Origin of the sequence: Nocardia cyriacigeorgica, assembly GCF_010868145.1 — a bacterium.
Taxonomy (GTDB): domain Bacteria; phylum Actinomycetota; class Actinomycetes; order Mycobacteriales; family Mycobacteriaceae; genus Nocardia; species Nocardia cyriacigeorgica_D.
The window spans coordinates 11,377-126,719 of the sequence record NZ_JAAGUY010000007.1; the positions used below are offsets into that span (position 1 = coordinate 11,377).

The 115,343-nt window shown below is 67.8% G+C and carries 103 protein-coding genes and 2 pseudogenes (1 of these 105 running past the window's edge); 50 read left to right on the forward strand and 55 right to left on the reverse strand.

The genetic code is table 11. The features are described 5' to 3' along the window. Nucleotides 1-81 precede the first annotated feature (81 nt). The 6 genes from hpf to GV792_RS11335 all read right to left on the reverse strand — a co-directional run bounded on the left by hpf (nt 82) and on the right by GV792_RS11335 (nt 6,865). Nucleotides 82-762: a ribosome hibernation-promoting factor, HPF/YfiA family gene (gene hpf / locus GV792_RS11310; RefSeq protein ID WP_175584268.1), complete on the reverse strand. Its 681-nt coding sequence runs from the start codon at nt 760-762 to the stop codon at nt 82-84. Nucleotides 763-1,005: 243 nt separating this feature from the next. Continuing rightward, a complete protein-coding gene (locus GV792_RS11315; RefSeq protein WP_163824029.1) occupies nt 1,006-1,638 on the reverse strand; it encodes a ComF family protein in 633 nt (210 codons plus the stop codon). 89 nt (nt 1,639-1,727) lie between these two features. Next, nucleotides 1,728-3,551 (reverse strand): MtrAB system accessory lipoprotein LpqB, encoded by a 1,824-nt coding sequence (gene lpqB / locus GV792_RS11320; RefSeq protein WP_163824030.1) that lies wholly within the window; start codon nt 3,549-3,551, stop codon nt 1,728-1,730. Beyond that, a complete protein-coding gene (mtrB, locus tag GV792_RS11325; protein WP_178124423.1) occupies nt 3,548-5,368 on the reverse strand; it encodes an MtrAB system histidine kinase MtrB in 1,821 nt (606 codons plus the stop codon). Before mtrB ends, lpqB begins: the two co-directional genes overlap by 4 nt. A gap of 93 nt (nt 5,369-5,461) precedes the next feature. After that, a complete protein-coding gene (gene mtrA, locus GV792_RS11330; RefSeq protein ID WP_077121577.1) occupies nt 5,462-6,139 on the reverse strand; it encodes an MtrAB system response regulator MtrA in 678 nt (225 codons plus the stop codon). 78 nt (nt 6,140-6,217) lie between these two features. After that, nucleotides 6,218-6,865, reverse strand: coding sequence for a dTMP kinase (locus tag GV792_RS11335; protein WP_163824032.1), 648 nt, complete (start codon nt 6,863-6,865; stop codon nt 6,218-6,220). A 194-nt stretch (nt 6,866-7,059) separates the two neighbouring features. Here GV792_RS11335 and GV792_RS11340 point away from each other — a divergent pair, with 194 nt between their 5' ends. Continuing rightward, nucleotides 7,060-7,296: a hypothetical protein gene (locus GV792_RS11340; protein WP_163824033.1), complete on the forward strand. Its 237-nt coding sequence runs from the start codon at nt 7,060-7,062 to the stop codon at nt 7,294-7,296. 71 nt (nt 7,297-7,367) lie between these two features. Here GV792_RS11340 and ahcY read toward each other — a convergent pair whose 3' ends face one another. The 9 genes from ahcY to cofD form a co-directional block, all read right to left on the reverse strand. Continuing rightward, nucleotides 7,368-8,852, reverse strand: a complete 1,485-nt coding sequence (ahcY, locus tag GV792_RS11345) for an adenosylhomocysteinase (RefSeq protein WP_163824034.1) — start codon at nt 8,850-8,852, stop codon at nt 7,368-7,370. Nucleotides 8,853-8,942: 90 nt separating this feature from the next. Beyond that, nucleotides 8,943-10,103: an alkane 1-monooxygenase gene (locus GV792_RS11350; protein WP_175582963.1), complete on the reverse strand. Its 1,161-nt coding sequence runs from the start codon at nt 10,101-10,103 to the stop codon at nt 8,943-8,945. A 286-nt stretch (nt 10,104-10,389) separates the two neighbouring features. Further along, nucleotides 10,390-11,010, reverse strand: coding sequence for a TetR/AcrR family transcriptional regulator (locus GV792_RS11355; RefSeq protein ID WP_163824036.1), 621 nt, complete (start codon nt 11,008-11,010; stop codon nt 10,390-10,392). Between the two features lie 40 nt (nt 11,011-11,050). After that, on the reverse strand, nt 11,051-11,233 hold the full coding sequence (locus tag GV792_RS11360) for a rubredoxin (protein ID WP_163824037.1): 183 nt from the start codon (nt 11,231-11,233) through the stop codon (nt 11,051-11,053). A gap of 26 nt (nt 11,234-11,259) precedes the next feature. Continuing rightward, a complete protein-coding gene (locus tag GV792_RS11365; protein ID WP_163824038.1) occupies nt 11,260-11,442 on the reverse strand; it encodes a rubredoxin in 183 nt (60 codons plus the stop codon). A gap of 73 nt (nt 11,443-11,515) precedes the next feature. Then, nucleotides 11,516-12,757 (reverse strand): alkane 1-monooxygenase, encoded by a 1,242-nt coding sequence (locus GV792_RS11370; RefSeq protein WP_175584270.1) that lies wholly within the window; start codon nt 12,755-12,757, stop codon nt 11,516-11,518. A gap of 240 nt (nt 12,758-12,997) precedes the next feature. Beyond that, nucleotides 12,998-13,516 carry an NUDIX hydrolase gene (locus GV792_RS11375; RefSeq protein WP_163824040.1) on the reverse strand — a complete coding sequence of 173 codons (519 nt, stop codon included), beginning with the start codon at nt 13,514-13,516 and terminating at the stop codon, nt 12,998-13,000. Continuing rightward, a complete protein-coding gene (locus GV792_RS11380; RefSeq protein WP_163824041.1) occupies nt 13,513-14,859 on the reverse strand; it encodes a coenzyme F420-0:L-glutamate ligase in 1,347 nt (448 codons plus the stop codon). Before GV792_RS11380 ends, GV792_RS11375 begins: the two co-directional genes overlap by 4 nt. Next, entirely contained in the window at nt 14,856-15,989 is a 1,134-nt protein-coding gene (gene cofD, locus GV792_RS11385; protein ID WP_218579947.1) for a 2-phospho-L-lactate transferase, read from the reverse strand. Before cofD ends, GV792_RS11380 begins: the two co-directional genes overlap by 4 nt. A 378-nt stretch (nt 15,990-16,367) precedes the next feature. Between cofD and GV792_RS29015 the strand changes: the two genes are divergently transcribed. The 7 genes from GV792_RS29015 (at nt 16,368) to GV792_RS11420 (ending at nt 22,911) form a co-directional block, all read left to right on the forward strand. After that, complete coding sequence (locus tag GV792_RS29015) at nt 16,368-16,601, forward strand: WhiB family transcriptional regulator (RefSeq protein WP_029901515.1); 234 nt, start codon at nt 16,368-16,370, stop codon at nt 16,599-16,601. 93 nt (nt 16,602-16,694) lie between these two features. Then, the gene (locus GV792_RS11395) at nt 16,695-17,174 is read left to right on the forward strand and encodes a metallopeptidase family protein (RefSeq protein ID WP_218579946.1); all 480 of its coding nucleotides are present in this window, start codon (nt 16,695-16,697) and stop codon (nt 17,172-17,174) included. 144 nt (nt 17,175-17,318) lie between these two features. Beyond that, nucleotides 17,319-17,699 (forward strand): DUF3499 domain-containing protein, encoded by a 381-nt coding sequence (locus GV792_RS11400; RefSeq protein WP_163824197.1) that lies wholly within the window; start codon nt 17,319-17,321, stop codon nt 17,697-17,699. A 68-nt stretch (nt 17,700-17,767) separates the two neighbouring features. Continuing rightward, nucleotides 17,768-19,144 carry a phosphomannomutase/phosphoglucomutase gene (locus tag GV792_RS11405; protein WP_163824043.1) on the forward strand — a complete coding sequence of 459 codons (1,377 nt, stop codon included), beginning with the start codon at nt 17,768-17,770 and terminating at the stop codon, nt 19,142-19,144. Between the two features lie 235 nt (nt 19,145-19,379). Beyond that, the gene (locus GV792_RS11410; protein WP_163824044.1) at nt 19,380-20,603 is read left to right on the forward strand and encodes a tobH protein; all 1,224 of its coding nucleotides are present in this window, start codon (nt 19,380-19,382) and stop codon (nt 20,601-20,603) included. Then, a complete protein-coding gene (manA, locus tag GV792_RS11415) occupies nt 20,603-21,823 on the forward strand; it encodes a mannose-6-phosphate isomerase, class I (protein WP_163824045.1) in 1,221 nt (406 codons plus the stop codon). The genes GV792_RS11410 and manA overlap by 1 nt, the downstream gene beginning before the upstream one ends. 167 nt (nt 21,824-21,990) lie before the next feature. Then, on the forward strand, nt 21,991-22,911 hold the full coding sequence (locus GV792_RS11420; protein ID WP_163824046.1) for a cation diffusion facilitator family transporter: 921 nt from the start codon (nt 21,991-21,993) through the stop codon (nt 22,909-22,911). Between the two features lie 67 nt (nt 22,912-22,978). Here GV792_RS11420 and GV792_RS11425 read toward each other — a convergent pair whose 3' ends face one another. From GV792_RS11425 to GV792_RS30225, 3 genes are all read right to left on the reverse strand, one after another. Next, the gene (locus GV792_RS11425; protein ID WP_163824047.1) at nt 22,979-24,052 is read right to left on the reverse strand and encodes an HtaA domain-containing protein; all 1,074 of its coding nucleotides are present in this window, start codon (nt 24,050-24,052) and stop codon (nt 22,979-22,981) included. 75 nt (nt 24,053-24,127) lie between these two features. After that, nucleotides 24,128-25,582, reverse strand: a complete 1,455-nt coding sequence (locus tag GV792_RS11430; protein WP_163824048.1) for a phytoene desaturase family protein — start codon at nt 25,580-25,582, stop codon at nt 24,128-24,130. A 185-nt stretch (nt 25,583-25,767) separates the two neighbouring features. Continuing rightward, nucleotides 25,768-26,346: a TetR/AcrR family transcriptional regulator gene (locus GV792_RS30225; protein ID WP_163824049.1), complete on the reverse strand. Its 579-nt coding sequence runs from the start codon at nt 26,344-26,346 to the stop codon at nt 25,768-25,770. Nucleotides 26,347-26,441: 95 nt separating this feature from the next. Between GV792_RS30225 and GV792_RS11440 the strand changes: the two genes are divergently transcribed. Together GV792_RS11440 and GV792_RS11445 are read left to right on the forward strand one after the other, a co-directional pair. Continuing rightward, on the forward strand, nt 26,442-26,873 hold the full coding sequence (locus GV792_RS11440) for a DUF4267 domain-containing protein (RefSeq protein WP_163824050.1): 432 nt from the start codon (nt 26,442-26,444) through the stop codon (nt 26,871-26,873). 101 nt (nt 26,874-26,974) lie between these two features. Next, nucleotides 26,975-27,187 carry a DUF4287 domain-containing protein gene (locus tag GV792_RS11445; RefSeq protein ID WP_163824051.1) on the forward strand — a complete coding sequence of 71 codons (213 nt, stop codon included), beginning with the start codon at nt 26,975-26,977 and terminating at the stop codon, nt 27,185-27,187. Between the two features lies 1 nt (nt 27,188). Here the strand turns inward: GV792_RS11445 and GV792_RS11450 are convergent, their stop codons facing one another. From GV792_RS11450 to rfbD, 3 genes are all read right to left on the reverse strand, one after another. Then, nucleotides 27,189-28,268 carry a sugar phosphate nucleotidyltransferase gene (locus GV792_RS11450; RefSeq protein WP_163824052.1) on the reverse strand — a complete coding sequence of 360 codons (1,080 nt, stop codon included), beginning with the start codon at nt 28,266-28,268 and terminating at the stop codon, nt 27,189-27,191. A gap of 43 nt (nt 28,269-28,311) precedes the next feature. Beyond that, complete coding sequence (locus GV792_RS11455) at nt 28,312-29,211, reverse strand: glycosyltransferase family 2 protein (protein ID WP_163824053.1); 900 nt, start codon at nt 29,209-29,211, stop codon at nt 28,312-28,314. A gap of 147 nt (nt 29,212-29,358) precedes the next feature. Beyond that, nucleotides 29,359-30,240: a dTDP-4-dehydrorhamnose reductase gene (gene rfbD / locus GV792_RS11460; protein ID WP_163824054.1), complete on the reverse strand. Its 882-nt coding sequence runs from the start codon at nt 30,238-30,240 to the stop codon at nt 29,359-29,361. 245 nt (nt 30,241-30,485) lie between these two features. Here rfbD and GV792_RS11465 point away from each other — a divergent pair, with 245 nt between their 5' ends. The 3 genes from GV792_RS11465 (at nt 30,486) to GV792_RS11475 (ending at nt 34,104) form a co-directional block, all read left to right on the forward strand. Then, the gene (locus GV792_RS11465) at nt 30,486-31,907 is read left to right on the forward strand and encodes an LCP family protein (RefSeq protein WP_175582962.1); all 1,422 of its coding nucleotides are present in this window, start codon (nt 30,486-30,488) and stop codon (nt 31,905-31,907) included. A 39-nt stretch (nt 31,908-31,946) separates the two neighbouring features. Next, nucleotides 31,947-32,669 (forward strand): TIGR03089 family protein, encoded by a 723-nt coding sequence (locus GV792_RS11470; protein WP_163824199.1) that lies wholly within the window; start codon nt 31,947-31,949, stop codon nt 32,667-32,669. A 127-nt stretch (nt 32,670-32,796) separates the two neighbouring features. After that, the gene (locus GV792_RS11475) at nt 32,797-34,104 is read left to right on the forward strand and encodes a cytochrome P450 (RefSeq protein WP_163824055.1); all 1,308 of its coding nucleotides are present in this window, start codon (nt 32,797-32,799) and stop codon (nt 34,102-34,104) included. Between the two features lie 78 nt (nt 34,105-34,182). On the opposite strand, the gene GV792_RS11480 is transcribed toward GV792_RS11475, so the two are convergent. Further along, on the reverse strand, nt 34,183-35,751 hold the full coding sequence (locus tag GV792_RS11480) for a carboxylesterase/lipase family protein (protein ID WP_375154462.1): 1,569 nt from the start codon (nt 35,749-35,751) through the stop codon (nt 34,183-34,185). Nucleotides 35,752-35,924: 173 nt separating this feature from the next. Between GV792_RS11480 and GV792_RS11485 the strand changes: the two genes are divergently transcribed. Next, entirely contained in the window at nt 35,925-36,143 is a 219-nt protein-coding gene (locus GV792_RS11485) for an FmdB family zinc ribbon protein (protein ID WP_163824056.1), read from the forward strand. A gap of 11 nt (nt 36,144-36,154) precedes the next feature. Here GV792_RS11485 and GV792_RS11490 read toward each other — a convergent pair whose 3' ends face one another. From GV792_RS11490 to GV792_RS11505, 4 genes are all read right to left on the reverse strand, one after another. Continuing rightward, a complete protein-coding gene (locus tag GV792_RS11490) occupies nt 36,155-36,430 on the reverse strand; it encodes a SelT/SelW/SelH family protein (RefSeq protein WP_163824057.1) in 276 nt (91 codons plus the stop codon). 10 nt (nt 36,431-36,440) lie between these two features. Further along, nucleotides 36,441-36,836 (reverse strand): YchJ family protein, encoded by a 396-nt coding sequence (locus tag GV792_RS11495; protein ID WP_256668236.1) that lies wholly within the window; start codon nt 36,834-36,836, stop codon nt 36,441-36,443. 75 nt (nt 36,837-36,911) lie between these two features. Further along, complete coding sequence (locus tag GV792_RS11500) at nt 36,912-37,403, reverse strand: hypothetical protein (RefSeq protein ID WP_256673804.1); 492 nt, start codon at nt 37,401-37,403, stop codon at nt 36,912-36,914. Then, entirely contained in the window at nt 37,400-39,826 is a 2,427-nt protein-coding gene (locus GV792_RS11505) for an AAA family ATPase (RefSeq protein ID WP_163824059.1), read from the reverse strand. Before GV792_RS11505 ends, GV792_RS11500 begins: the two co-directional genes overlap by 4 nt. Before the next feature lie 420 nt (nt 39,827-40,246). On the opposite strand from GV792_RS11505, the gene GV792_RS11510 reads away from it, so the two are divergent. The 5 genes and pseudogenes from GV792_RS11510 to GV792_RS11530 form a co-directional block, all read left to right on the forward strand. Then, the gene (locus GV792_RS11510) at nt 40,247-42,772 is read left to right on the forward strand and encodes a DUF5691 domain-containing protein (protein WP_309138483.1); all 2,526 of its coding nucleotides are present in this window, start codon (nt 40,247-40,249) and stop codon (nt 42,770-42,772) included. Beyond that, on the forward strand, nt 42,769-43,863 hold the full coding sequence (locus GV792_RS11515) for an ATP-binding protein (protein WP_163824060.1): 1,095 nt from the start codon (nt 42,769-42,771) through the stop codon (nt 43,861-43,863). The genes GV792_RS11510 and GV792_RS11515 overlap by 4 nt, the downstream gene beginning before the upstream one ends. After that, a complete protein-coding gene (locus GV792_RS11520) occupies nt 43,860-46,130 on the forward strand; it encodes a DUF5682 family protein (protein WP_163824061.1) in 2,271 nt (756 codons plus the stop codon). Before GV792_RS11515 ends, GV792_RS11520 begins: the two co-directional genes overlap by 4 nt. Beyond that, the gene (locus GV792_RS11525) at nt 46,127-47,320 is read left to right on the forward strand and encodes a VWA domain-containing protein (RefSeq protein WP_163824062.1); all 1,194 of its coding nucleotides are present in this window, start codon (nt 46,127-46,129) and stop codon (nt 47,318-47,320) included. The genes GV792_RS11520 and GV792_RS11525 overlap by 4 nt, the downstream gene beginning before the upstream one ends. 134 nt (nt 47,321-47,454) lie before the next feature. Beyond that, nucleotides 47,455-47,874 (forward strand): annotated as a pseudogene (locus tag GV792_RS11530) (ADP-ribosylglycohydrolase family protein); the annotation flags it as partial. A gap of 50 nt (nt 47,875-47,924) precedes the next feature. On the opposite strand, the gene GV792_RS11535 reads toward GV792_RS11530, so the two are convergent. The 4 genes from GV792_RS11535 to GV792_RS11550 all read right to left on the reverse strand — a co-directional run bounded on the left by GV792_RS11535 (nt 47,925) and on the right by GV792_RS11550 (nt 55,202). Next, nucleotides 47,925-50,519, reverse strand: coding sequence for an ABC transporter permease (locus GV792_RS11535; RefSeq protein WP_163824064.1), 2,595 nt, complete (start codon nt 50,517-50,519; stop codon nt 47,925-47,927). Next, nucleotides 50,519-51,295 carry an ABC transporter ATP-binding protein gene (locus GV792_RS11540; protein WP_163824065.1) on the reverse strand — a complete coding sequence of 259 codons (777 nt, stop codon included), beginning with the start codon at nt 51,293-51,295 and terminating at the stop codon, nt 50,519-50,521. The genes GV792_RS11535 and GV792_RS11540 overlap by 1 nt, the downstream gene beginning before the upstream one ends. Nucleotides 51,296-51,374: 79 nt before the next feature. After that, a complete protein-coding gene (locus GV792_RS11545; protein ID WP_163824066.1) occupies nt 51,375-53,240 on the reverse strand; it encodes a serine/threonine-protein kinase in 1,866 nt (621 codons plus the stop codon). 378 nt (nt 53,241-53,618) lie between these two features. Next, nucleotides 53,619-55,202 carry a serine/threonine-protein kinase gene (locus GV792_RS11550; protein WP_163824067.1) on the reverse strand — a complete coding sequence of 528 codons (1,584 nt, stop codon included), beginning with the start codon at nt 55,200-55,202 and terminating at the stop codon, nt 53,619-53,621. Between the two features lie 106 nt (nt 55,203-55,308). Between GV792_RS11550 and GV792_RS11555 the strand changes: the two genes are divergently transcribed. The 5 genes from GV792_RS11555 (at nt 55,309) to GV792_RS11575 (ending at nt 61,191) form a co-directional block, all read left to right on the forward strand. Next, nucleotides 55,309-56,079, forward strand: coding sequence for a deoxyribonuclease IV (locus GV792_RS11555; protein ID WP_163824068.1), 771 nt, complete (start codon nt 55,309-55,311; stop codon nt 56,077-56,079). A gap of 108 nt (nt 56,080-56,187) precedes the next feature. After that, complete coding sequence (locus GV792_RS11560) at nt 56,188-57,126, forward strand: TauD/TfdA dioxygenase family protein (RefSeq protein ID WP_163824069.1); 939 nt, start codon at nt 56,188-56,190, stop codon at nt 57,124-57,126. Nucleotides 57,127-57,274: 148 nt separating this feature from the next. After that, nucleotides 57,275-58,507: a CaiB/BaiF CoA transferase family protein gene (locus GV792_RS11565; protein ID WP_163824070.1), complete on the forward strand. Its 1,233-nt coding sequence runs from the start codon at nt 57,275-57,277 to the stop codon at nt 58,505-58,507. Nucleotides 58,508-58,673: 166 nt separating this feature from the next. Then, nucleotides 58,674-59,603, forward strand: a complete 930-nt coding sequence (locus tag GV792_RS11570; protein WP_163824071.1) for a hydroxymethylglutaryl-CoA lyase — start codon at nt 58,674-58,676, stop codon at nt 59,601-59,603. Nucleotides 59,604-59,838: 235 nt separating this feature from the next. After that, a complete protein-coding gene (locus tag GV792_RS11575) occupies nt 59,839-61,191 on the forward strand; it encodes a cytochrome P450 (protein WP_163824072.1) in 1,353 nt (450 codons plus the stop codon). 42 nt (nt 61,192-61,233) lie between these two features. Here the strand turns inward: GV792_RS11575 and GV792_RS11580 are convergent, their stop codons facing one another. The 7 genes from GV792_RS11580 to GV792_RS11610 are packed head-to-tail and all read right to left on the reverse strand — an operon-like array spanning nt 61,234 to nt 67,090. Continuing rightward, nucleotides 61,234-61,719 carry a glutathione peroxidase gene (locus GV792_RS11580; protein ID WP_163824073.1) on the reverse strand — a complete coding sequence of 162 codons (486 nt, stop codon included), beginning with the start codon at nt 61,717-61,719 and terminating at the stop codon, nt 61,234-61,236. Further along, entirely contained in the window at nt 61,716-62,939 is a 1,224-nt protein-coding gene (locus GV792_RS11585; RefSeq protein WP_163824074.1) for a cytochrome P450, read from the reverse strand. The genes GV792_RS11580 and GV792_RS11585 overlap by 4 nt, the downstream gene beginning before the upstream one ends. A gap of 23 nt (nt 62,940-62,962) precedes the next feature. Beyond that, nucleotides 62,963-64,213, reverse strand: a complete 1,251-nt coding sequence (locus GV792_RS11590) for a hypothetical protein (protein WP_163824075.1) — start codon at nt 64,211-64,213, stop codon at nt 62,963-62,965. 4 nt (nt 64,214-64,217) lie between these two features. Continuing rightward, nucleotides 64,218-64,769: a nuclear transport factor 2 family protein gene (locus GV792_RS11595; protein WP_163824076.1), complete on the reverse strand. Its 552-nt coding sequence runs from the start codon at nt 64,767-64,769 to the stop codon at nt 64,218-64,220. Then, a complete protein-coding gene (locus GV792_RS11600; protein WP_163824077.1) occupies nt 64,769-65,017 on the reverse strand; it encodes a ferredoxin in 249 nt (82 codons plus the stop codon). The genes GV792_RS11595 and GV792_RS11600 overlap by 1 nt, the downstream gene beginning before the upstream one ends. Further along, nucleotides 65,014-65,829, reverse strand: coding sequence for an SDR family oxidoreductase (locus GV792_RS11605; protein WP_163824078.1), 816 nt, complete (start codon nt 65,827-65,829; stop codon nt 65,014-65,016). Before GV792_RS11605 ends, GV792_RS11600 begins: the two co-directional genes overlap by 4 nt. Before the next feature lie 55 nt (nt 65,830-65,884). After that, nucleotides 65,885-67,090: a cytochrome P450 gene (locus GV792_RS11610; protein ID WP_163824079.1), complete on the reverse strand. Its 1,206-nt coding sequence runs from the start codon at nt 67,088-67,090 to the stop codon at nt 65,885-65,887. Nucleotides 67,091-67,390: 300 nt separating this feature from the next. Between GV792_RS11610 and GV792_RS11615 the strand changes: the two genes are divergently transcribed. From GV792_RS11615 to GV792_RS11650, 8 genes are all read left to right on the forward strand, one after another. Continuing rightward, the gene (locus GV792_RS11615; protein ID WP_163824080.1) at nt 67,391-68,869 is read left to right on the forward strand and encodes an aldehyde dehydrogenase; all 1,479 of its coding nucleotides are present in this window, start codon (nt 67,391-67,393) and stop codon (nt 68,867-68,869) included. 31 nt (nt 68,870-68,900) lie between these two features. Beyond that, nucleotides 68,901-69,653 carry an SDR family oxidoreductase gene (locus GV792_RS11620; RefSeq protein ID WP_163824081.1) on the forward strand — a complete coding sequence of 251 codons (753 nt, stop codon included), beginning with the start codon at nt 68,901-68,903 and terminating at the stop codon, nt 69,651-69,653. Further along, nucleotides 69,650-70,549: an NAD(P)-dependent oxidoreductase gene (locus tag GV792_RS11625; RefSeq protein WP_163824082.1), complete on the forward strand. Its 900-nt coding sequence runs from the start codon at nt 69,650-69,652 to the stop codon at nt 70,547-70,549. The genes GV792_RS11620 and GV792_RS11625 overlap by 4 nt, the downstream gene beginning before the upstream one ends. Continuing rightward, a complete protein-coding gene (locus GV792_RS11630) occupies nt 70,549-70,968 on the forward strand; it encodes a carboxymuconolactone decarboxylase family protein (RefSeq protein WP_163824083.1) in 420 nt (139 codons plus the stop codon). The genes GV792_RS11625 and GV792_RS11630 overlap by 1 nt, the downstream gene beginning before the upstream one ends. Before the next feature lie 212 nt (nt 70,969-71,180). Further along, complete coding sequence (locus tag GV792_RS11635) at nt 71,181-72,653, forward strand: FAD-dependent oxidoreductase (protein ID WP_163824084.1); 1,473 nt, start codon at nt 71,181-71,183, stop codon at nt 72,651-72,653. Between the two features lie 19 nt (nt 72,654-72,672). Then, nucleotides 72,673-73,251: a TetR/AcrR family transcriptional regulator gene (locus tag GV792_RS11640; RefSeq protein ID WP_163824085.1), complete on the forward strand. Its 579-nt coding sequence runs from the start codon at nt 72,673-72,675 to the stop codon at nt 73,249-73,251. 20 nt (nt 73,252-73,271) lie between these two features. Then, nucleotides 73,272-73,748, forward strand: coding sequence for a nitroreductase family deazaflavin-dependent oxidoreductase (locus tag GV792_RS11645; RefSeq protein WP_309138482.1), 477 nt, complete (start codon nt 73,272-73,274; stop codon nt 73,746-73,748). Nucleotides 73,749-73,840: 92 nt separating this feature from the next. Next, on the forward strand, nt 73,841-76,051 hold the full coding sequence (locus GV792_RS11650; protein ID WP_163824086.1) for a molybdopterin oxidoreductase family protein: 2,211 nt from the start codon (nt 73,841-73,843) through the stop codon (nt 76,049-76,051). A gap of 16 nt (nt 76,052-76,067) precedes the next feature. On the opposite strand, the gene GV792_RS11655 is transcribed toward GV792_RS11650, so the two are convergent. The 6 genes and pseudogenes from GV792_RS11655 to GV792_RS11675 form a co-directional block, all read right to left on the reverse strand. Further along, nucleotides 76,068-76,841: a nucleotidyl transferase AbiEii/AbiGii toxin family protein gene (locus GV792_RS11655; RefSeq protein ID WP_163824087.1), complete on the reverse strand. Its 774-nt coding sequence runs from the start codon at nt 76,839-76,841 to the stop codon at nt 76,068-76,070. Then, entirely contained in the window at nt 76,838-77,218 is a 381-nt protein-coding gene (locus tag GV792_RS30080; protein WP_306043989.1) for a type IV toxin-antitoxin system AbiEi family antitoxin, read from the reverse strand. The genes GV792_RS11655 and GV792_RS30080 overlap by 4 nt, the downstream gene beginning before the upstream one ends. A 108-nt stretch (nt 77,219-77,326) precedes the next feature. Further along, a pseudogene (locus tag GV792_RS30085) lies at nt 77,327-77,491 on the reverse strand (type IV toxin-antitoxin system AbiEi family antitoxin domain-containing protein); the annotation flags it as partial. Nucleotides 77,492-77,631: 140 nt separating this feature from the next. Further along, complete coding sequence (locus GV792_RS11665; protein WP_163824089.1) at nt 77,632-78,243, reverse strand: MBL fold metallo-hydrolase; 612 nt, start codon at nt 78,241-78,243, stop codon at nt 77,632-77,634. Continuing rightward, nucleotides 78,240-79,325: an S-(hydroxymethyl)mycothiol dehydrogenase gene (locus GV792_RS11670; RefSeq protein WP_163824090.1), complete on the reverse strand. Its 1,086-nt coding sequence runs from the start codon at nt 79,323-79,325 to the stop codon at nt 78,240-78,242. Before GV792_RS11670 ends, GV792_RS11665 begins: the two co-directional genes overlap by 4 nt. A 185-nt stretch (nt 79,326-79,510) precedes the next feature. Continuing rightward, nucleotides 79,511-80,743: a cytochrome P450 gene (locus GV792_RS11675; protein ID WP_163824091.1), complete on the reverse strand. Its 1,233-nt coding sequence runs from the start codon at nt 80,741-80,743 to the stop codon at nt 79,511-79,513. A gap of 210 nt (nt 80,744-80,953) precedes the next feature. On the opposite strand from GV792_RS11675, the gene GV792_RS11680 reads away from it, so the two are divergent. Continuing rightward, a complete protein-coding gene (locus GV792_RS11680) occupies nt 80,954-81,508 on the forward strand; it encodes a TetR/AcrR family transcriptional regulator (protein ID WP_163824092.1) in 555 nt (184 codons plus the stop codon). Nucleotides 81,509-81,529: 21 nt separating this feature from the next. Here GV792_RS11680 and GV792_RS11685 read toward each other — a convergent pair whose 3' ends face one another. The 4 genes from GV792_RS11685 to GV792_RS11700 form a co-directional block, all read right to left on the reverse strand. Continuing rightward, nucleotides 81,530-81,871, reverse strand: a complete 342-nt coding sequence (locus GV792_RS11685; protein ID WP_163824093.1) for a hypothetical protein — start codon at nt 81,869-81,871, stop codon at nt 81,530-81,532. A 372-nt stretch (nt 81,872-82,243) separates the two neighbouring features. Continuing rightward, nucleotides 82,244-83,407: a histidinol-phosphate transaminase gene (locus GV792_RS11690; protein WP_163824094.1), complete on the reverse strand. Its 1,164-nt coding sequence runs from the start codon at nt 83,405-83,407 to the stop codon at nt 82,244-82,246. 199 nt (nt 83,408-83,606) lie between these two features. Next, nucleotides 83,607-84,488, reverse strand: coding sequence for a GNAT family N-acetyltransferase (locus tag GV792_RS11695; protein ID WP_163824095.1), 882 nt, complete (start codon nt 84,486-84,488; stop codon nt 83,607-83,609). 59 nt (nt 84,489-84,547) lie between these two features. Beyond that, nucleotides 84,548-84,823 carry a hypothetical protein gene (locus GV792_RS11700; protein ID WP_163824022.1) on the reverse strand — a complete coding sequence of 92 codons (276 nt, stop codon included), beginning with the start codon at nt 84,821-84,823 and terminating at the stop codon, nt 84,548-84,550. Between the two features lie 285 nt (nt 84,824-85,108). Here GV792_RS11700 and GV792_RS11705 point away from each other — a divergent pair, with 285 nt between their 5' ends. Then, entirely contained in the window at nt 85,109-85,690 is a 582-nt protein-coding gene (locus tag GV792_RS11705; RefSeq protein WP_163824096.1) for a hypothetical protein, read from the forward strand. A 63-nt stretch (nt 85,691-85,753) separates the two neighbouring features. On the opposite strand, the gene GV792_RS11710 is transcribed toward GV792_RS11705, so the two are convergent. Together GV792_RS11710 and GV792_RS11715 are read right to left on the reverse strand one after the other, a co-directional pair. Beyond that, nucleotides 85,754-86,881 carry an acyl-CoA dehydrogenase family protein gene (locus tag GV792_RS11710; protein WP_163824097.1) on the reverse strand — a complete coding sequence of 376 codons (1,128 nt, stop codon included), beginning with the start codon at nt 86,879-86,881 and terminating at the stop codon, nt 85,754-85,756. A gap of 9 nt (nt 86,882-86,890) precedes the next feature. After that, the gene (locus GV792_RS11715; RefSeq protein ID WP_163824098.1) at nt 86,891-88,063 is read right to left on the reverse strand and encodes an acyl-CoA dehydrogenase family protein; all 1,173 of its coding nucleotides are present in this window, start codon (nt 88,061-88,063) and stop codon (nt 86,891-86,893) included. Nucleotides 88,064-88,279: 216 nt separating this feature from the next. On the opposite strand from GV792_RS11715, the gene GV792_RS11720 reads away from it, so the two are divergent. From GV792_RS11720 to GV792_RS11750, 7 genes are all read left to right on the forward strand, one after another. Next, nucleotides 88,280-89,110, forward strand: coding sequence for a hypothetical protein (locus GV792_RS11720; protein WP_163824099.1), 831 nt, complete (start codon nt 88,280-88,282; stop codon nt 89,108-89,110). Between the two features lie 123 nt (nt 89,111-89,233). Beyond that, nucleotides 89,234-90,193, forward strand: a complete 960-nt coding sequence (locus GV792_RS11725; RefSeq protein WP_163824100.1) for a helix-turn-helix transcriptional regulator — start codon at nt 89,234-89,236, stop codon at nt 90,191-90,193. 164 nt (nt 90,194-90,357) lie between these two features. Further along, nucleotides 90,358-91,098 (forward strand): alpha/beta hydrolase, encoded by a 741-nt coding sequence (locus tag GV792_RS11730; RefSeq protein ID WP_163824101.1) that lies wholly within the window; start codon nt 90,358-90,360, stop codon nt 91,096-91,098. Then, nucleotides 91,095-91,514 carry a hypothetical protein gene (locus GV792_RS11735; RefSeq protein ID WP_175584260.1) on the forward strand — a complete coding sequence of 140 codons (420 nt, stop codon included), beginning with the start codon at nt 91,095-91,097 and terminating at the stop codon, nt 91,512-91,514. Before GV792_RS11730 ends, GV792_RS11735 begins: the two co-directional genes overlap by 4 nt. Continuing rightward, nucleotides 91,507-92,829 carry a PPE domain-containing protein gene (locus tag GV792_RS11740; protein ID WP_163824102.1) on the forward strand — a complete coding sequence of 441 codons (1,323 nt, stop codon included), beginning with the start codon at nt 91,507-91,509 and terminating at the stop codon, nt 92,827-92,829. Before GV792_RS11735 ends, GV792_RS11740 begins: the two co-directional genes overlap by 8 nt. 8 nt (nt 92,830-92,837) lie before the next feature. Then, nucleotides 92,838-93,584 (forward strand): ESX secretion-associated protein EspG, encoded by a 747-nt coding sequence (locus tag GV792_RS11745; RefSeq protein ID WP_163824103.1) that lies wholly within the window; start codon nt 92,838-92,840, stop codon nt 93,582-93,584. Between the two features lie 27 nt (nt 93,585-93,611). Next, on the forward strand, nt 93,612-94,136 hold the full coding sequence (locus GV792_RS11750) for a gamma carbonic anhydrase family protein (RefSeq protein WP_163824104.1): 525 nt from the start codon (nt 93,612-93,614) through the stop codon (nt 94,134-94,136). On the opposite strand, the gene GV792_RS11755 is transcribed toward GV792_RS11750, so the two are convergent. Both GV792_RS11755 and GV792_RS11760 read right to left on the reverse strand, forming a co-directional pair. After that, nucleotides 94,133-94,765 carry a phosphoribosyltransferase gene (locus tag GV792_RS11755; protein WP_163824105.1) on the reverse strand — a complete coding sequence of 211 codons (633 nt, stop codon included), beginning with the start codon at nt 94,763-94,765 and terminating at the stop codon, nt 94,133-94,135. The genes GV792_RS11750 and GV792_RS11755 overlap by 4 nt on opposite strands. 11 nt (nt 94,766-94,776) lie before the next feature. Then, complete coding sequence (locus GV792_RS11760; RefSeq protein WP_163824106.1) at nt 94,777-95,631, reverse strand: carbon-nitrogen hydrolase family protein; 855 nt, start codon at nt 95,629-95,631, stop codon at nt 94,777-94,779. 62 nt (nt 95,632-95,693) lie between these two features. Here GV792_RS11760 and GV792_RS11765 point away from each other — a divergent pair, with 62 nt between their 5' ends. Both GV792_RS11765 and GV792_RS30090 read left to right on the forward strand, forming a co-directional pair. Then, on the forward strand, nt 95,694-97,496 hold the full coding sequence (locus tag GV792_RS11765) for a DEAD/DEAH box helicase (protein WP_175582961.1): 1,803 nt from the start codon (nt 95,694-95,696) through the stop codon (nt 97,494-97,496). Nucleotides 97,497-97,617: 121 nt separating this feature from the next. Further along, entirely contained in the window at nt 97,618-101,139 is a 3,522-nt protein-coding gene (locus GV792_RS30090; protein ID WP_309139103.1) for an AAA domain-containing protein, read from the forward strand. A gap of 214 nt (nt 101,140-101,353) precedes the next feature. Here GV792_RS30090 and GV792_RS11775 read toward each other — a convergent pair whose 3' ends face one another. Together GV792_RS11775 and GV792_RS11780 are read right to left on the reverse strand one after the other, a co-directional pair. Further along, nucleotides 101,354-102,541, reverse strand: a complete 1,188-nt coding sequence (locus tag GV792_RS11775) for an amino acid deaminase/aldolase (protein ID WP_163824107.1) — start codon at nt 102,539-102,541, stop codon at nt 101,354-101,356. A 66-nt stretch (nt 102,542-102,607) separates the two neighbouring features. Then, on the reverse strand, nt 102,608-103,087 hold the full coding sequence (locus GV792_RS11780) for a TetR family transcriptional regulator (protein WP_256667972.1): 480 nt from the start codon (nt 103,085-103,087) through the stop codon (nt 102,608-102,610). A gap of 411 nt (nt 103,088-103,498) precedes the next feature. Between GV792_RS11780 and GV792_RS11785 the strand changes: the two genes are divergently transcribed. After that, nucleotides 103,499-104,245, forward strand: coding sequence for a tyrosine-protein phosphatase (locus GV792_RS11785; protein WP_163824108.1), 747 nt, complete (start codon nt 103,499-103,501; stop codon nt 104,243-104,245). 9 nt (nt 104,246-104,254) lie between these two features. Here GV792_RS11785 and GV792_RS11790 read toward each other — a convergent pair whose 3' ends face one another. After that, on the reverse strand, nt 104,255-105,571 hold the full coding sequence (locus tag GV792_RS11790) for a class I adenylate-forming enzyme family protein (protein ID WP_256667973.1): 1,317 nt from the start codon (nt 105,569-105,571) through the stop codon (nt 104,255-104,257). 124 nt (nt 105,572-105,695) lie between these two features. Next, nucleotides 105,696-106,490, reverse strand: coding sequence for an enoyl-CoA hydratase/isomerase family protein (locus tag GV792_RS11795; protein ID WP_163824109.1), 795 nt, complete (start codon nt 106,488-106,490; stop codon nt 105,696-105,698). Between the two features lie 23 nt (nt 106,491-106,513). On the opposite strand from GV792_RS11795, the gene GV792_RS11800 reads away from it, so the two are divergent. From GV792_RS11800 to GV792_RS11825, 6 genes are all read left to right on the forward strand, one after another. Next, a complete protein-coding gene (locus GV792_RS11800; RefSeq protein WP_163824209.1) occupies nt 106,514-107,566 on the forward strand; it encodes a glutathione S-transferase family protein in 1,053 nt (350 codons plus the stop codon). Nucleotides 107,567-107,735: 169 nt separating this feature from the next. Further along, nucleotides 107,736-108,482: a hypothetical protein gene (locus GV792_RS11805; protein ID WP_163824110.1), complete on the forward strand. Its 747-nt coding sequence runs from the start codon at nt 107,736-107,738 to the stop codon at nt 108,480-108,482. Then, nucleotides 108,479-109,474: an ATP-binding cassette domain-containing protein gene (locus GV792_RS11810; RefSeq protein ID WP_163824111.1), complete on the forward strand. Its 996-nt coding sequence runs from the start codon at nt 108,479-108,481 to the stop codon at nt 109,472-109,474. Before GV792_RS11805 ends, GV792_RS11810 begins: the two co-directional genes overlap by 4 nt. Further along, nucleotides 109,471-110,253 carry an ABC transporter permease gene (locus tag GV792_RS11815; protein WP_163824112.1) on the forward strand — a complete coding sequence of 261 codons (783 nt, stop codon included), beginning with the start codon at nt 109,471-109,473 and terminating at the stop codon, nt 110,251-110,253. The genes GV792_RS11810 and GV792_RS11815 overlap by 4 nt, the downstream gene beginning before the upstream one ends. Nucleotides 110,254-110,533: 280 nt before the next feature. Beyond that, a complete protein-coding gene (locus tag GV792_RS11820) occupies nt 110,534-114,205 on the forward strand; it encodes an ABC transporter ATP-binding protein (RefSeq protein WP_178124424.1) in 3,672 nt (1,223 codons plus the stop codon). Nucleotides 114,206-114,380: 175 nt separating this feature from the next. After that, a protein-coding gene (locus GV792_RS11825) for a multifunctional oxoglutarate decarboxylase/oxoglutarate dehydrogenase thiamine pyrophosphate-binding subunit/dihydrolipoyllysine-residue succinyltransferase subunit (protein WP_375154298.1) crosses the window boundary here: on the forward strand, nt 114,381-115,343 show its beginning. 2,772 nt of this gene lie beyond the right edge of the window; 963 of the gene's 3,735 nt are visible here — the first part of the coding sequence; its start codon is at nt 114,381-114,383; its stop codon lies beyond the right edge, outside the window.

A 115,343-nucleotide genomic window follows, 5' to 3' on the forward strand; every position in this document is an offset into this window, starting at 1 on the left:
GCCGGTGCGCAGGCACCGGCCGGGTCGTCGGGATTGTCGGATGGCCGTCGGCGGCGCTCGACCCGCCGCGGGCCGTGGCCGTCAGGCCAAGCGGATCAAGCCGTAATCGAAGGCATGTCTGCGGTAGACCACCGAGGGCCGGTCGGTCTCCTTGTCGTGAAAGAGGAAGAAGTCGTGACCGACGAGCTCCATCTGATAGAGCGCGTCATCGACCGTCATCGGCGTCGCCGAATGCACCTTGGTCCGCACGATATGCCCGGGCCCGGCCGCATAGTCGGCATGTTCGCCCTCACGACCGCGAGCCTCTGCAGGATGCTCATGGGCGCCGCCGCCCGGCTCGAACAGTTGCTCGTCCACCAGATCAGCGGTGGCCTGGGCGACCGAGAGCGGCGTCTTCTCACCGTAGTGCACCCGGCGGCGATCCTTGGTCCGGCGCAGCCTGCTCTCCAGCTTCGCCGTCACCGATTCGAAGGCGGCGTAGAAGCTGTCCGCACAGGCCTCTGCACGAACGACCGGACCTTTACCGCGGGCGGTGATCTCCACACGCTGGCAGGCCTTGCGTTGACGACGATTGCGCTCATGGAACAGCTCGACGTCGAAAAGAAATATCGACGGGTCGAAGCGTTCCAGTCGAGATAGCTTCTCCGACACATAGATTCGATAATGGTCGGGAACCTCGACATTGCGGCCCTTCACCACGATGTCGGCGTTGGTGACTCGTTGGCGGTCCGCCTCGGGTTGCTCGGCCCGCTGAGCATCCAGCGTCGAAGGATCTACATCTTGCACTGAAGGTCGTGAAGAAGTCGTCACGCGTACCTCCCGGATCTGGCCGCACGACCCGACTGGCGTGCGGCGGGATTGAGCAGTGCCGATCAATCTGGTCGGATGACAGACGCTCGGCACCAGTTGTCCGAGACCCACCTCCAAACTGCCGGTTCGGGTGTGTGACCGCGACGCTAGTACGACAACCGCTGGTCCGCCACTGTTCACGCAAATTTCCTGAAGTCAAGCCGCACACATCACCAGCACGGCGTCGACCTGCACTTCGGCAGCAGCCAGTGCCCGCACCGACTCGGCGGCGGTCGCGCCGGTCGTCAGAATGTCGTCGACCACCACGACCTGCGAGTTTGCCGCGATTTCTGGAGCCGGGCCGGTCATAATACGGCCTCGCAGATTGTGCCTGCGTTCACTGGCGGAAAGCCCTACCGAATCGTGTACACCCCGCCACACACCCAACGCGGGCCGCACCTGGCAACCAGGCAGCCAACTCGCCGCCGCGCGCGCCGCACGCGTCACCGGATCGCCGCCACGCCGCCGCGCCGCGGCCCTACGGCTCGGCGCGGGGACCACCACCAGCGGCCGGGTGTCGGCCCGTAATCGAGCCAGTCCGCAGGCCATCGCGCGGCCGAGCGGTTCGGCCAGATCTCGCCGTCGCCGCTCCTTGGCGGCGAGGATCGCGCGTCGGGGTGGGCCTGCGTAGCTGCTCAGCGTCCAGCACGGCACACCGGGATCGGTGCGCGGCCGCACGCGCCGCGGGCACCCGGTCAGGTAGGCGGCACACCGCGCGCACCAACCGACGCCCTCCAGCCCGCATCCGGCACATTCCAGGGGCAACACCAGATCCAACAGCGTCCGCATCGCCCGAGTGTGCCCGCACCCACCGACACGAAGGCTCGTCTCGCGGGCCGGTTCGGCACGCCGGGTACTGTCTCGAACGGACCTGCCGATCAGCCGGGCAGGATCGGCACCGCACTGGCGCCGAGGCCGGGAACCTCGCGCCAGTATTGTTCGCCACCTTCGGGATTGGTGGTGAACTCCAGCACGGCGCGAGAATCGGCGACGTACTGGTGGTCGGGGGCCGCGGTGACCGACCGGACCGGCGGGGTCAGGTTACGGGTGGTCTGCGAGATGAGCTGGGAGCCGTCGATCGAGACGGTGCTGACCGGGTCAACGTCCCCTTCACGCGCCAGGATGATGGTGTCGGAGGTCAGCCAGTTCAGCGATACCGCCGGCGTACTGAGTCCTACCGCGATGGGCAGCGGCGACGTCAACGCGAACTTGCCGTCGGGGCGACGTTCGACCACCGCCACGTAGACCTTGCCGTCGGCGATCAGCGCGGCCCGCACACCGGTCCGCGCGATCCTGATTTCGGTGATGGGTAGGCGCAGACCATTGGAACCACTGGTCATCGCGGAGGTATCCACGTCCTGCACCGACACATTGCCGGTGGAGCGGTCGTTGACCACCCGGATCACCCGCTCACCGTCGATGACCGCCCACGCCGCCGTTCCGTCGACCGTCCAGGACGGGCGGCTGATGGTGGTGCCCTCCGCTACCGGGAACTGATTGCCGCCGTAACTGCCGATCATCAGGGTCCGCGGCGGCTCCGGTGCGGGGCGGCCCGCGTCGGCGACGGCGGCGACGAATTGCCCGTCCGGGGTCAGCGCGACCGATTGCAGGTTGTGCACCGCGCCGAAATAGCCGGGGGCCGGAGCGATTCCGGCGCCGCCGACCTCCACCAGACCACCGTCGCGCAGGGCATGTAGACCGGTCCGGTTCTGGGCGAATGCCTCGGGGCTGAACTGGTGCACGTCGGCGACCGACCAGCCGTTGGCGGCGAACCGCTCGTCCAGCGGTTTGCCGTCGGCAAGCAGCATGTACGGGCCGAGCACGTCGGCCTTGGCCAGGGTCAGCACGACTTGGGCCGCGAGTAGTTCGCGTTCGCGCGGCGCGAGATCGGAGGCCCCCGCGAAGTCGATGCGCACACCGCCGAGGCCGACGCCGACCTCCTCGGGGTCACCATTGGCCTTGGTGATCGGGCCGCGCAAGGTCACCCGCCTGGCGTCGAGTTCATTGAGCACCACCGGGGCGATCGCCGGCTGTGGCCCCTCACCGAGCAGTGTGAGCAGCCGCTGGGTCAGCTGATCTTTCGGCGAGGCGATCCAGCGCGGGTCTGGCACCATGCCACTGCCGGTCGGATCGACGAAGTACAGCACGTAGCGGCGGTAGAACTTCGCGAATGCCGGCTTATCGATGACGACACCGTCGGGTAGATCATCGATGCGCCATTCGCCGTCGACCTTGCTCATCTCGACCTTGTATTCGAGCGGCGGTCCGTCGATGGCCCGGTAGGCACCGTCGGGGGCGAGTTCGGCCACCCGCTGCGCGCGGATCCGGTAGGTGGCGGTGTTCTCGGTCCGCTCTTCGAGCAGGGTGTCGGGCCGCTCCACGATCACCGTGCCCGCCGCGTCGTTCCATTTGGTCGCCGCGGACGGGTTCATGTACTGACGGGCCGCCAGATGCCGAGTAGTCGGGTCGGCACTGGCCTGGAGGAAGTCGAGCAGCAGCAGGCCGGGATCGCGGCCCTCGATGGGGGCGGGAGGACCTGCCGAGGTCGGTTCCCGGTTGATGGTGCCGAGCGCCTGCGGTTGTGAGGACTCCGGCAGGCTCGCGCAGCCACCGAGCAGCAGGACACCGACCAGCGCCGCCGACAGCGCGGCGAGTAATCGCCCGCGCCGCGAACTGCTGGAATCGGTGGGCCGCATGGTCATGACTGTTTGTCTCCGGTGTCGGTGAGCACGGCGTCGGTGGGCGACCCGGTGCCGGACGTGTCGTCGGCGGGCTGTGCGGCCGTACCGTCGCCCGGGTGCGACGGTGGCGTCTCCGGCGTGTCGGTGGGACCTGGCGCCTGCTCATCGCCCGCGGCCGGGCCGTCCGCGCCGGAGGCCCCTGGATCGGCAACCGGCTCGGCCGCTGCCTCCGGGCCGGTCGCCTCGGCTTCCGGTTCCGGTGCGGCACCTCGGGCCTTGCGTGCGCCCGGTTCGAGCGGCAGTGGGCTCTTGCCGAGTTTGCGGCCGCGGACCAGCGGCAACGTCAACCGGAAGCTGGCGCCGACGCCCGGTTCCCCCCAGGCCTCCAGTCTGCCATCGTGCAGGTTGGCGTCTTCGACGCTGATCGACAACCCGAGCCCGGTGCCACCGGAGCGACGCATCCTCGACGGGTCCGAACGCCAGAAGCGGCTGAAGACCAGCTTCTCCTCGCCGGGACGCAGGCCGACGCCCTGATCGCGCACGACGACCGCGACGGCATTGGCCTCGCCGTCGCCACGCATCCGGATCAGCACCGGCTTGCCCTCGCTGTGGTCGATGGCGTTGGCCAGCAGATTGCGCAGCACCCGCTCCACGCGTCGGGGATCGACCTCGGCGACCACCGGCTCCTCCGGCAGATCGGTGACGACCTCGACTCCGGATTCCTTGGCCAGATGCCGCACCGTGGAGATCGCGGCGCGCACACACATCCGTACGTCCAACGATTCCACCTGTAGCTCGGCCACACCGGCATCGTGGCGGCTGATCTCGAGTAGATCGTTGAGCAGCCCCTCGAACCGGTCCAGTTCCGTAACCAGCAGCTCGGCACTGCGTGCAAGGGCGGGATCGAGGTCTTCGCTACTGCTGTGGATCAGATCGGCGGCCATGCGCACCGTCGTCAACGGTGTGCGCAGTTCATGGCTGACGTCGGAGGTGAACCGGCGTTGCAGGTTGCCGAACTCCTCGAGCTGGGTGATCTGGTTGGACAGGCTTTCGGCCATCTCGTTGAACGCCTCGGCCAGCCGCGCCATATCGTCCTCGCCGCGCACCAGCATGCGTTCGCGCAGCCGGCCGTCGGCGAAGCGGCTGGCGATCCGCGCGGCCGATCGGATCGGCAGGACCACCTGCCAGGTGACCAACGCGGTGATCGCGGCCAGCAGCACGAGCAGGACCAGGCCGCCGACCATCATGGTGCCGCGCATCAGCGCCAGCGAGCGCTCCTCGTTGGCCAGCGGGAAGATCAGGTAGGTCTCCAGCGTGGGGTTGTCGGCGCTTGGGCTGCCGATGATCAGAGCCCGCCCGCGATAGCCATCCGGATCCGCCACGGTGGCGAACTGGTAGCTGACCTGGTTGCCCTGGACGAACCGGCGCAGCTCGTCCGGAATCTGGTCGATCGGGCCCGCGGTGATCTGCTGTGGCGGGGTTCCGCCGACGATGCTCAGTGCCGAATCGAAACTGCCCGCCGCACTGCCGGAGCGGCTTTCACCGCCACGATCGGACAGCGCGCCGCGGGCGTCGGCGAGTCGTTGCTGCAGCAGCGCGGGATCGTGGGCGCCCTGCAGCTGGCTCTGCACCATGCTGCGGGCACGATCCATCTCCTCGACGGCCGCGTCGATCTTGGCGTCCAGCAGCCGATCGGTGATCTGGCTGGTGAGCACCACACCGAGGATGGTGATGACGATCAACGACAGCGTCAGCGTCGAGACGATGACGCGAAGCTGCAGCGATCGCCGCCACAGATGGCCGAGGGAACTACCGACGCCCTTGAACCATGCGCCCACCGGCGCAAGTCCTCGCTGAAGCGAGGCGAGGCGGCCGCCTTCGTGCTCAGGCAAGCCGCCGCCTCCGAGTCATGGACCCGGACCGACTACCGATCACGGCGGTCCGGCCTTGTACCCCACCCCACGCACGGTCAGCACGATCTCCGGGTTCTCGGGATCCTTCTCGACCTTGGCGCGCAGGCGCTGGACATGCACATTCACCAGGCGGGTATCGGCGGCATGCCGGTAGCCCCAGACCTGTTCGAGCAGCACCTCGCGGGTGAACACCTGACGCGGTTTGCGCGCGAGCGCCACCAGCAGGTCGAACTCGAGCGGGGTCAGCGAGATCTGCGCACCTTCGCGGCTCACCTTGTGGGCCGGCACGTCGATGACGATGTCGGCGATGGTGAGCAGCTCGGCGGGCTCCTCCTCGGTACGGCGCAGGCGCGCCCGCACCCGGGCGACGAGTTCCTTCGGTTTGAAGGGTTTGACGATGTAATCATCGGCGCCCGACTCCAGACCGAGCACGACGTCGACCGTGTCGGTCTTGGCTGTGAGCATCACGATCGGAACGCCCGAATCGGCTCGCAGCACGCGGCACACATCGATGCCGTTCATACCCGGCAGCATCAGGTCCAGCAGCACCAGATCGGGGCGGATCTCCCGCACCGCCGACAGCGCCTGCGTGCCGTCGCCGACCACATGCGGGTCGAACCCTTCCCCGCGCAGGACGATGGTGAGCATCTCCGCGAGTGCCATATCGTCGTCGACGACCAGAATCTTCGGCTTCATATCTCTATGTTGTCATCTCCCACGCCAGTATCGGGCCACCACGCGCATTACTGGTGCACGCGCGCCGCATATCCAACCTTATTCGCCGAGGATTTCCACACAACGAGCGAGTAGGGCCTCGCGATCGTCATCGGATCGGTATGTCCACCACGGGCCGCACCAGTCGCGGTCGGCCAGTTCTCGGTACACCGCGCCAGTGCGCGCCTGCAGACCACCGTCGCGCTCATAGGCGTCCAGCGCGCGCGCCGAGTCGAGTTCGCCTCGCCTGCGGGCTCGTTCGGCGGCGACCTCGGTGGGGACATCGAGCAGCACGGTGAGCGCGGGAACCGGCAGCTTCAGTCTGCCGAACTCCAGATCGCCTATCCAGTCGACGATTTCGCCGTCGGCGGATTGCTCGGCCCGCGCCGCCGAATACGCTGCGTTGGAAGCGACATACCGATCGAGGACAACGATGTCGTTGCTGTCCAACAGGTTAGACAATTCCGCCGCGGCATCGGCTCGGTCGAGCGCGAACAGCACCGCCATGCCGTTGATCGAGGCGGCGAGATCACCGTGTGCACCGCGCAAGGCCTCGGCCGCGAGGTCGGCGTGGATCGAGCGGCCGTAGGCGGGGAACGCGAGGGTGCCCGCCCGCAGGCCGCGCCCGCGCAAGGCGGTGAGCAGACCATCGATCAGCGTCCGTTTTCCGGCGCCGTCGAGCCCCTCGACCGCGATCAGTTCACCCATGGCCAGCAGGGTACTCGGCGCTGGTCCCGGGCCGGAAATCGCTGCCGACGACCCCGCAAGTATGTGAAGTGGTCACGATTCGGATCCCATAGGTTTCGGGTCTCGCCACCGGCGGGCGCACCGGGCATTGTCGGTGTGCCCGGACAATCTCCGGCCTCGGAGCACACAGGCTCCACATCTCACAGGGAGAACATATGTCGATCAAGCGCGCCCTGCACACCGCCGCCCTGGCGGTCATCCTTGGCGTCACCGTCGCCGGTGCCACCGCTACCGCTGCGCCGCTGGCGCTGGAACCCGCTGCACCGGTCGCCAACGCACCCGTCGACGACAGCGGAACCGGCAGCGCTTCGGGGAGTGCGGACTTCGTGCTCAATACGCTGGAACTGCTGGCCGGGATCGGCCGCGGCTGCATGCCCGGCGCCGCGTGTTGAGCACGCCGGCCTCGTGAACGCGAGTGGCCCGTCGACTGTGTGTCGGCGGGCCATTCGCGTGTTTCGGGGAGTCAGTAGCGGTAGTGGTCCGGCTTGTACGGGCCTTCCACGTCGACACCGATGTATTCGGCTTGGTCCTTGGTGAGCTTGGTCAGCGTCCCGCCGAGGGCTTCGACGTGGATGCGGGCGACTTTTTCGTCGAGGTGTTTGGGCAGGCGGTAAACCTCGTTGTCGTACTCCTCCGGCTTGGTCCACAGCTCGATCTGGGCGATGACCTGGTTGGAGAAGCTGTTGCTCATGACGAAGGACGGGTGGCCGGTGGCGTTGCCCAGGTTCAGCAGGCGACCCTCCGACAGCACGATGATGGCCTTGCCGGACTCGCCGAAGGTCCACAGATCGACCTGCGGCTTGATATTCAAACGCGTTGCGCCCGAACGTTCCAGCGCCGCCATATCGATCTCGTTGTCGAAGTGGCCGATATTGCCGAGGATGGCCTGGTCCTTCATCGCCTTCATGTGCTCGAGGGTGATGATGTCCTTGTTGCCGGTGGAGGTGATGACGATATCGGCATTGCCGATGGCCTGCTCCACGGTGACGACGTCGTAGCCGTCCATCAGCGCCTGCAGCGCGTTGATCGGGTCGATCTCGGTGACCTGGACCCGGGCGCCCTGCCCGGCAAGCGATTCCGCGCAGCCCTTGCCCACATCGCCGTAGCCACAGATCAGCACCTTCTTACCGCCGATCAGCACGTCGGTGCCGCGGTTGATGCCGTCGATGAGGGAGTGGCGGGTGCCGTACTTGTTGTCGAACTTGGACTTGGTGACCGAGTCGTTGACGTTGATCGCCGGGAACACCAGCTCACCCGCGGCCGCGAACTGGTACAGCCGCAGCACACCGGTGGTGGTCTCCTCGGTCACGCCCTTGACGCTGTCGGCGATCGCCGACCACTTGCCCTTATCGGTCTCGAACCGCTCACGCAGCAGGTTCAAGAACACCGTGTACTCGGCCGAATGGTCCTCATCGGCGGGCGGCACCACGCCCGCCTTCTCGAACTGCGCGCCACGCAGCACCAGCATGGTGGCATCGCCGCCGTCGTCGAGGATCATGTTGGCGGGCTCGCCCGGCCAGGTCAGCATCTGCTCGGCCGCCCACCAGTACTCCTCGAGCGTCTCGCCCTTCCAGGCGAACACCGGGGTGCCCTTCGGCTCGTCGACGGTGCCACTCGAGCCGACGACGACCGCGGCCGCGGCGTGATCCTGCGTCGAGAAAATGTTGCACGAGGCCCAGCGCACCTGCGCACCCAGTGCGGTCAGAGTCTCGATCAGCACCGCGGTCTGCACGGTCATATGCAGCGAACCCGAGATGCGCGCGCCCTTCAGCGGCGCCACCTCGGCGTACTCGCGACGCAAGGCCATCAGACCGGGCATCTCGTGCTCGGCCAGGCGGATCTCCTTGCGACCGAAATCGGCCAGGGACAGATCCGCCACCTTGTAGTCGATGCCGTTACGGACATCGGCGGTCAGCGACGTGCGTGCGGGAAGTTCTGAGGTCGTCATGCGCCTGGATCAGCCTCTCTCCGGATATCGGTTCCGAAGCCAGGCTAGTCGCTTCGGCGGCAGCGGTGTTCGGCAACCGAGAGCAAGCCCTCAGGCGGTGGTTACCCCGTGCCGCGCCAGCATCCGAAGACGCCTGCGCGGAGCGATATTGGCGAGGGTGATGTTGCCGCCGTAGTGCGCCAGCACCCGCGGATCCATCACCCGCCGCCACACCGGCGGGAACGCGGCGAGCAGGATCATCGTGGCGTAACCGGCGGGCAGCTGCGGTGCCTGCTGGGAACTGCGCAGCGTCTGATACCGACGTCCGGGATTGGCGTGATGGTCACTGTGCCGCTGGAGATGGAACAGGAAGATGTTGGTCACCAGCCGGTCGCTGTTCCAGCTGTCCCGTGGAGAACAGCGCCGGTACCGGCCGCCGGGCCTGCGCTCGCGCAGCAGACCGTAATGCTCGACATAGTTGACCGTCTCCAGCAGCATCACGCCGATGACGGCTTGCAGCAGCAGGTACGGCAGGATCTCGACACCGAAGGCCACCATCAGCGCGGCAAACAGCACGACCGTCATCGACCAGGCCTGCAGGATGTGGTTGTGCACGCTCCACCAGCGCAGCTCGCGCCGAGCCAGCCGGGCGCGCTCGAGCCGGATCGCGGAACCGAAGCCGCCGGACACACTGCGCGGCAGGAACTCCCAGAGCGATTCGCCGAGCCTGCCGCTTGCGGGATCTTCCGGCGTCGCCACCCGCATGTGGTGGCCGCGGTTGTGCTCGACGAAGAAGTGGCCGTACCCGGACTGCGCCAGCGCGATCTTGGCCAGCCAGCGCTCCAGGCTTTCGACGCGATGTCCGAGTTCGTGCGCGGCATTGATACCGATTCCGGAGACCAGCCCGAGGGTCGACGCGAGCCCGAGCTTGTCCACGACACTCAGCTCGTCACCGGACCAGAGATAGCCCGCGACTATGAGTCCGAGCAGCTGGATGGGCAGAAACAGGTAGGTGCACCACCGGTAGTAGCGGTCGTTGGACAGTAGCTCGTAATCCTCGTCGCGCGGGTTGCTGCCGTCCTCACCGACCAACTGATCCAGCAGTGGGATCACGCCGAGCACAATGATCGGACCGATCCACCAGAAGATCGTCAACCCGGTGTGTAACACCAGTTGAGAAGGCAGCAAAGCGCACGCAGGCGCGATGAGACCGAGAAACCACAAGTGGCGTTTGGGATCGGCCGATCCCCTCGGTTTGCCAACCGTTTGCACGCTTGCCCCGCTAAAAATGAACCCTGACACCGACGGAGATCCATAGTCTCAGACGTGTGGCCTGTTACACCTTTCGTTGGTCCCCAAACGTGGCGACCGTTACAGCCCTGCTAAATACTCATTGTCCGGTCAACCATGTGACCGATGTCACGGCATATTCGCCGCAAACAGCCGCGTGAGATAAGAGAGCGGCAGAAAAGGCCACCGTGCGATAGTGGAACGAACCCCCGTCATCACAACCGAACGGTGCAGGCCACGAACGGAACCGCCCCCGGCAGCGTCGCAGCTATCGCAGCTCGCGTGCCGCCAGAATCGCCTCGACGTAGGGACTGAGCAACGCGCTCAGCTCCTCGGGCGCGTCACGGCCGGGCGCGGGCGGGGTCGGGATATAGCTCAACGCGATCCGCACCAACGCCTGGGCGAGCACATCGGCCTCGGCAGCGGTGGCATCGACCCAGCTGTGCCGAAACGCGATCGATAATCGTTCGGTGGCGTGCTCGACCAACGGCTCGGCATCAAGGGTGATCAACCGGAGCAGGTCGAGCTTCACCTCGCCCGCGACCAACGACCGCACCAATGGGTCGGCGGCGGCTTCGATGAAGAAGCCGGACAGGCCCTGCCGGAAGGCGGCGCGGGCGTCACCGACGTTGTCGTCGATGGCGGCCCCGACATGGTCGACCAGATCATCGGCCAGCCGCAGGGCATAGGACTGGGCAAGACCGGCGCGCGATCCGAATTCGTTGTACAGCGTCTGTCTGCTGACACCGGCGCGAGTGGCCACGTCACCCAGGGTGATCTTGGACCAGTCGCGCTCGGTGAGCAGTTCGCGCATCGCGTCGAGGACCGAGCTGCGCAACAGCTCCCGCGCGGCCTCCTGATAGGTGACTCTCGACCCGTTGCGCGGCATGCCTGCGACATTGGCACGGGCATCTGTCGCAGTCAAAATCTCACGACCGCTCGACCTCGACCATGAAGAAATCGGCCTTGGCGGCGCCGCAGTCCGGGCAGGTCCAGTCGTCGGGGATGTCGTCCCAGCGGGTTCCCGGCGCGATACCGTCCTCCGGCCAGCCCTCGGCTTCGTCGTATTCGAAGCCACACTGGATGCACTGATACAGCTTGTAGTCGGTCATAGCGTCAACCTCTTCCTCTCGCCGGACTAGCGTCGCGCCTGGTCGCTGCCGACCGGTTCGAAATCGATCTTTTCCCGCACTCCGCAGTCCGGGCAGCACCAGTCGTCGGGAACGGCCGCCCACGGGGTTCCCGCCGGGAAGCCCTCATGCGGCTCACCGGTGGTTTCGTCATAGATGTACTCGCACACCGGACACCGATACGCGCTCATGCTGTGCCTCCTGCGGCATGGACGGGGCGCTGTCCGTGGTTACGCGCACTGCCCCCTCCGGGCGCCGACCCGCTCATGCCGCGCCTCCCGGAGCCGCGCCGTAGCGGGCAAGCACCTCGTCGTGCTTGGCGGGATGGATATTGGCCCTGGTGATATCGCCGTCGTAGTGCGCGAGCACCCGCTTGTCCATTACCCGGCGCCAGATCGGCGGGAAGTAGGCGAGCAGGATCATGCTCGCGTACCCGCTGGGCAGATTCGGTGCGCCATCCCAGCTGCGCAGCGTCTGATAGCGCCGGGTCGGATAGGCGTGATGGTCACTGTGGCGCTGCAGGTGATACAGGAAGATGTTGGTGACGATGTGGTCGCTGTTCCAGCTGTGCGTCGGCGCGGGCCGTTCGTAGCGTCCGCTGGCCGTCCGTTGCCGCACCAGCCCGTAGTGCTCGAGGTAGTTGACCGCTTCGAGCAGGCTGAATCCCACCACGGCCTGCAACAGCAGATACGGCAGCAGCTCGACGCCGAATACCGCGATCAGGACCGCGAACAGCAGCACCGACATCAGCCAGGCGCTGAGCACCTCGTTCTGCAGGGTCAACGGCTTCTTGCCGAGCCGCTCGAGTCTGGCCTTCTCCAGCCGCCACGACGACCGCAGGCCGCCGATGACGGTGCGCGGCCAGAAAGCCCAGAAGGTCTCACCCACCCGGGAACTCGCGGGATCCTCCGGGGTCGCGACGCGCACGTGGTGGCCGCGGTTGTGCTCGATATAGAAATGGCCGTAGCAGGACTGGGCCAACGCGATCCGCGACAGCCAGCGCTCGAGGTCGACCTTCTTGTGTCCGAGTTCGTGCGCGGTGTTGATGCCGATACCGCCGATGATGCCGACGGTGACCGCAAGGCCGATCTTGTCGACCACCATGAGCCCGCCGTCGAGGCCGAGCCAGCTCAGATCACTCGCGGTGATCAGGTAGCAGGCCATGATCAGCGACGCGTACTGGAACGGCAGGTAGAGGTAGGTCAGGTACCGGTAGTACTTGTCGTTCTCCAGGTACTCCATCACCTCGTCGGGCGGATTGGCACCGTCCGGGCCGAAGAAGATGTCGGCCAGCGGGATGACCAGGTACACCAGGATCGGGCCGAGCCAGAACGGCACATGAGCGAGCCCCGTCCTGCCGAGTTCGTTCAGCGCCCAGATGAGCGGAATCCCGATGGTGAACAGCCCGGTGGGCGCGAACAGCCCCCACAGCCACATATACCGCTTCCGGTCCCGCCAGGCCGGCGTCTCGGCCGCTAGACCTGCGGTTTCGGCATCAGTCGACATCATCGTCTCCTTCATGCGACACACATCACCTGTGATGTGCATTACCACCTGAAGTTGACGATAGACGTTGATTTGTCCTAGGTCTAGACAAATAGAGCAATTTGTAAAGCATCCGTGATTTCGTGGTCCTTCGGTGCGGCAAAGACACCGAAAGGCGCCCCCACACCAGTGCTGTCTCTTATACACATCTGACGCTGCCTGCTGTGCGGGCGCCCTTCGTAACGCTGCGATATCGACGACTCAGCGAATCAGCACATCGGCGTTATCCGGGAGAGCGCCGACCGGCCACCACCGCAGATCGGTCGATTCGACGCTGCGTACCGGCACCGCACCCGCGGGCGCCGTGATCCGGAACAGCAGATCCAGATGACGCGTCGGGACCCCGAGCGAGCAGGTGATCGGATGCGCCTGCGCACCGTAGAGCTGCGGCTCCAACCGCAGACCCGCAATCCCCGATTCCTCGGTCGCCTCACGCAGCGCGGCATCCGCCACGGTGACGTCACTTTCTTCGCAATGGCCGCCGAGCTGGATCCAACGACCGACCCGAGGATGCAGGGTCAGCAGGACGTCATTGCCGTCGGCGGAGAACACCACCGCCGAGGCGGTGATGTGGCCGGGGGCGTGCTCGCGCAGGCAGCCACGCGGGGCGGAGCCGAGGAACGCGAGCATCGCCTCGCGCAGCGAAGCATCCGGCCCCTCCGCCGGCGACCACGATTCGAGCAACGCTGTCGCCGAGGCGTGCAACGATTGCGCACTCACCGCTCCACCAGCGCCTCGCCCGGCGCTCGCGGCGGACGGGGCGTGAGCTCGTCGAGCGGATGACCGATCGCGATAGCGCCCAGCGGATTCCACTCACCATCGAGGCCGAGCACCTCGCGCGTCGTCTCGGGAGCGAAGATGGTCGAGCCGATCCAGCAGCTCCCGAGACCCTCGGTGGCCAGTGCGACAAGCAGCCCCTGCACCGCGGCGCCGACCGCCACGGTGAACATGGTCTGTTCGGCCGCCCGGCGCCGCTGGTCCGGATAGTCGTGCGCGCCGTCCGGGACGCAGCACGGAATGATCACCTCGGGTGCGTCGAAAAGGATCCGGCCACGGGCGATCCGGCGCTCCACCCGATCGGCAGGCAAGCCGTCGGCAGTGAGATCGGCGCGCCACTTGTCGGCCATCGCGGTCAGCAACCGTTCCCGGAGTGCGCGATCACGCAGCCATACGAACCGCACCGGCCGAGTGTGATGCGGGGCGGGTGCGGTCAGCGCGACCGACACCGCCGCGCGCACCCGCTCCGGGTCGACGGGGTCGGCGGCGAACTCGCGCACCGACCGCCGCAGCAGCACCGCCTCCGAACGTCCTTGCTCGATCGCCTCGGCGGTACCGAGCCAGAACAGATCGTCGGTGCCGCGCCGCACGAGATCGGCTGCGCTGGAGGCATCGTCGGTGTAGGCCAGCCCGCGCACCGCGGCAACCGGGACACCACCGAGCTTGCCTTTCACCAGGTCGGCGGCCGCCGCCAGCTCGTCGGCCACGGCAACTTGGGTGACGTGCAGTTCGTTGCCCTGTCCGTCCACCGCGCCCGCGTAGTCGTGCAGCACCCGCAGCCCGGAGGAGCCGATGGCCGCATCGATCTGACCGTTACGCCAGGCCCGGCCCATGGTGTCGGTGATCACCACCGCCACCTCCACCCCGAGCCGCTCGGCCAGCGCCGAACGCAGCGCCTTCGCACTGGCATCGGGATCGGTTGGCAGCAGCACCAATTCACCCTGCTCCACATTGGACCCATCCACCCCGGAGGCCGCCTGGACGATGCCGAGCCGGTTCTCGGTGATGAGGGTGCGTCCCTTGCGGGCCAACACCCGCACGGCCTCCTGATCGACCAGCGCTCGCCGCGCGGTATCGCGCTCCTCCGGATCCAGCGGCGCCGCGACGATACGGCCCTCGACCTTGGCGACGATCTTGCTGGTGACCACGAGCACATCGCCGTCGGCCAGCCACGGCGCGTTCGCCGCGATGTGTTCGGCGAGGTCATCGCCGGGCCGGAACTCCGGCAGCCCGGTGATCGGCAGCAGCCGCAACTCGCCTGCGGCGTGGTCGACGGGGCCGGTCACGGCTTGACTCCCGCCAGATCCAGTGCCGCACGCGCCATTTCGGCAGTGGTCGGCGGGTCGGTCATCAGCAGCGGCACGCTGCGGACCTCGACGCCGGGCACATCGGCGGTGTCGGTGGTGTGGATCAGCCAGCCGTCAAGGATGCCCGTCGCCGAGCGCGCGCCGTAGTGCCGGCCGACCGCCTCGGCGGAGGTTTCCACGCCGATGACCGACAGACATTCATCGGCCATGCCGCGCAACGGTTTTCCGTCGATGACGGGAGAGATGCCGATGACCTTCGCGTCGGTGGTGCGCAGCGCGCCGCGGATGCCAGGCACCGCGAGGATGGATCCGATGCTCACCACCGGGTTCGACGGTGCGAGCAAGACCACATCAGCGGCGCTTATGATATCGATCACATTTGGCGCGGGTTTGGCTTGCTCCGCGCCGATTGTGGCGAATCCATGAGTCTCGATGTCTGCACGGTATCGAACCCACCACTCTTGAAAATGGATCGCGCGGCGTTCGCCAGGGTTGTCCGGGTCACTGACAACGACATGGGTTTCACAACGATCGTCGGTTGCCGGGATCAGTTTCACGCCCGGTTGCCATCGATTGCACAGCGCTTCGGTCACCGCGGAGAGCGGGTAACCGGCGTTCAGCATTTCCGTTCGAACCAAGTGCGTGGCGATATCGCGATCACCCAGACCGAACCAGTCCGGCTGCGCGTGGTATTTGGCCAGCTCTTCCTTGGCGTGCCAGGTTTCCGCCACCCGGCCCCAGCCGCGTTCGGTATCGATTCCGCCGCCGAGGGTATACATGCAGGTATCGAGGTCGGGACAGATTCGCAGGCCGTGCATCCACACGTCGTCACCGACATTGACGATCGCCGAAACGTCAGCATCGGGCAGTAGTTCCCGAACACCCTGAAGGAACCGCGCACCACCCACTCCGCCGACAAGGACGGCGATACGGGGCCCATTGACGGGTGCGATGTCCGCTTGTTCTGAAGTCACATCCACATAGCCTAAGCGCCCCCGGATCGGCGCCGCCTGGAGCCATATTTGCTGCTCATTTGCTATATGACGGATCAAGATCGTCTTCGAAAGCGCTGCCGGATAGTAACGGAATAGCGACAGCGGCTTGACCATCGACGCGTTCGGCGTGTCTAATCACAGTCATGTCATTCCGGGCTCGCGCGAGAGTTCAACGCGCGAACGGCTTTTCGAACGAATGTTCGAGCCGGGGCGGCATGTTCGGGGATGTCCGCGAGACAACGTCGCGGAGTAGTGCCGTCGGTAGGCGTGTTGGTCCGGCGGAAAGAAGCATTCTGCGCTAACACACAGTGAGGAGGCGGAGCGATGGCCAATGAGCTGGCCCCTTCGGGCATGCCGGGCGGCGTATCGCAAACCGATTCCACGGCAGGCGCAGCACGTAGCGTCTGCGCAGAGGCCGGGTGGAAGGACCATGAGGGGGGTGAGCGCGATTCGGCGCCCCAACTCAGCTTGGTCGTGCCGGGTTTCGACGAGATGTTCGAGTCCATCGAGGAACAGTGGCAGGAACGTGCCCTGTGCGCCCAGACCGATCCGGAGGCGTTCTTCCCCGAGAAGGGCGGCTCGACTCGCGAAGCGAAACGGATCTGCATGGGCTGCGAGGTTCGCGACGAGTGCTTGGAATACGCACTCGCACACGATGAACGCTTCGGCATCTGGGGCGGTTTGTCCGAACGCGAACGCCGCAGGCTCAAGCGCGGCATCGGCTGAACCGGGGCCTGCCAGGACCCGGCCGGCCCGCCTCGGTGTGTGTGGCCGGGGCGGGCCGACAGTATGTCGCGGTAGCTGACTAACGTTTCGGGTATGGCACGCTCCCGCAACCGACGTCCCCCGACTGCCCGGTCGGTGACCCGCCGTGGCCGCGGAGTACGCGGGCCGATGCTGCCGCCGACCGTCCCCGCCTGGCGCACCCGCGGACAGAAGTTCGACCGCCTGGTGCTCGAGGCCTTCGCCCCGCTGGATTCGCGGTGGCACGATCGGCTCACCAAACTCGATATCGCCGTCGACGATGTGCCGAAAATCCGTCCGCTGCACCCAGATTCGGTCACCTGGCCGGACGAGGTCGTCGCCGACGGACCGGTACCGCTGTCGCGACTCATCCCGGCGGGCGTCGACCGGCACGGCACCCCCATCCGGGCACGGGTCGTGTTGTTCCGCAAACCGCTCGAATTGCGGGCGGGCGATCCGGACGATCTCGTGGAGCTGTTGCGCGAGGTCCTGGTCCAGCAGATCGCTACCTATCTCGGCGTCGATCCAGACGTCATCGATCCCGAACCGAACTGACCGCGCGATCGCCCGCGCATCGGTGCGAAATCGGTCACTGACGGCGGGCCGGAGGAGTTGCGACGCGCCGATCGGGAGGGATTCGCTGAGCGTGTCTACCCATCTCTGACCGCCAAGGGGGTTACTCTCACTGGCGTGATTCCCATGCGTCGTTGCTGCCGACCAGGTTGCAAGAATCCGGCCGTCGCGACGCTCACCTATGTCTACTCGGACTCGACCGCGGTGGTCGGACCTCTCGCGACGGTAGCCGAACCCCATTCCTGGGACCTATGCGAGACGCACGCCTCCCGCATCACCGCGCCCAAGGGCTGGGACATGGTCCGGCACGAAGGCGGATTCTCCTCCAGCACACCCGACGACGACGATCTGACCGCGCTGGCCGAGGCGGTTCGCGAAGCCGGACTGCGCCGCCGTCCGCCCGAACCAGACCAGCACGGCTACCGCGACTACGCGCCTCCACCCCCGCGCGCCACCCGCACCGGCCGCCGCGGACATCTGCGCGTACTGCCTGATCCGCCCAGCTGAGGCCGTGCCCGCGGGCAACTACCGGGACCATGTCAGCGCCGCACCGCGCGGGCACTAGGGTGTTCGCTATGACAGTCGCCCGCCCTGCCGATTTCGTGAACGCGGTGATCAAGGCCTACGACGTCCGCGGTGTGGTCGGTGACCAGATCGATGCCCAATTCGTCTCCGACGTAGGGGCTTCGTTCGCGCGGCTGATGCGCGCCGAGGACGCGCGGCGGGTCGTCATCGGGCACGATATGCGCGACTCCTCCCCCGAACTGGCGGCCGCCTTCGCCGAGGGCGTGCTCGGGCAGGGCCTCGATGTGGTGCACATCGGCCTGGCGTCCACCGATCAGCTCTACTTCGCCTCCGGCAAGCTGGACTGCCCGGGCGCCATGTTCACCGCCAGCCACAACCCGGCCCGCTACAACGGCATCAAGTTGTGCCGCGCCAAGGCGCTACCGGTCGGCCAGGACACTGGCCTCGCCACCATCGCCGCCGAGGTCACCGCGGGTGTACCCGGCTACGACGGCGCGCGCGGCAGCGCCACCGAGACCGATCTGCTCGACGACTACGCCACCTTCCTGCGCGAGCTGGTCGACCTGACCGAGATCCGCCCGCTGACGATCGCGGTGGATGCGGGCAACGGGATGGGCGGGCACACCGTGCCAGCGGTGCTCGGCAGCCTGGCGCAGGTGTCGATCGTGCCGCTGTATTTCGAACTCGACGGCAGCTTCCCCAACCACGAGGCCAACCCGCTGGACCCGAAGAACCTGGTCGATCTGCAGGATCTGGTCCGCACGTCCGGCGCCGACATCGGCCTGGCCTTCGACGGCGACGCCGACCGCTGCTTCGTCGTGGACGAGAACGGCGACCCGGTGTCACCGTCGGCGATCACCGCACTGGTCGCCGAACGCGAACTCGGCAAGGAACCGGGCGCGGTGATCATCCACAATCTGATCACCTCGCGCGCGGTGCCCGAACTGGTCACCGAACTGGGCGGCACACCGGTACGCACCAGGGTCGGCCATTCGTTCATCAAGCAGCAGATGGCCGCGACCGGTGCGGTGTTCGGCGGCGAGCACTCCGCGCACTACTACTTCCGGGACTTCTGGGGCGCCGACTCCGGCATGCTCGCCGCACTGCACGTGCTCGCGGCGCTCGGCGAGAAGGACCGGCCGGTCTCGGAGCTGATGTCGTCCTATAACACCTACGCCGCGTCCGGGGAGATCAACTCCACCGTCGCGGACGCCGCCGAACGCACCGGCGCGGTGCTGGACGCATTCGCCGATCGAGCGGTGTCGGTGGACCGGCTGGACGGCGTGACGGTGCATCTGCCTGCCGACGCCTGGTTCAATCTGCGCGCCTCGAATACCGAACCGCTGCTACGTCTCAACGTCGAAGCCAGATCGCCGGAGGAAGTAGACGCACTCGTAACCGAAGTCCTGAGCATCGTGCGGTCCTGACTGGGATAGTGGAATTACTAAGGGAAGGAATCACATGCTCGGGATTCGCGCAGGAAGACGGACCGATCTTCCCGACCGTGGATCTCGGGCATAGTCGGTTCCCGACTGGAATAGTGGAAGCACAGACCTTGGATTCGCCCGGCCCCATCCGGAGAGGGAAGGTCCCGGAGGGCGCCACACCGAAGGGTGCGGGCCGACGGCGAACACAGCGCGATGAGGGGAGGTGGGACGCCCGATGATCGCTGGAACACCGGTGCTCGACCTCGACGACGCGGTGTCGCTCGAGGCAGCCGACAGCGGCGGCGCCCTGCGCTCGGCCGCATCAGGTGGCGCCCAGATCCGCGCCACCGCGGCCGCCGTCGACGAGGGCATCCTGGAGCGGCTGGACGGTCTGCGACCACGCAGTCTGGTATTCGTCTGTGGCCCCGGCCGGGCCATCCGGGCGGCGCGCATGTTGATCGCAGCGCTCGGCGACCGGGCCGGCCTGCCGATCGTGCCCGTCGCCGCTGTCCCGCCGTGGGTCGGTCCGCTCGATGTCGTGGTGGTCGCCGGCGATGATGCGGGCGATCCCCGTCTCGTCGACGCCGTCGACCGGGCCCAGCGTCGTGGTGCCGAAGTCGTGGTGGCCGCACCGCATGAGGGTCCGCTCCGCGCGGTGGCCGCCGGGCGGTCGGCGCTGCTCTCGCCGCGGCTTCCCGTCCTCGATCACAATCGGCTGCTGCGATATCTCGCGGTGGGCATCGCCGTGCTGCGGGCGATCGACCCGGTCCGCAGCGGGCCGTCGCTGCCCGCGTTGAGTGATCTGGCCGATCTGCTCGACGCCGAGGCGCTGCGCGACGGGCCACAGCATGAACTGTTCCGCAATCCGGCCAAAACCCTGGCAGCGCGGATGCAGCAGCGCGGCCTGGTGCTTGCGGGTGACTCCCCCGCCGCCACCGAACTCGCAGGACATGCCGCCGAGGTGCTCGTGCAGTCGGCAGGCCGCATCGCCACCGCGGTCGATCTCACCGTTGCCGTCGCGGCCCATCCCCGAATGGTTGCCGCCGCAGGCGAATCCGCGCCCGACTACGACCCGCTGTTTCACGATGAGCAGCTCGACGGTCCGGTCCCGGTCGAACGGATGCGGGTGTTCGTGTTGAGCACAGACGCCGACGAGATGGCCGCGCGACGCAAGCTCGCCGTCTTCTCCGGCACCGGCTCGGGTCTGGTCGACGCCGATCTGGTCGCCGCCGATCTCGACGTGCTGCGCAGTGAGCTGACCGACCCCGCAGCCCCGCAGCCGGAAGAATCCGACGCGGAGGTACCTGCTCGCGGCGACGACCTGGAACGACTCGCCGTGCTCGCCCTTCGCTTGGAGATGACCGCGGCCTACCTGCGCCTGATCGGCAGCCGCGAGGTCACCAGCAGTCCCGCACCCGAACAGTTCGGCTCGGATCAGTTCGACGGGGGACGCTACTAGTGCACGAACTCGTCGGTGCGCTGCGCTCCTATGCTTGGGGCTCGCGTACTTCCCTCGCCAGGCTGTGCGGCCGACCGGTGCCTTCGGCCCATCCGGAAGCCGAATTGTGGTTCGGTGCCCACCCCGCCGATCCGGCCCAGGTACGCATCGGCAACGGCTCGACCACCTCGCTGCTCGAGCTGGTCTCCGCCGATCCCGACCGTGAACTCGGCGCCGCCGCACCCGAATTCGGTGGCAGACTGCCCTTCCTGCTGAAGATCCTCGCCGCCGAGGAGCCGCTGTCGTTGCAGGCGCATCCCAGTTCCGCGCAGGCCCATGCCGGTTTTCATCGGGAGAACCAGGCCGGGGTGCCGCTGGATTCGCCGATGCGCAATTACCGCGACGAGAACCACAAACCGGAACTGGTGGTGGCGCTGGATCGGTTCGAGGCGCTGGCCGGTTTCCGCGAGCCCCGTCGCACCGTCGAATTGCTGCGCGCGCTCGACGTCGCGCTCTTGGAGTCCTACGCGGATCTGCTCGCCGCCCAGCCGGATTCCGACGGCCTGCGGACCCTGTTCACCACGTGGATCACGCTGCCGCAGAACGTGCTCGCCACGCTGCTGCCACAGGTGCTCGACGGATGTGTCCGTTACCTGTCGAGCCGCAAACGCAAGTTCGCGGCCGAGGCGCGGACCGCATTGGAACTGGCCGAGAACTATCCGGGCGACGCAGGTGTACTGGCCGCACTGCTGCTCAACCGGCTGACCCTGGAACCGGGTCAGGCGTTGTTCCTCGACGCCGGCAACCTGCATGCCTATCTGCGCGGACTCGGCGTCGAGATCATGGCCAACTCCGACAATGTGCTGCGCGGCGGCCTGACCCCCAAACACGTCGACGTCCCGGAGTTGTTGCGGGTCCTGGACTTCGAACCGATCGAGCTGCCGGTGGTGCTGCCGGAACCGGCCGGTGACGGATCGGTGCGCTATCGCACGCCCGCACCGGAATTCGCGCTGCGCCGATTCGATCTGACCGAGGGTTCGGCGCTGGTGCCGCTCACCGAGGCCGGCCCCGGCATCGTGCTGTGCACGGCGGGATCGGTGCGCCTGTTCCAGGAAGACGCCGAACTCGTCCTCGAACGCGGTGCCGCTGCCTGGATCTCGGCCGCCGACACCGAAGTCCGCGCCCAGGCGCTGAACGGTCCGGCGCAGGTGTTCTGTGCCTGTGTTGGCGGCGCTTCCTGATTCTGCGGTCCGGTCCCGCGCCACCCACTACCCGGATCCGGCACAGCGGATAGGCCGCGACTCGCATAGTCTGTTTCGCGGCCCGCTCTGGTCCGGCCCGGACCCGATCGGACTCCGACCGCGCATCACGGCGATGGTGCGGCACATCGAACAGGAGGGCAGCCCGGATGTCGGCTGGTGGTGGGAAGAAGGCGATCATCGCCGCGTTGACGGCGAACGCCGGAATCGCGGCGGCCAAGTTCGTGGGCGCGGCGATCACCGGATCAGCGTCGATGCTGGCCGAGGGCGTGCACTCGGTGGCCGACACCGCCAACCAGGGTCTGCTGCTGTTCGGTCAGCGCCGGGCCGAAAAGGAGGCCACCGAGCTGCATCCGTTCGGATACGGACGCAACCGGTACTTCTATTCGTTCGTCGTCGCGCTGGTGCTGTTCACCCTCGGCTCGGTGTATGCGATCTACGAGGGCATCCACAAGATCCAGCATCCCGAGGAACTGAACTCGCCGATCGTCGCGATCGTCATCCTGGTCATCGCGATCGGGCTGGAGACCTACAGCTTCCGCACGGCGGTCCACGAATCGCGTCCGCTCAAGGGCCGCGCCAGCTGGTGGCGGTTCATCCGCAATTCCCGCAGCCCGGAGCTGCCGGTGGTGTTGCTCGAGGACACCGGCGCGCTGATCGGTCTGATCCTCGCGCTCGCCGGTGTCGGCCTGACCATGATCACCGATAACGCGATCTTCGACGGTATCGGCACCCTTGCCATCGGCATCCTGCTCGGCGTGATCGCGATCGTGCTGATCGTGGAGATGCAGAGCCTACTCATCGGTGAGGGCGCGACCCCCGACGAGGACCGCGCGATCAGGGACAACCTCGTCGACGGCGAACGGATCGACCGCGTCATCCACCTCAAGACCCAGTACATGGGCCCGGAGGAGCTGCTGGTGGCCGCCAAGGTCGCTATCGCGCCCGGTTTGGATATCGCGGCCATCGCGGCAGCGATCGACGACGCGGAGTCGCGGGTCCGTGCCGCCGTCCCGGTCGCTCGGGTGATCTACCTCGAACCCGACCTGTATCGGACACAACCGGCCTGACATCCGAAGCGCCCCTCCATGCGACAGCAGTGGAGGGGCGCTTTCGTCAGGGCGTAGCTCGGTGCCGTCAGCCGATCCGGAAGCTGATCGGCGCGGCCTGGGTGTTCGCGTATGGCATCAGCGAAGCGGGTCGCAGCGTCGGCTCGAATCGTGCGGGGACATCGGTCCAGCTGGTCGTCCCCGCGGCCGGTCCGGTATCGAGGCGGGCCAGGCGGGTGCGTGCCAGCGAATCCGCGCCGACGGTGTCGGAGGTGGAGGTTTCGGCGGTCAGCCAGGTTCCCTCGGGCGTGAACTCGATCCACGGGTCGGCCACGGCGATCTCGCCAAGGTGGAAGCGCGTCGCGGCGACGACGGTGCCGCGGTAGCGCACGGTGCCGTAGCCGGTGGCGTCGACATCGGCGGAGTCGAAGGTGAATCCGAGGTTGCCGTCGTCGTGGACACCCGCACCCTCGAAGCCGGCAAGGGTGCCCTGGAGGGTGTCGGTGACGGTGGCTTCGAAACTCGGGGCGAAGGCCCAGCGCAGATCCCGCGGTGGTGGTGCAGGCGCGTTCGGGCCCGGCGCCGGATCGAATACCACCGGTGCCGCGAGCTCCTGGGCGGGGTTGACCGCTTCAGCGGCGCCGTAGGTGTAAACGCCGAAACGAGCGTCGGCGGGGATCAGTTCGGGAACGCGCACGTGCAGCGTCGCGGTGAAGTCACCGTCGGGCTCCAGCTCGACCCACTGGTGGCGGATGGTGCGCTGGAAGTCCAACGGCGCGCTCGGCACACGATCGAGCGCGGACTTCGACAGCACCCATTTCACCGTGGAACGCTGGGCGGCGCGCGCAGTGGTCGGCGCGCCAAGGGAAGGCCGCCAGTCCGGTGCGAACGCGCCGAAGGTGACGAAGACGCCGTGCGGAACACCGGGCGGCACGGGGACGGGCAGACCGGAGGTGTTGGCCTCGGGGTCGAAGCCCCGGCCTCGGACGACGATGGTGTCACCGACGTGCACCGGCGTATCGGACAGCGGGGTCCGGCCATCGGCGGTGAACAGTTCGATCGCGGGAGCGGGCGGGGCGGCGGCGGTGGGAGCCACGCCCACAACGGTCCCGGCACCGGTGACCGTGGCGATGGCGACAACCGCTAGCAGTGTCGTTCTCACGCCTTCGAATCTACGACGGCGGCGCGAACCCTCAGTAGGGACGTTCGGCCCTACCCGGTGGGACACGTACCACAGTCACCGGGCCCGCAGCAGGTCGAGCGGATCGGTCCGCACGCCGAACCGCGAACGCAGCACATGACGAGCGGCGTGCAGGCCACACATACCGTGCACGCCCGGCCCCGGTGGTGTCGCGGACGAACACAGGTACACACCGGGCAGCGGTGTGGCGTACGGATTCCAGCGGGGCACCGGGCGGAAAGCGGTCTGGCGCAGGGTCATCGCGCCGGCCGAGATATCGCCGCCGATGTAGTTGGCATTGTGCGCGGGCATCGCGACGGCGGTGCGCACGTTCGTCGCCAGGATCAGGTCACGGAATCCGGGGGCGAACCGTTCGACCTGTGCGATCACGGTCTCGCTGACATCGCGATCTGAGCCGTTGGGCACATGGGCGTAGGTGTAGAAGGTGTGTTTGCCCTCGGGTGCGCGGCTCGGATCCACCACGCCGGGCTGGATGGACAGCACATACGGACGTTCGGCATGCCTGCCCGCGGCTACGGTGCGCTCGGCTTCCATCGCTTCGGCGCGGGTGCCGATCAGATGCACGGTGCCTGCCGAGGCAACCCCCTCGGCCTGCCACGGGACCGGGCCGGACAGTGCGAAGTCCACCTTGCAGGCGGCGCCGCCGTAGCGGAACCGGTCCAGCCCGCGCCGGTACCCATCGGGCAGGCGTTCCCCGCCGATGCGCAGCAGTTCGGCGGGCGCGGTATCCAGCAGGACGGCACGGGCGTCACGGAACTCTTCCAGCGAGTCGACCCGGTGCCCGGTGATCACCCGCCCGCCCAGCCGCGTGAGCTCGGCAACCAGCGCGTCGATGATCGTCTGGCTGCCACCACGCGGGATCACCCAGCCACCGGCGTGCGCGAGGGTGCCGAGCAACAGACCTGCACCGACCGCGGGCAACGCCCGTGGGACCGTGATCGCGTGCGTGGCGACCCCGGACAGCAACGCAGGCGCCTGCGCACCGCGAAACCGGAGATTCCATAGCGGTGATCCCTGCTCCAGCATCCGTAGCCCGAACCTGACAGCGGCCGGTGACAGCGCGGGCATGCGCCGCAGATCCGACATCGCCAGGTCCACCACCTGCGGCCAGTCCCGCACCAGCGGCTCGAACAGTGACCGCCACGCCTGACCGTCGACCCCGAGCCCCGCTGCGGTGCGCTCCAGATCGCGCCACGCGACCCCTGCCGTGCCCCCGTCGAGCGGGTGCGCATAGGAGGCCTCGGGCACGAGCAGTTCCACACCATGCGCTGCCAGATCGAATGCGCGGAAGACGGGCGATGCCAAGGCCATGGGATGCGCGCCCGCACAGGTGTCGTGGTGGAACCCGGGCAGCGTCACCTCGGCAGTCCGGCACCCGCCCCCGGCCGTGTCCTGCGCCTCATACACCTCGACCGACAACCCGGCCCGCGCCAGGACCACCGCAGCCGCCATCCCGTTCGGCCCGGACCCCACCACCACAACATCAGCCATACCCCGATTCTGCCGTGTGGCTCGGGGCGCGCACCGTCATCGGATTCACACCCCGCGGCGGGTCCAGCGGCCATGAGGGCCTTGGCGAGACGCCTCGGTGACCGACGACACGACCCCCTGGCTGATCCGGATCGAAACACCCGAGGCGTGGATGCGGGGCGATCGCCGTCGGTGTGCACGCCTCGTCAGTCGGCGGCCGAAGTCAACTGGGCGAACAGCACTTTCATTCGTTCATCGCGCCAGTCCGGGCGCAGGCGCGCGCCCTGGTCGAGAGTGGCGAGGCCGTGCACGGCGGCCCAGGTCACTTCGGTCCCCGTTTCGACGTCGGCCGATCCGGCGAACGGGGCATAAGCCTGTTCGATTTCGGCGTAGCAGGCCTTCAGCGGTTCGGGCGCGTCCGGGCCGAAAACCAATTCCGTGCGCATCAGAAACATTGCGTCGTAGCGGGCGGGGTGGGTGGCCGCGAAGTCGAGGTAGGTGGCGATAACGGCGGCCAGCGCGGCGGCGGGGGTAGCCGCGGCAACGCGGGCGCTGTGCAGCAGATCTGCGAGCTCGACGAAACCCTGTTCGGCGACGGCCGTCACGATGGCAGTTTTGCCGCTGAAATGGCTGTACAGGACGGGTTGGCTGTACTCGATCCGGTCTGCCAGCTTGCGCACCGTCACCGCTTCCCACCCCTGCGTCTCGGCGAGCTCACGGGCGGCGTCGATGATGCGCTGATGCCGTTCGGCGCGTTCACGGTCCTTGCGGGTTCGGATGGTCACCCCAAAATACTAGCAGCGCTAGACACAGTAGCGCGGCTATATTACAGTTGCTCGCACAGCTAGCAACGCTAGATCGAATCGCATTGGAGACGACGATGCCCCTCTCTCGCATCAACACCGGACTGTCCCTGCTCGGCGCCGCCTTCATCCTCTACATCGGCATCAGCTACCTGATCACGCCGGAGACCATCGCCACCGGCTTCGGCCTGCCCGCATGGCCGGAGGGCGAGGCGAGCGCCTTCATGAACCTCAAGGGCGTACGCGACACCGCCTCCGGGGTGCTGATCCTCGCCCTGCTCGCCACCGGGCATCGCCATGCTCTCGGTATCGCACTGCTTGCCATGTCCCTGGTGCCGATCGGCGACATGCTCACGGTCCTGAGCTGGGACGGTTCGACCGCCATCGCGCTCGGGGTACACGGCCTGACCGCCGCATGGGTGGCGGTGACCGGCGGCCTGCTGCTGCGCGAGCCGCGGGTTCAGCGCACAGACTCGATCAGCCACCGACCGGCCACCGTTCCGGCGTAGGGATGTGATCGGGAACACGTTCGGGCAGCGATGAATTCATCGCTGCCCGATCCGTCTGGACCGATACAACCGAAGATCAGTAACGAGCCTCAGGAGATCCGATGACCAAGCCGCACGGCCCCGCGTCCTACTTTCCCTCCATCGAAGCCAAGTACGGCCGCACCATCGACGAGTGGAAGACCGCCATGCGTGAATCCGGCCTCGGATCGAACAAGGAGCTGGTCGCGTGGCTCAAGACCGAGCACGGCTTCGGGCACGGCCACGCCACCGCAATCACCCAGCATTTCCTGCACCCGGAGAAGTGGGCGTCCTGAGTCAGACGTCGGTGGAGAAGCGGATTCCGCCGTCGGGGATCTCGACGCCGGGCCAGATCCGCGCACCGCGCAGCAGCTCACAGCGGGCGCCGACACTCGCGCCGTCACCGATGACGGCATCGCGGACCAGCGCCCGCGGACCGATCCTGGCACCGAATCCGATGATCGAACGCTCGACTGTCGCCCCGGCCTCCACCCGGGCACCGTCGAACAGCACCGCACCGTCGAGGCGGGCACCGGCACCGACTTCGGCACCGCGGCCGACCACCGTGCCACCGATGAGCAGCGCACCCGGCGCGACGCCCGCGCCCTGGTGCACCAGCGATTCACCGCGCTGACCGGGCAGAGCGGGTGAGGGCGCGATCCCGCGCACCAGATCCGCCGAACCGCGCACGAAATCCTCGGGGGTGCCCATATCGCGCCAGTACGAGGTGTCGACATGCCCCTGGAGCCTGGCGCCCTCGGTGAGCAGCGCGGGGAACACCTCGCGTTCCACCGACACCGGACGACCCGAGGGGATCTTCTCGATGTACTCGCGCCGGAACACGTAGCAACCGGCATTGATCTGGTCGGTCGGCGGATCCTGGGTCTTCTCCAGGAACGCGGTGACCCGGCCGTTCTCATCGGTCGGCACACAGCCGAAGGCGCGCGGATCGCTCACCCGCACCAGATGCAGGGTGACGTCGGCCTTGGTGGATTCGTGGGTGTCGAGGATCGCGCCGAGGTCGGTGCCGCCGAGCACGTCACCGTTGAACACCATGACGTTGTCCGCGCGCAGCTTGGGCAGCACATTGCGGATGCCGCCGCCGGTGCCCAGCGGTTCGGTCTCGGTGACGTACTCGATCTCGAGACCGAGGTCGGCGCCGTCGCCGAAGTGCTCCTCGAACACCTCGGCCTTGAACGAGGTGCCGAGCACGACGTGGGTGATGCCCGCTTCGGCGATCCGGGCCAGCAGGTGGGTCAGGAACGGCAGACCGGCCGTCGGCAGCATCGGCTTGGGTGCCGACAGGGTCAGCGGACGCAGCCGCGTCCCCTGACCGCCGACCAGAATCACGGCGTCGGTGCCTGAATGTCCTGACATCGAGGGTCCTCTGTTCACAGTGGATCGTCCGCGAGCGGTGCACTCACGAAGCTTCGTCACGCGCCTTCGCACGCAGCGCAGATCGAACCGCAATCCGGGAGCGAACCGCAAGTCCGACCCGCAGCGCGAGCCGCAACGGTGCCTGCCACCAGTGCGGATGCCGGTCGGCCTGGAATCGGTAGGCGCTGGCGTGGTGGGCCGGCAGCATCAGCTCGGGGTGACGCCCCGCGGCGTGGCCCTTGGCGTGGGTGACCTCGGCGGTCGGCACGAAGACGTTGTGCCAGCCCGCGCGGCCCATTCGGTCACCGAAATCGACGTCTTCCATGTACATGAAGTAGCGCGAGTCGAAGCCGTCGATGGCGTCGAAGGCGGCACGGCGCACCAGCAGGCAGGACCCCGACAGCCATCCGACCGTGCGTTCGGAGACCTGCTCGTTTTCCTGGCGGTAGCGCACCGTCCACGGATTGGATTTCCAGATCGAGCCGAGAATGGCGTGACCCGCACCGTCGAGCAACCCGGGCACCGAGCGCGCGGACGGATAGACGCTGCCGTCGGGTTCGCGAACCATCGGGCCGAGCGCACCGGCGCGGGGCCAGCGCTCGGCGGCGGCGAGCAGTTCGTCGATCGCGTCGCTGCTCCAGCGGATATCCGGATTGGAGATGACCACGAATTCGATCGACGGATCCAGTTCGGCGACGGCGCGGTTGATGGCGCCGCCGTAGCCGATATTGCCTCCGGTCCGTAGCAGCCGCACATGCGAGTTGGCCTCGGCCACCAGTTCCGGCACACCGTCGACCGAGCCATTGTCGGCCAGGATCACCTGCGGCTTCTCCGCGGTGGCAGTGGCAAGAGTGCTGATGAAATGCTCGAGGTGCTCGCCGGGCGAGTAAGTGACCGTGACGACGGCCAGGCTGGGCTGACTCGTGGAATCGGAGGGGCTCACAGCCGGTAAGCCTAGACGGCGCAGTCGGGCTTTGCCCGTCCACAGCCCGCGCATGGCCGGAGCGGATGCGGAGGTACGCCTAGACAGCGCAGTCGGGCTCTGCCCGTCCACAGCCCGCGCATGGCCGGAGCGGATGCGGAGGTACGCCTAACGTGGATGGTCGATGAGTGCGGCTTCGAGCGCCGAACGCCAGGACCGCAACGGAGTCAACCCCGCACCGGTCCACGACGAGTCCGACAGCACCGAATACGCCGGGCGCCGAGCAGGTCTGGGGAACTTCGACGAATCACAGGGCCGCACCCGCTCCGGATCGGCGCCGACACCGGCGAATACCGCTCGCGCCAACTCGAATCGGCTCGCGGTGCCGGAATTGGTGGCGTGCAGCAGACGCGGTGCGTCCGGGGTGCCCGCCAATTCCAGCAGGGCAAGGGCGAGGTCACCGCCGTAGGTGGGGCAACTGAGCTGATCGTCGACGACGTCGATGGTGTCGCGCTCGCGTTCCAACCGCCGCATGGTCGCCACGAAGTCGCCGCCGGCCGCGCGGAACACCCAGGAAGTACGCACCACGTGCACCTGTGCCGTCGATGCCAGTACGGCCTGCTCACCGGCCAGTTTCGACCGGCCGTAGACCGACAGCGGCGCAGTGGGATCGGTGGCTTGGTACGGCCGGGTGGACGTGCCGTCGAAAACGTAATCGGTGGAGATATGGATCAGCCGCGCACCGCGGTCCGCGCAGGCAGCGGCCAGCACGGCCGGGCCGGTCTCGTTGGCCGCGAAGGCAGCCTCCGGCTCGGATTCGGCGGCGTCGACGTTGGTGTACGCGGCACAGTTGACGACCACATCGCCGGGCCGGATGGCAGCACGGACGGCCTCGGCGTCGGTGACATCGAGATCGCGGTGGCCGAACGCGCGTGCGGCGGGTGCGTGCCTGCGCAGCTCATGCCCGAGCAGCCCACCCGACCCGGTCACGATCAAGCGCTCGATCAGGGCGGAGTCGGACGGGTCGCGAGGAGGTGTAGCGGCGGTCATGCGGCCAGTCTGGCACGCCGTGGCACCAGCAATTCGGCTCCACCATCGTTGCCGTTGGTTAGCCTCGTGATGGGGCTGGGTGTCACGAACGACGCTGAGTCGAAAGGACTGGAATCGGTCGCCGAGTGTGTCGAGCGGACCCGGCGCGGTGGAGAGGACTGCAGGTGGCGCAGCGGAGGAGCGCAGCAAGTGGGGGCGGCGCACCGACATCACGCAGCGGGTGGGAGCCGGGTTCGTTCGGCCCCGTGCGTGCACTGGTGGCGGTGATCGCTGTACTGGTGCTGGTGGTCACCGGATTGGCCTGGCGCAGCGTGGACAGCCTCATCTCCAATATCGAACGCATTTCCGACCTCGGCCTCGGCGGCGGACGTGACGGTGCGGTCGACATCCTGCTGGTCGGCGTCGATTCCCGCACCGACGCGCACGGCAATCCGCTGACCGACGCCGAACGCGCCATGTTGCACGCGGGCGACGAGATCGGCACCAATACCGACACCATCGTGCTGGTCCGGGTACCCAACGACGGCAGCTCGGCCACCGCCATCTCCATCCCGCGCGATTCCTACGTCGATATCCCTGGCCTGGGCAAGGGCAAGATCAACTCCGCCTACGGCATCACCAAGCAGCAGGAGCAGCAGGAACTGCTGGACGATGGCGCCTCCGAACAGGAGGCCGAACGCAAATCCACCCAGGTAGGCAGGCAAACCCTGGTGAAAACGGTCGCCGGGCTCACCGGCATCACCGTCGACCATTACGCCGAGGTGAGCCTGCTCGGGTTCGTCCTGCTCACCGACGCGGTCGGCGGTGTGGACGTCTGCCTGAACAATCCCGTCGACGAGTGGATGTCCGGCGCGTCGTTCCCGGCGGGCAAGCAGCGCCTCGACGGACCGCGCGCCTTGAGCTTCGTCCGCCAGCGCCACAATCTGCCCCGTGGTGATCTGGACCGGATCGTGCGCCAGCAGGTGTTCATGGCCCAGCTGGTGCAGCAGGTGCTGAGCAAGGACACTCTGAGCAATCCGAGCAGGCTGAGCGAACTGAGTGAAGCCGTCGGTCGCACTGTGGTGCTGGACGACGACTGGGACGTGCTGGCATTCCTGCAGCAGTTGCAGGATCTGACCGGAGGCAAGGTCACGTTCGAGACGATCCCGGTGGCCGATCTCAACGGCACAACCGCCGATGGCGAATCGGTGGTTCGGGTGGAGCCGAAAGCCGTGAAGTCCTATGTCGCCTCGCTGGTGGGTGAGGAGAGCGACGAACCCGACGAACCGGCCGTCGCACCATCGACGGTGACGGTGAACGTGTTCAACGCGAGCCTGGTCGGCGGCCTGGCGGGCGAGGTATCACAGGCCTTGAGCGCCAAGGGTTTCCAGCAGGGCGAGGTGGACAACTACAGCGGCGGATCGGTGACGAGCAGCCGGGTACTGGCCGCGTCGACCTCGGATCCGAAGGCCAAGGCGGTTGCCGAGGCGCTGGGCGGGCTGACCGTGCTGGCCGACGAGTCGGTTCCGGCGGATACCGTGAGCGTGGTGCTGGCGAGCGACTATTCTGGTCCCGGGTCGGAGGCGGGCGGCATGTTCGACTTCGACACTCCGTCAACCTCCGCCACCCCCGTACCGCCCGCTCCGCCGATCGATGCGGGCAAGAACGGACCGACATGCGTGAATTAGCCACCGTGCATGAAACAGTCAGTGAGCGTGAACCAGCCGATGCGTGATCTCGAGCAAGCACTGACCCTCACCGAGGCGGTGCTCGACCCGATCCTCGCGCGCGAACCCGCGGGTCCGCGCGTCACCTACTACGACGATGCCACCGGGGCCAGGATCGAACTGTCCGGCCTGACGCTGGCCAACTGGGCTGCCAAGACCGCCAACCTGGTCCGCGACGAATTCGGGCTCACCCCCGGCGCCCGGGTCGCGGTGCTGCTGCCTGCGCATTGGCAGACGGCCGCGGTGCTGCTCGGCTGCTGGTGGGCCGGCACCGAGGTGGTCCTGCACCCGGACCCCGATGCCGACCTGGCCCTCGCCACCGTCGGCCGGCTCGACGACACCGACGGCGCGGGCGAGGTCGCGGTGCTGTCGCTGGACCCGATGGGGATGCCGGTGCGCGATCTGCCTGTCGGCATCACCGATTTCGCCACCTCCGTGCGCGTGCACGGCGACCAGTTCCTGCCCGGCGGGATCGGTATCGCCCTGGACGGGATGTCGGTCTCGGAGGTCCTGGCCGAGGCCCGCACATCGGCGCTGCGCCAAGGTTTCTCCGAAGGCGACCGGGTGCTGTCGAGCACCCCGTGGGATACGCCGGCCGAACTCATCGACGGGTTGGTCGCGGTCCTCGCGGCGGGCGCATCGCTGGTCCAGGTGGTCAATCCGGATCCCACGCTGCGCGAACGCCGCGTCGCGACCGAACGGGTCACCGCCCTGCGGGGATGAGGCTCGCTGTGCGCCCGACTCCTACCGTGGTATAGGTCGTTTGTCCGACTCTGGGACGTTCCCGCTGGTGCGTGGGTTCCGTACGGTGGTGATATCGCACACATCAGACGATGGGGTCGGGTGAGAGATGAAGCCGCAGTATTTGTTCCGGTGGTTGTCGGCCCACGGTATGCCGCGCGCAGTCCTACGGACACAGGCCCGTCGTGGTGACGCCTTCGCACGATTGATGGGCGGGCCCGATGGACTCGACGATCCGTATCCGTTGATCGAGCAGCTCCGCGGCGACGGAGGGCTACAGCGGGCCGCCATCTCGTGGGTCACCTTCGACCACGGGCTGAGCCGAGCCATTCTGCGCGACAACCAGTTCGGAGTGCGCACCCCGGAGAGTTTCGCATTGCCGGGACCACTGCAATGGCTGTCGAAGCGTTTCCCGGTACCGCCCAATCCGGTGGAGCCGCCGTCGATGCTGGTGATCGACCCGCCCGAGCACACCCGCATGCGCAAGCCGGTCTCCTCGGCCTTCACCCCGCGTGCCATCGGCAAACTGCGGGATCGAGTCGAGACGGTCACCGCCGAACTGCTCGACGCGCTGCCCGCCAACGGGTCCGCCGACCTGGTGGAGTCCTATGCCGCCCAGGTCCCGATCGCGATCATCTCCGAAATGCTCGGCTTCCCTGACGAGGACCGGCAGATGTTCCTGCGCTGGGGCGACCGGATGACCCCGCTGCTCGATTTGGGGATCTCCTGGCAGGCGCACCGCCGCGCCATGGATGCCACCCACTTCATGAACCACTACCTGATCGAGCACATCGAACGCCTGCGTCGCACCCCCGGCGACGACATTCTCAGCACCCTGGTCACGACAGGCGAGCTGAACACCGAGGAACTCATCGCGACCGCGAGCCTGCTGATGGGCGCCGGCTTCGAAACCACGGTGAACCTGATCAGCAACGGCATCAGTCAGCTACTGGCGCACCCCGACCAGCTGGACCGCTTGCGCGAAGAACCGGATCTGTGGCCGAACGCGATCGAGGAAGTGCTGCGGTTCGATCCGCCCGTACAGACCACGGCACGCACCGCACTCACGGATACGGAACTCGAGAATGTGCCCCTGCGGGCCGGCGCCACCATCGTGCTGTCGCTGGCGGGTGCGAACCGCGATCCCGAGGTCTTCGAGGACCCGGCTCGCTTCGACGTGGCCCGCGCCAACGCCAAAGACCATCTCACCTTCAGCAGCGGCATCCACGTCTGTCTCGGCGCCAGCCTGGCGCGTATGGAGGGCACCCACGCCCTGCGTGGGCTCTTCGAGCGCTTCCCCGACCTGCGACTTGAAGGCCCGCCGCGGCGCAGGCAATTGTTCACGCTGCACGGCTACGAGCACATGCCCGCGTATCTGGGACCACGCGCGCGCAGCCCACAGCACAGCGGCGTCTGATCCGGCCGGGCTGACAATGAAGGGGCGACCTCGAGGAGCCCCGTTCGCGGTGCCGCAGGCGCCGCAAATCAGACACAGTCAGGCGAAGCCGACGGCCCTCTGCCCCCAGGCGGTGTGCAGGTCGTGCTCGGGGTCGTCGACGACGCGATCCACCGAGTCGATGAGCAAGGTGGTGCGAGTGGTCCCGTGGTAGGGCGGCCAGTGCTTGGATCCGTCGAGGGCCGCGGGCACGCCGTACCGGGCGAAGGCCAGCCAGCGCCGCATCATCCGCCCAGATATCTCGGTGGCCACTTTGCGGCCACCCAGCCAGAATGTCGGATCATGGTTGAAAGTGCCGAAATTGCCGAATACGTACGGCAATTCGGTCGCATGACCGGCACCGACGCGGGCCGCGCGCAGCATCGGCGTGGCGTGGTCGAACCGGTACATCCAGGTGCGCGCATGACGGGAGTGCGCATCAGCGACCCAGTGCGCGGGCATCCGGAACGCGGCATCGGTGGACATGGCGAGCGCGCCGCGCGGCTTGGCCAGATCCGGATAGGCGGAGGTGATCTCCGCGATGCGTTCGTGCGACATCCCGGGATGGCTGTCCTGGACGCCATTGAGCATCGCGTTCACCGCGTCCGGGGTCACCGGCATGATCGGTGAACGGAACAACCGGAACAGCGACGCCTCGTCCTTGTTGGTGCCGATGATCAGCGGCACCTGGTGCGAGAGCCCGTCGCGGAAACGGTCGGTCGGATAGCCGGGCAGCAGGTCTCCGTCGACGACGGGCGCGGCGGCGAGCGTGCCGGGCGATTGGATCGGCACTTCGTCGATCAGCACCGCTGCCGCGTCGATGATCCGGTCGATCGGGCATTCCAGCAGTTCAACGGCCCGTTCACGGGGCAGATCGATCAGCTCGAGAAAACGGTCGGCAACCGCGGCGGCTCGTTCGGGGCCGAAGACCGTCGTCGCGGGCGGGCTCTGCGCGATCGCTCGATGGAACAGTCCCGCCGCACGGGGCGCGGTGAGCAACGCAGTCACGCAGCCGCCGCCGGAGGACTCACCGAAGAGGGTGACATTGTCGGGGTCGCCGCCGAACGCGGCGATATTGCGCTGCACCCATTCGAGTGCGAAGAGCTGATCGTGCAGGCCGAGGTTGGGGACGAAGTCCGGCGACAGCGACGACAGATCGAGGAAGCCGAGCGCGCCGATCCGGTAGTTGACGGTCACCAGAACGACATCGCCGGTCTCGACCAGTTTGCAGCCGTCGTAGATGCCCTGCGCGGCGGTGCCGAGGCAATACGCGCCGCCGTGCAACCACACCATGACCGGGCGCGGAGCCCCGGCGGTGGCCGCCGGGGCGAAGACATTGAGCCACAGACAGTCCTCCCCCATCCGCAGGCCTTTGTCGATGGGAACGGTGTTGTCCATGTTCTGCGGCGCGATCTCGCCGAACTCGTTCGTCTCGCGGATGCCGTCCCACGGCTGCGGTGCGCGGGGCAGGGAGAACCGATGCCGACCTGCCGGTGCGGCCGCATAGGGCACACCACGCCAGACGAACACCTCGCCGCCGCGTGCTCCGCGTACCCGGCCGTATTCGGTTTCTGCCACCGGCGCCGACTCGTCCTGCGTCACCATTGCCTCGAACAACTCAGTGCTCATCGCAGACTCTCCTCACACCTCTGTCTATCGAGGGTACGACGGTGTTCATGACAGCCACAGTGACCGAACCCCACGCGTAGACGGCGAGTCGCGCCCGGCGCGTCGGCACCGCAGTTCAGATAGCAATTCCGCAGCGACTGTCTGCTCAGTCACGTGCTCGCTATGCTGTGCCGATGCCGAGTTACAGCTTTCGGTGTCGCAGCTGCGGTGACACGTTCGAGGTGAATCGTCCGATGGCCGAGGCGTCCGCGCCCGCCGCCTGCCCGAGTGGGCACGATGACACCGTCAAACTGCTCACCACGTTCGGGACGGTCGGCCGCGCCGCGACGCCCGCGCCCGCCGCCGCACCGCGTCCATCGGGTGGGTGCTGTGGGGGCGGCTGCTGCGGCTGAGGCCGCCCAGGTCAGTCGCGCCGGTCGGCGTGGCCGAGGTCGCGGTGCGGGGCGACGCGATCACGTACCCGCTGTTTGAGCACCGCGATATCCGGGAACCCGCCGTCGGCCTTGCGTTCCCAGATCTGCTCGCTGTCGACGGTGATGCGGAAAACCCCTCCCGTCCCGGGAATCAACGCGACCTCACCGAGTTCGGTGGCGAAGGTACTCAGCAGTTCCTGCGCCATCCAGCTCGCCCGCAGCAGCCAGCGGCACTGGGTGCAGTACTCGATCGCGACGCGTGACATGCGGCGAACCCTACCGGTCGGTGGTGACGGCGCCGTCGAGATAGACCCAAGCACCCGAGTCCCGGACGAACCGGCTGACTTCATGCAGTGAGCCCCGACCGGTGTCGTCGCGGTAGTGGGCGGTGAACTCGACCACGCCGGTGTCGTCGAACGGACCGCCGCGTTCGGTGCGCTGGATCTCGAGGAACAGCCATTGCTGGTTCGGATCGAGTGCGAGCTGTTTCGGGCGGGTACGCGGATGCCAAGAGTAGAGCAGATAGTCGACGTCGCCGATGGCGAAGGCGGTGTAGCGCGACCGCATCAGCGTCTCGGCGGTCGGTGCGCTGCGCTCACCGGCCACTATCGGCCCGCAGCAACTGCCGAACGGTTCACCGCGTCGGCACGGGCACGGCTGCGTCTGATCCATGGCACCGATCATGCGCAATGGCAGCGCTCGACACCAAGCCGGGTTTTGCCGATGGAGTCGCCGGCCGTGCGCCGATCACCCGACCGCGGCCAGTTCGGCGGCGATGCGCGCGGTTTCCTCACGCCAGCGGCGCAGCTCCGTGACACCGGGTGCCAGCTCGTAGTCGTGATGGTGCGCGGCGTGCGACAGCGCCGACCACAGCGTCGCGATCCGCGCCGCGGTGAGCGGCCCGGCGAAGGTGCGCAGGGCCAGTAGCTGGGCGCGCATCGGGCATCGCATCAACTCCGGCGCGACCCGCGCCCACAGTTCGTCGACCACCTGTTCCAGCGCGATCCGCAGAATCCAGGCCGTGGCCCGCGACCACAGGCCGCCCGCATCGGTGACGGCGCCATCGAGCAGGCTGTCCACTGCCGCCAGCCGTTCGCCCACGGTGGGGCGATCGTCGGTATGGGCGGGGTCATCATCGCGGCGCGGCCGGTTCGGTCGAGTGCGGCCCGAATTCTTGCGTCCACCCTTGCCCCGCGCACCGCGGCGGCGTCGTCGCGCAGGCGGCTGTTCTTCACTCACCGAGCCAGCCAGTCGACGAGCTTCTCGGTATCGGCGATGAGATCGTGCATGCTGCGCCCGATCGGAACGTGGGCCCCCGCGGTGGCGTCGCGGAGCGCACCGACAGCCCATTTCCCCACGCGGGCAAGATGTTTGCCCAGCTCCTCGATGCGCCCGGACGGGCCTAGTACCGCGAGAGCGACCATCGCCCTTGTCGATTGCGCGGTGTCGATGAGTCGCTGGACCTCGCGGTGGTCGACACCGTCGGCGAGCAGTTCGCGTCGTGCCCTGGCCAGGCTCGCTGCCTCGAGCGCGGAGCGACAACAGGTGGCGACCAGTTCGTCGGCGATCGCGGGCGGCAGTTGCGGGGTGCGGGTCAGTGCACGGGCGTCGTCGAGGTAGCGCAGCACCGGATCACCGGACACACGCACCTCCACTCGCGAACGCTCCCGCCGCTGAACCTCGAGCACCCTGGCATCGATCTGCATTCGGCGCACCGCCTCCGCCAGCCGCTCGTCATGGGTGAACACCACCACCTGACGCGTCCACGCCACCGTCGCGAGCACCCTGGCCAACCCATCGACCTTGGCCGGATCCATCGCCTGCACCGGATCGTCGATCATCACGAACCGGAACGGGCTGTCCTCCACGGTGGCCCGCGGCAGGAACAGCGACAGGCCGAGCGCGTGCAGTTCGCCCTGGCTCATCACGCCGAGCGCCGCACCGTCGACCTCGTCGACAGTGACATCGAGTAGTACCCGTCGCGCGGTGTTCACGTTGCCCTGCAAGCGGATTCCACCCAGTTCGACATTGCTCTGTTGTCGCAGGCTGTGCCAGACCCAGCGCGCGGTGGTCTCCAGGGGCGCCATCCGTTCTCCGCGCAGCCCGGCGGTGGCGGCCTTGAGCCACTCCTCGGCCTTGCGCGTGGTGCGTAGTTCGTCCGCGTGCGCGGCCACATCGCGGGCGCCGTCGAGCCAGGCGGCGATGCGCGGTGTCAGCGGTGCCCACACCTCGTCGAGCCGGTCCAGTTCCTTGCGAGTGCCCTGCTGTAGGAGTTCGAGTTCGTCGACCAGTCGCGCGTGGGCCGCCAACAGCCGACCAGGCAGGTCATGGGTGTAGTCGGTGTCGGTGAGCGCCGCCCATTCGCTCCAGGCACGGCGGACCGCCGCGGTGTCCACACTGGGCGGATTGCGTGGATCGAAGGCCAGTTCGGTTGGCAGCTGTTCCGGCAACGCTCGGGCCGCCCGTAGTGCGCCGTCGAGTTCGTCGCGGGCGCCGGCGAGGGCGGCGACGCGGTCGGTCAGTGCCGTGATGGAGGCGTCGGCGGCACGGGACCAGTCCGCGTCGAGAGTGCCCCGCCCGCACACCGGGCAGGGGCACGGGCTCACGACCGCGGCGTGGTCGCGAGCGCCGATGAGCAGCTCCAGGATGCGCAGATCTGCCTCCGCATCCGCGGTGGCATCGCGGTCGAGCGCTGCGCCACATTCGGTGAGGCGGGCGGCGATCTCGGCGACCTCGGATTCGGCGGGTAGCCGCAGGCGAACGATGGCACGCAGGCCGTCGGGTTCGCCGCCGGTGTCGGCGCCGAAGAGTTCGCCGTCGACGGCGGTCAGGTCCGGGGCGGGCGGGCGGAGCAGTTCGGTCATCCGGACAGCGCGATCGTCGGCGACGGCGGCCAGTTCCGCGAGGAGCTCGAGGCGTTCCTGGCGGGAGTCACGCGCGGCGCGTTCGAGCTCGAGGCGCCGCATGCGAATGGTCTCCTGGGCGACGGTGAGTTCGTCGAGTCCGAGCAGTTGGTGCAGGGCGTCGAACAGTTCGCTCGGTTTACCGTCGACCAGCGCACCCAATTCGCTGTAGGACAGGAACGGGCGGTACAGCTCGAGCGGCACCGACCAGCGCCGGGCCGGAAACGGTGCGCGACCGGCGGCGGTGCGCTGGGTCCACCGGGCCTCCGATAAGGCCGCGCCGGGCGACCATTCTTTGGTGACCGTGAGCTGCGGGCGCTCGCCGCCGGCGAGTAGTTCCAATTGGATGCGCGCGGGTTCGGGTTCGTGCAGGTTGCGCCAGCCTTCGCGCCAGGCCGCCGACCGCCCGTCCCAGCGCCGGTTGCCGCCGGTGAGGGCCAGCTCCGCGGCCTCGGCGAAACTGGATTTTCCGCTGCCGTTACGCCCGACCACCAAGGTCAGGCCCGGGCCCGGCGCCAGTTCGAGGGTGGTCTCGGCGCCGATGCCACGGAAACCACGGACTCGGATGGCACGCAGGAAGATGCCAGCGGCACCGAATTCGGCTGTGGGTTCACTCGTTTCGAGATCGCCGAGCGCCGTGAGGATTGTGTGCGCGATATCCGGGGTGACCGCGGGATCGGATTCGAGCCGCCGCATCACCAGCTGGGCCAGCCGGGGCGCGTGCCGACTCGCCGGGTCCGTCTCGGAATTCGTGCGCATGAACCACCCCCTGCACCACCGAACCGCGGCGCACCTCCACCCCGCGCGCGGTCGCACTGTACGAAAGCTGTCCGAAACGCTACCCGAAAGCCGGGCGTAGGCACAGATGAGAAGCTGCCCGCGGGGATGGAATTGGCCATCGAAACACGGGGCTGCGCTCCGATGTCCACCCCTCGCCAGCCCCGACGGGCAGCTTGTTGGTGTGTCACCCTGTTCGGGTGGCTCGGGCGAGCCGAACAGATCAGAATGCCAGAGGTCACACCACAACGCAAGAGATACGGATGGCGATCCGGTCTCGAATGTGTCGATGGCACACCAGGTTTCCCAGGTAGAAGCCCGGATCAGGGGAAGTTGTCGGTGGGATGCGGTACAAATCCGGGGACCGAATGCAGGGGGTACGTCGAGCGGGGGAATTATGGAGTGCGTGAGGCAGAGCCGGTGATGGCCCGCCAGAGCGCGGCAGCGGAGCAACGCCGGGTGCGAGTGAGCGCCGGATTGGCCGAACTCGATATCTGGCTGGCCGACCAGGTGCGGACCGGTCTGGCGCAGTCGGATCGGTCGTTCGGCGCGTTCGAGACGATGGCGGCGCGGATGGTGGACGCGCAGGCGCCCGGAGTGGCGGCGATCCTGCGGCAGGTGCCCGTCGCCGTGATCACCAGGCCCGATTGGCCCCAGGTGGTGCTCGACCGGTATGCCAGGCTGCATCTGCTGGTCACCGCCCATCGCAGGCTCGACGAGCTGGCTCCGCCGTTGGCCGCCAGCGTGCGCACTCATATCGGCTATCCGACGAAGACCGACGCGGTGCGAGTCGAGCCCGCGGTCCGCGATCACTGGATGACGCTCGGCATCCGCGTCACCGAGGACGAACGTCTCTACACCCGGCGCACCTGGTTGTACGGGCGGCGCAGCGGACGCTGGGCGCTGCTGATCGATCACAGCTTCGGTTCGCCCGGATTCGCCGTCGAAGCACCCGCTCTCGGCATGATGGCCGATGCCGATGTGCACTTCTACCCGGCGGCCGCGCCGCTGCGGGCGCTATGGGGTTCCGCGCACGGCGGCGCCGAACCGTTCACCACGGTGCCGCACGACAGCGATACCGGAATCGTGCCGGCGATGGACCGGTATGCCGATGCGCTCGGCGCCGACCCGTGGCTCGGCGCCTGGCCCATGCTGCTGACCGATGTGGTGCCGGTAGCCGACGAACAGGGCGGGTATCTCGCCCAATCCGATGGCACCGCATTACCGCTGGCAACTGTCGAGCCCGTGTGGCGTCTGCTCGGTGTCTCCGGCGGCCACCCGGTCACAGTGACCGCCGAATGGACCGATAGCGGCCTGCTGCCGCTCTCGGTGCTGTCCTCGGGCGACGTGATCGATGTCGGCGCCGTGGCAGGCGTCGGTGGTGGCCGCGCGGCGCTCGTCTCGGAGGATCTGGCATCGGCCGCATTGCTCGGCACCGCACGCCGTTCGCCACGCACCGGCACGTTACCGGCGCCCGTTGCCGCAGCGACGAACCGGCTCGACACCGATCCGGCACTACTGCTGCTCGAATCCGCGGCTCTGGATGCCACTTTCGCTCGCGCGGGGGCGCTGCCCGATATGACCACGGTGCCCGATCCCGCCGACGACGACCCACGCGCCATGCTGCCGCGTGCCGCCGCGCAACGATTGACGCAACTGTTGCACGACCGCTCACACTTCCTGCCCGAATGGCTCTGTGCTGCGGCGCCGTTGGGCTACCGCGCCCCCGACACGCTCAGTGCCCAGCTGCTGGATTACGCGGCAGGCCACGCCGACGTCCGGGAACCATTGCTGCGTCTGGCCGGTGCACGTGGTCGTTGGCTGGCCGCCCGGAACCCGGCCTGGCGCACCTTGATCCGCCACCGCACGTCTGCTGCGGAACCGACCGCATCCGACGACGCATGGCGCTTCGGACATCCACCCGAACGGATCGACTGGCTGGCCGCCCTCCGGCGGCATGATCCCGCGGCAGCGCGCGCGGCCCTGGTGGCGGTGTGGCCGTCGGAATCCGGACCGCTGAAGGCGGAATTGCTCGCGGTGCTGCACAGCGGGATTTCGCCCGACGACGAGCCACTCCTCGAATCCGCGCTCGATGATCGTCGCGGCGATGTCCGCCGTACCGCGGCCGGGCTGCTGCGGCTCCTCCCCGACTCGGCGTTCGCGCGGCGGATGACCGACCGGGCCCGCGCCTGGGTGCGGGTGAGCAGGCGGGCGCTGCACGTCCAGCTGAGCGTCGACATTCCGGACGCGCTCGCCGATGACGCGATCCGCGATGGCATCACCGACCGCACCGGCGAGTTCGGCTATCGCTGGGCAGGCGGTCCCGATATCGCGGCCGCACGGCTACGCCACCTGGTGGCAGCCACACCGCTCGCCCACTGGGAGGCGGCACTGGGGTCCCCGCAGCGTGCCACCACGGCGACCATCGAGGATCGATTCCGTCAGCCCATGTTCGACGGGTGGGTCGACGCAGCCCTTGCCGAACGCGACCCGACCTGGGCACGAGCACTGTTCGACGCCGGCGTCCCTTCTGATCTGGCCATGTTGAGGCGCCGCGAGCTGTTCGGCCTGCTCCCGCTCACGGACCGGAGCCGGCATGTGTTGCGGCTCGACGGCGCCTGGCTGTCCGAGATCGAAGCGCTGCTGCCCGCCATCGGGCACCCCTGGCCGCAGCCGGTGGCCCGGCATGTGCTGCTGTTGCTGCACGAACGCGCACGGGCGGCCGAACGACGTCCCGGCGCACACGGCACCACACCGGCCGCGCACCGGTCGCTGTTGACCGCCGCGTCCGTCCACCTACCTGCGGCTGCGGCACGCACCGCACTGACCGTGGCACGCCGCTGCGCGGACCCGGCATGGGCAGCGGCGTTCGACCGGCTGGCCGACGACACCACTACCCGATCGACGATGCTCGAGGAGTTGCAGTGACCGCCATCGAATCCCATCTGCTGCGTCCGCATGCCGAACAGGCCTTCGCCGACGAAATACGGGCCCTCGCCGCCGCCGACGATCGGCCTCGGCCGCCGTCCTGGCGGCTGTCGCCGTGGGCGGTGGTCACCTATCTGCTCGGTGGCACTCTCGGCAATGGCACCGTGATCAGCCCGAAATACGTGGGGCCGCGTCGGCTGATCGAAGTCGCGGTGGCGACCTTGGCCACGGATCGCGCTCTGCTACTGCTCGGTGTTCCCGGTACCGCCAAAACCTGGGTATCGGAACATCTTTCCGCTGCGATCAGTGGCGCCTCCACCCTGCTGGTACAGGGCACCTCCGGCACGGGCGAGGAATCGATCCGCTACGGCTGGAACTACGCGCGCCTGCTCGCTGAGGGGCCGAGCGATGGCGCGCTGGTGCCGTCGCCGGTGCTCACCGCCATGCGCGAGGGCGCCATCGCCCGGATCGAGGAGCTCACCCGCATTCCGTCGGATGTGCAGGACGCCTTGATCACTGTGCTGTCGGAGAAGACGCTGCCCATCCCCGAACTCGGCGCGGAGGTGCAGGCGGCCAAAGGGTTCAATGTGATCGCCACCGCCAACGATCGTGACCGCGGCGTCAATGAACTCTCCTCGGCACTGCGACGCCGGTTCAACACTGTGGTGCTGCCGTTGCCCGCGAACGAGGAGGACGAGGTCGCCATCGTCACCCGGCGGGTCGCGCAACTCGGCACCGCATTGGAGCTGCCCGAGGTGCCCGCGGCGGCGGAAGAGGTGCGGCGGGTGGTGCGGATCTTCCGCGAATTGCGCGAGGGCATCACTGCCGACGGGCGCACCAAGCTGAAAACGCCGTCCGGCACGTTGTCCACCGCCGAAGCGATCTCGGTGGTCACCAGTGGCTTGGCGCTGTCGGCGCATTTCGGCGATGGTGTCCTGCGGGCCGGTGATGTGGCGGGCGCGGTCCTCGGATCGGTGATCAAGGATCCGGTGGCCGATGCCGTGGTGTGGACCGAATATCTGGAGGCCGTGGTCCGCGAACGCCCCGAGTGGACCGACTTCTATCGCGCTTGCCGTGAGGTCGGCGGATGAGCGAGGCCGCCCCCGACCCGGAGTCTGCGCCACGAACCCGCGTGTTCGGGATCCGTCATCACGGCCCTGGCTCGGCGCGCTCGCTGCACCTTGCCCTCGAGTCCTACCGACCCGACACCATCCTGATCGAAGGCCCCGCCGACGCCGATCCCCTCACCGCCTACGTCGACGATCCCGGCCTGGTGCCGCCGGTCGCCATGCTCGCCTACGTCCCGGACGCACCGACCCGTGCCGCGTTCTGGCCGTTCGCCCTGTTCTCGCCGGAGTGGCAGGCTTTGCGTTACGCGGCCGAACACGCAGTGCCCGTGCACTTCTGCGATCTGCCCGCCACCGCGGTGCTCGCCCTTGACGCCGAGCCCGGCGACAGCGTCGACCCACTCGCCGAGCTCGCCGAAGCGGCAGGCTACGACGACGCCGAACGCTGGTGGGACGCAGTCGTCGAATCGACCACGGACACAGACACGTTCGATGCGCTGACCGAGGCGATGGGAGCGCTGCGCGACATCGGAGGCCCCGACGCCGGCGACAACGGCAGTGGCGGCGGCCCTGGCCCGCAGCATCAGGCAGTGCACGTGGTCGACGCACGCACACTGCGCCGCGAGGCATACATGCGTCAGACGATTCGGAAGGCACTGAAGGAGGGTGCGCAGCGGGTAGCGATCGTGTGCGGCGCCTGGCATGCGCCCGCACTGCGGGAGCCATTGGGCCCGGCCGCACCCGACGCACGTCTACTGAAAGGCCTTCCGAAGGTGAAGGCGCGACTGACCTGGGTGCCGTGGACGCATTCTCGCTTGTCGGCGGCGTCCGGCTACGGAGCCGGTGTCACCTCCCCTGGCTGGTATCACCATCTGTTCACCGAGATCGACCAGCCCATCACCCGCTGGTTGACGAAGGTCGCGACGGCGCTGCGCGCACACGATCTGCCGGTATCCAGTGCGCACATCATCGAGGCGGTGCGCCTCGCCGAAACCCTGGCCGCGCTGCGCGATCGGCCGTTGGCAGGCCTGTCCGAGGTCACCGAAGCCACCAGGGCCGTGCTCTGCGACGGCGACGAGGCCATGCTGCGGCTGGTCGGCACCGAACTCGTGGTCGGCGAGGCCCTTGGCGCGGTTCCGGCGACGACCCCGACGGTCCCGCTGGACGCCGACCTGCGGGCACAGATCCGCACTCTGCGACTGAAACAGCAGCCGCAGGCCACCCTCGTGGAACTCGACCTGCGTAAGGAGCGCGACCGGCTCAAATCCCGGCTGCTGCACCAGCTGCGGATCCTGGAACTGGAGTGGGGCACCCCGACCGATAGCGAGGTGCGTGCCACCGGCACGTTCCGGGAAACCTGGGCGCTGCAATGGGAACCGGAATTCGCGGTGGCGGTGATCGAGGCCTCGCGGTGGGGCACCACGGTCCGCTCCGCCGCCGAAACCAAACTTCTCGATACCGCTGCTCGCGACGACCGCACCGTCGGCGACCTCACCGACGCGCTCGGCCTCGCTCTGCTGGCCGATCTCGGCGGCGCCACGACCGAACTGATTCGCAGGCTGGAATCGGTTGCGGCCGTGGACCACGACGTCACCCATCTGTTGGCCGCGCTCCCCGGCCTGGTGCGCACCCTGCGCTACGGCGATGTACGCGGGACCGATACCGCGGCCCTGACCCATGTCGCCGACGGCATGCTCATCCGCATCTGCGCGGGCCTGCCCGGCGCGGTCACCGGTCTGGACACCGATGCCGCGCAGGAACTGCGTGCCCTGATCGACGCCGGGCACACCACCATCCACATCCGCGACGATGCCGAGGCCAGGAACGCCTGGCTGGCGACCCTGCGTCGCATCGCCGACCGCGATGACGTGCACGGTGCGATCGTCGGCCGCACGGTGCGGCTGCTGTGTGACGCCGGCCGGATCGACGCGACCGAATCGGCACGCAGGCTCGCCGCGGCGTTGTCGATCGGCAGTACCGCTGCGGCCAAGGCGGAGTGGATCGATGGCTTCCTCGGCGGACGCGGCCTGCTGCTGGTGCACGATCGTGCATTGCTGCGGCTGGTCGACGACTGGTTGGGATCACTCGACGACGACCAGTTCGTCCAGACCCTGCCACTGTTGCGGCGCACCTTCGGCGCCTTCGAATCCGGCGAACGCCGTGCCATCGGTGCGGCCGTCCGCAACGGTGTGTCCTCGGACGGCGACGACGGCACCGTGCGCCCGCTGGACGTCGATCGCGGTGCTCGCGCGATGCGAGTCGTCGCCGACATCCTGGGAGTGGGGTCATGAACGAGACGTACGGGCCCGCGGACGAACCCATCGACGACGCCGGTGAATCACAGACCCGCCGGTGGCGTCTTGTGCTCGGCACGGCGGCCGAATCCGAACTCGGCGGCCTCGATTCCGGCGACGACACCGCGATGGACGGCGCGCTGTCCACGCTCTACGACAGCGATCCGCCCGCCGGGTCGGGCCCGCGTTCGGCGGGCCTACAGGGCTCGGCACCGCGAGTGGCCCGCTGGCTGGGCGATATCCGCACCTACTTCCCGTCGTCGGTGGTGGAGGTGATGCAGCGTGATGCCATCGAACGGCTGAACCTCACCCAATTGTTGCTGGAACCGGAACTCCTCGAAGCGGTGGAACCGGATGTGCATCTGGTCGGCACCCTGCTCAGCCTGAACCGGGTGATGCCGGAAACCACCAGATCCACCGCGCGCATCGTGGTGGAACAGGTGGTGCGTGATATCGAACGGCGCATGGCCGCGCGGACGGTCGCCGCGGTGACCGGCGCGCTCGATCGTGCGGCACGAGTGAGCAGACCACGTCCGCGCGATATCGACTGGGACCGCACCATCCGCAAGAACCTCGGCAACTACCTACCCGAACAGCGCACAGTGGTGCCCGAACGCCTGGTCGGCTATGGCCGCCGCGCGAAGGCGGTACGCAGGGATGTGGTGCTGGCCATCGACCAGTCCGGTTCCATGGCCTCGAGCGTGGTGTACGCGTCGGTGTTCGGCGCGGTACTGGCCTCCATGCGGTCACTGCGCACATCGCTGGTCGTCTTCGACACCGAAGTGGTGGATCTGACCGAGTATCTGTCCGATCCGGTGGAGGTACTGTTCGGCACCCAGCTCGGCGGCGGTACCGATATCAACCGGGCGCTCGCCTACTGCCAGACCCTCGTCACCCGCCCCGAGGAAACGCTGTTCGTGCTGATCTCCGACCTCTACGAGGGCGGTATCCGCGACGACATGCTGCGCCGGGTCAACGCACTGAAGGAATCCGGTGTGCAGACCGTCGTGCTGCTCGCCCTCTCCGACGACGGCGCCCCCGCCTACGACCACGACAACGCCGCCGCCCTCGACGCCCTCGGCATCCCCGCCTTCGCCTGCACCCCCAGCCACTTCCCCGACCTACTCGCCCTCGCCCTCAACCGCGGAGACATCCGCACCTGGGCCAACACCTCAGGACGATCGTGACCGATAGCGACCTGCCACTGCCGCCGAACCCCGTGGCCGAATTCCTTGCCGGGACCCTTCGTGTTCTCCGATGAGCCACCGCCGCCCGGTATGCCGCCACCGGGTGCGTTTGCTTTCCCAGAGCCGAGCATCACCACGAAGTGTCCAAGGCGCTATCCACCGCCGTGCGGCTGTCGGACAGCGGTGGACCGACGGCCGAACAGGTGGAATCGCTGGGTGCCGGATGGACCGCACCGGAAGCGCTCGCGATCGCCGTCTACACCGCTCTGACCGCGGAGTCGATGGGTGGGACACCCCAGCAGGTCGTCGAACTAGGTCTGCGCGCCGCGGTCAACCATTCCGGCGACAGCGATGCCACCGGCGCGATGTGCGGCAACCTTCTCGGCGCCCGCTACGGCTACCAAGGCATTCCCGAGGACTGGGCGGGTGCGTGCGAAATCGCCGGTCCGGTCTGGGGGCTCGCACGTGATTTCACCTTGGAGTTCGGTCCCCGCCCACCCAGTGGGCCGGACTACTACATCGACCCCCACTGGGCAGCCCGCTTCCACAGCTGAGATGGAGGTGGTTGCGGGCGAACGAAGAAGTGCGCACCACAACCACTCACCTACAGATCCGCGATTGCCGCCAACGGCGGAGTCCGCGCCGCGCGCACCGCAGGCCACAGCGCCGCGAGCACACCCACCACCGCCGAACCCACCAGCATCAGCACCAGTTGTCCCCAGGGGACGGCGATCTGGTCGAGCCCGAGATCCCGCAGGGTGCGCAGGAATCCGACGCCGAGCCCCAACCCGAGGATCGCGCCGACGATGGCGCCGAAGACGGCGATGAGCATGGATTCCAGGTAGATGGTGCGCCGCACCTGGGCGCGCTGGGTGCCGACGGCGCGGAGCATACCGATCTCGCGCCGTCGCTCCACCACCGACAGCGCCAGGGTGTTCACGATGCCGAGGATGGCGATCACGACCGCGAGCGCGAGCAGACCGTACAGGATGGCGAGCATGGTGTTGATCTGTCGACCCTGCGCGCCCTTGAACTCCTCACGGTCCTGCACCTGAACCAGCGAGGCCTCGGTGGACCGGGCCGGATCGGATGCCGTGCCGGACTCGTCGGCGCCGAAGACCGACTGCACCGTGGCCTGCTCCAGGTCGGTGCGCATGGCGGCGAGGTCCGCGCCGGGTTCCGCGACGACGAGGGCCAGCACATTGACACGCATGTTCGGTGGCATCACCTGGTCGAACACCGCCGACGGCACGACCAGCGGACCCATCAGCGGCGACTTCCGGTAGATACCGGCGACGGTGACGGGGATCTCCTTCTTGTCCATACTGGTGAGCGTGATCTGCTGACCGGCGCTCAGATCGTGTTCGGCCGCTTCGTCTTCCGCGATGAGGATGTCGCGGTCGCCGAGAGTGTCGGTACCGCTGAGAATGTCGTAGTTCAGTACCCGGTTCAACGGCCCATCGGGCGAGGTGCCGAATTCCTCATCGTCGTTGATCTTCACACCGACGCCGCGGACTGCCACTACTTCCGCCACCCCGGATACTCCGCGGGCCGCCTCCACAGCAGGTGCGGGAACACCGACCGATTGTGGCCCGCCCACCTGTGGTCCGGCGAGTACGTAGTCGGCGGCGACGCCCTTGTCGACCAGTACGCCGACGCTCGCCTTCGCGGAGGCTCCGAGCATGCCGATGGCCGCGACCAGCATCAGTCCAAGTGTCAGTGCGAACGCTGTTGCGGCAGTCCGGCGTGGGTTGCGCGCCGCGTTGTTACGCGCCATCGCCCCGATCGGGCCGAACGGACGCAGTAGCAGGCCGAGTCCACCCACCACCGGCCGCGAGAGTGCCGGAGAGGCGAGTAGCACCGCGAAGATCAGCGCCAGCGCGCCGACACCGACGGTCGCCGCCGCCGTTCCACCGGTCGACTGAGCTCCGACCACCACCAGCACCACGCCGATCGCGGCGAGCGCGAGCCCGAGCCAGGTGCGGACCCGCAGTGATTCACCGGCCGAGGCGAACTCCTCGCGCATCGCCTGCACCGGCGGGATCTGGGCCGCCCGCCGCGCCGGCGCGTACGCGCTGACCATGGTGACGACCAAGCCGACGAGCAAGCCGACCAGAATCGTGCGCGGCAGTACCGTCATCGACCCGGTCGGCAGGCCGAGGTCGAACGCGTTGAGCACCGCCGACAGCCCGAAGGCCAGGGCAACCCCGCCCGCTAACCCGATGACGCTGCCGATCACGCCGATCACGAACGCCTCGGCCACCACAGAACGGCCGACCTGCTGCCTGCTGGCCCCGATCGCGCGCAACAGTGCCAGTTCCCGCAGCCGCTGGGCCACGATCATGGAGAAGGTGTTGTAGATGATGAAGGTGCCGACGATCAGTGCGATCGCACCGAAGGCGAGCAGGAAGTAGTTGATGAAGTTGAGCGCCTCGGAGATCTGGGCCTTCATCTCGGCGCGGACCTGCTCACCGTTCTGCACCTTGAAGTCGGGGAAGGCCGCGTCGATCTTGTCGCGCAGTTCGTCGCCGGGGATGCCCTGCGCCGCGACGTCCACGTGGGCGACATGGCTGCCGTCGGTGAACAATTCCCGTGCCTGGCTGTCCTCGAACAGCAAGCCGATGAATCCACCGGTGTCGGCGGCGACCTCGTAGACACCGGTGAGTGTGACATCCAAGGTGCCCTGTGTGGGGACCAGAACCTTGGTCCGATCCCCTACCGCGAGCCCGGCGCGCTCGGCGCCGCCGCTGTTCAGGGCGATCTCTCCGGGACGCGAAGGCGGTGCGCCCGCGATGAATTTCTCTGGCTCGGCGATCGCCTGCCCCGGCGGCAGATAGGACTCGCCCAGGGTCGGTGCACCACCGGTCTGCACGGCCTTCTTGCCCTCGGGATCGAGCAGGACGACCGCCCCGCTGACGCTCGGCGCGACAGCACGCACCCCGTCCATGGCGGCGATCTTGTCCACCACGTCCTGCGGGACGCCAAGCGACTGCCGTTCCTCGGGACTCACGCGCACATCGACGCCCTTGGCCTCGTCGGCGAAGATGCCGTCGAAAGTCCGCTGGAGGGTGTCGGTGAACACGAACGACCCCGCGATGAACGCGGTGCCGAGCACCACCGACAACAGCGTGAGCACCAACCGCACCTTGTGCGCGGCGAGGTTGCGCAGGGCCACCTTGCGCATCGGATTGCCCGCCATCACTTGGTCTCCAGTGCCTTCATCTTGTCCAGCACCGAATCCGCGGTTGGCTCGCGCAATTCGTCGACGATGCGACCGTCGGCGAGGAAGACGACCCGGTCGGCGAAGGATGCGGCGTGCGGGTCGTGGGTGACGATGACGACCGTCTGGCCGAATTCGTCGACGGCCGTGCGCAGAATCGAGAGCACTTCACCGGAGGAGTGCGAATCCAGATTGCCGGTCGGCTCGTCGCCGAAGATGATCTCCGGTTTGCCCGCCAGTGCCCGCGCGCACGCCACGCGCTGCTGCTGGCCGCCGGACAGTTCGCTGGGCCGGTGGGTGAGGCGGTCGGTGAGCCCGAGCCGGTCGAGCACGGTGTCGAGCCATTGCTGGTCGGGTTTGCGGCCCGCGATATCCAGCGGAAGCGTGATGTTCTCCAGCGCCGTCAGGGTGGGCACCAGGTTGAACGCCTGGAAGACGAACCCGATGCGGTCGCGCCGCAGCCTGGTCATCTGCTTGTCGGACAGTTCGTTGAGGGCGGTCTCACCGATGCGCACCGTGCCGGAGCTGGCGCTGTCCAGTCCGGCCAGGCAGTGCATGAGGGTGGATTTGCCGGAGCCGGACGGTCCCATGATCGCGGTGAATTCGCCCTTGACGAATTCGGCCGACACCGAATCCAGCGCGGTGACCTGGGTGTCTCCGGTTCCGTACACCTTGGACAGGTCTTCGGCGGTGGCCGCGACGGCGGCCGGGGCCTGCGTCTGGGCGGGATCGATGCCAACGGCGTGCGAGGTCATGGTGACCAGTCTGTCGGCGTTCGCGCCGTCGCGCCATCGGGGAATTCACCCAGACCGCGGGGATGACCCCGCGATCGGGTCAATTCGGCGAGGTCAACGGCGCCGACTTCCACCAGGTCAGTACCTGGTCGATGGTGCCGACGATGCCGTCGGTGTACATCAGGAACTGGCCGCGTTCGGGGTCACCGGTGAAGACGGTGACCATCTTGGGTCCGTCCTTATCGATCTTGTAGTTGGTGTAGGTGTGGCCGCCGCTGGCGTCGGAGGACTTGGTCGCGCTCGCGGGCAGGCCGTCGATCACCGACTGCACATCGGCCGCGCTGTCGTAGACGTAGAACCGGTAGAACGGGTCGTCGTTGTCGCTGCCGCCGTAGCACCGCCACTGCCAGCCGTAATTACCGAAATCGGGTTCGCCCGTCTCGGCGTCGGGCGCGTACTGCGGTTCGGTCTCCCAGCACTTGGCATTGTTGTAGCCGGTCTCGCCGGTGCTGGAGGCCGGCACCATGGCCGGGAATGCCTGGCTGATCGAATCGGCGGTCGCAGGCACAGCGGCGACACTCGTCGCAGTCGTCGTCGACGACGACGTCGATCCGCTCGCCGAGCTCGAGTCGTTGCCCGCGACCGCGACGACGATGCCGATGATCACCACGAGCAGCAACACCAGACCGACGCAGACGCCGACGATCAGGCCGGTGTTCTTCTTCGGCCCCTGCTGCCCCGAATACACCGGCGACATGGGCGGCGGTGACTGGTTGAACCCGGACTGCTGCGCGTACGGGTTCGGGTGCGACATGGGCGGCGGCGCCGGGACGTTCGGACTACTCGCGAACGGCTGCTGATGGGTTCCGCTGCCGTGCGGCTGCTGATGGGTGCCACTGGCGAACGGCTGCTGATGAGTACCACTGCCCTGCGGCTGCTGATGGGTACCGCTGGCGAACGGCTGCTGATGAGTACCACTGCCGTGCGGCGGCGCGGTGGCGCCGCTGGTGAACTGCGCATTGGCGGTCGGGTAGGGCGCCTGCGTCGGCATCTGCCCCATCGCCGTGCCCGGACCACCCTGCAACGGCATGCCCTGGGCGGTCGGTCCGGCGATCGGGACCGCGGGAGCGCTGGGGGCGTTGAGGGCGTTGGCTGCTGCGGCGGCGAAATCCGAGCAGGTGGCGAAGCGGTCATCGGGACGCTTGGCCATGGCCTTGGCCAGCACACCGTCCAGCGCGGGCGGCAGACCCGGCCGCACCGAACTCAGGGCAGGTGGCGGCGATTGCAGATGTCCCTGGATGACGGCGGCCGGGTTGGTAGCCTGGAACGGGCCGTGCCCGGCGAACAGCCAGAACAGGGTGCAGGCCAGCGAATACTGGTCGGAGCGATGGTCCAGCGTCGCGCCGGTCAACTGCTCCGGCGAGGCATAGGCCAGCGTCGCGGTGAACGTGCCGGTCTGGGTGAGATGGCCGGTGTCGTCACGTAGCCGGGCAATGCCGAAATCGGTCAGGTAGACGCGTTCGCCGCGGCCGCTGGTGGCGCGGGCCAGCAGGATATTGGCCGGTTTGACGTCGCGATGCAGCACACCCATGCCGTGGGCGTAGTCCAAGGCGTCGGCGGTCTCTTTGATGATCTGCACCGCGCGCTCCGGCGGCAGCCTGCGTGGATCCACCGACGCGGCGTCGATACCGTCGATGTAATGCATCGAGATCCACAGCTGCTCGTCCTCGAGCCCGCGGTCGTAGACGGTGACGATGCTCGGGTGGTCGAGCCGGGCGACCAGATCCGCCTCCCGTTCGAACCGCGCCCGCACCTCCTTGTCGAAGAACATCTCGCGGTTCAGCAGCTTCAACGCCGTCATCCGCGGCAGCCGCGGATGTTTCGCGAGGTACACCGAGCCCATGCCACCGCGGCCCAACTCGCGGTCGATGACATAGCCGGCGAAAACGTCGCCGTTGGCCAGCATTTCTGCTCCACTTCCCGCCGCCCACCGGGACCCACCGATGAACAGGCGTACAGGCAAAAAGAACACATGGTCGAACCTGTCCCGGCCCGACCACGGAAAGCACCGAAACCATAGCAGCAGTCAGCTACTCGTCGTCCCGGTCGCGGGAGCCGGCCGGACTCTGCCCGCAGCTTTCAAGGCAGCACGACGGCTCGGTTATCGGCCGCGCATCGGGGCAGGGCACGGCGGGCCGGTCACCGGCCCGCCCGACCGATGGTCACGGGCGCTCCGGTCGGGTCGTCCAGCGAACCCGTCCCGCGACACCATTGCCGAGCCGCAGATCGAAACCTTCTCGGCCCTGTGGCGGCCGCTGTCCGAGCCCGGCGAGCCTTCAGTCGATCACTGCTCCGGCGGCGGTTGCCGCGGCCTGCCGAGCTGCCCGCCGAAGGGTGCCCGACCGGGACGACGCGGCGCGCCCGGCAGGTCGATCACCGCGGCGGGCGGACGTCGCGGCGTCGCCGGACGTGATCTGTTGTCCTCGGCAGCCTGCTCCACCGGGTCGGCATCGTTCGGGGTGTGGGCACCATTGCCCGCACCGGGCCCCGGATCGCCTGCACCGCGTCCGGATGATCCGGCGCGGCCGTCCGGAGTCGGCCACTGATCACCACTGTGATGTCCGGGCGGAGTGCCGCCGTGCTGCGGGGACCGCGGGAACGGCCTGGTCCCGGGTGGCGTCGCCGAGCCAGGACGGCCGGAACCACCGTGCACGGGCGGCTCGCCGGCGCCGTGGCCCGGCGGCATCTGCCCACCCGGATGGGGCGGCACCCAGCCCGGTGGGAAACGGTGGTCCGGTCGCGACTCGGGTCCGCGACCGTGCGGCGCCGGATGCCCAGCGGCGGGTGTGTATGCCGGGCCATGATGTGGCGGGACCCCGGGTGGCGGCGCCCCGTGCGGGCCGGGTGCCGGTCGCTGCGGATATCGATACAGCGGAACTCCACGCGATGGCGCCACCGGATGTGGTGGCGGGGTCGGATGCCGATGTGGCGGCCCGGCGTTGCCGTGGTGCGGCGCGGGTCCGGCAGAGCCATGGCGCGGCGGCACATACGGCCCCGGTGTCGGCAACCACCCGGTGTAGTGCTGCTGCGCCCCCGACGTACCCAATGCCCTGCGCGCCGCGGCGGCGAACTCGGTGCAGCTGGTGTAGCGGTCGACCGGGCCCTTCGCCAACGCACGGGCCAGCACGTCATCGAGTCCGGGCGGTAATCCGGGACGCACCCGGCTCAGCCGCGGCACCGGCGCGGACAGATGCCCGTTGATGACCGCGGCGGGCGAGGCGGCCGAATACGGCGAATCACCGGTCAGCAGCCAGTACAGCGTGCAGGCCAGCGAGTACTGGTCGCCGCGGTGGTCCAGTTTGGCGCCGGTGAGCTGTTCGGGGGCGGCGAAGGCGAGCGTCGCGGTGATGGTGTCGGCCGAGCTCAATGTGGTGTCGCTGTCCCGCATGCCCGCGATGCCGAAATCGGTGAGCAGCACCCGCTCCGGCTGACCGATGGGCGCCTTGGCGAGCAGGATGTTGGCAGGTTTCACATCCCTGTGCAGGACCCGGTTGGCGTGCGCGAAATCCAGGGCGGCCGCCGTCTCGGCGATGATCTGCACGGCGCGCCCCGGCGCGAGCACGTTCACATCCGCGATGGAGGCGTCGGCGCCTGGCACGAACTGCATGGAGATCCACAGCTGACGGTCTTCGGCGCCGCGGTCGTAGACGGTGACGATATTGGGATGGTCCAGTTGCGCGGCGAGGTCGGCCTCGCGTTCGAAGCGGCGGCGGATCTCGTTGTCGGTATAGAGCTCCCGGTTGAGCAGCTTCAGCGCCGTCAGACGTGGCAGCCGAGGATGCTTGGCCAGGTAGACGGTGCCCATACCGCCGCGGCCGAGCACTTTCCGGATGGTGTAACCCACGAACTCGTCGCCAGCCGCCAGCACCGTGCACCCCCCTCTTCGGGTCGAATCCAATCCTACCGATGTATATCGCCGACCCGCCCGGGCGCAACACCTCGAGGCTGTCGGTGGCGGTCGTTATGGTGACAGCATGCGCATTGGAGCACATGTCCGGCTCGACAGCGATCCGATCGGCTGGGGTGAGAAACTCGGCGCCGACGTCATCCAGTTGTTCGTCGTCGACCCGCAGAGTTGGGATAAGCCGCAGCCGCATCCGCGGGCCGAGCAGATCCTGGCCAGCCCGATCGATGTGGTGGTGCACTCCTCCTATCAGATCAATGTGGCCAGCCTGAACAATCGGCTGCGCATGCCCTCACGCAATGCGGTGGCCCAGCAGGCGAAGGCCGCCGCTGATATCGGCGCGTTCGGCCTGGTCGTGCACGGCGGCCACGTCCGTTCCGACGATGAGGTCGAGGCGGGGATCATCAACTGGCGCAAACTGTTCGAGCGTCAGCAGGACAAGGGCGGCTTCGCGGTACCGATCCTGATCGAGAACACCGCGGGCGGAAACCATGCCATGGCCAGGCATTTCGATTCCATCGCGCGGCTCTGGGATGCGGTGGGCGATTTCGGTGCGGGCTTCTGCCTCGACACCTGCCATGCCTGGGCCGGCGGTGAGGAGCTGGTCGGTGTGGTCGAGCGGATCCGTGCGATCACCGGCCGCATCGATCTGGTGCACCTGAATTCCTCACGTGACGAGTTCGATTCCGGCGCCGACCGGCACGCCAACTTCGCCGACGGCACCATCGATCCGCAGCTGCTGGCCGAGGTCTGCCGCACCGCCGACGCGCCGGTGGTCCTGGAGACTCCGGCCGAAGGTGTGGCAGAGGATCTGGCCTACCTTCGCGAACACGTCGGCTGATGCGGCGGCGGGCACCGTTGCGATCAGGCCGACCGTAAACCTGTCCGCGGCGGCAGGGCGGTGGTGTGCTCGTCACATCAACATCCGCTCTCCCCGCGAAGGTGACCCATGACCGTCGACAACGCCACCCCCGCCTCCGCCGCCGTCTCGGTGGTCAAGCTCGGTTCCCGTATCGGTGCCAGGATCGACGGTGTCCGAATCGGCGCCGATCTGGACACCGAGACCGTGACCGCCATCAATCGCGCGCTGCTCGAGCACAAGGTGATCTTCTTCCGCGGCCAGGAGCACCTCGACGAGGACTCCCAGCACGAGTTCGCACAACTGCTCGGCAGTCCGACCACCCCGCATCCGACCGTCACTTCGCAGGGCATCAAGTCCCTGGCCATCGACTCCGAACGCGGCCGTGCCAACAGCTGGCACACCGACGTCACTTTCGTCGACCGGATTCCGAAGGCCTCGATCCTGCGTGCGGTGCATCTACCGACCTACGGCGGTTCCACCACCTGGGCCTCGACGGTGGCCGCCTACGATTCCCTGCCCGACCCGCTCAAGTTGCTGGCCGAGAACCTGCGTGCGGTGCACACCAACGCCTACGACTACGCCACCCGCACCGGCACCGAACCCACCGACCACCAGCGCGAATATCGCGCCGAGTTCGAGTCGACGCTGTTCGAGACCGAGCATCCGGTGGTGCGGGTGCATCCGGAGACCGGCGAGCGGGCGCTGCTGCTCGGCCATTTCGTCAAGAATTTCGTCGGATTGTCCGTGACCGAATCGCAGGCGCTGTTCCGGTTGTTCCAGGACCGGGTCACCAAGCTCGAGCACACCGTGCGCTGGAATTGGTCCGATGGTGATGTGGCGATCTGGGACAACCGCGCCACCCAGCACTACGCCGTCGACGACTACGACGACCAGCCGCGCAGGCTGACCAGGATCACCCTGGCCGGCGATGTCCCGGTCGGTGTCGATGGCTCGCTGAGCACCGTCCGCGCCGGTGACGCCGAGCACTACTCGATCATCGACGTGCCGCAGCAGGCCGCTGCCTGACCGGTCAGGGCCCGGAGGCGGTAGCGAAGCGTAACCACGCAGGGCCCCCGGTCAGGTGCCAACAGATACAGGTGCCTGACAGCGCAGGTGTGTCCGTCCGGCGGAGGCAAACGCCGGGCGGACACACCCATGGTTCACACTGATGGCCATGAGTATCAGGCCCCTGGACGGTGTGCGCGTCCTGGAACTCGGCAATTATGTGGCCGCTCCGACCGCCGGACGTATCCTCGGCGATTTCGGTGCCGAGGTGATCAAGGTCGAACGCCCCGAGACCGGCGACGAACTACGCAACTGGCGTCTCTACGGCGGCGACACTTCGATGCTCTACCGCACCATCAACCGCAACAAGAAGTCGATCACCCTGGATCTGCGCACCGATGCCGGGCGCGCGGTGGTGCTGGATCTGGTCCGGCACTGCGATGTGCTGCTGGAGAACTTCCGTCCCGGCATGCTGGAGAAATGGGGGCTCGGTCCCGAGGTCCTCGAGGCAGCCAACCCGAATCTGGTGATCACCCGCATCTCCGCGTACGGCCAGACCGGCCCGCTGGCCGCGCGCCCAGGGTTCGCGGCGGTGGCCGAGGCGGTGGGCGGACTGCGTGAACTGGTCGGTGACCCGGACCGGCCGCCGGTGCGCGTCGGTGTCTCGATCGGCGATTCCATCGCCGGGATCTACGCCGCGTTCGGCACGGTCATGGCGTTGTTCCAGCGTGAGCGCAGCAGCGCAACCGTGCCACTGGAACAGCGGGTAATCGACGTGGCGCTCAACGAGGCCATTCTGTCGGTGATGGAGTCGCTGGTCCCGGACTATCTGGCGTACGGCATCAACCGGGAGCGGGTGGGTGGCCGGATGGAGGGCATCGCCCCGAGCAACGCCTATCCGTGTTCGGACGGCGCGAGCATCATCATCGGCGGTAACGGTGATGCCATCTTCCAGCGCTATATGGCTGTGATCGATCGCACCGACCTGGCCGCAGATCCGGAACTACAGGACAACGCGGGCCGCTGGCGCCACCGTGACCGTCTCGATGCCGCGATCGGCGAGTGGACGATCCGACACACCCGCGACGAAGCGCTGCGCATCCTGGAAGACGCCGCCATCCCGTGCGGGCCGATCTACACCGCCGCCGATATCGTCGCCGACGAGCAGTACGCGGCCCGCAATATGATCCAGCACTTTCCGGTCGATGTCGGCGAACCCGAACCCAAACAGGTGGGTTTCCCCGGCATCGTTCCGGTCATCGGCGAGCGTTCGCTGCCTATCCGCTCGGTGGGCCCCGATCTGGGCGAGCACACCAGACAGGTACTGACGGATGTGCTCGGTATGAGTGCGGCCGAGATCGATACCCTCACCGGCGCGCGGGATCAGGAGGCGGCCTCATGAGGCGCCGTCGTACCCCGCGTCGCCCACCGGCTCGGGGAAGCTGGGAACCGCGCGCCCCGGAGCATCGCCGTCCGACCGTGCACCCGAATCCGGCCGGAATGAACGAGAAGCCGTGCGGCGGCGTGATGTGCGTGCCGCCGCAGGCACAGGACAAGCGAGCACCGCGATGGCTGTGACCGCGGCGCCACTGTTGCGGGATGTGACCCTGCGCGACGGTCTGCAATTGACCGGCAAGCCGCTGCCCGTGGAGCAGAAGGTGGACGTCGTGCGGCGGCTGCTCGCACTCGGGGTGCCCGCGCTGGAGATCGGCTCCATGGCGCGCCCTGATCTGGTGCCGCCGATGGCCAACAGCATGGAACTCGTCTCCGCGCTGACCCCCGAGGAGCTCGAGCGCTGCTGGCTGTGGGTCGCCACGCCACGCCACGTGGAGAAGGCCGCCGCCGCGGGCGTGCGCAATTTCCAGTACTGCTTCTCGGTCTCGGATGCGCACAACCGGGCCAATATCGGCCGCGATACCGAGGCCAGCGTCGCTGCCATGCCGGATGCCGTACGGATTGCCTCGGAGGCGGGCGGCGCCATTCAGCTGTGTCTGGCCACGGCGTTCACCTGCCCGTTCGACGGGCCGGTCGATCCGGAGCGGGTGCTGGCCATCGCGTTGGATCCGCGCACCGATGGTGCCACCGACATCGTCCTGGCCGACACGCTCGGCCAGGCCTATCCGGCCGAGGTCGCGGCCCTGGTGACGGCCGTGCGCGAGCGAACCCCGCAGCGCCGCATCGTCTTCCACGGCCACGATACGTGGGGCATGGGCGTGGCGAATTCGCTGGCCGCGATCGGCGCGGGCGCCACCATGGTGGACGGTTCGCTCGGCGGGCTCGGCGGCTGCCCGTTCGCTCCTGGGGCCAGCGGCAATACCGCGACCGAGGACCTACTGTTCGCCACCCGCCCGGACTGGTTCACCCCTGCCGCCCTGGCGTCGCTGGTCGGGCTCACCGAGGAGATCCTGACCGAACTCGGCGAACCCAACCGCTCACGCACCACGCAGGGCGCACGCTCGGAGGCCGAGGCATTCGACTGGGTGATCCGAGCCCGCTGAGGGAGCGACCGCCGACGTCACGCTGATTCAGCGTGACGTAACTCCCGGCAGACCGGCCGGCCTCAGCCCGACCCGGTCCTCCATGCGCTCGATTCCACCGCCCACCTTCTTATCGACGAACCTTTCTTGCGAACCGGCCGCGATCACCGATCGCTTGCTCGGCCCACTCGAGTCGTAGTACTGTCCAGACACGTGTCCATCACATGACCGGACAGTGATCACCGGGAGGTTTTCGATGACTCTGGTGCAGCCGCAACGAGTCTCCGGCGGCGACTCCGAACATGGCCATCTCGACGAGTTCCGGATGGACCCGATCGCGCTGATGCGCCGGGTTCGGGAGGAATGCGGCGATGTCGGCGCATTCGAACTCGCGGGCAAGCGGGTGATCCTGCTGACCGGGGCCGAGGCCAACGAATTCTTCTTCCGGGCCGGCGACGAGGAGCTGGATCAGGGGGCCGCCTATCCGTTCATGAAACCGATATTCGGCGACGGCGTCGTCTTCGACGCCAGCCCGGAACGTCGTAAGGAAATGCTGCACAACCAGGCGTTACGCGGCGACCAGATGCGCGGGCACGCCGCGACGATCGCCGCCGAGGTCGACAAAATGGTGGCGAACTGGGGTGATTCCGGGGAAATAGATCTGCTCGATTTCTTCGCCGAACTGACCATTTACACCTCCTCGGCCTGCCTGATCGGGGTGAAATTCCGCAATCAGCTCGACGGCCGTTTCGCCCAGCTCTATCACGATCTCGAACGCGGCACCGACGCCCTCGCCTACGTCGATCCGTACGCGCCGATCGAGAGTTTTCGCCGCCGCGACGCCGCCCGCAGCGAGCTGGTCGCGCTGGTGCAGGAGATCATGGACACCCGCGCGGCGAATCCGCCTGCCGAATCCGGTGACCGCGACATGCTCGATGTGCTGGTGTCGGTACCCGGCGAGGACGGTAAGCCGCGGTTCAGTGCCAGCGAGATCACCGGCATCTTCATCTCGATGATGTTCGCCGGACATCACACCACCTCGGGTACGGCGGCGTGGAGTGTCATCGAATTGCTGCGCCATCCCGAGCAGCTACAGAAGGTGGTGGCCGAGCTCGACGATCTCTACAGCGACGGTTCCGATATCAGTTTCGGTGCGTTGCGCCAGATTCCGCAGCTCGAGGCGGTGCTGAAGGAGACGCTGCGGCTGCATCCGCCGCTGATCATCCTGATGCGGGTGGCGCGCGACGAATTCGATGTGTGCGGCAGCCGGATCGAACCCGGCGATATGGTGGCCGCGACACCTGCGATTTCGAATCGGATCGCCGAGGATTTCCCGAATCCCGATGCTTTCGACCCGGGCCGCTATATCGACCCGAACCAGGAAGACATCCTCAACCGGTGGACCTGGATCCCGTTCGGCGCAGGCCGCCACCGCTGCGTCGGCGCGGCATTCGCCCTGATGCAGTTGAAGGCCATCTTCTCGATCCTGCTGCGGGATTGGGAGTTCGAGATGGGGCTGCCATCGCAGGATTACCGCAACGATCACAGCAAGATGGTGGTGCAGCTACAGCAGCCGTGCACGGTGCGTTACCGCAGGCGACGGAAATGAGACATGGGGTCCGCCCGGTGAGCGGACCCCATCAGCAGTCGGTCAGAGCAGCGCTTCGACAGCCGCCACCAACGCCGCATCGTCCGGTGTGGTGCGCGGCCGGAACCGGCCCGCCACCGCGCCGTCGCGGCCGATCAGGAACTTCTCGAAATTCCACTGGATATCGCCCGCCGCGCCCTCGGCGTCGGCGGTCTCGACCAGGGGCTGGTAGAGCGCGTGCCGGTCGTCGCCATTGACGTCGACCTTCTCCAGCAGCGGAAAGTCCACGCCGTAGGTCATCGAGCAGAACTGCTGGATCTCCTCCGCGGTGCCCGGTTCCTGGCCCATGAACTGATTGCACGGCACACCGATGACGCTGAATCCGCGATCGCCGTAGCTCTTCTGCAGTTCGACCAGGCCCGAATACTGCGGGGTCAACCCGCATTTGGACGCCACGTTCACCAGCAGCACGACGCGATCTCCGACCAGACCGGCAAGCGTGGACGGCTCACCGGAGAGGGTACGCACCGGAATGTCTCGAACGTTCACTCGTATCGCACCTGCCAATTCTTGATTCCGTTGATCCACCCCGAGCGCAACCGTACCGGATCGGCGAGGGACCGCAGGGCGGGCATCGCATCGGCGATGGCGTTGAACATGAGGTCGATTTCCAGCTTGGCCAGATTGGCCCCGACACAGTAGTGGGTGCCGGTTCCGCCGAATCCGACGTGTGGATTGGGATCGCGCAGGATGTCGAAGGTGAACGGGTCGGCGAAGCCGTCTTCGTCGAAGTTGGCGGAACTGTAGAACAGGCCGAGGCGCTGGCCCGTGGTGATGCGCTGTCCACCCAGGGTCAGGTCTTCGGTGGCGGTGCGTTGGAAGGCGGTCACCGGGGTGGCCCAGCGCACGATCTCGTCGGGTGCGGTGCGTGGGCGTTGCTGTTTGTACAGCTCCCACTGTTCGGGATTGTCCACGAACGCTTTCATGCCGTGGGTGATCGCATTGCGGGTGGTTTCATTGCCTGCGACGGCGAGCAGGATGACGAAGAACCCGAATTCGTCGGAGCCGAGACCTTCACCGTCGATATCGGCATTGACCAGCTGGGTGACGATGTCGTCGACCGGATTCGCCCGCCGCTGTTCGGCCATATTCCAGGCGTAGCCGAGGATTTCCGCCGAGGCCATGGTGGCATCGCCGTACTCGGGATCGTCGTAGTTGAGCATCTGGTTCGACCAGTCGAACAGTTTGCGCCGGTCGTCCTGCGGCACACCGAGCAGTTCGGCGATCGCCTGTAACGGCAGCTCGCACGCGACCTGGGTGACGAAATCACCGCTGCCGGTCTTCTTGGCCTCGTGCACGATCTTTGCGGCACGTTCGGTCAGCGCGGCGCGCAGTCCTTCGACCGCACGCGGAGTGAACCCCTTGGAAATGATCCGGCGAATCTTGGAATGTTTCGGCGGGTCCATGTTCACCAGCAGCGCACCGGTCACCGACATCTGCTCCGGGGTGATGTCGCCGGGCAACCGGATGATGGCGCCTTTGTCCTGCGAGGAGTACAACTCCGGGTTACGCGAGATCTCCTTGATATCGGCCAGTTTGCTGACCACCCAGAAGCCGCCGTCGCGGAAACCACCCGAGGTGTCGTCGGATTGGGCATTCCACCACACCGGCGCGGTCCGGCGTAGCAGCGCGAATTCTTCGACCGGACTGCGCTCGGCCCATAGTGCGGGGTCGGTGAAATCGAATCCGGGAGGCAATGTCGATGTCATGGGGGTGTCCTTTCTGGAATCGCTCACACGACCGTGAGGGGCAGCGGAATGCCACGATCGCTGAAGGCGAAGCCCGCACCGGTACTGACCTTGGCGATCGCCACCTCGATCGCCTCCCGGAACGGCTCGTCGGCCTGCGCGATCGTCACGGTCCATTCGCCATCGGCGGTACTGACCTCGTCCACGTGGAAACACGGGTTCACCCCGCGCACCATGGCGTCCAGCGGTTGGGTGTGCTCGGCATCGATCAGCACCGGCCACGCACCATCGCTGACGGCGTCGCTGCGGCGTGGAAAATGCAGACGCACCGTGGTGTCACTCGCCTCGACCCGAATACCGGTGTACGGCAGCGGATTGAATGCCGGGTGCAGCCGCAGCACTTCGGCCAGCGCCGCGCGATCGGTGCCGACCCCGAGCGCATCGCGCAGCCGCTCGGAGGTGAGCCCGGCAATACCCGCGAACTGTTTGCGCACGATGGCGGCCGCGGATTCCGGATCGGTCCGCCTGCGCACCGCGATACCGAAAGCGAGGGTGAGCAGATGATGCTGCAGGCACACCTCGTCGGCCAGCCGGATCAGGGCCGAACGAGAGAAGTCGGCGAAGCGGATATCGCTGAGCAGCGGACCGGAATAGTCGCCGCGGCCTTCATCATCGGGAACGATCGCGGACAAGACGGTGTGCGCGGCCGCCGATTCCGCCACCAGCTCCGCACCCTCCGGAGTAGGTGGCGGCGCATTGGCCGGGTCGATGGTGACCGTCCACGCGCACACCGGCGTTCGGTCGGCCGGTTCCCGCGGCGGGCGATGTACGGGCCGGACCTGCGCATGCGGATTGGTGGCCAGTGCGGTGGCATCAAACGTGGGGTCTTCGATGTCGTGGCACATGGCGACCACGAAATCGCGGCCGAGCGGCTCCACATCGGCGAGCGCACCACAGTGGTCGAGCCAGAATTCGCCGTGCCGGCCATCGTGGAGCCGGTACCTGAAATCCATGAACTGCGGCGGTGCGCCGATATCGAACTGCAAACCCTTGAAGATGGTTTCCACATCGTCGCCGGTGAAGCCGAGCGCTCGCTGCATGCGGCGGGTGTAGACCGGGCTGGCCAGCTGCCATTCGGTGATGGCCACCTCGGTCATGCCTTCACGGCCGAAAGCTCCGATGGTGTGCGCCATTCCGGAGCGGTCGATCAGATGCCCGCACAGCAGCAGTTCGGGCAGCAGCGTCGCCAAGGTATCCCGGGAAAGGCCCACATAGTTGCTCACTGGTTCGGACATGGCATCACCACAGCGGGACAGGAGATTCGCCGACGCGGTACCAGCCCGGCAACGGCTCGCCCGATACCGAACGCTGGATGCGTTTCTGCATACCGTCGGTCAGCACGTTCTTCTGGATCATCTCCACGAACAGGTTCGACACATTGCCGAAATCGAAGAAGTCGCGCTGCCACGACCATTGGAAATCGCCGCCGTAGCGGAACCAGCTGCCGCCGATACCTTCCGGACTGTAGTTGCGGCCATCTTCCCGGGTGACCTCGGCGAGCTGCTTCCACAGGCCGATGACGTTGCCGGACCGTTCATCGATGACGAACTCCTGGTACGGATAGGTCCACCCCTCCAGTCCCTGCATCTCCTGCACCAGCGCCAGATCACGGATCTCGTCGCGCCCGACCGCCATGAATTCCTGGGTTGGCCCGTAGTTCCAGCCGTAGGTGGCGTCCTCGGTGTACATCTCGGCCAGCGGGGCCCAGTCACCTTTGTCCTCGCAGTCCCGGTTCGCCTCCACCCAGCGCCGCACCATTTCGTCGAGTTCCGCGCGGTCGAAACCTGCCATCACCGTCTACCTTCCTGCGATTTCCCGGCTCCGCTCGGCGCGGAATCGGCGTCCGCGTCGTCGATGATCGACAACGCCTGGGTCGGGCAGTAGCGCACTGCCCGTTCGATATCGGGGCGGGCGGCGGCATCCGGGGTCTCGTCCAGGACTTCCGCCTGCCCACGTTTGGGCACCGTGAATACATCCGGGGCTTCGTCCTGGCAGACCGCATGCCCCTGGCACAGATCCAGATCCACCCGGATTCTCACCGCTCGCCTCCTTCTGGTTCGCGGTGCGCGGTGCGCCGTTCCCGCAGCGGCGCTTCGGGCTGAACCTCGACCGACACCAGATGCGAGCCGCGCGGTGTGGTCACCACCGCGACCACCGCGGCGGCCAGATCGGATGCCCGCAGCATGTACGGGTGCCGGGCGAATCCCCAGTCCTTCCAGTCCTCGAGCAGTGGGCCGACCACCTCGGGTGTCGAGTTCATGCCCATACCGGTGAGCGTCGGCCCCGGACGGACCATGGAGGCGCGGATGCCGCTGCCCTCCAACTCCATCCGCAACTGGGTAACCATGTTCTCCAACCCGGCCTTGGCCGCACTGTAGGCACCGGTCCGCGGCCGAGGCGCGGGCGCGCAGTCGGAGGTGATCAGCACCAGGTCGCCACGTTGGCGTTCGACCATCCCCGGCAGCACGCGATGCACCAGTCGATGCGCACCGATCAGGTGGACCTGCACCTGTAGGGCGAACCGTTCCGGGGCCATCTCCTCGACCAGCGAGAAGTCGATATCCCCGGCGCCGGACACCAGGATCTCGGCCGGTCCGTGCGCGTGTTCGCCGGCCCGGACGAATTCGTCGACCGAGGCGGTATCGGTGACGTCCAGCCGTTGCGCGAGCGCCTCACCGCCGTCGGCCCGGATCTTTCCGGCGAGCTCTTCACACAGCTCGACGCGACGGGCGCCGAGCGTCACCGGATGGCCCAGTTCGGCCAACGCGATGGCCGTCGCTGCGCCGATACCGGAGGACGCGCCCGCGATCAGGGCCGGTCGTCGGGCGGGGTGGGGTTCGAAGCGCGGCATCAGCGCACCTCCTGTCTCATGGTCTGATCGGATCGAACGAGCGCTGCGTGGTCACTCATCGGGCATGCACCGAAATCGGCAGCCGGGCGAACCCGCGCACGTTCGTCGAATGCACCCGCTCCACCCCTGCCTCGTGCACCTCGTAGGCTCGGGTCCTTGCCGCGAATTCCTCCAGAGCGACGCAGGCTTCCAGCCGTGCCAGATGGGCACCTAGGCAGAAGTGCACGCCCGCACCGAAACTCACCAGCGAACCCTTGTCGGTGCGTTCGATGCGGTAGTGATCGCCGTCGTCGAACACCGCGGAATCGCGGTTGGCCGAACCGATCACCAGCAGCACCTTCGCCCCGGCCGGGATGACGCCGCCGTGTTGCGGGATATCGACGGTCGCGGTGCGCGCGACGATCTGGCTGGAGGTGTCGTAGCGCAGGGTCTCCTCGACCCAGTCGGTGACCAGCCCCTGGTCGGCAACGACCTTGGCGTACTCCCCTGGATTGTGCGCACCCCAGTACAGCGCGTTACCCAGGAGCTTGGTGGTGGTCTCGTTGCCTGCCACGACCATCAGGAACATGAAGCCGATGATTTCCTGATCGGTCAGCCGATCGCCGTCGATCTCGGCGTCGAGCAGGGCCGAGGTCAGGTCGTCGACGGGTTGGCGTCGCCGCTGCGCGACCATCTCGGTGTAGTAGCCGATGAGCGCGACCGAGGCCTCGATCGCGCCCATCGGCACATCGAGGACGCCGTCCTCGCGGTGCACCACCAGGTCGGCGAGCCTGCGGATCTCGGCGCGATCGTCGGCGGGCACACCGAGCATCTCGGAGATGACGTCCATCGGCAGCTTGCCCGCGAATCCCTCGATCCAGTCGAACTTCTCGCCCGCGAACGCCGGTTTGAGGTGTTCGAGGGTGAGTTCGCGGATGCGGTCGGTCATCTCGGCGACCCGTTTCGGCGTGAAGCCCTTGAACACCAGCCTGCGCATCCGCATATGGCGCGGATCGTCCATGGCCAGAAACGACATCACGTGATGGGCGTGCGGCCCCCAGGCGGCGGGATCCAGCGACACCCCGTTGGCACTGGACAGGCGGGTGGCGTCGCGGAAGCCGGCGAACACATCCGCGTGCCGGGATAGCGCCCAGAAATCCAGATCGGGGTTGTAGTACAGCGGCGCCTCGTTGCGCAGCCGCTGATAGACAGGGTAGGGATCCTCGTGGAAGGCGTAGTCATAGGGATCGAAAATCAGCGGTTCCACCGATGCGGCCGTCATCGCGCCCACCTCGCATTCGATAACCAGTTCTTATCTGGGATCCGGTCACCACCATTCGGTAGAGACACATAGCTGGACATGTGTCTGGACGGTACCAGCGTCCCGCCACGTCGACAATGATTCCGGTTGTTTATCCAGCACAATCGCCGTAATCCGGAGGATTTACCGCGCCACGGCAATCGTGCCGTCGCGGCTGCGGCACCCTGCGCGAACCGCGATCGACCTAGAACAAGTTCTTGCCTAACCGAAAGAACCCGGACTATATTCCGTACACCTGTCCAGACACTTACGGAGTCAGCTATGAACAGTTTGCTGTCCGCGGACGGCGCCCCCGCGCTGATCGGCGGCACGCTGATCAGCGAGGGCGGTGCCGGCGTCTTCAGCACCGTGAATCCCGCCACCGAAGAAGTGCTCGGGCACGCCGCGAATGCCGACGCCGCCGATATGGACGCCGCCATCGCCGCCGCCAGGCGCGCCTTCGACGACACCGACTGGTCCCGCGATCACGCCTTTCGCGCGCACTGCCTCACCCAGCTGCGCACCGCACTTCAGGAGCACGTCGAGCAGCTGCGTGAGATCACCGTCGCGGAGGCGGGCGCGCCGATCATGTTCACCCGCGGACCGCAGTTGGAAGGTCCGATCGCCGACCTGGATTTCGCGGCGAAGCTGGCCGAGACCTACAGCTGGGAAACCGATCTCGGTATCGCCGCGCCGATGGGCGTCAGCAGCCATCGGGTGCTGCGGCGTGAGGCCACCGGGGTGGTCGGCGCGATCACCCCGTGGAACTTCCCGCATCAGATCAACTTCGCCAAGCTCGGCCCCGCCCTGGCGGCAGGCAATACCGTCGTGCTCAAGCCCGCACCGGATACTCCGTGGTGCGCGGCCGCGGTCGGCCGGATCATCGCCGAGCACACCGATATCCCCGCCGGCGTGGTGAATATCGTGACCTCCGACGATCACAGCCTCGGCACCCAGCTCACGACCGACCCCCGGGTCGACATGGTCAGCTTCACCGGCTCCACCGCCACCGGCCGCGCGGTGATGACGGCGGCCGCGGCCACCATCAAGAAGACCTTCCTCGAGCTGGGCGGCAAATCGGCGTTCATCGTGCTCGATGATGCCGATATCAACGCCGCCGTCGGCGTCGCCGCGTTCTCGGTGTGCGTACACGCCGGGCAGGGCTGTGCACTGACGACCCGGCTACTGGTCCCCCGCGCCGCCTATGACCAGGCGATCCAGATCGCGGCAGCGACCATGGGCGGTATCGCCCCCGGCGATCCGACCGCACCCGGCACCGTCTGCGGCCCGCTCATCTCCGCGCGGCAACGCGACCGTGTCGAACGCTATCTCGCGATCGCCCGTGACGAAGGCGGGCGCATCGTGGTCGGCGGCGGACGCCCAGCCGGACGAGATCGCGGCTATTTCATCGAACCCACGCTGATCGCCGATGTCGCACCCGGCGCAACGGTCGCCACCGAGGAGATCTTCGGCCCGGTGCTCGTGGTGATCCCGCACGACGGCGACGACGACGCCATCCGTCTCGCCAACGACTCCCCCTACGGCCTGTCCGGCGCGGTCTGGAGCACCGATCCAGAACGGATCCGACGCGTCACCGACGGCGTGCGCACCGGAACGCTGAGCGTCAACGGCGGCGTCTGGTACGCGGCCGACGCACCGTTCGGCGGATACAAGCAGTCCGGCATCGGCCGGGAAATGGGCGTCGCCGGGTTCGAGGAGTACCTGGAGACCAAGCTCATCGCCACCGGCCGCCCCAGCTGACCCTCACCACCACCTCTCAGGAGCTCGCATCATGGTCCGTTTCACCGGAAAGTCGGCCATCGTCACCGGCGCCGCCCGCGGTATCGGCGCAGCCTACGCGCAGGCATTGGCCGCCGAAGGCGCGAATGTCGTTGTCGCCGACCGTAATACCGAACTCGGCACCGCCGTCGCGGAGAAGATCGTCGCCGACGGAGGTAAGGCGGTCTTCGCCGAGGTCGACGTCGCCGATCCCGAATCCGCCGCGGCACTGGCCGAATTCACCGTCGCCGAATTCGGCGGCATCGACCATCTGGTCAACAATGCCGCCATCTACGGCGATATGAAGCTGGATCTGCTGCTCACCGTGCCGTGGGATTACTACCAGCGGTTCATGAACGTCAACCTCAACGGCGCGCTGATCATGACGCGGGCGGTCTGGCAACATATGGCCGCGCGCGGCGGCGGGTCGATCGTCAACCAATCGTCCACCGCCGCCTGGGTGTACTCGGGTTTCTACGGCCTGGCGAAAGTGGGGGTGAACGGGCTGACCCAGCAACTGGCGTTCGAGTTGGGTGGTTCGAAGATCCGGATCAATGCCATCGCTCCAGGCCCGATTGATACCGAAGCCACCAAAACGGTGACGCCGGGTGTCATCGTCGAGGACATGATCAAGCGGTTGCCGCTCAAGCGGATGGGCACACCGGAGGACCTGGTCGGCGCCTGCCTGTATCTGCTGTCGGACGAGGCGAGCTGGGTCACCGGACAGATCTTCAATATCGACGGCGGGCAGGTGTTCCGGTCGTGAGTACCGCGACGGCCGGTGTCCGGATCGGCTTCATCGGCCTGGGGAGCATGGGCGCCCCGATGGCCAAGCAGCTGCTCGAATGGCCGGGCGGGCTCACCGTCTGCGATACCCGCGCGGAAGCCATCGCGCCCTTCGTCGACGCGGGCGCCGAGTCCGCGACATCGGCTGCCGAGCTCGCCGAGAAATGCGCCGTGGTCTCGGTGGCGGTGGTCGATGACGCGCAGGTTCGCCAGGTGGTCACCGGTCCGGGCGGCCTGCTGGAAACAGCGGCCTCCGGCACGATCATCGCCGTCCATTCGACGATCAGCGATTCCACAGCGGCCGATCTGGCCGCGCGCTGCGCCGAGCACGGAGTGGAGCTGATCGACGCACCCGTCAGCGGTGGTGCACCCGGCGCCAACCGGGGGGAGCTCGCGGTCATGGTCGGCGGCAGCGCGGCGGCCTTCGCCCGGGTGCGCGAGCCGTTCGGTTGTTTCAGCGATCTCATCGTGCACGCGGGGCCGGTGGGTGCGGGCACCCGGATGAAGCTGGCGCGCAACCTACTGCACTTCGTCGCGTTCACCGCGGTGACCGAGGCTCAGCGGCTGGCCGAAGCTGCCGGTCTCGACATCACCACGCTCGGCAAGGTCGTCCGGCATTCCGACGCCGTGACCGGCGGACCCGGCGCGATCATGCTGCGTGAGCGCACCGGACCGATCGCTGACGGCGATTTCTGGCTGCCGATCATGCGTCACGTCCGCGACCTCGGCGACAAGGATCTGTCCCTCGCGCTGGATCTCGGTGCGCGGCTCGGCGTCGACCTACCGCTGGCGGGGCTGGCGCGCGAGCATCTCGGACCGGGGCTCGGTGTGCCCGCGAACGACTCGGCGGCCACCGCCGCGGCGAAGGAGAAGTGATGAGTGAGGCAAACGGCACCGAACCAACGGTCCGCGAGCGCGGCCTGGCGAAAATGGAGGAGGTGTACGGCACCCCGTTCCAGGAGTACCCAGGCGATCATTTCGCGATGACGGCCGATCACCTGTTCGCCAACGTCTGGTCCCGGCCGGGCCTGAGCATCCGGGACCGCCGACTCGTCCTACTCGGGGCCCTCACCGCCCAGGGCCTGATGGACACCGCGGCCATCCAGATCGGCGCCGCACTGCGCAACGGTGAACTCACCGAGGAGCAACTGCACGAGATCGCCCTGTTCCTGTGCCATTACATCGGCTGGCCGACCGGCAGCAAGCTCGACATCTCGGTCAGCACGATCGCCGGCCAGCAGAGGAAGGCGGCGCGGGATAAAGAAACGTCGTCCGCCGAATCGCCGAAACCGTGAGGTCCGCCGCCGCCGGGCCACAGAGCGGGACACACCCTGGACAGGATCGGTGCGGGTCCACACCATGACTGGAATCGGCACCGTCCGCGCCGCGCTCGGCGCGCATCCACGCCGGCCGAATACGGCACCACCGTGTTCGGGCATCGGTTCGATCCGGGTGCGCAAGGCGATCGCGGCGAACCCGCGGACACGACTTGTGAGGAGCACACATCATGGCTGACACCACACCGACCACTATTCGGCCGCTGCCGGCGAGCGAGGTCACGAGCTGGGATCACACGGCCGACGTCGTCGTCGCCGGGTACGGCATCGCGGGCGTCTGTGCCGCCATCGAAGCCGCCCGCGCAGGCGCGAGCGTGCTGATTCTGGAACGCACCGGCGGTTGGGGCGGCGCGGCCGCGCTGGCGGGCGGGTTCATCTACCTCGGTGGCGGCACCCCGTTGCAGCAGGCGCTCGGCTTCGACGACAGCCCGGAGAACATGGCGAAGTTCCTGCTCGCCGCGCTCGGGCCCGGCGCGGATCGGGACAAGATCGTCGACTACTGCGACGGCAGCGTCGAACACTTCGAGTGGCTGGTGTCGTGCGGGGTGCCGTTCCGGGAGGCGTTCTGGGCCGAACCCGGCTGGGAGCCGCCGCACGACGAGGGCCTGATGTACACCGGCGGTGAGAACGCGGCGCCGTTCAACACCATCGCCGACCCCGCGCCGCGCGGTCATGTCCCGCAGATGGCCGATAAGCGCACCGGCGAGAAGGGCGGCGGCTACATGCTCATGAAGCCGCTGGCCGAGACCGCCGAAAAGCTCGGTGTCGGCGTCGAATACGACATGCGCATCCAGCGCCTAGTCGTCGACGGCGACCGGGTGGTCGGCGTGATCGCCAAACGATACGGACAGCAGGTCGCGATCCGAGCCGACCGCGGTGTGGTGCTTGCTACCGGTAGCTTCGCCTACCAGCAGCAGATGATCGAGGGGTACGCACCGCGGTTGATCGGACGGCCCGCTGCCGCCATCGAGGAGCACGACGGCATCGGCATCCGGGTGGCGCAGGCCCTCGGCGCCGAGCTGGCGCATATGGATGCCACGGAGGTGGCGTTCTTCGGCGATCCGCAGATGCTCGCGCGCGGCATCCTCGTCAACGGACGCGGTCAGCGTTATATCGCCGAGGACACCTATCCGGGCCGCATCGGCCAGGCCACGCTGATCCAGCAGGACAATCAGGCCTACCTGATCATCGGCGAGGCCGCCTACGAACAGGCGCTGACCACCGAGACCTCGACACCGTTCTTCCGCCAGCCGCCCACCTGGGCCGCCGAATCGGTCGCCGAACTCGAAGCCGATATGGGCCTGCCCGCGGGCGCGCTGACCTCGACGGTGGAGGTGTACAACCGCCACGCCGCCGAGAACGCCGATCCGCTACTCGGTAAGAAGCCGGAGTGGGTGACACCGATCGACGGGCCGGTCGCGGGCTTCGATATGCGGGGTTTCACTGCGGGATTCACCCTTGGTGGTCTGCGGACCGATCTGGACAGCCGGGTGCTGCATGTCGACGGTGCGCCCATCGCGGGTCTGTTCGCCGCGGGACGCTGCACGTCCGGAATCTGCGCAGGTGGCTACGTCAGCGGGGCCTCGCTCGGCGACGGGAGCTTCTACGGGCGCCGCGCGGGCATCGCCGCGGCCAAGAACTGAGAATGTAGTATCCAGACACATGTCCGAAGGCGATTCCATCATCCTCGAGGCGACCAGACGTCGCCTCACCGAGAAGCAGGCCGACACCGTCGACAAGCTGACCAAGGCGGCGGTGGAGGTTCTCGCGCGCGAGGGTTTCGCTGGGATGACCATCCGGATGGTCGCGGCGGCGGCCGGGGTCGGCACGGCCACCGCGTACACCTACTTCTCGTCGAAGGAACATCTGGTCGCCGAGATCTTCTGGCGGCGGTTGGCGGCGTCACCGTCGCCCGTCAGTGACGACCCGGACCCCAAGGTCCGGGTGATCGCCGAGCTCCGCAATATCGCCATGCTCGTGGCCGATGAGCAGCAGGTATCGGGCGCGGTGACCAGCGCGTTGCTCGGCCGCGATCCCGATGTGGCGCATCTGCGCGGCCGGATCGGCGGCGAGATCCGCAAGCGGATCGTGCGTGCGCTCGGCCCCGACGCCGATGACGATGTCGTCGAATCGCTGGAACTGCTGTACGCGGGCGCGCTGGTGCGTGCGGGCATGGGCTACGGCTCATACTCCGAAATCGCCGACCGCATCGAAACATCCGCGCTGCTCATCCTGCGCTGATCCTCACGAACGGAACCGACGTGCCTACCAAACGCCCACCCAATCTCGATTCGCCGCTGGTGCCGAAGTTCATGAAGTACATGTCGCGCGCGCATGTCTGGCTGTACAAGCGCAGCGGCGGCCGCATCGGCAAGAACTGGCGAATCGGCGCCGCTTTCCGTAAGCCCGCGCCGAATCTGCTGCTCGAACATCGTGGACGCAAGTCCGGCAAGCTGTTCACCACACCGCTGGTGTTCCTGGTCGACGGCGCCGACCTTGTGGTCGTCGCATCGCAGGGTGGCCTGCCGAATCATCCACAGTGGTACCGCAATCTGCTCGCCGATCCCGACGCCGCGGTGCAGATCGGCACCGAACGCAGGCTGGTGCGTGCCCACGCCGCCAACGACGCGGAGCGGGCGCGGTTGTGGCCGATGCTGCTCGACCTCTACGCCGATTTCGACAGCTACCAGTCCTGGACCGAGCGCACGATTCCGGTCGTGGTGCTCGAACCCAGGTAGGGCGACGGGAAATCCGACCGTAGTCGGATCTATCGGCCGCCTCGGCCCGATAGCGTGGGGCGGGAACGTCGACGGAAGGGGCGGGTTCACCGATGAACACGAGGACGATCGCGCGGCAGTGCACCCTGTGCGAGGCACACTGCGGAATCCTGGTCACCGTGGAGGACGAGCAGGTCACCCGCATCGAGGGCAATCGCGAGGACGTGCTGTCCAAAGGCTATATCTGCCCGAAGGCGACGGCGATGGGCGGGCTACACCACGACCCCGACCGGCTGCGCACCCCGATGCGGCGGGGCGGAGACGGTTTCGAGCCGATCGGCTGGGACGAGGCCTTCCGCGAGATCGGGCAGCGACTGCGGGCGATTCGCGCCGATCACGGACCGAGCGCCATCGGCATGTACATGGGCAACCCGGCCGCGCACAGTTCCTCCGTGCTCTACGGTGGCTTGTTGCGTGCCGCGCTGTTGACCCGCAACTTCTTCACCGCTTCCTCGATCGACCAGTTCCCGCAGGAGTTCGTGGCCTGGCGGATGTTCGGCTCCAACCTGCTCATGCCGGTGACCGATATCGATCGCACCGACCGGCTGGTGATCCTCGGCGCGAATCCGGCCGTGTCGAACGGGTCCATCACCACCATGCCGGGCGCCAAGCAACGGATCCGGGACGTCCGTGGTCGCGGTGGCACCGTCGTGGTGATCGACCCACGGCGCACGGAGACCGCACGGCTTGCCGACGAGCACGTCGCGGTGGCACCGGGCGGCGATGTGTATCTGCTACTGGGTATGTTGCACGTGCTGGTCACCGAGGGGTTGTGTGACGAACCGGCGATGCGCGAGCAGTGCACGGGCTGGGAAGCCTTGCGCCACTTGGTCGCCGACCTCACGCCGGAACTGATGGCGCCGCACTCGGGCGTCGACGCCGACACCATCCGGCGGCTGGCCCGCGAGCACGCGGCCGCGCCCTCGGCGGTGCTGTACGCCCGGATCGGTGTGTGCCAGCAGGTGACGGGCACGCTGACGCATTGGCTGGTGAACACGATCAACGTCGTCACCGGCAACCTCGATCGGGCCGGCGGTCAGATGTTCGCCACCCCGCCCATCGACGCCGCCCGCTACGGGAAGTATCTGCCGATGGGCTACGGCGCGTGGACCGACCGCTCCGGCGCGCACAAATCGTTCCGCAGCGAATTGCCTGTGGGTGTGCTGGCCGACGAGATCCTCACCGACGGCCCCGGCCAGATCAAGGCGATGATCACTTACGCGGGCAACCCGGTGCTGTCGACGCCGCAAGGTGGCCGCCTCGACGCGGCACTGTCCTCGCTCGACTACTACGTCGCCGTCGACATGTACATCACCGAGACCACGCGGCACGCCGACATCATCCTGCCGCCGGTCTCGCCGCTGGAACGCGAGGAGCTCAATTTCCTGTTCCCGCTGTTCAGCGTGCGCAACAACGCCCGCTACGACGCCAAGGTGTTCGAGCCGTCCCCCGACGCGCTCGAGGATTGGCAGATCCTGGCGCGGCTGATCACCGAAGTGGTGCCGCTGCCCGCACGCCGCCTCACCGGACGAGCTGTCAATGGCGTGTTCGCGCAGCTGAGCCCGCTTCGGTTGACGGCGGCTGCCGTGGCCACCGGCCCGTACGGCATGCTGCGCAAGGGGCGGAAGGGTATGACCATCAATCGGATTCGGGACGCTGCGGGCGGTATCGACCTGGGTCCACTGCGTCCGCGCCTGCGTCAACTCATCGGGACCGAGGACCGCAAGGTACACGTGGCGCCGCAGGACTTCCTGACCGCGGTCCGGCGGATACTCGACGAGGCGGAGTCCGGTCGCGCACTGACGACACCGGGCGAAGGCTTCGACCTCAAACTCATCGGTCGCCGCCACCTGCGCAGCAACAACTCCTGGCTGCACAACATCCCGTCGATGGTGAAGGGCCGCGACCGCTGCACCGTATTGATGCACCCCGACGATGCCACCGAACGCGGTCTCACCGACGGCGATTCGGCCACCGTCGCCTCCACGTTCGGTGCTATCGCGCTGCCGGTGGAGGTCAGCGACGACATCCGTCCCGGCGTGGTCGCCATTCCACACGGCTGGGGGCACGGCGAACCCGGCGTCGGCTGGAGCGTGGCCGCGGCGCAGCCCGGCGTCAATGTGAACCTACTGCACGACCCGTCACTCACCGACCCGCTAACCGGAGCTGCGGCGGTGAACAACACATGGGTGCGGGTGAGCCGGGTGTCGACCGAAGCGGCTCGCCCGACCGGGGAATCAGACGTGATCGCAACACCAACGTAAGTCCGGAGTGGAAGCGCTACACCTGCCGGTGCTCACCACCGCCTCCGCTGATGTGTGCCCATGCCTGACGAACTGTCGCCAACGCCGCCTCGGCCGTCACTGTCAGCCGAGTTTGACCGGCCAGCTGTGAATTCCAGTCGTGAACGCTGGGCGGCCGTTCGAAAAGATGTGGACCGGGCAACCGGTTGGTCGGTCCGTAGCGCCGATACAAATTCGCAGCTGCGTCATCGATCGCTCCGATACCGGCAAGTGCCCACATGTCCCATAGATCGCGCGGTGCACGCCGGTCGTGCCAGGTTGCGGTCTTCCCTGCCGCGAACGCAGGCAGGGTCGGCACATCCAGCGCGGCAGCTGGCGCATCGTGATAGCGCTGTTCGAGAGCGCGGCGTTCAGTCGGCCACAGGATGCGGTTATGCGACGACAGGAGCTGGACCTTGACATTCAGTCCGCCTGCCGAGCGGAGATTGGCGGCCATGGTGTCGGAGACCTCGCTGAGCGATGGCGTCCACTCGAGCCGGCCGTACAGCCGTGCGACAGCCCGTGGCAGCAGCGCATCGAGTTCCCCCGCGAGCGCAGTCCGGTTTCCGAGCGCAACCAGGTCGATGTCCTCGCTGAGCCTCCCTTCTGGGAGATGGGTGCGAGCAAGTGCCGTTCCACCGATGAAATGGAGCCGGTCGCCGAACCGATCACTGATCACCGCGAGGAGATGAGAGATGAGGTGGTCGCGTTCGACTTGTTCGGGAGATACTCCGAATATGGCTGCGACGGTGTCTCGCTCGTCATTGTTCACGGTCGCGCCCCCGCCCAGGCTTCGGCGCGACGAAGTGCGGCCGTTAGGTGTTGCTCCGTTGCCAGTTGCGCAAGCCGCTGGAGGTCGCTGCGCTGATAGAGGGTCGCGATAGCGGTGGGCACATCCGCTTCCGCGTTGCCGAGCTGTGGCCGGCGCGCAAGATCGAGCACGGTCTGTTCCGGCGTCGTTGTCAACGCGGAACCGAGGGGTGTCTCGATGCGTTCCGCGTCGAGCAGATCGGTGTCGCGCTGGACGAACCGAACCACCGCGGGGCGGTCGGTGAGCGCAATCGGCCGATGCTGGCTGGGGACCGCAACTACCGCCGTAGCCAGTCCGCGGGGAATTGCTCCGAGCACACGGGCTGCGGTGACACCCATCAGCACCGCCCGACCCGGGCCATGGATAGTCGAGGCTATACCCGCCGACACGGCTTCCAAGCCTGGCAACCAGGAACGGCCGACATACTCTTGGGGCACGACCACGTAGTAGCCTCGCGCCACCCGATGCAGAACACCACGATCTGCGAGCCGGGCGAGCTCAGGACGAGGGTGGGCGTATATCCCCGCTGCGTCCCGGGGCCGAATGGTCCGAAGTGTTGCCCGTGCCAAGTCGGCCGGCAATGGTGCAGCCTGTTGTGGGACCACAGCCACCTCCTTGGAGTATGCATTTCGTAGGCCCTAACCCTACGAAATGCATACTACTAAGGCAAGAGATGCCGTCATGAACCGCGCGGTTCCGTCCCCGATGGACAACAGCGCCCTTCCCGACAATCGATGAGGCTCAGTGGCGGTCAGGCCGAGGCGGGCACGTTGGCGCGTTCGGCGGACAGGGTGGTGTCGGGGCCGTGCCCGGTATGCACCGCCGTCTCCCCTGGCAGCGGGAACAGCCGGTCGTTGATGGATGCCAGGATGGTCGGGTAGTCCGAGTAGGAGCGGCCCGTCGCGCCCGGACCACCTTCGAAAAGGGTGTCGCCGCTGAACAGTTCGCCGAGGTCGGGCAGGTGGAGACAGCAGGACCCCGGGGAGTGGCCGGGCGTGTGGATGACCTCGAGGCGAGCAGAGCCGACGGTGAGGTGCTGTCCATCGCGCAATGCCGTGTACTCGATCCCCGGATGGGTCTGCTGCCACAGCACGTCGTCGTCGGGGTGCAGATACAGGGGCGCGCCGGTGGCGGCCGACAACTGCGGTGCGACGGTGACGTGGTCGTTGTGCGCATGGGTGCACACGATCGCGGTGACTCGCCTGCCCGCCACCGCATCCAGGATCGGGCGCGCGTCGTGGGCGGCGTCGATGATCAGCACCTCGGTGTCATCGCCGACCAGCCAGATGTTGTTGTCCACATCCCAGCAGCCGCCGTCCAGACAGAATTGGCCCGAGGTGACGACCCGATCGACCCGGGTCACAGCACGACCACCGAACGCAGCACCTTGCCACCGTGCATGGTGTGGAAGGCGTCCTCCACCGCGTCGAGACCGATCCGCTCGGTGACGAACTTCTCCAGCGGCAACCGGCCCTGCCGGTACAGCTCGATCAACGTCGGGAAATCACGCTCGGGCAGGCAGTCGCCGTACCAGGAGGATTTCAAGGCGCCGCCGCGGCTGAAGAAATCGATCAGCGGCATCTCGAGTGTCATATCGGGGGTGGGCACGCCGACCAGGACCACTGTTCCCGCCAGGTCACGGGCATAGAAGGCCTGCTTCCAGGTCTCCGGGCGACCGACCGCGTCGATCACCACATCCGCACCGAAACCGCCGGTGAGTTCCTGGATCTCGGCTACCGCATCGGCGCTCGAGGCATCGATGGTGTGGGTGGCGCCCAGGTCGAGCGCCCATTCGAGCTTGCTCGGGTCGCGATCGACCGCGATGATCGTCGTCGCTCCGGCCAGCCGGGCACCCGCGATCGCCGCGTCGCCGACACCGCCACAGCCGATCACCGCGACTGAATCGCCGCGCCCGACGTTGCCGGTGTTCATCGCGGCGCCGAGCCCCGCCATCACGCCACAACCGAGCAGGCCAGCGACCGCCGGATCTGTGTCCGGGTCGACCTTCGTGCACTGTCCCTCGTGCACCAGCGTCTTGTCCGCGAATGCGCCGATACCGAGCGCGGGGGTGAGTGCGGTGCCATCCTCGAGTGTCATCGGCGTGCTGGCATTGAAGGTGTCGAAGCAGTACCAGGGTTTACCCCGCTTACACGCGCGACACTGCCCGCAGACCGCCCGCCAGTTCAGCACCACGAAATCGCCGACCTCGACATGCGTGACGGCCTCGCCCACCGTCTCCACGACCCCCGCCGCCTCATGGCCGAGCAGGAACGGGAACTCGTCGTTGATCCCACCGTCGCGGTAGGTCAGGTCGGTGTGGCACACCCCGCAGGCCTGCACCCGCACCACGACATCGTTGGGCCCCGGGTCCGGGATCACGACCGTGACCAGTTCCACCGGAGCACCCGATCGACGGGCGATGACACCTCGGACGTTCTGCGGCACGATCTCTCCTCTCTGCGTGATGTGGCCTGTGGGCCGACAGTCTCACCGTAGCCGGGCCGGCCGGCCGGCGCGGCGGTCTGGGTGACGGCATCGGGATGCTCGCTGAACCGTTCGCGCGGGCCTCAACGGGCGGGCCTTGGTGCGCGGTGGCAGCGCGGTCATCCGGTGCCCGCGGCTCAGGACGGTCAGCCTCCCCTGACCCGCAGCGGAAGACTGGTATGCCTGCGGACCATCAGGCTCGGAACCCACTGCGGTGCCGCGTCTTCGACCAGCCCGAATTCGGTGCTGCGCGCGAGCAGCGTGGTGATCGCGGCCAAGGCTTCCATCCGGGCCAATGCCGCGCCGATGCAGTAGTGCGCGCCCTTGCCGAATGCGAGCGTGGTGCGTCCGGTGGGGCGTTCGAGGTCGATCGTGTCCGGGTCGGTGAAATTATGCGGGTCGCGGTTGGCCGCGCCCCACATCAGCAGCAGGTGACCGCCCGCGGGCAGCGCGACACCACCGAGCGTCGAATCCGCGGTGATGTGGCGGTGATGGCCGCGAAACGGTGATTCGACGCGCAGGACCTCGTCGAGAAAACCGGGGATCAGCGTGGTGTCGGCGCGTAGGCGATCCTGTAGATCCGTTCGGGTGGCCAGGATGTGGGCCGCATTGGCGATCAATCCGGCCGTCGATTCTCCACCCGCGCCGACCAGCTGTACCAGCATCAGCACCGCCACATCGGGGTCGAGATCGCCCGCACGGCAGGCGCGAGCCAGCACATCGAGCAGTCCGGTGATCTCACCCTCGGGCTCGGTCAGCGCTGTGGTGAATCGCTGATGCAGATAGCCCGCGAGCTCGGCCGCAGAGGTGACCAGCTGGGTGAGTCGCCCCTCGGGCACGATGCCGCCCAACATCTCGGTGCTGTCATAGGCCCAGGCGAGCAGCTGTGGGACATCCCGCTGCGGCAGGCCGATGAGGTCGGCGACCACGCCGAGCGGCAGCCGGTCGGCCATGGCGGTGGCGAAATCGATGCGGTTGCCGGACAGCTCCTCGTGCCAGATCCGATCGACCATCCTGTTCACCAGTGGACCGAGTTCGCGAAGACGTTTGCCGATGAACGGAAACACGAGTTTGCGATGCACGGCATGCACGGGATCGTCGGCGGTGGCCAAAACATGTACGGCCTGGCCGCCGCCGTCCATATCGAAGACCAGCGGCGCGCCGTCCGGTTGGTGGATCATCACGCCGGTCAGATTCGAGGAGAAGTCGGTGGTCCGGGTGGCCGCCTCCGTCACCAGATCCCAGGTCGTCACCAGAAAGAAGTCGGCGCCAGGAACCCGATACACCGGTGCCTGATCGCGCAGTATCCGGTACATCGGATAGGGGTCGGCCAACGACGCCGCGTCGAAGATGTCGATATCGCTCGGTGCCGCTGCCATCGTGCACTCCCGTTCTCGGATGCCGTTACCGGTTCCGACGCTGGCCCGTACCGATACCTCCGTCAACAGGGGTCTCGACTCGAGACGACGGCTGGCGACTCATGCCGGACGACTTCGCGCAACTTCCCATCACACCAGCAAGTTCAAGGGGTACAAATTGGAGAATATGTCTCAGCCTGAGACTGTGTTCCCCGATCAGGAGTCGACCGCATGGCGCAACAACGTGGTGACTGGCTCACCGGCGGTGACCGCCGCACCGCCGCGGTGGCCCGCATCGAAGCTGCTGCCACCGCATTGTTCCTCGAACGCGGCATCGACGACGTCGGCGTCGACGAAGTAGCGGCCCGCGCAGGATGCTCCCGCGCCCCCCTCTACCGGCACGTCGGCGGGAAGGCCGCCCTCGTCGACGCAGTCCTGGCGAGTTCAGCGGCGACGGTCACCGAACGAGTCGCCGCAGTGGTCGCGAAACATCACGGCCCGCGACGGATCGTCGAGGCAATCCTCGCCTCGGTTGCGGCGATCCGCGCCGATCCGGTCCTGTCGCGCTGGCTGTCCACGCGATCGGCAGCCGGCGACGAATACCTCACCGCCTCCCCCGTCCTCACCCGCATAGCGGCCGCCCTCACCGGCACCGCCGATGACCAAGCCGCCCAATGGATCGTCCGCGTCGTGCTGGCCCTGCTCACCTGGCCCCTCCCCGACCCCGCCGCCGAACGCCAGATGGTGCAGCGATTCGTCACACCAGGGTTCGCGATGCAGCACTGAACCCGAGCCTGCTCAGGCCGATCAGATCCCCGACGGAGGCTGGGTGAGCTGCTCGAACGCCCATCGCGCGTAGGTGTTCTCAGGTTTCACCGTGATCAGGTCGGCGACCGAAACGAGCCGCCCCGGCACCTCCCCCTCGAAATGCCCGAGACCCGGCACAACGACCGCCTCCGCATCCAAGCTGCGCACGACATTGATCAGCCGGGTCACCGGATGATCGGTCACCGAACCGAACACCACAGTCTTGGCAAGGTCATAGCCGAACCGCTTGGCAAGACCGCGGATCCGAATCTCATCCCAGGTCTGGACCACCCCGGACACATCGCGCCGCAGGTACCCGACGGCGGTCGGTCGTTGCCTCATCTCGCAGCCTCCCATTCAGCATGTTGGTAGGCACCCGACGCCGAGGGGCGGACACCCGGCGCCGCGTGCTGGGAGACGAGGCTATGCACCGTATTTCGGCACAGCTATGAGTTTGCGTGAGCTTGCTTAGGATTCATCTTTCCACTACCTGACGGTTTGCCTACCCGCATAATCGTGAGGCGCGCGAAAACTGACGCAAACCTTCGACGAAAGGATCGCCGGCGACCAGCGACCTCTACGAGCTCCTCGAGGGAAGCGCGTTGCGGTTGGCTCAGGCCCCGAGCCAGGATGCCATCGGCTGTGGACGACGCCGAAGGATCGTCGGTGCGCTCACTTGGCGTAATGCCGCGCTGCGACGACGCCGACAGTCGATCACGCCGCTTCCGTGGCCCTCAGTCCCGCGGTGATGTCGAGGAAGCGATCGTTCTCCTCCGGTGAGCCGATCGTAACGCGCAGTTGCTGCGGGATTCCCACATCGCGGACCAGGACATCGTGTTCCAGATAGTGCTGCCAAGTGCGCGCTGCATCCGCGAATGGTCCGAAGATCAGGAAATTGGCTTCACTGTCGCGAACCCGAAAACCCATTGCCCGCAGGGACTCCGATACCCGCTCCCGTTCGGAAAGCACTGTGGCGGCCCGCGCCAGCGTTTCGTCGGTGTGCCGCAGCGCCACCCGCGCGGCGGTCTGGGTGAGTGTGGACAGATGGTAAGGCAGACGCACCAGCCGGACCGCGTCGATGACGGCCGCAGTGGCGACCAGGTACCCCACTCGGGCGCCCGCGAAGGCCAGCGCCTTGCTCAACGTCCTGGTGACCACCAGTTTCGCCGGGTACTTCTCGATGAGGCCGACGGCGCTCGGCGCGGTGGCGAACTCGGCGTACGCCTCATCCACGACCACCAGTCCGGGTGCACAGCGCAACAGGCGCTCGATATCCGCCTGTTCGAGCAGCGCGCCGGTGGGATTATGCGGAGTGGTCACGAACACGACGTCCGGCCGGTGTTCGGCGACGGCTTCCAGGATGCGTTCGATATCGAGCGAAACATCCGGCCCGAGTGCCACCGACATCCATTCGGTACCAAGGCATTCGGCGGCGATACGGTACATCGAATAGGACGGTGTAACGCCTAGTGCACGACGTCCGTGACCGCCGAAGGCGAGCAGAAGCTGCTGCAGTATCTCGACTGAACCATTGGCGGCCCAGACATTGTCCACATGTACCCCGAACCCGGTCTGCCGTGTCACGTAGGCCGCGAGATCCGAGCGCAGGGCGACGGCGTCATGGTCCGGATAACGGTGCAGTTCCGCGGCCACGGCGCGAATCGATGCCATGAGATCGTCGATCATCGCCACCGAGGGCGGATAGGGGCTCTCATTGGTGTTCAACCGCACCGCAACGACCGGTTGCGGCGCCCCGTAGGGGGTATGGCCGCGCAGGCTGTCGCGCAGCGGTAGGTCGGCCAGGGTGACCGCCGCACTGGATGATTCGACAACATGTCCTGTGGCAACAGGATCGCTACCGACAGCGACCGATCCCATACTGCAAACCTCTCGAGCATGCGCGACCGACGCCGCGGACTATGCAGTGATCACAGGTCCGCGCGGTCTCGCGACCGCCCTCAGTCTGCGCCACCGCCACCATTGGGAAACCAGCATCCACGATGGGGCTGGAGGGTTGCTGATCGGGCAACAGCCGGTCGACATTCGGCGACCAGCCGGTATCGGCACATCCACGACATCAGCGAACTTTCACCTCAGGGACCCAGCGGTCGGCGCCTGCTCCGACCGGTTTCCGGAACTCGTACGCGGTGTAGTTGTCGACCGGCACGAATCCCAGACCACGGTAGAGACGGTTGGTCAGCTCGTTGTCGGTATCGGCGAACAGGCAAACGTCGACGGACTCGGCCCGGATCACCTGTGAGACATGAGCGGTGAGCGCACTCGCGTAACCATTACCCCGCGCGACGGCCGGAGTGAAGACCGGACCGATGCGGGCCCAGCCGAAGGAGGCGAGCTGGCGGGCGACGAGGCTGACCGGTTCGCCATCGACTTCCCACAGCCACCACGAGCCCGCGAGGATCCGATGACGCACCGCATCAGCCGACGGAGGGCCCGCGGGTATGCCGGTATCGACACGCATGGCCGTCATCCACGACATACACAGGTCCACGTCCGCTTCCCTGGCTTGCCTTGCGAATCCAGGCACGATCGGCGCGGCCAGTTCGCCCAGCCGATACAGGGTGGTGGAGAAGGACGGCCCACAGTCACCCCCGCGTATCTCGCACCAGCGTTCGGCGAAGGCGGCGGCGACCGCGGTCAGGCCTTCCACTCCGGCCGCCTCCGGGGACGACCCGGCGAAAGCCTCGGTGACGGCGGGAATGACATCCGGCGAGAGCGCGCCGAGGTAGATATCGCGATGGCCCGCCCGCATGGCGATGCCGGTGACGCCGGAGCCATTGCGTGCCGAGACGAAGACCGGCGGCAGCTTCGGGTTGTCGAGCCCGGAAGTGATGTTGTTGACGGTCGTGGCGATCACCGTGTGCCGCAGCGGATCACGATGCAGAACCGGATCGGCGATTTCACGGAACCGGACGGCATCGCCGGTGGTCTCGATATCCATCTGCACAGGCTAGTCAGCCGAGCCCGTTGCGTACCCGCCCTTTTCGGCCGGGCGGACGGTCAGCTCGCAGCAGCCGAGCCGGTGGTGTCGGCACGGAGTTTGAGCAGGATCAGGCCCGTTGTACAGGCCAGAATGAGTCCGGCGACGGTGATTTCGACATGCAGACCCGCGATGCCGAGAATCGCACCGACGAGCCCACCGATGAAGAACACCCAGGCCAGCACCCGCGACAGGACGGCGGGTACGGCACGTGATGGTGAATCGCCGAGATTCGGCGACGATGCCGTGGCCGGGGCGGCCGCGGCGGACAGGGGGGTGGTCGAAGAAGCTCCCATCATCTACTCCTCGATGACGCCGATCCGAGTAATTCCGTGCGCGCCAACCGCTCGATGCGCTCTCATCAGGTTTCAGGCGTCTCACGCGTAACTTGCATCACACACGCTACGACCACACCGCGTGGATTGTGCCGCACCCGGGCGTGCGACACGCCGAGGAGATCAGTTCGTTATCTGACCTAACGACGTTTGAGAATCAGCGCGCCAACACCGACCACCATCTGGTCGAGACAGCCGCCCTCGTCTAGGGTGAGCGCGAATCGTACTTACCCAGGAGCATCACCGATGGAGAGCAGCAGGGCGAAAATCGTCGGTCCGGTGGCGGCCGCCGGTGCCGTCTCTCTCGGCTTGGTGCTCATCGGCGCCTGCGGAGTCGGACACGACGACACCTACGTCGCACCGCCACCGATCCGTTCCGGATCGCATGCGCCGGCACCCGTCGTCGAAGGCACGACCGTCACCGCATCGAAGGTGATCATTCCACCCTCGCCGACCTGGAAGATCGCGCCCGTACCGGCACCGCGGCGCACCCTGCCCGCGCACTGGACCACCGAGGCTCTCGACGAGGATTCGACCGACAGTGTCGGCTCGGACTCCGAAAACACAACCCGCCGTCCCCGCCCGGCTCAGCGCACCACGACGACGGAACCACCGGTCACCACCGAGGATTGGGAGCCGACGACGGCTCCCACCACCCGTCCGGCCCGAACCACTCGCCCGCTGCCGACCTACGAACCGGAAACGGCCGATCCGGAAACGACCACCTACATCCGGCCGACCACCCGGCCCGCCTTCACCGAACTTCCGGAACCGACTCCGCGCGCACCGCAGCTGATCCCGACGCCCTCCGCCGAAGGCGCGTACTGACCCATCGAAACAGCGAACAGCCCCGGCGGGTCTCCCGCCGGGGCTGTTGCACAACACCGCTACCTACAGCTCCGGCAGCTCATAGTTGCCCACCTGCGAAGCGAGCACATTCAGGTGCTCGAGCCCGCCGCCGAGCGTGCGCTCGATGGCGGTAAGGCGCGCGACGTAGTGGCCCACCGGGTATTCGGCCGTGACGCCGATACCACCGTGCATCTGGATCGCCTCCTGGCCGACGTGGCGCGCCGACCGGCCCACCTGCAGCCGGGCCCGCGACACCGTGACCGCGTCATCCTTGCCGTCGGCCAGCGACGCCGTGGCATACAGGCTCATGCTGCGGGCCAGCTCCAGCGACACATACATGTTGGCGGCCCGCTGGGTCAGCGTCTGGAACTTCGACAGGGTGACACCGAACTGTTTGCGCGTCTTCAGATATTCGGTGGTCAGCCGGAGCACTTCCTCCATGGCACCGATGGATTCGGCGCACAGACCGGCCTGTGCCTCGGCGAGCACCGAGCGCACCGATTCGGACGAATCGGCGTTGTCGCCGAGCAGCTCGGCCGGCGTGGAATCGAATTCGAGCTGAGCGCCGCGCTGCCCGTCGACCGTCGCGTAGGAGGTGCGGTTCACGCCCTTCGCCTCCGCCGCGACCAGGAACAGCCCGATGCCGCCGTCCGGCAGAGTCGCGCTGACCACGAACTCGTCCGCACAATCACCGTGCGCGACGGGGTTCTTCACGCCCGCGAGCACATACGCCTCGCCCTGCGGCACCGCGCGTGTGGCGATCTCCGCCGAAGGCCAGCGGATACCCGGTTCGGCGTGTGCGAAGGCGAGCAGCTTGTTGCCTGCGGCCAGCTCGGGCAAGATCCGCTGACGCTGATCGGCCGTGCCCGCCGCGGCCACCAGACCGCCGGGCACCAGCACCGCATCCAGAATCGGTTCCGGCGCAAGCCTGCGCCCGACCTCCTCGAGGACCAGCATCGTTTCCACCGGGCCCGCGCCCATGCCGCCGTCTTCCTCGGCGAAGCTCAGCCCGAGCACGCCGAGTTCGGCCAGCTGACGCCACACGTCGCGGCTCCAGCCGAGCTCGGTCTCGGTGACCTTCAGCCGGGTTTCGGCGTCGTAGGTGCGGGCCAGCAGTTCGCGGACGGTGTCGCGCAGCATGACCTGTTCATCGGTGAGATCGAAATCCATGGTGTCGCCTCACAATCCGAGGATCGTGGAGGCGATGATGGTGCGCTGCACCTCGCTCGAACCTCCATAGATGGTTGTCTTGCGATAGTTCAGGTAGCCGGGGCCGCTGCGCTGCGCCCAGCCGGGCGAGGCGATATCGTCCGCGCCGACCGGAAGGGCGTCGGGTCCGGCGATATCGAGCAGCAGTTCGGTGGCAGCCTGCTGTAGTTCCGAACCACGCAGCTTCAGCACCGAGGAGGCGGGGTTGGGCTTACCGTCCGAGGAGTTGGAAACAACCCGCAGCTGCGTCAGTTCCAACGCCAGCAGCTCGTTCTCCAGTTCGGCCACCCGCGCGGCGAACACCGGATCGTCGAGCAGGGTGCCAGCACCGGACCGCGTGGCTGCGGCGTATTCCTTGGCCACGCCGATCTTGACCTTGGTCTTGCCGACGCCGGTGATGCCGGTGCGCTCGTTGCCGAGCAGGAACTTCGCGTAGGTCCAGCCCATGTTCTCCTCACCGACCAGCTGATCGGCGGGGACGCGGACGTTCTCGAAGAACACCTCGTTCACCTCGTAGCCGCCGTCGATCAGCTTGATCGGGCGGATGGTGACACCGGGCGACTTCACATCGAAGAGCAGGAACGAGATACCGGCCTGCTTCTTCGGCGCGTTCGGATCGGTGCGGACCAGGCAGAAGATCCAGTCGGCGTACTGGGCCAGCGTGGTCCAGATCTTCTGGCCGTTGACGATGTAGGAGTCGCCGTCGCGCACCGCGGTGGTGCGCAGCGAGGCCAGGTCCGAGCCCGCATCGGGTTCGGAGAAGCCCTGGCACCACCAGATATCGAGCGCGGCGGTAGGCGGCAGGAAGCGTTGCTTGAGCTCTTCGGAACCGAAGTGGGCGATCACCGGTCCGACCATCTGGGCGTTGAACGTCAGCGGCTCCGGCACACAGGCCAGCTGCATCTCGTCCTGCCAGATGTGGCGCTGCATCGGCGTCCAGTCCTTGCCGCCCCAGGCCACCGGCCAGTTCGGCACGGCGAGGCCGTTGTCGTTGAGTGCTTTGTGCGCGGTGACGATGTCCTCGCGCGACAGTTCGTGGCCGTATTTGACCCGGTCACGGATGTCGGCGGGGATCTCGTTTCGATAGAACGTGCGCAGCTCGTCGCGGAAGGCGACGTCGTCGGGGGAAAGGGCTAGTTTCATACGCATCTCCCTGCGTGTCTCGTATCTCCCAGACCAAACTACCCCCCGGTAATCCTGCATTGTCGAGTGGATCACAGACCGGCGACACGCGAGCCCACGTCCCTATGCCCTGATCTGCGGGAGCGGCGGAGCAACCCCGGCAGATAGGCCGGAGCCCTGGTACGTTGCTGCACGGGGCGCGGGTCGCCCCAGGGTCGGATCGAGGGAGTTGAGTCAGTGAACGGCAGAACCATCGCACGCGTGACCGCGGCCGCGGCGTCCCTCGGAGCCGGCGCCGTCCTGACGCTCACCGCGACGGCCACCGCCGATCCGGCGCCGACCCCGGTCGAGAAGGGACTGACCGCGCTCGCCGACCGCGCCGAGGGCGATAAAGCCGTGACGGCAGGCGTCGGCGCGCTGCGCGAATACACCAACCTGGTCGACGTCGCGAAGCTGCGCGATATCAACGGCTCCTTCGCGCCGTTCGCCTACCCGGCACCCACCTTCGGCTGCGGCGTCAACGGCCTGGTCACCACGATCATCGGCGCCGGAACCGCGAACGGCCCCAGCGCCAATATCGGCGTCAACAGTGCGCCGGGAACCCTCATGTTCCACGCCACCCCCGCACATTCCGGCGTCCCGCTGTCCTCGGGCCTGGTCGTGGCCTGGGTGAACATCAACAATGGCGCCAGCGGTATCGACATGCTCGACGAGCGCACCGAACTCGGCACGCCCGCGCTGGCCAAGACCGTCAACAGCGGCCCTGGCACGGTGCTGGCGTCGATGTGGGGCACCATCGACTACCCCGGCGCACGCTGCGTCATGATGCCGACCGTCGGCACGTTCTCCGTGGCCGAGCAGCCGGTCCAGTTGCCACCGCCGGCGGAGAGCCCAACGCCCGCACCGGCGCCCGCACCCGCCGAGTCCGGTAATGGCGAATCCGGCGAAGCGGCTGTCGCGCCGCCCGTGCCCGAGGCTGCTCCGGCTCCGGCACCCGCGCCTGCCGCGACCACCGCTCCGGCCAAGCCGCAGGTGCCTGCTGGTACCCAGGTTCAGGGCGGTCGCTGAGAGTACGGGCCGCCCGACCCGGGCGACCCGATCCCGCTGTTGCCGTAAACCCCGCCTGCGCGCATAGCGGTATGGGCGGCATATAGGACTGACCCTGTCCTATATATCGGGAACCCTGAAATCATGAACGACACTCCGGAACGCCTGCTGCGGCTGCTGTCGCTGCTACAGACACCACGGGAGTGGCCGGGCAGCGAATTGGCCGAACGGCTCGGCGTCACCGGTCGCACGGTGCGCCGCGATATCGAGCGGCTGCGCGAACTCGGGTACCCCGTGGAGGCGACCATGGGCGCGGCCGGTGGCTACCGGCTGGTCGCCGGTGCCGCCATGCCGCCGCTTCTTGTCGACGACGATGAGGCCGTCGCGCTCGCGGTCGGACTGCGGGCCGCCGCCGGTTCGGCCATCACCGGGATCGAGGAGTCGTCGGTGCGCGCGCTGGCCAAACTCGAACAGGTGCTGCCGACGAAGCTGCGGCGCCGGGTCCGAGTGCTCGGGACCGCGCTGGTGCCGCCGTCGGGCGAGGATCCAGGGGTGGACGTCGAGGTGCTCACGGCGCTGGCCGCCGCGGTGACCAATACCGAGCGAGTGCGCTTCGGCTACCGCGACGGTTCCGGGGAGGTGACCACACGCCACGCCGAACCAGCGGGCCTCGTCCCGTCCCGGCGGCGCTGGTATCTCGTCGGCTACGACCTGGATCGCGAGGGTTGGCGAATGTTCCGGGTGGACCGAGTCGACGGCGCCCGGCCGACCGGCGCGCGCTTCGTCCCGCGAGCCCTGCCCGCCGACGATCCCGCCGCCTATGTCGCGGGTCGCCGCACCGATTGGGGCACGCCGACGCTGCGGGTCCGCATCACCATCGACGCACCTTTGTCGCGGGCCGCGGGCCGGCTCGGCGATGCCCCCGGCGAGATCACCTCCGTCGATGCCACCACCTGCGCCATGGACTGCGACCGCGGTGACTCCCCCGAATGGCTGGCTCAGCGCCTGCTCGCCCTCGGCGTGGAGTTCCGGGTGCACGAACCGGCGGAACTGCGGGACCGAATCCGAGACATCGCGGAACGAGCGCAGCGAGCACTTCGGTAATACGGACGACGCATTCGCCGACGCGGAGGCCGCCGTCTCGGCAGGTCAGGGGCACCGCCGCCCGGCCACACTGTGATGAATTCCATATCCGAGCGGGCCAAACTACGCACCAGTACCAGAACGTGAGTCCCCAACTGTCGCAAGAATTCTGCGACCATGCGGTGATGGGTTACTTCGACGGCGCGCGCGGCCGGATGCACTACCGGCGGTGGCCGGACGAGGATCGAGTGGCGGTGTTGGTGCTGCTACCGGGGATCGGTCAGCACAGCGGGCATTACCACCGCTTCGCCCGGGTCCTGCGCGGTGCGGGCATCGAGATGTGGGCATTGGATACCGCCGGACACGGACTCAGCGAGGGTGATCCCGATCAGCCGGGCACACTGCGCGAACTGGTGGGCGACGCGGTGGCGCTCCTCGAGCTGGTCCGGGCGCAAGTCCCCGAGACACCGCTGATTCTGATGGGTCATTCCCTGGGCGCGGTCACCGCGCTCGGCGCGCTCGGCGCCGCCGTGCCACCCGCGACCGAGGACGCCGACCCCGATACCGACCGCGGCACCGACACCGTCGCCGCCGACTATCCGCTGGTCCCGTCGATCCCGGAGCAGACTCTGGCGGGTCTGGTGCTGTCCGGTGTCCCGCGCCGCGCCCTCGGTGGTGGTGTGGCCGACTCCGCCGGAACGCCGCTGCCCGAGGAGCTTTCGGTGCTGGCAGTGCACGGTGCCGACGATCGCCGGGCGCCCGTCGATGCGATGCGGGTATGGACTGGGCGCCACAAATGGGTAGATTTGCGGGAGTACGCCGACGCCGGGCACGATCTGCTGCACGAGCCGGTGCACGCGCGGGTCGGTGCCGACATCGCGGAGTGGACGCTGGGAGTCGTCAAGGGGTTGGCACGGCGCTCATGACCGACAGCTGCGCACGCAGCCGATGGGAAGAAGGGGGGGACGAGGTGCAGCGCAACGATATCGCGGCACTCGGTACCGCGGTCGACAACGGTGATCTGTGGATCGACCGCGTCCTGGTGGCCGAGGGTGTGCACGAACAGTGCGCCCTGCGTTACGAACAGCTCGCCGATCAGGTGGACATCCAGATTCAACAGCTCGCCGCGGCCACCACGCTGCCGGGATTCGGTGGCTTCGCCTCCGGCGAGGCGCTGCGCCGCGGTTTCGAAGGCAAGGCCACCGACGCGATCGCGCAGCTGAACGATTACGCGGCCGCCGCCCGCAGCCTGGCCCAGACCTTCCGTGCCGCCGCAGCGGCCTACCGCGACACCGATGACGCCGTCGCCACCGCGACCCGCAAGGTGGCCGCCGATGCGTGATATGCCGCGCGCCGCCGAACGCGGCGCCCATCAGCGGGTCGACCCCGACTACTCCACGACGGTCGAGATCTTCGACAACCTGACCCATCACCAGATCCACACCGCGGTGCAGCAGCTCGCTCCCGCCACCCTGCTGGCGGGCCAGCAGGCCTGGCAGACCACCGCCACCGGACTCACCGACGCGATCGACCAGGCGCACACCGAGATTCGCTCGGCAATCGCCGACGGCTGGCGCGGCGGCGCCGCCCAGCAGGCCGCCGCGGCCGTGAGCGACTTCGAACTTCTCGGCAGGCAGCTCGCCGATGTGATGACGGTGGTCGGGCAGCGGCTCGGCCAGGCAGGCGACGCCGCCGAGGCATTGCGTGGTGCGGTGCCAGGCCCGTCCGATGCCGAACCCGATCTGTCGGCCGCCCTACTCGATCCAGCGCGTGCCACCGACAATGTCGCCGCGGCCAAGAACATCGAGAACTCGCGCCAGGACGTGGTCCGGGTGATGGAGAGCATCTACACCAGCGCGTTCATTCCCACCGGCGCTGCGGTGCCCGCGTTCCCGGAGGCACCAGCGGGTGCGGCGGTGGCTGCTCCCGCTGCGGCCACGACACCCGGCCCGGCGTCGACCGTCGTCCCGGATACCGGCGACGGCGAGCGGGTGTCGCAGCCTGCGACGGTGATGGTTGTCGCGGCCGCAGACAAGGAGCCCGGCACACCGGATCAGCCCGCGGCCGCTGCGCCCGAGTCCACGGAGCCGGACGCGCAGGCTCCCATGACGGCCCCCGCGGCAGCCGCACCGGTCGTCACCGCGCTTGCCGAGACGACGCCGCAGGCACCTGTCACGACACCGGCGGCGGCCACCACCGCGCCGGCGGCGGCCGCACCGCTGCCCGCCACCGACCGTCCGGCAGCGATCCCGACCACCGCACCGGCATCCACGGTGCCCGCCACCGCGTCCATCCCTGGAGTCTCCACGGTCCCCTCGAACAGCGGCACCTCCGACGACCAGCGCAAAAAGGATGAGAAGCGCCAGGATTCGGCCGGATCCGGCGGCGACGCGATCGCCGGGATGAGCGCGGGCGCGATGGGTGGTCTGATGGGTGGAGCGCTGGCCGCGGCCGACACCACCCGCTCCGGACCTGCCCCCGTCGCACCGAAACCCGCACCGGCGAACACCGACGAATTCGACGACGAGGACGACGATCTGCACTACGTCGACGACGAACTGACCTTCCTCGAAGCGGCCGGTGAGGGCGGCGAGCTGATCGGCTCGCTCGACCCGACAACGCCCCCGGTCCTTGGTGAGTGGACCGAGCACGAGTGAACTGGAGCATGACCCCTGACCAGTTCGCCATGGCCTGGTCGAGGACCGACGGTGATCGCATCCCTTATCCGCTGGCAGTGCGACTGTCGGCGCGCGATACCGCCGAACGCGCCGCGCACCTGCCCGCCCTTACCGAATGGTGCGAAAGCACCCTCGACGCCGACCTGGAAGCCGCGCTGCGCGTGCTGGCCCGGCCGGACGTCTGCATCGAAGTTTTCGGTGAACGCACCAGCGAGGACGGCGCGACCAAGCCCGTCCGTGTCCTCGGCGCCGCCAGCGGCAACGTCGCGGTGGTGGCATCTCAGCGGCCCGGGTCCGAACTCGATCGCGGTGCCGAACTGACCGTGATCGCCGGTGGCGCCAAGTCACTGCCGGGCCGGGTGGTGTCGATGCTGCCCGCCTGCCCCGCAGGCACCGGCCCGCGGCTCAATGCCCCACTGTCGCGGGTGGTCGAGGACAGCAGGAACCTGGTGACGATGCCCGTCGCCGGACCGACCGAACCGACGCGCATCCGCAAGCTGCTGCGTCAGCGGCGCGACGGCATCGGCCAGATCGTGGTGTCGGTACGCCGCGACGACGAACTCGATCCGTTCGGCGTGCTGTGCTGGGTCGACCTCGCCGATGACGGGCGCTACCTCGTGCGCACCGGCAACAGCGTCGATATCGTCGCGGTGGACGCCGAGCAGTTCACCGGCCATCTGCGCCCCATGGTCACCGCCGCCCAGCGCCGTACCGCGCTCGCAGACCAGTGGTGAACAGCAGCGGCGGTCTACGGTGGGCTGGTGCCACTCTACGAATTCGAAGGTAAACGGCCACAGGTCGATCCGTCGGCGTTCGTCGCGCCGACGGCAACCCTGATCGGCGACGTGACGGTCGAGGCGGGCGCATCGATCTGGTACGGCGCGGTACTGCGGGCCGACCTCGCCCCGATCGTCATCCGGGAACGGGCCAATATCCAAGACAACGCCGTTCTCCACGTTCCGCCGGACGTGCCGATGGAGATCGGGCCCGGCGCGACCATCGCGCACAGCGTCGTCTTCCACGGCGCGTCCGTTGGCGCCGAGACGATCATCGGCAATGGCACCACCGTGCTCGACATGGCGAAGATCGGCGCCGGCTCCATGGTCGCCGCGCATTCCCTGGTGCCACCAGGTGCGGAGATTCCCGATGGCGTGCTCGCCGCGGGCGCACCAACGCAGGTCAAGCGGCCGCTCGAAGGAACCAAGGCCCAGATGTGGGTGCAGCTCAACCCCGGCTTCTACGCCGATCTGGCGCAGCGGCACCGCACGGGCATCACCGAGGTCTAGGCATCCGCCCGCAGTAGATCGGTCACTTCGTGATCGGCGAGCTGATGGAAGTCGCGGTAGGCGTTGCCGACACCGCCGAGGCTGGGTGGCACCAGCGGGCAGACCACTTCGTCGGCTTCGAGCGCGATCCGGTCCACCGCTTCGGCCGAGGCCACCGGGACCCCGACGACGATCTGTTTCGGCATCCGCAGCCGTGCCACCCGGCAGGCCACCAGCACCGTCGCACCGGTTGCCATGCCATCGTCGACGATGACGACGGTGCGCCCACCCAGCGGGATCGGCTCGGCATCACCGCGCCACGCCACCCGGCGGCGCTCGAGCTCGACGCGTTCGGTGGCCTCGATATCGGCCAGACGCTCACGCGAGAGCCCGGTGTGGGCCAGTACGTCGGCGTTGATCACCCGGCCGCCGTCCTCGCCGATCGCGCCGGCCGCGAGCTCCGGCTGCCACGGCACGCCGAGTTTGCGAACCAGCAGAATGTCGAGATCACCACCGATCACGGAACGCACCGCGGCCGCGACCGGAACCCCGCCGCGCGGCAGACCGAGCACCAGCGGGTTCGACGCGTGCAGGTAGGACAATCTCTTACCCAGCGCGCGACCGGCTGCTGCACGATCGCTGTAGACCATTACCTCGAACGCTACTCCGCCGCACGCTCGACGACCTCGAATCGCCGCAGGTCCAGGCTCGGATTGGCCAGGCGCACCTCGGTCACCCGCGCGAGATCCACCGTCGCGACGCGCATACCCGGTTCATCGCCGAGTTCGGCGAGCACGACGCCGGCAGGGTCGATGATCATCGACGCGCCCGCACCCCGGCGCGCGGCCTGATCGGCGGCGGCGACGTACACGGTGTTCTCGATGGCACGGGCACGCAGCAGCGTCGTCCACTGCTCGACCTTGCCCGGTCCGGGAATCCACTGGGCAGGCAGCAGCAGCACCTGGGCGCCCGCGGCCGCCACCCGACGACAGCCCTCCGGGAAGCGCAGATCAAAACAGGTCTGCATACCGAAGGTGACCTCGCCCACGGTGAATACCGCCGGTTCGGCCACCTCCCCGGCCCGCACGACCTCCGATTCGCGATGGCCGAACGCGTCGTAGAGGTGCACCTTGCGGTACCGGGTGAGCAGTGCTCCGTCTGGGCCGAGAGCAACGAGCGTGTTGTGGATCCGGTCCTCGCCCGGCGCGGTCGCCTCCACCACTCCGGCCACCAGGTGCACCCCGTAATCGGCGGCCATCGCGGCGAGCCCGGTGACGAACGGGCCGGTCAGCGCCTCGGCGACGGCCACGACGCGGTGATCGAGCCTGCTGATCGCGAACATCGAATATTCCGGCGCGACCACCACCGAGGCGCCGGCGTCCGCCGCCGCACGCACATGTTCACGCACCATGGCGAGGTTCTCCGACGGCTCGGTCGACGGCGCGAATTGGACCACCGCAAGATCGACTCGCCCGGTCCCCTGAACCGCCGTCGCAGGCGTGTTCTGCGGTTGCATACGTCTCACCGTATTGGCCCGGTGGCCGGGACGACCACCACGAGGCAGTAAACTGCTGGTCAATGAGCACCAATCAGGTCGACAGCGTTCCCGGCGACGACGAAACTACCGCTGTGGGTGGCGATACCAGCACTGTCGACCCCACCTTCGCCGATCTCGGCATCGATGACCGCATCCTGCGGGCCATCGCCGACGTCGGCTACGAATCGCCGTCGCCGATCCAGGCGGCGACGATCCCACCGCTGCTCTCCGGCTCCGATGTGGTCGGTCTCGCGCAGACCGGTACCGGTAAAACCGCCGCGTTCGCCATCCCGATCCTGATGGGCCTCGAGGCCACCGGCAAGGCGCCGCGCGCCCTGGTGCTCGCCCCGACCCGGGAGCTGGCGATCCAGGTCGCCGAGGCCTTCGGCCGCTACGCAGCGCATATTCCCGGCCTGCATGTGCTGCCCATCTACGGTGGTCAGAGCTATGGCGTGCAGCTGTCCGGGCTGCGCCGGGGCGCGCATGTCGTGGTCGGCACGCCCGGGCGCGTGATCGATCATCTGGAAAAGGGCACCCTCGACCTGTCGCAGCTGCAGTATCTGGTGCTCGACGAGGCCGACGAGATGCTCAAGATGGGGTTCCAGGAGGACGTCGAGCGCATCCTCGCCGACACCCCGTCCGATAAGCAGGTCGCACTGTTCTCGGCGACGATGCCCGCGGCGATCCGCAAGATCTCCAAGCAGTACCTGCACGATCCGGTCGAGATCACCGTCAAGGCCAAGACCTCCACCAACACCAACATCACCCAGCGCTGGGTGCAGGTGTCGCATCAGCGCAAACTCGACGCGCTGACCCGCATCCTCGAGGTCGAGTCGTTCGAGGCGATGATCATCTTCGTGCGCACCAAGCAGGCCACCGAGGAGTTGGCCGAGAAGCTGCGTGCCCGCGGCTTCTCCGCCGCAGCCATCAACGGCGATATCGCCCAGGCCCAGCGTGAGCGCACCATCGGTCAGCTCAAGGCGGGCACCCTCGACATCCTCGTCGCCACCGACGTCGCCGCGCGTGGTCTCGATGTCGACCGCATCTCGCATGTGGTCAACTACGACATTCCGCACGACACCGAGTCCTATGTGCACCGCATCGGCCGCACCGGCCGCGCGGGCCGGTCCGGTGAGGCGCTGCTGTTCGTCGCGCCGCGTGAACGGCATCTGCTCAAGGCGATCGAACGCGCCACCCGTCACCCACTGACCGAGATGCAGCTGCCAAGCGTCGACGATGTGAACGCCCAGCGTGTGTCGAAGTTCGGTGACGCCATCACGGAGAACCTCAATTCCGCGAACATCGCGCTGTTCCGCAAGCTGATCGAGGAATACGAGCGCGAACACAACATCTCGCTGGTCGATATCGCGGCCGCGCTGGCCGTCGGCTCACACGACGGCGACAACTTCTTCATGGAGCCCGAACCCGAGCCGGTCGAACGGCCGCAGCGCGAGCGGGCGCCGCGCCGCTTCGACGACGAGCGCCCCGGCGGATCCGGCGGACGCCATCGGGCCACCGGCGCCGAGCTGGCCACCTACCGGATCAGTGTCGGTAAACGGCACCGGGTGGTGCCGGGCGCGATCGTCGGTGCGATCGCCAATGAGGGCGGTCTGCGGCGCAGCGATTTCGGCCATATCAGCATCCGTCCCGACCACAGCCTGGTCGAGCTGCCTGCGCATCTGCCGCAGGAGACGTTGGAAGCGTTGCGGCGCACCAGGATCAGCGGCGTGCTCATTCAGCTGCAGCTCGATCAGGGCCCGCCCGGACAGCGCTCCTTCACCAGGGGTCCGCGCCGCGACCGCGACGCCGGTAAGCGATACGAGAGGCGCAAGCCCCGTTCCTGACGCCACGCCGGGCCGGGCAGGCTTCATCGCGACGGGATCTGCTGGCTAAGGTGTTGCCGTCCGGTGCGCAAAGAAGCGCTGACCGGTGTCCCGTCCGGGCACAGGAGGGCCGCGCTTGTTCGTGTTCGGTGATCGTGTCGTCAGCACGGCCGCAGACCTGACCCGCGCCGCGCGGTGCGAATTCGCGATGCTGCACGCCCTCGATACCGAGATGGGCTCGGTGTCGTCCGATGCCGTCGGCGCGACCACGGCCACGGACGGTGCTCGGGCCGGCCTGACTGCCGAACGGGCGGAACTACTGGCGCGGTTGCGGGAACGGCACGGCGACGGCGTCGTCGTGATCGATACCTTTGCCGACCGTGCGGATCTCGATCGTGCCGCGAGTACCGGCGGCGACCTCATCGCCCAGCTGAGCGCGGCACACGCGCGGACCGTTGCGGCACTGCACGACCGAGCGCCTGCGATCGCGGGCGCGGTGTTCTTCGACGGCGAGTTCGCCTGCCGCGCAGACTTCTTGGTACGTGCCGAGCACCGGGTCCGTTATCGCGTCCACGGCGTCGCCGACGACGACGTCTCGATCGCCATGGCGCTGGAGCTCGCGGGCTGCGCTGCGGCGATCGAAGCCGCGGGCGTACCCGCCGATCCCCTGATCGCGCAGTCACGCCGTGGCGTTATCCGGACACTGCCGCTGGCGGAGTTGCTTGCGGTGTATCGCGCGCGGCATGCCAGGGTGCGGCGCATCGTGGACGAGAAACTCGGTGAGCTGCTACCCGCCCAATGGGGCGACCCCCGGTACCTGGCCTGCGGGCATTGCCCGGTCTGCGTCGACGCACTCACTTCTTCCCGTGACCTGCTGCTGGTGGCGGGGATGAGTGCCACCGTAAGGGCCCGACTACGTGACGCCGGTATCGGCACCATCGACCGGCTGGCCGCGACGCACGGCCCGCCGCCGACGATGCCCGACGTGCCGCCGCGCACCCTGCTCCGGTTACGTAGGCAAGCCGAGATCCAGCTGCGCCGCGACGATTCCGGGCGCCCCGCACACACTCTGGTCGACCCGCTCGCGCTCGGTGCGCTGCCATCCGCCTCTCCCGGCGACCTCGGCCTCACCATCGATGTCGTGGCTCCGGACCAGCTGCGGATCGAGATCGGTGGGTCCGGAGCCGTACATCTGTCGCTGCTGGTGCCGTGTGACGGCGCATCCGCCCGGGTCCGGGCCGAACAGCGCGACGCGCTCGACGAGCTGCTCGGGTTTCTCACCGAACGCAGGCTGACGCATCCCGATCTGCATGTCTTCCACTACACCTCGGCCGCCCGGTCGGGCCTGCTGTCTGTGGGTGGCCGCGTCGGGGTGGGTGAGGACCTGATCGACGAACTGCTGCGCGGCGGCGTGTTCGTCGACCTGTACCCGATCGTGCGCAGCGCCTTGCTGATCGGTGCGGACTCCTACCGACTGGCGCGGTTGCGGGAGTTGCTGCCCGGTACGGGGCCGGCCGACGGTAGCGCCCACGATTGTGTCACCCTGCTGCGGTTTCGCGACTGGCTGCTCGACCGCGCCGCTGAACAACGGGTCCACCCGGGGGTGCCGTCCGAGCGCGACCGGCGCATCGTTGCCGGCCTGGACGATCCCGACATCGCGCTGCCTGTTCGGCCCACTCCGCTCGAAGCAGCACTTGCCGAATTCGCGGAGCGAGTGTCGCAGCGCGTTGCCCGCCAGATCGACGCTCCGAGTACGGATGTCGCCCACAGGATTCCGGCCGAACAGGACGAACTCGAGGCGGCACCCGAGACCGATCCGCCGGCGGATACGAGGACCGAAGTCAGTGCGACCGCCCGCCGCGTGGCATCACTCATGGCGGCGGTACTCGGATACCGCCGACGTGAACGTCAGCCGCTGTGGTGGGCGCACGCCGATCGGCTCAGTCATCCGGTGGACGAGTGGCCGGAGGCGCCTGGCGTACTGGTCGCCGACTGGGGCACCGTCGATACGAAGTGGCATATCGGCCCACGGGGTGACACCGTGCGTCGATTCCTGACCCTGACCGGACGGATGGGAGCCGGGAGCGGGCTGGTGCCCGGTGCCGCGGTCCATACCTACTACGACCGCCCGGTCACCCCGGGGATGGTGGCGGCACCGGGGACCCGCGCGACAGCGACGGCCACGGTCCTCGGCTGTTCGGTCGATGCGGAATTCGACGACACGGTCCGGCTCGAGGAACGACTGCCCGCTGGCTGCGCACCGTTCGACGATCTGCCCGCGGCTATCGCACCGGATCTGCCGGGTCGCGACGACAATGCGGACACCGCGGTCGAACACACCGCACAACTGCTGCTGATGACGCTGCCGCAGATCCCCGCGGCCGCGATCTTCGACATCCTTGCGCATCGTCCACCCCGGCTGCGGCCCGCGGGCCCGCTCCCCCGGGTGCACGGTGACCATGCCGCCGCGATCACCGCGGCCGTGCGCTCGCTCGACGACTCCTACGTCGCGGTACAGGGGCCGCCTGGCACGGGTAAAACGGCGACCATCGCGCGGGTCGTCGAGCGCATGGTCACCCGGTACCGCTGGCGGGTCGGGGTGGTCGCGCCGACGCCCGCGATCGTGGAGAACCTCCTGGATGCGGTGGTCGAGGTCGGGGTGCTGCCGGAACTGGTGGCCAAGAAGGACGTCGCGGTACCGGCCCCGGAGTGGGCCGTCATCGACGCCGAGCGCTATCCGCGTTTTCTGGACAACGCGATCAACGGCTGTGTGGTAGGTGGCGCCCCTGCCGATTTCGCCGATCCGGCGCTCGTTCCATACCGGGGGCTGGATCTACTGGTGATCGCGGATGCCGGGCGGTTCCCGATGGCCGATGCCGTCGCCGCGGCGGTGAGCGCCCGCAATCTGCTGTTGATCGGCGATCCGGTCCCGGCCCCCGCGGCTACCACCACCAGCGTCCCGTTCGCACCGCAGGAACGCACCGGCGCGGCGCACCCAGAACCCGTGGACGACTCGGTGCTCGGCTGGCTGACCGACGGTGGCGACACTCTGCCCGCCGAGCGCGGATACTTCCTCGACCGCACCTGGCGAATGCATCCGCAGGTGGCCGAACCGATTTCGCGGCTCTACTACGACGGCAGGCTGCGTGCCAGCGATACCGTCACCCTCGCGCGCCGCCTCGCCGATACCGAACCCGGTGTCGGCACCGTCCTGGTCGATCATCACGGCAATTCGACCGAATCGGTCGCCGAGGCACGGGAAGTGGTGCGCCGGGTGCGTGCGCTACTCGGCCTGACGTGGACGATCGGCGCGACGACGCGGCGGCTGCATCCGCACGACATTTTCGTGGTGACGCCCTACCGCGCCCAGGTGGCCAGGATCTCGACGCTGCTGGCCCGCGCGAAGATCGACGACGTGCTGGTGGGTACGCCCGAACTGTTCCGCGGCCGGGAGGCGGCGGTCGTCATCGTGTCCATGACGACTTCGAGCCCGGCCGATGCACCGTACGGCCTGCCGTTCCTGATATCGCGCACGCTGGTGCAGGGGGCGTTGTGCCGGGCGCTGTGGCAGGCGATCATCATCCGCTCGCCGCTGCTGACCGAGTACCTGCCCGGCTCACGAGAGGAACTGACCGAGCTGTCGAGGTTCCTTCGGTTGGGCTGATTCGACCATTTCTCATCGGCAGACAATTCTCGTCTTGATACCGGTTGGGAGTACCCGTATATCGACTCCAGCCGCATCCGATTCCCGGTCAAGTGTCGAATAACAGAATTGCGACAGCGTGTGACAATTAACCAAACCAGTCGGTTTCATATTTGAACCGTCCGAAATTCTGTACTACTACAGCCGGTAATTATCGGGCGGATTCGCGGCACTCTCAGCCGAAGCACTTTCCTTCGCCACGATAGGTCGGCACCGTGGTCCGCGCACCGTCACCGTCGACGACCTGGACCCGATCGAACCGCTCGCACAACTCACCCGCCTTGGCGTGCCGGAACCACACCCGGTCGCCGATACGGAGGTTGACGGCGCCGGTCAGCGGGGTCTGCACCTCGCCCGCGCCCTCGGTGCCGATCATCCGTAAACCGAGGGGCCACACCGGCTTCGGCACCCGCGACGCCCCCGTCGGGCCAGAGGCGATATAGCCACCGCCGAACAGCGTCGCGATGCCGGCGGACGGTCGGCGCACCACAGGCAGCGCGAAGTACAGCGACGGCTGGACACTGAACGCGCGATAGCCATCGAACAGCGTCGGCGCGTAGAGGCCGGACCCGGCGGTCACCTCGGTGACGGCCGCGTCGCCCGTACTGACCTCGATCGAACCCGTGCCACCGCTGTTGACGATCTGCAATGGGCCGACCACCGAACGCACCGCCTCGACCACAGCGCCCCGGCGCCTGCCGATCTCGGCCGCCGAAGCCTTCTTCACCAGCCGCACCGCGATATTGCTGTCAGGCAGGCCCGCGATCTGCGCCTCGTAGGTCATGACACCGACAACCTCGAAGCCGCGTCGCTTCGCCGCCTCGGCCAGCCGTGCCGCCTCATCGGGCGTGCGTATCGGTGAGCGACGCACACCCAGATGCAGCGGCCCGATCCGCAGCGAGGCATCCACATCCAGACAGACCCGCGGGCGCGCGGTTTCGGTGCCGAGCGCGTCGCGAACGAAGTCCAGCTGGGCGACATCGTCGATCATCAGCGTGATCGAATCGCGCAGGACAGGGTCGGCGCCGAGCTCGGCCAGCGCGGATCGATCGGTCACTGGATAGCCGAGCAGCACGTCGCGGGCGCCGAGCCGGACCAACCAGATGGCTTCGGCCAGCGAATACGACATGATGCCCGCGAATCCGCCGGCGGCGGTCAAGCCGGTGCCGAGCACCTCTTCCAGCACGGCACGGCACCGCACGGACTTGCTGGCGACCCGAATGGGAACCCCTCCGGCGCGACGCACCAGATCCGCGGCATTGGCGCGGAGTGCGGTCAGGTCGAGGGCGGCGAGGGGCGGCTCGAGGTCTGCGGTGGCGGCGTGCAGCCCCGCGATCGGCGACGTTTCGGTCACCTCATCCACTCAACCATGCAACTGGTCAGTCGTCCAGTACTGCGCGGATACCGCTTCCGTGCCCGCGACTACTCCTTATGCGTCCGCAGCGCGGGTCACCAGGCTCGATACGACATCATCGAGCACGACCAGGATCGTCTCGTCGTCCCGGTCGGCGAGCCAGCGCAGCACCGCACCCTGCATGACCGAGACCACATAGGCCGCGACGGCCTCGACCGGCTCGAGCCACTGCGCACCGGCGAGCCGGGCACACAACTCCAGAAAAACGCCCACCTCGGCATCCATGTCCTGGAACAGTGCGGAACCGGGCGCATCGGGCGCGGTGTCCGTGTCGCCGTCCCAGTGCTCACGCAGCTGCTGGACGGCTTCCTCATAGGCCTGCAACTGCTTGGCCGGGGTGGCCTTCACCAGCGGCCAGTACGCACTGAACCCGGCGTGCAGCAGCACCCGCAGGGCGCGCACACCGGTCATATCGAGCGAGGCAGCCGCATTCTCGACTGCCTCGCAGACGGTCGGCCGCAATCGGGCCTCCACCAATTCTCCACGTGCGATCAACAACGACTCCCTCGGCGACAATCTCGCGCACCTCGTCGGCGCGATTCACTGAGCCTGGCGGGCACTTGTCGGGAAAGTGCAGCCCATCCAGTCAGCGTTCATCAATGGTAGAAGGTTTTCAGGGTTTGAGAACTAGTTCGGTGGGTAAATCCGGACTAAAAGATTGTTTTGTTACCTAACCGGGACGATGTTGAACCCACGGCGCTGCGCCGGAATCGCTTCCGCGAACATCACTCTCGACCCCCCGTCGATGGCGCAAAGCATCGATCAGCGTACGACACGACCAACACCGTTATCGCACCGCTGTGTCCGAACACACAGTTAGACCTCGCAAAACGGACATCCGGTTCGCAGCTGAACCGTTCCACCGACCGCACCACAGCGGCCCTCGGCGACCGTTAGCCTGAGAAAGTGACTCTCTCGCCCCTGGCCGGCCACCTCCGCATCACCGGCACCTTCAACTTCCGCGACCTCGGCGGCCTTGCCACCGCGAACGGCGCCACCGTCCGCCCCGGCGTGCTGCTGCGATCGGCCCAGCTCAGCGGGCTGGACGAGGCCGGACATGCGGTATTGCGTGAACTCGGCGTGAGTGCCGTGCACGATCTGCGCGGCCAGCCGGAGATCGCTGTACAAGGCGCCGACCGGTTGCCCGACGGCATCCGGCTGACCGTCACCCCGTTCGACTCGGATATGGGCGAGGCACCGCCACACGACCCGGCCACCGGCGCCGCCCTGACCCACATGCTCGAGGTCTACCGGCTCTTCCCGGCCCGCGTGGAGGCACACGCCGCCATCGTCGCGATCGCCGAATCAATCGTCCGCGACGACGGCGCGGTCCTCGTGCACTGCGCGGCGGGCAAGGACCGCACCGGCTGGGCCGTCGCGACGCTGCTCCTCGCGGTCGAGGTCAGCGAGGCGGACGTGCTGACCGAATATCTGCTCAGCAACTCCGCGGTGCCGATGCTGCGCGCGATGCTGACCGAGAAGCTGGGACCTGACCATGTCTTCTCCGATGATCTACTCGGCGTCCGCGAGGAGTACCTGCGCAGCGCACTCGACGCCGTCCGCGAACTGCACGGCGACATCGAACGCTATCTGAGCACCATCGGGCTCACCGCCGATCTGCGCACGCGCCTGCGCGAGCGCATGCTCGGCTGATCGCGACCGCTACGCGCTGCGCCGGACCAGGCCATCCGCCCCGATGGTGACCTGGTCGCCGGTGTGGAACCAGGTACCGGTGAAGCGGTCCGCGGTGGTCTGCGGATCGTTCCAGTAGCGGCGGGTGACATTCGGCCCACGGCACAGCAATTCGCCGTGACCGCTGCCCGCGCGCGGACCCCACAGGGCCAATTCGGTACCACCGAAGGGGAACCCGAGCACCTTGCCCCCGGGGTCGGCCAGCGAATCATCGATGGCGAGCGCGATGCCGCTGGTCTCGGTCGCACCCCAGACCGCCCACTGCCTGGCGTCGGGAAAGACCTCGCGTAGGTCGGCCGCACCGGCTCCGGCCGCGATACGTTCGGCATGATGACCGGCCGTGCTGATGCGTGCCACGCCTTCGGTGCGCAACCCGTCCGCCCGTTCGGCGGCCAGTTCCGGCAGCAGCGCACCCAGGATGCGCGGGGACGCCGCGATCATGTCGATCCGTTCGGCGGCAAGGGTTTCAGCGAGCCTGCCGGGATCAGGCGCGAGCACCACCGTGCCGCCGACCGCGAAGGTCGGCAGCAACTGATCGACGCAGCCGCTGGCGTGGGCCAGCGGCAGCAGCACCAGATTGCGCATGCCGTCGGTGGGCAGGTCGAGCGCGGCGACCACCGAACGTATTGCCGACAACAGGTTTTCGTTGGTGAGCTCGACCCCCTTGGGCAGCATCGGGCCGGGAGCGGCGCCGCTGGTGTAACAGAGCAGCGCGAGGTCGTCGAGTGCCGCGCCGTCGTCGATGAATGCCGCGCCATCGGGGAGCTCGACATCGGCGACACCACCTGTACGGGTCGAGCCGCAACCGCGACTGCCCGCGCCGAGCACGAAATCGGCACCACTGTCGGCGATCACCCGCTCGGCGACCGCGGGGGGCAGTCCGTCGTGCACGAGCACCGGCACCGCGCCGCTGAGCAGCGCGCCGAGGAACGCCTGCACCCAGCGCGCGCCGACAGGGAGGTGAACCGCGACCCGGTCGCCGTAGCCGATCCCGTGTTCCTGCAGTCCGCCCGCGATGCGCGAGGCCGAATGCCACAGATCGCGGTAGGTGAGCCGGGGCCCACCGATCTCGACCACTGCCTCGCGCGTGGCGAAGGCGTGCACTTGCAGATCGAGCAGTTCAGTGAGGGCGGGGGTGAGGTTGCCGTAGCGCAGGACGCCGTCGGCGCCGCGCGCCAGCGGGTCACCGACCCGCTCCCCTGCCGGGTACTCGACCAGAAGTCCGGCCAGATCCTCGACGCCGTCGGCCACGCCCGGCCCGATGAGCCTCGTTGTGCCGTCTCTCATCGGACCTCCGCGTGCTTCGAACCTTCAGGCACTGTGACTATATGACGCAGATCACAGATTCGCGGTCGTAGTCGGCGAATGTTTCCGTGTCGTCATGCACCAGGTACCCGAGGCGCGGGCGGGATCAGCGTCCGGTGTAGCTCGCGTTGCCCGGCCCGAGCTCGAGGAAGCTGCGCACGGCACCGCGCAGATCCTCGGTCGCGAACAGCTCGCCCGACACCTGCGGCGTCACCGAATCGGCGTGTGCCACACCGCCGGAACGCCAGGCCTCGACAATCCTCTTGGTCGCGGCGTGTGCACGCGTCGGCCCCTGGGCCAGCCGGTGCACCAGCGCGGTCGCGGCCGCATCGAGATCGTCGTGCACCGCGTTCACCACACCCCAGTCGGCCATGGTCGCCGCGTCGTACAGGTCGCCGGTCATGACCAGCTCACGGGCGCGTCCGGAGCCCGCACGCTCGGCCAGTCGCTGCGGGCCACCCATCGACGGCGTCAGCCCGACCACGATCTCCACCAGCCCGAACTTCGCCTTGGGCGCGGCAAGGATCAGATCGCAGGCCAACGCGATCTCGAACGCCGCGGTCAGGGTCAGTCCGTGAGCGGCGAAGACCACCGGACACGGCAGCGCCTCGAGCGGATGACAGATGCGGGCGAAGAGATCACGCCAGAGTTCGGCGCCCTGCTCGACACTAAGGCCCTCGAAGGTGTGCACGTCGACGCCACCGGAGACGACCTTGCCCTCCGCACGCAACAGCAACGCGCGCGGCGGCCGCGCGGTCAACTCTGCGATATCGGCGACGAGTGCGTCGAACATGGCCTGGTCGAACAGATTCAGCGGCGGGCTCGCGAGTGTCAGCGTGGCAACCTCGGCGCCGTCGCCGATGATCTCGCGTTCCAGTCTTGTGGGTTTCGTGTCACTCATTCGGTCAGCGTAAGGGCATGGGTATGCCTCGAATCTGCGAGACTGTCGGTGTGACCAAGGCGGAATCGGAGGCAGGCACCTACGTCGAGCCGGGCGAGTTCAAGCGCGACACCAACTACATCACCACCCGGATCACCGCGGACGGCACCGACGGCTACCCGGTCGTGCCGGATCGGTACCGGCTCGTCGCCGCTCGCGCCTGCCCGTGGGCCAATCGCACCCTGATCGTGCGACGCCTGCTCGGGCTGGAGCAGGTCATCTCGCTCGGCCTGTGCGGGCCCACCCACGACAAACTGAGCTGGACCTTCGACCTGGACCCGGGCGAGGTCGATCCGGTGCTCGGCATCCACCGCCTGCGCGACGCCTACCTGGCGCGTTTCCCCGAATATCCGCGCGGTATCACCGTGCCCGCCGTGGTCGACGTGCCGACCGGCCAGGTGGTGACCAACGACTACGCCCAGATCACCCTCGATTTCTCCACCGAATGGACCGAATTCCATCGGCCGGGCGCACCCCGGCTGTACCCGCAGCACCTGCGCGCCGAGATCGACGAGGTGAACCGCCGCGTGTTCACCGAGGTCAACAACGGGGTGTACCGCTGCGGTTTCGCCGGAGCCCAGGATGCCTACGACGCCGCCTACGACCGACTGTTCACCGCCCTCGACTGGCTCTCCGATCGCCTGGCCGGGCAGCGCTACCTGGTGGGCGACACCATTACCGAGGCCGATGTCCGGTTGTTCACCACACTGGTCCGGTTCGACCCGGTCTACCACGGCCATTTCAAGTGCAATCGCAGCAAACTCACCGAGATGCCGGTGCTGTGGGCCTACGCCCGCGATCTCTACCAGACGCCGGGGTTCGGCGACACGGTCGATTTCGCGCAGATCAAAACCCACTACTACGTGGTGCACACCGATATCAATCCCACCCGCGTGATACCCACAGGCCCTGACCTGACGAACTGGCTGACCCAGCATGGGCGCGAGGTGCTCGGCGGCAGGCCCTTCGGCGACGGCACCCCGCCACCTCCGCCCCCGCTGAGCGAACGGGTGCCCGCGCTGCGCGGACCGCAGTAGGGGCGTCCGGATCGCCGGGGAGGCACGGAGCCGGTGCCCACGGCTCACCGTGAGGTTGTGCACGTCGCGGGGTCGGAACCGAACACAGGGGGTAATCCGTTGTCAGGACGAGCTGACGGCGCAGGTGCCCTACAGTTGCGCAGCAGAGGCCGACAAGGAGGATGAGGCCGTGTTCACCAAGGCGTTCGAGAAAGCGGTGGTCGAGCTACTCGACACCGGATCCCGCCTGCAGGCGCCCGCGGTGGCCAAGTACGTCGCCCGGGTGCGGCGCGCGCATCCGGAGGAGAACCCCGCGCAGATCATCGAGCGACTGGAGAAGCAGTATCTGCTCGCGGTGACCGGCAGCGGCAGTGCGGTCGGCGCCACGGCCGCGGTACCGGGTGTCGGCACGGTCGCCGCACTGGCCGCTGTCAGCGCGGAAACCACCTTCTTCATGGAGGCCTCCGCGGTGTTCACCCTCGCCGTCGCCGCCGTACACGGGGTGCGGCCACACGACCGGGAGCAGCGGCGCGCGCTGGTGCTCGCCGTCGTACTCGGCGACACCGGCATGGAGATCGTGCAGAAGAGCATCGGGCATTCGGCGAAGAACTGGGGCACCGCGTTCGCGACTCGCATCCCGGGTCTGTCGGGGATGAACGATTCGCTGCTGAAGCGGTTCATCGTCCGATTCATCACCAAACGCGCCGCACTCATGGCAGGCAAGGTGTTGCCCGCCGGTATCGGAGCGGTGATCGGCGGTGCCGGTAACCGGACCCTCGGAAAGGCCACGATCACCAACGCGCGCAGGGCATTCGGGCCCGCGCCTGCTCACTTCCCTGCCGATCGGTCGCTGGTCATCGATGCTGATCCGCTGACCGCGCTGGAAGCAGCACCGAAGCCGTCGACCTTCCCGCAGCCCCCGGCCGCGTCCCGGTGAGCGCCGCACGACCGCAGGCCATCGCCGTCCGCGGATTGAGTAAGCGCTACGACCTGGCCGAGGTCGTGCACGATGTCAGCTTCTCCGTCGCACCCGGCACCATCGCCGCCCTGGTCGGCCCGGAAGACGCAGGCAAGACCACGGTGATCGGCGTCCTGCTCGGACTCCTCGAACCCACCGCGGGGACCGTGGAGGTCGGCGGCTGCGAGGTCGGCACCCGCGACCACGACGCCCCCGCGGTGGGTGGTGTGCTCGATCCCCGTGGACTGCACCCGGGCCGCACTATCGGCGACCATCTCCGGATCTACGCCGCCGCCGCGGGACTTGCGGACCGTCGCGTCCGTGAGGTTCTGGAGCTGACCGGCCTCACCGATTTCGCGCGCACCAAGCCCGACGGGCTCAGCCCCGGCAGGCAGCTCAGGGCCGCGGTGGCTACGGCGCTGCTGCCGAATCCGCGGGTGCTGATCCTCGACGACCCGACTCTCGAGCTCGACAGTGTCGAGCACGCCTGGTTGTCGAATTTCCTGCGCGGCCACACCGGCCGCGGCGGGACGGCGCTGGTCAGCGCCCGCAGCCTGGCCGCGGTGCTGCCGTTCTCCGACAGCCTGATCGTGCTCAGTGAAGGCGCGGTGGCCTATCAGGGCAGCCCGTCTCGATTGCGGCGCAACAACCCCGATCGGCTGGTCGTGGCATCGTCATCGGCGATCGCGCTCGCCACTGCGCTGGCGGTGGCCGGATACACCGACGCCGTCATCCGGCAGGACGACAGGCTCGCGGTCGCGGAGGCAAGCGAAGCCCAGATCGTGGCGGTGGCCGGTGCGGCCGCGGTCCGTATCGACAGCATCATCGCCGACTCCATCCATCCCGACCGAGTCCTGGCCTCGCTCACCGCCGCGAGCCGCAACCGGCCGGTGATCTACGGCACTGCCGCCCCGCCGCACCCCGCTCGACCACCGCAACCGACACCGATGCCGTACGGGATTCCACGATGATCGACGTCTTGTCCGCGGACCTCGTCCCGGCGATCAACTCCGAGCTGCGCAAGACCGCCAGCCTGCGCTGGCCCCGGCTGCTCGCCGCGCTGGTGGTCGCCATCGCCGTGGTCACCAGCTCGGTCACTGCCATCCTGGCCGGCCGGGCCGACCCGGACGGTGAACCGGCCACCGGCGCCGCCACGATCGGGCTGTATCTGGCATTGATCGCGGTCGCCCTGGCGGCCGCCGGATACGGCGCGGCGAGCACCGGCGGCGAATTCCGCCACGACACCATGGCGGTCACCGCCATGTTCACGCCGGACCGCGATCGGTTGGTGGGCGCGAAGCTCCTTGTCACCGCCGCTTTCGCGCTGGTCGCGGCGATCGCCGTCGAGATCGTCGCCCTTGCCTGCCTGTTCGCGTTCGGCCGCGGGAAGTTCGAGCTCACCGTGCAGCTGTTCGCGGCGCTCGGCGGTGGACTCGTGGCTGCGGTGTGCTGGTCGTTGATCGGTGCCGGGGCCGGGCTGTTGTTGCGTTCACCTGGAACCGGTGTGGCCGCCGTGCTCGGCTGGGTCACGGTGATCGAGCCGTTGATCTGGCTGGTGGCCACCGGGATCGGCATGGCCGGTGCGGCGACGCTCCTCCCCGGGTCCTCGACAATCAGCACGGTTTTCGTCGGCTCGTTCGCCAACGCCGATCTACTGGCCCCGACACCGGCCGCCGTTGTGGTGTTGCTTCTGTGGACCATCGGGATCGGTGGCGCCGGCTGGTGGTCGGTGCGCTCGCGCGATCTGTAGTACGCCCGCTGATCCGCCTCTCCGCGATTTTTGGCCAGACTCGGGTGCGACACCGGTTGCGTTGGCGACTGACGGGTTGATTTGGGATTGGGTTTTGGTCGTACCCGGTGAGTTACCCGGGCCGTGCGAAATCAGGTGTCTCATTGGCATCGTCCCTCTGCCTACGAGGTCCTCGGCGGGGAACAACCGCTTGTCGGTGGGCGTAGATATGGTCGATGGCAGATAGTGCAGATGATGAGGGGTGGTTGACGGGGGGCTGGTTGTGAATGGATCGGCGCGGGTGAGCACGAAAGTAGCCGGGGGGTTCGAGGTCAGGGTGCAGGCGCCGGGCTGGATTCGGCGGCTCTGGCTGGAGAGCGCGCGGCATCGTCGGACCGTTGCCGGGATCGCGGCGGCGGTACTCGCCGGAGCGGCGGCCGAGATCGTGGCACCGCTGCTGACCAAACGCGCCGTCGACGCGGCGGGGATCGGCGATACCGGGGTGATCGGCACCGTCGCCGCGCTGCTTGTGCTGCTCGCCGCCGGGCGGTTCGTTGCCTCGTTCGGGCGGCGGCTGCTGGCCGGGCGGCTTTCGCTGGATGTTCAGCATTCGCTGCGGGTGGATCTGCTCGGCTCGTTACAACGGCTCGACGGCGCGGGACAGGACGCCATCCGCACCGGCCAGGTGGTCTCGCGTTCCATCACCGACCTGCAACTGGTGCAGGGGTTGCTGGCCATGGCTCCGCTGTCGGGGATGTCGCTGCTGCAATTCGTGCTGGCCGCGGCGGTGATGATGTGGCTGTCGCCGCTACTGGCAACCGTCGCGCTGCTGGTGGTACCCACCATCGCGGTGGTGGTGTACCGAGTCAGGCCCCGGCTGTACGCGGCCACCTGGTCGGCGCAGCAGCGCGCCGCCGATCTCGCCCAGCACGTCGAGGAAACAGTGACCGGTGTCCGAGTGGTCAAGGGATTCGGCCAGGAAGCGCGGATGGTCGACCGGCTCGAACGTCACGGCCGCACCCTGTTCGCCGAACGCATGCGTGCCGCGGTGATCAACTCCCGCTTCGCACCGACCCTGGCGGCCATCCCGCAGGTGGGGCTGGTGGCCGTGGTCGCGTTGGGCGGCCTGCTCGCCATGCACGGCAGCATCGGCCTCGGCACCTTCCTCGCATTCACCGCCTACGTCACGACCATGACGACCACGGCCCGCACCATGGCCTCGGTGGTGATCATGGCCCAGCTCACCAGGGCTGCCGCCGAACGGGTGTACCAGGTCATCGACGCCGCGCCGACGGTCGCCGATCCGGAACATCCCGCGGAACTACCGGATGGGCCCCTCGGTGTCGATATCGACGCGCTCACTTTCGGGTTCGACCCGGACCGACCGGTGCTGCGCGATCTCGATCTGCGGGTCCGCCCGGGCGAAACCGTGGCGATCATCGGGCCGGCCGGTTCGGGCAAAACCACCCTTTCCCTGCTGCTCCCCCACTTCTACGCACCCGATTCGGGCGAGATCCGGCTGTTCGGGACCGCACCGGAGGACGGCGCGGACATCGCCCATCTCAGGGCCACCGATCTACGTGCCGCCATCGGCGTGGTCTTCGACGATCCGTTCCTGTTCTCCGACACCATCGCCGCCAATATCGCGCTCGGCAGCCCGGAAGCCACCGACGCCGAGATTCGGCATGCCGCGAAGATGGCCGCGGCCGACGAATTCATCAGCGCCCTGCCCGACGGGTACGACACGGTCGTCGGTGAACGCGGACTCACCCTGTCCGGTGGTCAACGTCAACGCGTCGCGTTGGCGCGAGCACTGCTGTCCCGGCCGCGCATCCTGGTCCTCGATGACGCCACCTCGGCCGTCGACGCTGTCACCGAAGCCGCCATTTTCGAGGCGTTGCCCGATCCCGGCGAACGGACCACGATCATCCTGGCCCACCGCGAATCCACCCTCGCCCACGCCGACCGGGTAGTGCGACTCCCTGCGCCGGCCCACCCGCAGCCCGTCCTTGCTCCGCCAGTGCCCGAGCTACCGCGACGCACCCCACGGGGCGCGGGCCGAGCCGCGGCCGCCGACCTGAGCGAAACCCCCGAACTGCGGCGCACCATCGAGCGGCTACCACCGGCCACCGAAGAACCCGGTCTCGACGATGCGCGGCTACGCGAGCCGGATCCCGGTTTCCGTTTGCTCCGGCTCCTGTGGCCGGTGCGCGCCCTGGTGCTGACGGTCATGGTGTTGCTGACGCTGGAGGCCCTGATCGGCATCGGATTCCCGCCGCTCGTGCGGTACGCGATCGATGCCGGGGTCGGTGCTGCGGAGTCGAGCGCGCTGCTGCGGGCCGCGGTCCTCGGCGCGGTACTGGTGCTCGCGGGGTGGATCGTCGCCGCCGCAACCACCACGCTCACCGCCCGTACGGGTGAGCGGGTGCTCTATGGGCTGCGGGTCCGCAGCTACGCGCATCTCCAGCGGCTCGGCCTCGACTACTACGAGCGGGAACTGTCCGGCCGAATCATGACCCGGATGACCACCGACGTGGATGCGCTGTCCACCTTCTTGCAGACAGGCGTCTCGACGGCGCTGGTCAGCGCGTTGTCGCTGGTGGCGATAGCGGTGGCGCTGCTGGTCATCGACACCACGCTGGCGCTGGTCGTGCTGCTCGGGGTGCTTCCGCCACTGGTGATCGCGACGGTGATCTTCCGGCGGGTCTCCTCGGCGGCCTACACGATCTCGCGCGAACACGTCTCCACCGTCAACGCCGACTTCCAAGAGAACATCAGCGGCCTGCGCGCGGTGCAGGCCTATCGGCACGAGCCGCTCGCAGCCCGGCGCTTCGCCGAATACTCCGAGCGCTACCGGCACAGCCGGATGCGGGCCCAGCGCGCGATCGCGCTGTACTTCGCGTTCATCTCGGCCTGGTCGGACCTGGCGCTGGCCATGGTCGTGTTCGTCGGCGCCCGCGAGATCGCGGGCGGCACCACCAGCGCGGGAACCCTCGTCGCGTTCGTGCTCTACCTGGAACTGCTGTTCGGCCCGGTACAGCATTTGTCCCAGGTCTTCGACGGCTACCAGCAAGCCAAGGTCGGGCTGCGCCGGATCGGCGCACTGCTGCGCACCGAGTCCTCGATCGGCGCCGACCCGGCAGACGCCGTCGCCATCACCGACCGGCTCGACGGTGCCGTCACCCTCGATCGGGTTCGTTTCACCTATCCGGGCACCGAGCAGCCCGCACTCGACGGTGTCGCGCTGGATATCCCGGCAGGTACCACCCTGGCGCTGGTCGGTGCGACGGGCGCGGGAAAATCGACCATCGTCAAGCTGCTCGCGCGGCTCTACGACCTTCCGTCCGACGGCGCGGGCGCGGTCCGCGTGGACGCGGTGGACATCCGCGACTACCGCCTCCGCGACTACCGCGCCCGGCTCGGCATCGTCCCGCAAGAACCTCACCTGTTCACCGGCGACGTCGCCAGCAACATTGCATTCGGGAAACCGTCGGCAACCTCACAGCAGATCGCGGCGGCCGCCGATGCGGTCGGCGCGGGGCCGATGATCGCCGCGTTACCCCTCGGCATGGGGCAACCGGTGGGTGAACGCGGCCGCGGGTTGTCGGCGGGACAGCGTCAGCTGATCGCCCTCGCAAGGGCCGAACTTGTCGATCCGGATCTGCTGCTGCTGGACGAGGCGACGGCGACCCTCGACCCGGACACCGAGGCATCGGTGCTGGTAGCGACGAAGTCGTTGGCGCGCGATCGGACAACGGTCGTGGTCGCGCACCGGCTGGCGACGGCCGCGCGCGCCGACCGGATCGCCGTTGTCGACCACGGAACGATCGTGGAAATCGGCACCCATGACGAGCTGCTGGCGGCGCGCGGGGCATATGCCCGGCTCTGGGCAGCGGCCGGAGAGCGGGAGGGAATATTCTCAGCGGGGGACGGGTCGTCACCTTTGAGGAGCGGCCTGTCCGCCGGTCGGTAGCACCGCCGATTCGGGGCTGGGCCTATCCTCGACAGAGGGCGCATCGGCGCGTATCCGCCGATCCCCGTGCCGGGCACGTCACAAACGTCGCAGCGCGAAGAACGAAAAGAGGCGAACACCTGCTGTGAGCAGCTCAACTTCCCAGTTCGGACAGAACCAGTGGTTAGTCGACGAGATGTATCAGAAGTTCAAGAAGGATCCATCATCGGTCGATGAAAGTTGGCACGAGTTCCTCGCCGATTACACCCCCGACGCGTCCGGTGAGTCCGTTGCCGGTCAGCCGACGCCCGCGCAGGCTCCCGCCCCGGCACCGGCGCAGGCTGCGACGACCGCACCGGTGAACTCCGCACCCACCCCGGCCCCAGCGGCCGCACCCGCGCCGAAGCCCGCGCCGGCTCCGGCTCCGGCCCCGAAGCCCGCCGCCACGGCTCCGGCCGCCGCCGCGCCCGCGCAGGCTCGAGCCCCTAAGACCACCCCGGCGCCCGCCTCCAACGCCGCGCCGACATCCGGTGGGCCGAAGCCTGCCGCCGCGGCCGACCAGGCGAAGGTGCTGCGCGGTGCGGCCGCCGCGGTGGCCAAGAACATGTCCGCCTCGCTCACCATCCCCACCGCGACCAGCGTTCGTGCCATCCCTGCCAAGCTGATGATCGACAACCGCCTGGTCATCAACAACCATCTGGCCCGCACCCGCGGTGGCAAGATTTCCTTCACCCACCTGCTCGGCTACGCGATCGTGCAGGCGGTCAAGGCCTTCCCGAACATGAACCGGCATTTCGCCGAGATCGACGGGAAGCCCAACTCGATCACCCCGGCGCACACCAACCTCGGCCTCGCCATCGACCTTCCGGGCAAGGACGGCAACCGTTCACTGGTCGTTGCCGCCATCAAGGGCACCGAGGAGATGACCTTCGGGCAGTTCCACACCGCCTACGAGGACATCGTGCGCCGCGCCCGCGAGGGCAAGCTGACCGCCGAGGACTTCAGCGGCGTCACCATCTCGCTCACCAACCCCGGCACCATTGGCACCGTGCACTCGGTGCCGCGACTGATGTCGGGCCAGGGCGCGATCATCGGCGCGGGCGCGATGGAGTACCCGGCCGAGTTCCAGGGCATGAGCGATGAGCGCATCGCCGATATC

What these genes read in the sequence shown, in the direction of transcription:
- GV792_RS11315 (WP_163824029.1), bottom strand. Translation starts at nt 1,638, where the DNA reads ATGCGGACGCTGTTGGATCTGGTGTTGCCCCTGGAATGTGCCGGATGC.
- lpqB (WP_163824030.1), bottom strand. Translation starts at nt 3,551, where the DNA reads ATGACCATGCGGCCCACCGATTCCAGCAGTTCGCGGCGCGGGCGATTA.
- mtrA (WP_077121577.1), bottom strand. Translation starts at nt 6,139, where the DNA reads ATGAAGCCGAAGATTCTGGTCGTCGACGACGATATGGCACTCGCGGAG.
- GV792_RS11335 (WP_163824032.1), bottom strand. Translation starts at nt 6,865, where the DNA reads ATGGGTGAACTGATCGCGGTCGAGGGGCTCGACGGCGCCGGAAAACGG.
- GV792_RS11340 (WP_163824033.1), top strand. Translation starts at nt 7,060, where the DNA reads ATGTCGATCAAGCGCGCCCTGCACACCGCCGCCCTGGCGGTCATCCTT.
- ahcY (WP_163824034.1), bottom strand. Translation starts at nt 8,852, where the DNA reads ATGACGACCTCAGAACTTCCCGCACGCACGTCGCTGACCGCCGATGTC.
- GV792_RS11355 (WP_163824036.1), bottom strand. Translation starts at nt 11,010, where the DNA reads ATGCCGCGCAACGGGTCGAGAGTCACCTATCAGGAGGCCGCGCGGGAG.
- GV792_RS11360 (WP_163824037.1), bottom strand. Translation starts at nt 11,233, where the DNA reads ATGACCGACTACAAGCTGTATCAGTGCATCCAGTGTGGCTTCGAATAC.
- GV792_RS11365 (WP_163824038.1), bottom strand. Translation starts at nt 11,442, where the DNA reads ATGAGCGCGTATCGGTGTCCGGTGTGCGAGTACATCTATGACGAAACC.
- GV792_RS11370 (WP_175584270.1), bottom strand. Translation starts at nt 12,757, where the DNA reads ATGTCGACTGATGCCGAAACCGCAGGTCTAGCGGCCGAGACGCCGGCC.
- cofD (WP_218579947.1), bottom strand. Translation starts at nt 15,989, where the DNA reads ATGGTCAAGCCGCTGTCGCTATTCCGTTACTATCCGGCAGCGCTTTCG.
- GV792_RS29015 (WP_029901515.1), top strand. Translation starts at nt 16,368, where the DNA reads ATGTTCGAGTCCATCGAGGAACAGTGGCAGGAACGTGCCCTGTGCGCC.
- GV792_RS11395 (WP_218579946.1), top strand. Translation starts at nt 16,695, where the DNA reads ATGGCACGCTCCCGCAACCGACGTCCCCCGACTGCCCGGTCGGTGACC.
- GV792_RS11400 (WP_163824197.1), top strand. Translation starts at nt 17,319, where the DNA reads ATGCGTCGTTGCTGCCGACCAGGTTGCAAGAATCCGGCCGTCGCGACG.
- GV792_RS11405 (WP_163824043.1), top strand. Translation starts at nt 17,768, where the DNA reads ATGACAGTCGCCCGCCCTGCCGATTTCGTGAACGCGGTGATCAAGGCC.
- GV792_RS11410 (WP_163824044.1), top strand. Translation starts at nt 19,380, where the DNA reads ATGATCGCTGGAACACCGGTGCTCGACCTCGACGACGCGGTGTCGCTC.
- GV792_RS11420 (WP_163824046.1), top strand. Translation starts at nt 21,991, where the DNA reads ATGTCGGCTGGTGGTGGGAAGAAGGCGATCATCGCCGCGTTGACGGCG.
- GV792_RS11430 (WP_163824048.1), bottom strand. Translation starts at nt 25,582, where the DNA reads ATGGCTGATGTTGTGGTGGTGGGGTCCGGGCCGAACGGGATGGCGGCT.
- GV792_RS11440 (WP_163824050.1), top strand. Translation starts at nt 26,442, where the DNA reads ATGCCCCTCTCTCGCATCAACACCGGACTGTCCCTGCTCGGCGCCGCC.
- GV792_RS11445 (WP_163824051.1), top strand. Translation starts at nt 26,975, where the DNA reads ATGACCAAGCCGCACGGCCCCGCGTCCTACTTTCCCTCCATCGAAGCC.
- GV792_RS11450 (WP_163824052.1), bottom strand. Translation starts at nt 28,268, where the DNA reads ATGTCAGGACATTCAGGCACCGACGCCGTGATTCTGGTCGGCGGTCAG.
- rfbD (WP_163824054.1), bottom strand. Translation starts at nt 30,240, where the DNA reads ATGACCGCCGCTACACCTCCTCGCGACCCGTCCGACTCCGCCCTGATC.
- GV792_RS11470 (WP_163824199.1), top strand. Translation starts at nt 31,947, where the DNA reads ATGCGTGATCTCGAGCAAGCACTGACCCTCACCGAGGCGGTGCTCGAC.
- GV792_RS11475 (WP_163824055.1), top strand. Translation starts at nt 32,797, where the DNA reads ATGAAGCCGCAGTATTTGTTCCGGTGGTTGTCGGCCCACGGTATGCCG.
- GV792_RS11480 (WP_375154462.1), bottom strand. Translation starts at nt 35,751, where the DNA reads ATGAGCACTGAGTTGTTCGAGGCAATGGTGACGCAGGACGAGTCGGCG.
- GV792_RS11485 (WP_163824056.1), top strand. Translation starts at nt 35,925, where the DNA reads ATGCCGAGTTACAGCTTTCGGTGTCGCAGCTGCGGTGACACGTTCGAG.
- GV792_RS11490 (WP_163824057.1), bottom strand. Translation starts at nt 36,430, where the DNA reads ATGTCACGCGTCGCGATCGAGTACTGCACCCAGTGCCGCTGGCTGCTG.
- GV792_RS11495 (WP_256668236.1), bottom strand. Translation starts at nt 36,836, where the DNA reads ATGGATCAGACGCAGCCGTGCCCGTGCCGACGCGGTGAACCGTTCGGC.
- GV792_RS11505 (WP_163824059.1), bottom strand. Translation starts at nt 39,826, where the DNA reads ATGCGCACGAATTCCGAGACGGACCCGGCGAGTCGGCACGCGCCCCGG.
- GV792_RS11520 (WP_163824061.1), top strand. Translation starts at nt 43,860, where the DNA reads ATGAGCGAGGCCGCCCCCGACCCGGAGTCTGCGCCACGAACCCGCGTG.
- GV792_RS11525 (WP_163824062.1), top strand. Translation starts at nt 46,127, where the DNA reads ATGAACGAGACGTACGGGCCCGCGGACGAACCCATCGACGACGCCGGT.
- GV792_RS11535 (WP_163824064.1), bottom strand. Translation starts at nt 50,519, where the DNA reads ATGGCGGGCAATCCGATGCGCAAGGTGGCCCTGCGCAACCTCGCCGCG.
- GV792_RS11540 (WP_163824065.1), bottom strand. Translation starts at nt 51,295, where the DNA reads ATGACCTCGCACGCCGTTGGCATCGATCCCGCCCAGACGCAGGCCCCG.
- GV792_RS11545 (WP_163824066.1), bottom strand. Translation starts at nt 53,240, where the DNA reads ATGCTGGCCAACGGCGACGTTTTCGCCGGCTATGTCATCGACCGCGAG.
- GV792_RS11555 (WP_163824068.1), top strand. Translation starts at nt 55,309, where the DNA reads ATGCGCATTGGAGCACATGTCCGGCTCGACAGCGATCCGATCGGCTGG.
- GV792_RS11560 (WP_163824069.1), top strand. Translation starts at nt 56,188, where the DNA reads ATGACCGTCGACAACGCCACCCCCGCCTCCGCCGCCGTCTCGGTGGTC.
- GV792_RS11565 (WP_163824070.1), top strand. Translation starts at nt 57,275, where the DNA reads ATGAGTATCAGGCCCCTGGACGGTGTGCGCGTCCTGGAACTCGGCAAT.
- GV792_RS11570 (WP_163824071.1), top strand. Translation starts at nt 58,674, where the DNA reads ATGGCTGTGACCGCGGCGCCACTGTTGCGGGATGTGACCCTGCGCGAC.
- GV792_RS11575 (WP_163824072.1), top strand. Translation starts at nt 59,839, where the DNA reads ATGACTCTGGTGCAGCCGCAACGAGTCTCCGGCGGCGACTCCGAACAT.
- GV792_RS11585 (WP_163824074.1), bottom strand. Translation starts at nt 62,939, where the DNA reads ATGACATCGACATTGCCTCCCGGATTCGATTTCACCGACCCCGCACTA.
- GV792_RS11590 (WP_163824075.1), bottom strand. Translation starts at nt 64,213, where the DNA reads ATGTCCGAACCAGTGAGCAACTATGTGGGCCTTTCCCGGGATACCTTG.
- GV792_RS11595 (WP_163824076.1), bottom strand. Translation starts at nt 64,769, where the DNA reads ATGGCAGGTTTCGACCGCGCGGAACTCGACGAAATGGTGCGGCGCTGG.
- GV792_RS11605 (WP_163824078.1), bottom strand. Translation starts at nt 65,829, where the DNA reads ATGCCGCGCTTCGAACCCCACCCCGCCCGACGACCGGCCCTGATCGCG.
- GV792_RS11610 (WP_163824079.1), bottom strand. Translation starts at nt 67,090, where the DNA reads ATGACGGCCGCATCGGTGGAACCGCTGATTTTCGATCCCTATGACTAC.
- GV792_RS11615 (WP_163824080.1), top strand. Translation starts at nt 67,391, where the DNA reads ATGAACAGTTTGCTGTCCGCGGACGGCGCCCCCGCGCTGATCGGCGGC.
- GV792_RS11620 (WP_163824081.1), top strand. Translation starts at nt 68,901, where the DNA reads ATGGTCCGTTTCACCGGAAAGTCGGCCATCGTCACCGGCGCCGCCCGC.
- GV792_RS11630 (WP_163824083.1), top strand. Translation starts at nt 70,549, where the DNA reads ATGAGTGAGGCAAACGGCACCGAACCAACGGTCCGCGAGCGCGGCCTG.
- GV792_RS11635 (WP_163824084.1), top strand. Translation starts at nt 71,181, where the DNA reads ATGGCTGACACCACACCGACCACTATTCGGCCGCTGCCGGCGAGCGAG.
- GV792_RS11640 (WP_163824085.1), top strand. Translation starts at nt 72,673, where the DNA reads ATGTCCGAAGGCGATTCCATCATCCTCGAGGCGACCAGACGTCGCCTC.
- GV792_RS11650 (WP_163824086.1), top strand. Translation starts at nt 73,841, where the DNA reads ATGAACACGAGGACGATCGCGCGGCAGTGCACCCTGTGCGAGGCACAC.
- GV792_RS30080 (WP_306043989.1), bottom strand. Translation starts at nt 77,218, where the DNA reads ATGGGTGTCACCGCAGCCCGTGTGCTCGGAGCAATTCCCCGCGGACTG.
- GV792_RS11675 (WP_163824091.1), bottom strand. Translation starts at nt 80,743, where the DNA reads ATGGCAGCGGCACCGAGCGATATCGACATCTTCGACGCGGCGTCGTTG.
- GV792_RS11680 (WP_163824092.1), top strand. Translation starts at nt 80,954, where the DNA reads ATGGCGCAACAACGTGGTGACTGGCTCACCGGCGGTGACCGCCGCACC.
- GV792_RS11685 (WP_163824093.1), bottom strand. Translation starts at nt 81,871, where the DNA reads ATGAGGCAACGACCGACCGCCGTCGGGTACCTGCGGCGCGATGTGTCC.
- GV792_RS11690 (WP_163824094.1), bottom strand. Translation starts at nt 83,407, where the DNA reads ATGGGATCGGTCGCTGTCGGTAGCGATCCTGTTGCCACAGGACATGTT.
- GV792_RS11695 (WP_163824095.1), bottom strand. Translation starts at nt 84,488, where the DNA reads ATGGATATCGAGACCACCGGCGATGCCGTCCGGTTCCGTGAAATCGCC.
- GV792_RS11700 (WP_163824022.1), bottom strand. Translation starts at nt 84,823, where the DNA reads ATGGGAGCTTCTTCGACCACCCCCCTGTCCGCCGCGGCCGCCCCGGCC.
- GV792_RS11705 (WP_163824096.1), top strand. Translation starts at nt 85,109, where the DNA reads ATGGAGAGCAGCAGGGCGAAAATCGTCGGTCCGGTGGCGGCCGCCGGT.
- GV792_RS11710 (WP_163824097.1), bottom strand. Translation starts at nt 86,881, where the DNA reads ATGGATTTCGATCTCACCGATGAACAGGTCATGCTGCGCGACACCGTC.
- GV792_RS11715 (WP_163824098.1), bottom strand. Translation starts at nt 88,063, where the DNA reads ATGAAACTAGCCCTTTCCCCCGACGACGTCGCCTTCCGCGACGAGCTG.
- GV792_RS11725 (WP_163824100.1), top strand. Translation starts at nt 89,234, where the DNA reads ATGAACGACACTCCGGAACGCCTGCTGCGGCTGCTGTCGCTGCTACAG.
- GV792_RS11730 (WP_163824101.1), top strand. Translation starts at nt 90,358, where the DNA reads ATGGGTTACTTCGACGGCGCGCGCGGCCGGATGCACTACCGGCGGTGG.
- GV792_RS11735 (WP_175584260.1), top strand. Translation starts at nt 91,095, where the DNA reads ATGACCGACAGCTGCGCACGCAGCCGATGGGAAGAAGGGGGGGACGAG.
- GV792_RS11740 (WP_163824102.1), top strand. Translation starts at nt 91,507, where the DNA reads ATGCGTGATATGCCGCGCGCCGCCGAACGCGGCGCCCATCAGCGGGTC.
- GV792_RS11745 (WP_163824103.1), top strand. Translation starts at nt 92,838, where the DNA reads ATGACCCCTGACCAGTTCGCCATGGCCTGGTCGAGGACCGACGGTGAT.
- GV792_RS11755 (WP_163824105.1), bottom strand. Translation starts at nt 94,765, where the DNA reads ATGGTCTACAGCGATCGTGCAGCAGCCGGTCGCGCGCTGGGTAAGAGA.
- GV792_RS11760 (WP_163824106.1), bottom strand. Translation starts at nt 95,631, where the DNA reads ATGCAACCGCAGAACACGCCTGCGACGGCGGTTCAGGGGACCGGGCGA.
- GV792_RS11765 (WP_175582961.1), top strand. Translation starts at nt 95,694, where the DNA reads ATGAGCACCAATCAGGTCGACAGCGTTCCCGGCGACGACGAAACTACC.
- GV792_RS11790 (WP_256667973.1), bottom strand. Translation starts at nt 105,571, where the DNA reads ATGAGAGACGGCACAACGAGGCTCATCGGGCCGGGCGTGGCCGACGGC.
- GV792_RS11795 (WP_163824109.1), bottom strand. Translation starts at nt 106,490, where the DNA reads ATGAGTGACACGAAACCCACAAGACTGGAACGCGAGATCATCGGCGAC.
- GV792_RS11800 (WP_163824209.1), top strand. Translation starts at nt 106,514, where the DNA reads ATGCCTCGAATCTGCGAGACTGTCGGTGTGACCAAGGCGGAATCGGAG.
- GV792_RS11815 (WP_163824112.1), top strand. Translation starts at nt 109,471, where the DNA reads ATGATCGACGTCTTGTCCGCGGACCTCGTCCCGGCGATCAACTCCGAG.